This window comes from Bacillus sp. FJAT-29814, assembly GCF_001510715.1.
In the GTDB taxonomy this organism is placed as follows: domain Bacteria; phylum Bacillota; class Bacilli; order Bacillales; family Cytobacillaceae; genus Neobacillus.
The window spans coordinates 230686-346028 of record NZ_LMTJ01000004.1; the positions used below are offsets into that span (position 1 = coordinate 230686).

Here is a 115343-nt window from a genome sequence, read left to right on the forward strand (position 1 = left end):
TGCTGGCTGAACTTTTCTGGCCTTTCTCGGCGATTTTCTGAGCAGTTTCAGTCCTATTCTGAAGGTTTCCCCATGAAACCGATCATTTGGGTTCCGCCACAAAGCTAATTTCCAAATGATAACTCCCAGCATGCTCGCCCTGCATCGCAAAATCGTACTCTATCTCTATACGTCCGCTACCATTTTCAACACGAAAATCCAGCTTCCGTGCCAATGTCGTTGTCTCAAACATCCCTAACGGCAGCTCATAACTTCCATTCAACTTTTTATTCAGCCGAAACGGAAGCCGCATCTTTACAGCACCGCCCCGTAATATCAGCGCCTCTTCCCCAGCCATTTTCACAATCGTCCGGACGGTGCCTTCCTCATTCACTTCCTCATATTTCAGGAACGAGGCATTATCTTTTTCAAAATATCGTCCAAACACCACCAACTCGAAGCTCTCCTGCTCATCAATGGTCGTCTTCACATTTACCTTGACCGGAATCTCCATATGTAACGGCCTCCTCTCACATTTCCCCATTATAATCTTGAAAAATGCGGAAATCAAAAGATGCCTGCCCAATGAAGGACAGACATCTATTTTAAAAATTTATTTCACCCAGCCAAGCATCATTTCGCGAATCAGCTTACTTGCTGTATTCGCTGTTTGTTCGGATGGGTCGTAAATTGGCGCCACTTCGACCAGGTCACAGCCCACGACGTTGACCTTGGAACGGGCAATCGCGTGAATCGACGCAAGCAGCTCCTTCGAGGTGATTCCGCCCGCATCCACCGTACCGGTTCCCGGTGCGTGTGCAGGGTCAAGCACATCGATATCAATCGTGACATAAACCGGACGGCCGGCAAGCTTAGGAAGTACTTCCTTCAAAGGTTCCAGCACTTCAAATTTGGAAATATGCATGCCATTCTCTTTCGCCCATTGGAATTCTTCCCTCATTCCGGAACGGATGCCGAAGGAGTATACATTGGAAGGCCCAATGTGCTCGGCAATTTTACGGATTGGCGTAGAATGCGATAACGGTTCACCCTCGTAATTTTCACGCAGGTCGGTATGGGCATCCATATGAATGATTGCCAAATCAGGGTACTTTTTAAAAACTGCCTTCATGACCGGCCAGGAAACGAGGTGCTCCCCGCCCATGCCAAACGGAAATTTGCCGGCATCCAGCACCTGGTCAATAAAATCTTCGATAATATCAAGGCTCTTCTGGGCATTCCCGAACGGAAGTGGAATGTCACCGGCATCAAAATATTTTACCTCGTCCAGCTCGCGGTCAAGATACGGGCTGTATTCCTCAAGCCCAATGGACACCTCGCGAATCCGTGCTGGGCCAAAACGTGACCCCGGACGGTAACTGACTGTCCAATCCATCGGCATCCCGTAAAGGACAACCCTGCTCTCTTCAAAATTCGGGTGGCTCTTAATAAACACATTCCCCGAATAGGCCTCATCAAAACGCATATAAAAAACCCCTCTTTCTATGTATCGGAAACGGGGTCAGACCCCACAAACAAGAGTCTGACTCCCCAAAAAAAATTTATTTCAACAAATCCCCAACAAACTTCGGCAGCACAAACGCCGCTTTGTGCAGTTCCTTCGTATAATAGCGAGTTTCAATGTCGTGGAAACGCTCATCGCCGACTGCAAGCGGGTCGTACTTTTTCGAGCCGATGGTGAATGCCCACAGGCCACTTGGGTATGTCGGAATATTTGCCACGTACAAACGCGTAATCGGGAAAATCTCGCGAACATCGCGCTGGACGCTGCGAATCAAGTCTGCCTTGAACCAAGGGTTGTCCGACTGGGCGACGAAAATGCCGTCCTCCTTGAGCGCCTTGGAGATCCCGGCGTAGAAGCCTTTTGTAAACAAATTCACCGCAGGACCCACTGGCTCGGTCGAATCCACCATGATCACATCATACTCATTTTCACTTTGAGCAATATGCATAAACCCGTCGTCAACGCGGACATCGACACGCGGGTCTTCAAGCCAGCCGGCAATCTCCGGCAAAAACTTCTTCGAATACTCGATCACTTTTCCGTCAATATCAACGAGCGTCGCCTTTTTCACGCTTGGGTGTTTCAGCACTTCGCGGATGACGCCGCCGTCGCCGCCGCCAACCACGAGCACGTTCTCCGGATTTGGATGGGTAAATAACGGGACATGCGCGACCATTTCGTGGTACACGAATTCGTCCTTCACCGACGTCATCACCATGCCGTCCAAAAGCAGCATATTACCCCACTCTGCCGTCTCGACCATCTCAAGCATTTGAAAATCTGTCTGTTCTGTATGTAAAGTTTTATTCACTTTCATCGTGATGCCAAAGTTCTCAGTTTGTTTTTCCGTAAACCAAAGTCCGCCCATGTCACATCTTCCTTTCCACTTTTTTGACAGTATACCCGCGAAAAACACTTCAAACTTATACTACCCAAACTATTGAAAACCAAACGCCCGAAAAAGTCTAGCATAATTTCAAATAAATATTTCATTTTTATCCAGTAAGTGTTTAAAACACCATAAATTTTTCAATACTATTACTATCGATTTTTTAGCAGGGGTGTTCAATGTGGAAATCATGACGGACCAAGGGTTCCGTAAAACAATTAAATACCTAAGGGCGCTTGTGATTATCAGTTTGATAGGAATATCCTGCATGCTGATTTTCCTCATTGGCATCCTTGCCTATGCAAAAATTCTCGGCCCGCCGCCGCTCGCCGTACCGCAGTCGACATTGATTTTCGCCGACGATGGCACGTTGATCGGCGAGACCAATAACGGTCAGAAGCGCTACTGGGCCAAGCTTAGCGATATTTCACCGGACATCATAAATGCGACCATCTCGATTGAGGATAGAAATTTTTACGAGCATCACGGGTTCGATTATAAACGGATAGCCGGGGCGGTCATCGCCGACGTCAAGGCCCTCGCCAAGGTGCAGGGCGCGAGCACGATCACCCAGCAATATGCCCGCAACCTGTTTCTCGAACACGACAAAACGTGGAAGCGGAAGTTGAACGAGGCATTTTACGCCATCCGCCTCGAGATGAATTATTCGAAGAAACAGATTCTCGAAGGCTACTTGAACACGATTTATTATGGACACAGCGCTTACGGGGTCGAAGCAGCCAGCCAATTCTTTTTTGGAAAAAAAGCTTCGGAGCTGACGCTGGCCGAAGCCAGCATGCTCGCCGGAATTCCGAAGGGACCCGGATTGTACTCACCGCTCAGCTCGCTGGAAAACGCCAAAGCCCGGCAAACCATTATTTTAAAAACAATGGCCAAAAACGGCTACATTTCGAAAAATAAAGCGGAAGCCGCGGCACAAGAGCCGCTCAAAATTGTCGGCGAGCACACAACACCGAAGGTAAAGGTGGCGCCATATTTTCAGGATGCGGTCCGCAACGCTTTGAAAAATCAGCTGAAGCTGGGTGACCGGACAATCGCTTTAGGCGGATTGAAAGTGTATACGACGCTAAATCTGAAGCAGCAGGAAGCCGCCGAGAAGCAAATCCAAACCTATGTCGACAGCGAATCGGATATTCAGGTCGGGTTGGTGGCGATGGATCCGAAAACCGGCTTCGTCAAAGCAATGGTCGGCGGCCGCGATTATGAAAAGAGCCCATTCAACCGTGCCGTCCAGGCAATCAGGCAGCCGGGTTCGACGATCAAGCCGCTGTTATACTATGCGGCACTAGAGAACGGGTTCACGCCATCATCGACGATGCGAAGCGAGATGACCACCTTCAAGTTCGACAATGGCCACGGCGATTATACGCCGCATAATTTTAACAACAAGTATGCCGATGGCGAAATTACGCTCGCCCAAGCGCTTGCGGTATCCGATAATATTTTTGCTGTAAAAACGCACTTGTTTTTAGGGGAAGAGATATTGATTGAAACAGCCCGCAAATTTGGTCTGTCCACGAAAATGGCCGAGGTACCGTCGCTCGCCCTCGGAACCTCAGGGGTGCGGGTGATCGAAATGGCCAATGCCTATAGCCTGTTCGCCAACGGCGGCAATAAAGTGCATCCAATATTGGTGACAAAAGTCGAGGACTATAACGGCAATGTGATTTTTGAAGCAAATAGTGAACCCGAAAATGTGCTCGACACGGCCAAAGCGTTCGTGATGACGCAGATGCTAACGGGGATTTTCGACCAGAAGCTAAACGGCTATGCCCGGGTTACCGGCAGCACGATTGCGAAGGAATTAACCCGGCCATACGCAGGAAAATCGGGGTCAACAGAAACAGACAGCTGGATGATCGGCTTTTCGCCGCAGCTAGTAACCGCCGTTTGGGCGGGCTACGATGTCGGCAAACCGATTGAACTCCCGGTGGAAAAGTCGTATGCGAAAACCATCTGGGCCAATTTTATGGAGGAGGCACTCGATGGCAAGCCGGTTAAGGCGTTCAAGCCGCCTAAAGAGGGGGTTGTCGGCGTCTATGTGGACCCGACCAACGGCAAGCTTGCCACCAAGGATTGCCCGGTCCGCCGCCTGACGTATTTTGAGGAAGGGACCGAGCCAACCGACTACTGCACCGACCATATCGGCAGTAGTGCGGATGATGGTCCGGTGAAGAATGGCGGCACCAAGAAAATCCCGTGGTACAAGAAGATTTTTCCTTGGGGAAATTAATTCCAATATAATAAACGGAAAAAGCTCCGGATTGCCTCCGGAGCTTTTTCCTGTCCTAGTTTTACAGTGCATTCACACTGCCTATTATGTTACCACTTTTTCAAAAAACTACAAGTGATTTAAGTCTCTTTATTTTTTCAAAAAAATTTCCATACCGATCCGTCAACTAACCATCAGTGCGGGGATGAAAGGCCTTTACTAATGGGAGTTTCACTTTATTGGGCCAGCAAGCCCTGTTTCAATTCATCGGAAGAATTGTTCCACAATGCCTCGTTATGGCTGCGCAGGAACTGTGCCAACACCTGCTTCGATTTGTCATCCATATGATCAACAATAATGTGGCGCTTGAGCGATTTGTCCATCCGGTTGACATGCTCTGGCAGCGATTTGTAGCCCCGGCGGATCGAGCGGTCGACGGTCATGTAACAAGCTGTCACCCCGGCGTAATACGGCCCTTCCTCACGGCGGTCAATCGTGACCCATATCAGCCAATACGGCTTTCCGTTTGGCACTTCGTCCTGATTCGGCAAAAATTTAATACCCTTTTCTATAGCACTGCGAGCGTGCATCGCGCCGACATCGATTTCCGCCTTGCCGGCTTCGATATCAATAAAGACTGGCGAGACATTATCAAGGCTAAGCGCACCTTTGCCGAAGCCCTTATGCCCGTCAGTCGGGTCGCTTTTGATGATATTAAACCCTATTTTTTTCTTTTTCTCATCCATTGATCCTGTTAACCTCCTTTAATAAAACCAGCCATAGAAGAAGTCGCTTAAGCTATGCGCTACCCATGGGACCACCGTGCCAAATATTGGCTGAATCGTGTACTGGTCAAGCGGCGTAATGACCAAAATTAAAAAGATTAAAATCCCGTACTGTTCATATTGTGTCATTTTGGCCCGGATATGATTGGGAGCCAGGTCCTCGACAATGCGATAGCCGTCTAGTGGCGGCAACGGCAGCAGATTGAACACAAACAAAACAATGTTCAGCTGAATAAAAATCTCAAGGAATTGGTAAAAGCCAGCCGACAGCTCGAACCCGAAGCTTCGTAGGCCGTAGGCAGCAATAAACCCAATGGCGGCGAGCACGAGATTGCTCAGGGGACCGGCAACGGAAACGAGCACACCGGCAAGCCGCGGCTTTTTAAAGAAAAAGCGGTTAACCGGCACAGGTCGGGCCCAGCCGAAGCCGGCAATGAAAATCAAGATGGTGCCGATTGGGTCAAGATGTTGGAGCGGGTTTAATGTCAACCGCCCCTGTTTTGCCGCAGTATCGTCACCAAATTTATAAGCCACGTAGGCGTGGGCAAATTCGTGAAACGTAAACGCAAACACGAGCGTGATCGCGACATAGGGAATCCACTCAATCGGGTACGCTAGAAATCGTTCCAAATGCGTTTCTCCTCTCAATGAAAAGGTTTTTTCTGTCTTTATTTCCTTTTAGTATACATGAAATCATTTCGAAAAAGAAAATCTTATGTGCCGCTTCCAGACCTGTTGCAGATTTTTGAAGTTTATGGAACACTAAAATCAGTGTAAATAAAAAGGAGGAAGCTTATATGCCATACGTAACCGTAAAAATGCTGCCAGGCCGCACCGACGACCAAAAGAAAGCCCTAGTCGAAAAAGTAACCGACGCCGTCAGCGAAACAACCGGCGCCCCAAAAGAAAACGTCGTCGTATTTATCGAAGAAATGTCCCCGAACCATTACGGTGTCGCTGGAATTAGACACAGCGATAAGTAAAATAGTGGAAAATGGTGTCAGGCACCAATCGTGGACATTTGTCCTCCTGGGGTGGACATCCCCAATCTAATCTGCAATAACCAAAAAAGTGTGAATCCGCGGCATCTGCTTCGGGTTCACACTTTTTCTTTTATATCTTTAGGTCATTTTTCGTGTTTTCTATCTGCAGTTTTTCAAGTTCGAGCTTCATTTTTTCGGTTTCGATTAAAAAGTTGTCATGCTTTAGCCTTTCAAGCTCCAGCTGATCCTTGACCATTTTTGCCCGCATTTTTGTCTTTTGTAACGATATCCCACTAAGTATCGCAACAATCGGAATACAAACCGCTACCAACCCTATCAACTCTCCCATATATCCTACCCCCAGACCACATCATATACAAATCATAACAAATTTGCCCGAAAATGGATAATAAAAACCAATAAAAAAACGCCCAAACTCCTAATGCGGGGTCCGAGCGCTCTAAGTGCAAAGTTACGCCTACTGCACAACTTTTCCTTTCAAAGCTTCAATATAACGATAAGCCTCATCAATCTCCTCTTCGGTGTAGCGCTGGCTGCTTTTTAACGTAAACACCTTGTTCGCAACCTCATCCTTTGGAAGATTATCAAAATATAAAACCGTCGATACGAGCTCAAGGAATCTAGCATTTTGCTCGTTCATATCCACCAGGCAATCATCTAAACACGGCATGTCCACTTCGTTGAGGCTCAAGAACTCCTTGCCGGCATCAGTCAGCGTGTAACGATACTGATAGTAGCCGCCCTTTTTCTCCTTCACCTCATTAAGGAAGCCCATGTTGCATAGCTCCTCCACCCGCGTCGTCAATTCTTCGGAATACGGGCCGTAAAAGTGAAACTGGAAACGGTCATGAAACGGAAAATCTATTTTCTTTGCGATGTATATCATCTTCTGCAACTTTTTTCGTCCGATAATTTCACCGGAAACCAGAATTGCCTGCATCAGCTTGGCATGATCTTTCAGCAATGTTCGTCAACTCCTACTCCATGTAAACAATCTCTAATCTAAAAGCGCGCGAATTTGTTGTTTGATGTCTGCTGCATTAGCGTTATCCGCCAGGAAATCAGCGGGATAATACAGCTTATGATCGGTTCGTCTTTTTCCGGAAATCGCATCCACAATTTCCGACTCGCGGGACAGCTCGCGCAATTCCCCGTTTTTCATCAGCAAATGAATCGGCAATCGCTCCTCTTCCTCGCCCGGACGGTAAAAGTCGTACGGCAAGTCCGAAGAGGAATCAACGACCAAGTAATATTCCGGGTCGATGCCCGCTTGTAAAAATAACGTGGTTAACTGAGCTAGCTTTTTGTATTCTTTAGCCGGATCGAATTCGGCATATTTGAACAGATTCCGATTGACAAAGCGGTGGCACAGGTCACTGATGATCGGGTCAGTTTCGTCCTGCCAAATTTGAAAATAATACATAATTACCGCTTCATCCAATTTTAAGTAGTCTTCCAATTTCACCTGCTCGCGAAATAACGAGATAAAGTGAGTTGGCTCATATTTAAAAGAATAGTTGTTCTTGTATAACGCCTTGGCGCGGTGTAGGATCTTCGTCAAAATCACCTCTGCGCTGCGGGAAACGGGATGGAAATATACTTGCCAGTACATCTGGTAGCGGCTCATGATATAGTCCTCGACCGCATGCATGCCGCTCTTTTTGATAACCACCTGGTCTTCGCGAGGCCGCATCACGCGCAAAATCCGCTCCATATCAAATTGGCCGTAGCTGACCCCAGTGAAATAGGCGTCACGCTGGAGATAATCCATCCGGTCGGCATCAATCTGGCTGGATATTAAGCTTACAACAAGCTTTTTCTCCGAGGTTTTCGCAATGACTTCGGCGACTTTTGCAGGAAAGTCGGGGCTGACCTGAGTCAGGACCTGGTTCACTTCCGTATCGCCGAGAATGATGGCACGGGTGAAATCTTCATGGTCAAAATCAAAAACCCTTTCAAAGGCATGGGAAAACGGACCGTGTCCGAGGTCATGGAGCAGGGCAGCGCAAAGTGTGAGCAGGCGGTCATCGTCGTTCCATTCCGGGCGGCCTTCGAACACATCGTCGATGATACGGCGGACAATCTCGTATACCCCTAACGAATGGTTAAACCGGCTGTGTTCAGCACCATGGAACGTCAGAAACGTCGTCCCGAGCTGCTTGATCCGGCGCAGACGCTGAAACTCCTTCGTCCCAACCAAATCCCAAATCACCTTGTCCTGAACGTGGACATAGCGATGAACCGGATCCTTAAATACCTTTTCCTCACTCAACTTCTCCACCGAGTACACCATGCATTTCCCTCTTCCTCAATTACTTAATTCTATTATACCCGCCCCATAAGGGTAAATCATCCAAATTTCAGCAATTTTCCTCAGCAATTTTCGACAGAGGTGTTAAGCACTATTGCCAAGTTGGAGATACTCCGATTGGTGTCAGGCACCACTCGTGGACACTGTCCACCTGGGACGGACACTAGCCCCCAAAAAGAAAAATCACCTAAGTCCAATAACACTAGGTGATTATTTTAATTTCTTATTAATTTTCTCCATTAATTCCTCTTCTGTCAGGGCCGCGAGCGGGCGGTTGTTGACGAAGGCGAAGGTCTTTTTCCGGCCGGGGCCGCAGTAGGACTGGCAGCCGATTTTGATTTCGGCATCCGGATCAATTTCTTTCAAGCGAGGGATCAATGTCTTTAGATTCACGGCCTGGCAATCATCGCAAACGCGAAATTCATTGGACATTTTTGCTTACAACCCTTTCTCCAAACAATCTATAAATAAAAAAATCAGCACGTACAAGCACTTAACTCCTAACGTATTTTACAGCTTCTTTTTAAGCAATGCAAGTTGGTTATTTTAGCAATCTTTTGCAAACCACTGCCGCAACCGCAATCCAGGCGTATTTGAAAAAGCGGTCCGGTCCAGTGATGTTTATATTTACCTATTACAAAAAAATCTATTATCCTTTCAACCATTTTGGTATAAACCCTAGAAAACTTGTCCATCATAAGACTAGAACTTTTATACTTGGCAGGATTATGCCTGACCATCATTCAAAAAATCATAACATTTAAGGAGTTGAATCATATGAAAGTTCGTCAAGATGCATGGACAGACGAAAACGATCTGCTACTGGCCGAGACCGTGCTCCGGCATGTCAGGGAAGGCTCCACGCAGCTGAACGCATTCGAAGAGGTGGGGGATAAGCTAAACCGAACTTCGGCCGCCTGCGGATTCAGATGGAATGCCGTTGTCCGCCATCGCTATGAAAAAGCATTGCAGCTGGCTAAAAAGCAGCGGAAACAAAGACAAAGGATTTTGGGTAAGGATCAAGGTGGCAAGAAAAAACTGCTGTACAACCCACCGGTTACAGGTACAGAAGAGTTAGAGGTGGTGGCTGTCCAAACCGAAATGCCGCTTGAAACCCAGCAAGACATGGTCAATGACATGACCGTTGAAATGGCAGAGGAAACCATCGTTCAACCAGCAGCACCGGTTTACCAGCGGCAAGCAGTCACGGCACCATCAGGGCTCACAATGGATACGGTCATCCGTTTCTTGGAAAACTTTAAACATTCCAATCTGCAAAATGATGCATTAAAAAGTGAGAATGAAAGATTGAAGCGAGAAATCGCTGAGTTAAAGCAGCAAAATGAAGAAATGACGAAGAAGATCGCTACCCTTGAGGAAAATAAAGAAACCATGCAGGAAGATTACGAGACATTGATGAAGATTATGAATCGGGCCCGCAAGCTTGTCCTGTTTGAGGAAGAGGAGCGCCCGGCGACCAAATTCAAAATGGACCGTAACGGAAACCTCGAAAAGGTTGCAGAATAACAGCGCAAGCGAATACATCCCGGATGACAATCTTTTTTTAAAAAGATAGGGAGAAGAGAATAAAAGCGCAGCATCTCATTTTAAAAGCGGAAGCGCCTTAACCAGGGGCTGGAGCTAGCAAATAAAAGAGGCCGTAAACCCAACTAGGGTTTACGGCTTTTTATTTGACCTACATCCCGGCAATCCGTTCATTTCGCTCGACAATTCGCTGATAATAGCCCGGTAGCAGCCCAAGCTCATGTTCATTCAACTGCCCGGCATACAATAAATCGCTGTTTTGCTTCAGTTGCTGTAACAACCGGAGCATACAATCACCAACCGTTAATTGGACTCCAAGCAGTTCCGAAAGCGAGGCCATCACCTCCGGGGCTATTTCAGGGTACGCGAATTTCGTCAGTTCGCCCTGTTTAGCCAGCCTGTAAAACTCGCCAACCAACGCAGCGCGTTCCGAACCGCTGCCGGTGACACAAAGGTATATCTGGACAGCAACCCCGCGGCGCAAACGTCGCTGCGAGATGCCGGCGAACTTTTTCCCACCAATACTGAGGTCATAGCTTCCAGGGCAGTAGGACCCGACAATCTCACGGGCCTCAATCTCGACAGGAAAATCGGCCAACATCTGTTGAATCAGCTGCCACATCGCCTCATAGCCGCGATTGATATCAATGCCTTTTTCTGCCTCGGGGAGAATTAACGAGATATTCAGCACACCGTCATCAAGAACCACTGCAAGGCCGCCGGAATTTCGGACAATGACCTGATACCCCTTATTTTTTAAAAATTGCATCCCATCCTGCAAGAATGGCAGTTTCGTATCTTGAATCCCGAGAACAATCGTATTTTGGTGAACCCATGTCCGCGCTGTTGCTGGTGCTTGTCCCGCCCCGACCGAGGCACACAGCGTATCATCCATCGCAAACGACTGCAGTGCATGGAAATGCGGGGAAGCGGTGGACTGGTCGATGATTCGCCACTGGGATTGGCGTAGTAAACCTTCCATAATGGCAACTCCTTGATTGGTTAGTGGGTTTTTTAAAAAAAAAATCTATCCTTGAGATTAATTCTACATAATTATGATGAAATTCTACAAACTTTAGTCATAATTCTACGTAATGTAAGCAGAATTCTACATAGTTCATGTACTATTCTACGTAAATACAGCTTAATTCTACAAACTCCAAATCTGAGCCCGCAAAAAGAGCCGGCCCCGATTGGAACCAGCCCCTTATAGAAAAATTACAGCCCCTGCGCCGCCGTAATCAACGCAAGCTTGTACACATCTTCTTCATTACAGCCACGGGACAGGTCATTGACCGGCGCGTTCAAGCCCTGCAAAATCGGGCCAACCGCTTCAAATCCGCCCAAACGCTGGGCAATTTTGTAGCCGATGTTTCCAGCCTCAAGACTAGGGAAGATAAACACGTTCGCATCCCCTTGTAAAACAGATCCAGGCGCCTTGCTCTTGGCCACAGACGGAACAAACGCAGCGTCAAACTGGAATTCGCCGTCCAACACCAACGACGGCTCGCGGCGCTTTGCCTCTTCCACAGCAGCGACAACTCGCTCGGTTTCCTCGGATTTTGCCGAACCTTTTGTTGAAAACGAAAGCATGGCCACGCGAGGCTCAATATCAAACATTTCTGCCGTTTTCGCGCTTTCGATCGCGATCTCCGCCAAATCCATGCTGTCCGGTGCAATATTAATGGCGCAATCAGCAAACACGTATTTTTCGTCATCGCGAACCATGATAAAGACGCCGGACGTTTTCTTTACGCCCTGCTTGGTTTTAATGATTTGCAGCGCCGGACGTACCGTGTCGGCAGTCGAATGGGTCGCCCCGCTGACAAGCCCGGTTGCTTTTTTATTGTAAACAAGCATCGTGCCAAAATAGTTTTCATCCTTTAATATCTCACGAGCCTGCTCTTCGCTTGCCTTGCCTTTACGGCGCTCGACAAACGCGGCAACTAGCTCGTCCATTCCCTCGTAGCTAGCAGGGTCATAGATTTCCACACCATCAAGCGAGACGCCAAACTCGCTTGCTTTCGCTTTGACCTCATCGGTATTTCCCACCAATACAGGTGTCAATAGGTTTTCGGCAGCCAATCGGCCCGCAGCACGTAAAATTCGCTCATCCAGGGCCTCAGGTAACACAATCTTTAAACCGCGCCCGGAAATTTTTTGCTTTAATCCTTCGAATAAATCACTCACGACTAATCCTCCCTTATACAATTCCAATACTAGCTTACTTTACCGCAAAAAGATTTTAAAGAAACATCCATCACAGATAACGCTTTCAGTCCGAAGTTTCAGTTTTCAAAAAATTCAACTCACCCTTTTACTATTTGCCCTTTTTTCATAATTTATCCATCCCGTTGCTAAAATGCGTTAAATTGGGCAAGTCTTGGTCAAACTATGTTATAGTGTATATGATTGTTAATAACGATGATTATGTAGGAGTGATTATAATGAGTGAAGCAGCACAAACGCTTGACGGCTGGTATTGCCTTCATGATTTCCGCACGGTTGACTGGACCACTTGGAAGATGCTTCCTGAAGATGAGCGCCAGACGGTCATTAACGAGTTTTTAAGTCTCGTTGAAAAATGGAATGCGACTCAGGAGCGTAAAGAAGGCAGCCATGCTTTATATACAATCGTCGGCCAAAAGGCTGATTTCATGATGATGATTCTGCGCCCAACAATGGAAGAATTGAATGAAATTGAAACAGAGTTCAACAAATCCAAATTGGCCGAGTTCACCGTTCCTGCTTTTTCATATGTATCCGTGGTGGAGCTCAGCAACTATTTGCCATCCGACGGCGGCGACCCATACCAGAATCCGTATGTACAGGGCCGACTTTATCCGATCCTTCCTAAAACCAAGCATGTTTGTTTTTACCCAATGGACAAGCGCCGGCAGGGCAATGACAACTGGTACATGCTTCCGATGGAGGAGCGCCGCGAACTTATGAAGAGTCACGGCATGATCGGCCGCCAATATGCCGGCAAGGTGAAGCAAATCATTTCCGGTTCCGTTGGTTTTGACGATTACGAGTGGGGCGTTACCTTGTTCGCGGATGATGTGCTACAATTTAAAAAGCTCGTTTACGAAATGCGTTTTGACGAGGTCAGTGCCCGCTACGGTGAGTTCGGCTCCTTCTTCGTCGGCAATATTTTAGAAGAAGAACGCGTGTCGACTTTCCTTCGCGTATAAATCTTTTTTAAAAAGTTCTCGGCCTAGGCTGAGGGCTTTTTTCTATTTTTCCCCTCTTAAAAGTCATATATGGGGACTTTCCCTCATACTAATAAAACAGTGAGTCATAGGAACCAATTTGGATTTAACCGAGTATGTTATAGAATGTTGGGCCATTGATTTATTTATTTTTAGGAGGGAAAAAGATGAGCCAATACTACAATCCTCAAGGTTTTCAGCCTTATACCGGTGCGGTGGGCCAGCAGGGAGCCCAGCCGATTGCAGGCGGTCAAGGATTCCAACCGAGCCCGCAATTTCCGCCGCCGGGCACAGGAATGGGAGCATTCCCAACTACGCCAACGTTCTCGGGTGGCGCGACTGGGTTTCCGGGTGCAGGAGCAGGGTTTCCGGGTGCCGGGGCAGGAGTTCCAGGCATGCTGCCGATTGAGCAGTCATATATCGAAAACATTTTGCGGTTAAACAAAGGCAAGCTTGTATCCGTATTCGCCACCTTCGAAGGTAACAACCAGTGGAATGCCAAGGAATTTAGAGGCGTCATCGAGGCGGCCGGCCGCGACCACGTCATCTTAAGCGATCCTCAGTCAGGTGCACGCTACCTGATCCCAATGGTAGCCGTTGACTACATCACCTTCTCCGAGGAAATCGAATACGACTATCCATTTGGCGCCGGACCAACGTTGAGTACGTTTCCGCCGAGATAATTCACGTTAAAACACCAATTGAACGCAATTGGTGTTTTTTGTTGGCAAAGAATTGTCCCTTATAAAAGAAAATTCTCCGATTGGCGAGGCCATTAAGAGGATTCAAGAGCCGAAGTTAAATTTATGCGGGATTACAAAAAATAGGCATTGCAAATTTGAGGGAGCAATGCCTGAAAAAAATATATATAAATTAAGGAAAGGACATTTAATAATGGGGTTCCTAGCAAGCGGTCTTTAACGCAACCCCTAATCTATACTCTTTTTACCAAGCCTGTGTACTCGGCAATTTCATTCACCAGCTCTTCAATTTCTTTGGCTGACAGATTTCTCGTTTCAATGATATTATGCTTGGCATCAAATTCATCCCACTGATCGGTAAGAATTTTTATTCCAAGTTCCTCTCTTTTTTGATAGAATTCTGTTCCCGGAAAAGGGGATGTAAAAGACATATAGATCTGGCTGCCTTCATCATACAGTTGCTTGATAAACTCCTTGGTTTCCATTAATGTTTCCCGTGTATCCTGAGGAAACGGAACCATAAAGGAGGATGCGACATGGATGTTGTATTTTTTACAGGCTCTGATTACCTTTCCAACTTGCTCCTTCGTGATTCCCTTCACGGAATCAAGGATGCGCTGCGAGCCGGATTCCACGCCAAATTGAATGGAAACGCATCCGGCAGCCGCCATATCGGCAATCAGCTGCTCATCGACACAATCCACTCTGGTCGCACATCCCCATTTAATCGGGTAATCCAATTGATTGATTAGCTCCAGCAATTTTCTTACCCACTTCTTATTGACGGTAAACAGGTCCTCTGAAAAGAAGGTATATTCCGCCCCGCGCTGTTCATATAGCATCTTTAGTTCTTCCATAATATTCTCTGGGGTTCTCGGCCTGCGCCGCCCCTCCCAAATATAGGAGCCTGAGCAAAACGGGCATTGAAACGGGCAGCCTCCTCTAGCAGTGGAGATATTCGACTGCTCCTGGTAAAATTCCATTGGAAACAAGTCGCGGGCCGGATAAGGCAAACTATTTGGATCAAGAAGCTCCCTCCGAGGATTCAGCCTAACCCGGCCAGCCTCATCCTTATAGCCGACCCCTTTGATGTCTTTAAGTTGCCCCTTGCCATCCAGAAGGTACTGACAAAGCTCCGCCATGGCCGCTTCGCCTTCACTCATTACAACATAGTCGATTGCCTGCTCCTGCAATACCTCATCGGGAAGAATCGATGCATGAGCTCCCCCAAAAACAATGTTTATATGATCATCCAATTCTTTGATTCTTTTTGCTATTTTCAAAGCATTTGGATAGGTTTCCGTGAGGGCGGAGATTCCAACAACGGATGGTTTTTGCTGGACAATATGATCAACCCGGCGCAAATTTAATCCGCTGACGTTAAAGTCTACAGCCTTTACTGTCCGACCCTCTTCCAATAGTACGGCAGCGATGTAGGCCAATCCAAGCGGCAGCGCCAATTTGGAATGCGGGCTGACCCTTGTTACAGGTGCATTAATAAGTACGACATCCATTGAAAGCATCTCCTCTTTGCTGTTGATTTCTCTATAGTTCCTTCCTCACAAAAAACACCGGGTCGATTCCCCGAAGTGACCGGGGAATCTACTTTTTATTCTTTACCAAGTTTTCCATTTTTCTCCAATTCATCCGCCACTTTTGCTAACCCTACACTTTCAAGGGCTTTCCTCGTCGGCCAGCCAGTTTTTGGATCCCAGCCCTCCAGCTTATAATAAATGGTTTTAAACTCCTCAAACTTATCCCTATCCAGTTTTCTTCCTTTTGTGTTAATGTATTGCCACTTGCCATCTTGAATTCCCGGCAAATAGAAGTCGCCAAGCAAACCTCCGTCAAACGGCTGGTCATAGATATAATCAGCAAAGACAACCATTTCCCGCTTACGTCCCTGCAACGTATAGATGGCGTTATCCAAATACCAGATTTTCCGGCCAATCTCCATCCCATCTTTAAAGGTAATATTTCCGCCTGTGATGGCATTCAGGAACTTCGGTTCTCCCTCGTCTCCGGTAAGTCCGCGGTTATCAGGTACATTGGAATTAAAGAAGTCCGGCCAGCGCCAATCACAATAGAGGACAGATTGCTTCCAGAACCTTCCGTACATCATTTTCCAGGCAATGGTTTTTGCCATGTTTTCGGAATATGCATTTTCAATACTGTAGTCTAACATGTTTGGATTATTTTCAAACGGCACCAGCTTTTCCGCAGTAATTCTTGTCACTTCTTCTGCTGACAAATATGGCTCTTTACCGGCTAAAATGTCACCTGTAGGCTTCCAGTATAAATGGTTAAAATCGTGTTCATTCATATCACGGTCACCTAATATTGAACAATAACCCCACTCTATTTCAGCCCGGGGATCATACATATGATCAGGATAGCCCCAATATGGATAAAGCAAATTGCCTGTTTTTAAATCTTCCTCCAGTCTGCCCCAGCGCTCCGCCGCTCTGATCAGGCCTTCTGCAATGTCATCGCCAATACCTTCACGGAAAGCAATCATCCGCAGAAATTGTTCGGCAAATTCAGCCGTCCCTAATTGCTCAAAATCAAGCGGGCAATCAATTTTTTTGCCGGGACCGAGCTCACCTGCTTTATACAGCCTTTCGAGATATTCCAAACCCCTCCAAGCCTCATAGGCGTTAATCCCGTATTGCTGCAGCAAATCCGTTGCGATATACGCATCCTTTGTATTTTTGCCACCAAATTTCGCCTTGTTAAAATTGGAATAGAAAATGGTTTCAACGCAAGATGACTCATTGCCATAACCGGAGGCCGTCCGCATCCGGCAGCCGGCAATACATCCTGTACATGATTGCGGCCGTGCATCCTTTGGCTGATCATAGAACGCCCCAAGCGTTGGTGTCGTACCTAAAGTCGGAGCCCAGCCGCCTTCAGGGCTGTCAGGTTGATGGGCATATTTCTTCTTCGCTAGAATCCGCGCCTCAAGTAATGCATCTGGATCGGCCGCTTCCACACTGCCGGTGCCAATTACACTGATAGCTTTCAGATTCTTGGCGCCAAATACACCGCCAAATCCGCCTTGGCCTGCACCATTACCGGCATCATGGATTAAACAAGCGACTCTTCCTTTGCTTTCCCCGGCCTGCCCAATGGCCAGCACAGCCGGCCTTTGCAATGTTGAGCCGGAGTCCCTTGCAGAACTAATCGATTTCCACCCTTCCTTTGTATTGGAGTGGTTGACATATTCCCAAATCTCTTCCTGAGCTTCCCAGGAATTTAGCCCCCAAATTCCGTCTGCATCCCGGATTGTTACCGTACTGTTGCGTATGTCAATCCAAACAGGTTTATCGGCTTTTCCTTCAATCGCAATGCCATCCCAGCCGGCATATTTCATCATTCCGGAAAATCTTCCGCCAAAATTGCTTCTTGTATACCAGCCATACGGATATGCCTGAACCCCAATACCTGTTACTTCACACCTGCCTGCGGCAGATGGAGTAATAGTACCCGAAATCGGCGAGCTCATAATGGTGACAACATTTTTGGGATCAAACCCATCAACGGTCTTATCCTTGCATAAATCCCAAAATACCGCTGAACCCATGCCATGGCCGCCAACATACTCGGCATATTTTTCTGTCTTTATCGTGGAAATTTTTCTATTGGTTAAATCAATATGCAGTATTTTTCCTTGATAGCCTTTCATACTTTTCCCAACCTTTCCTTGTTGCAGTGAAATTGATTATTCGGTCGTCCAGCCAAATTTCGCCCATTCTTCCCCGCGCAAATTCACATTGTATCCGGATTCTCCTGCCTGTGCCGGGATTTCTTTCGTAAACTTGATGGCATCAAGCGGACAAACCTCAACGCAGGCTTGCAGACCATCCGGCCCGCCTTTCTGTTTCCAGAATGGGGTATTGACACAGAGGTCGCATTTTTGGGCATGCTTATCTTCGTGATTCCAAACCGCCCTCGCCGGCTCATACGGGCAGGCTTCCATACATTTCTGGCAGCCAATGCACTTGTCGTATGAAACAAGCCGTACATTCCCATTTTTCTTATCGGCATGCAGCGCACCTGTCGGGCATGCCGCTGCACATGCCGGGAAGGCACACTGCCTGCATTGATTGATATCTAAATCCTCAGGAAACGGCTTATAGGGATTTTGTTGAACCTGAATTCTTGCTAATGAAAGACTTGATTTCCCATGATGAGCCAATGAGCAAGCCATCATACAGGTTGAACAGCCCTGGCATTTCTTTGTATCAACCAATAGATAACCTTCTGATGCCTTGACAGCGTATACTTCATTTTCCAGCCACTTCCCCCCTGGGAACAGGCTTCCGATACTGATACCGATTAACGATGCGCTGCCTACTTTTAAAAAGTTTCTCCTTGAGGTCTTTCTAGTCTCCTCTGACACAATATTTAACTCCTTCCTCGCTTTGCATTTAATCCACCCATCCAGTCAGCTACTCTATTAATCTGACTGGATTGGATTAACTTGCCGGAATATGCCCCTGTTTAGTTTTTTCCTTGACGTTTAATTCCTGTTCTTCCTCAAATTTCTCATTGTCCTTGATTTCTTGATACCATTTTTCATGATGATGCTTTACATAATCTTCAGTTACATTGCCAGTAATCATCGAACGAATTAACGGCCAAGATGCAGGAAGGATGGCCCCAGCAAAAACATGGGCGACCAGCATCAACCCCATATAAATAGCAAATACTCCATGAAGGAAGGTCATCACGCCCATTAATCCGTCAGGAAATGACCAGAGGTGCTCTGCCAGTTTCACAAGGCCGGTTAAAGTAATCCCGCATACTCCAATAATCCATAATGGAAAAACAACTCGTTCCGCAGCCAAAAATTTCTCTTCCTGCGGTTCCTTCTGCCTTAAAACCATCGCCTTATAGTGGCCAATCATATTTTTAAGGTCGCCTCTCTTTGGCAGCATGTGTTTAAGATCACCTGTGAAATAGTTCTTCGTGATGTAGAAACTTGCCCCAAAAAGGAAAAACAGGATTCCGATAAAATGCATGTTTAAAGCAAATCCAATATTTTCGGTCCCTTGAATCGTTCTGGGAATAAAAAGTGTCCCTAGGAGGAATCCCGTGATGAGCAAAATAACGATTCCCAGTGCATTGGACCAGTGCTGCAGGAACATAAATTCATCATGACGCTCTACTTTGCCATTGGTGATTCTGTCTGGTTCCTTGGAGTATTTGAATGTTCCGAGAAGAATCCCCAACAATGCCGAGGCCGGAATGGCAGCCATCATCGAATCAAATAGCAAATTATAAGTCAACGAACCTGCCCTTCCCCCCCTTAAAACATATAATTGGGATGCATCAAGGGCCCAGTAGGTGAAAACACCCAAGATTGCCAGCAACGCTATGGCAATTGGTAACCTTGTTCTCATGTTTATCGCGCACCTTTCTTGTTAAAGCATTGAATCTTGATTTGTAACGGTAAGCCAATTTTCAATCATTACTCCCTTCTGTGGTGAAACGCTTTTTATATAAAAAATAAAAGACCAATGGTATATGCAGAATGGGACTGTTTCACAATCCATTCACATAAACCATTGGTCTTTATTAGAGCCACCCTCAGGTCTCTCGTCAAACTACCAATCCGATTTATTTTATTTCAATCAACATCTTGTCAAAAACCATTGTAAAAATAAAAAAGTCTTTGTCAGATTCAACGACGTACGATTTATGAATACATTTTGCCCCCAACTTGTCTTCGAAATAAGGAAGATTATCTTTTGAAAATTGTTCGGCAATCTGCATTCTTGATTCATTAATCAACGATATTCCCATTGGAATGGCTGAAACAAATTTTTCCGGCTCCGTTAAAAATCCCTCGCAGCGAAGAATCATCATATCATCCCAAATGGTCACCTTCGTATAATCAGAGGCTTTCCTAACTAAGTCCCTTCCGTATTTCTCCATATGCAGTTTGATCTCGTGCTGCAGCTGCCTTCTTTGTTTATTTGTCAGTGCACCCAAAGTTGTATTATTGTCATAAAAATGATTGGAATGATTGCTTTCCTTCATTTGCTCGTGAATTTTAACAGGTCCCCCCAAACCTATCAGCCCCTTTGACATTCTAGTCATCATTTAACATTTAGCCGCTGCCAAGGTATCTCGCATTGTGAATCAATTCACAAAATGTAAACGCTTCCCTTTTATTCCAACAAAAAAAGTGCTTGCCCACTATTGATAATGTAGCAAACTAGAATAAATTTCTTACTATAGTAAAAGAATTTATATTATATTTTTATTCTAAATTTTTTGAGGTTTTAGTGCAGTTAGTTTTATCACCGTTGAACAGCCAAATATGATAAAACTGTTACAACAATTAGAATAGGCATCGGACGGTGCCGATGCCTTTCTCTTTTATAGATATTTTGCAGCTCCAACGATCATGAGAATCCACGCTGCCAAAAAGCACACGCCGCCGATCGGAGTGATTGCCCCGAGCGGTCCGATTTTCGTCAGGCTCAGTACATACAAGCTCCCGCTAAATAAGATGATACCCGCGAGCATCAGCCAGCCGGACCATGTGAACAACGAACTGACCGGTGCCTTGCCGAGCAGCAGTGCAACCACCAATAGGCCTGTGGCATGAAACATTTGATACTGAACGCCGGTTTTCCAAATATCGAGATAATAAGCGTCCAATCTGTCTTTTAATCCATGAGCGCCAAACGCCCCAAGCGCGACCGCCAAAAAGGCGTTAATGGCGCCGATTATAATAAACGTCTTCATCTTGATTTCTCCCCCTTTTTAAAAATCAAACAGTGAATCTCCATTTGCGTCGTCATCCATCTCCAGTTTTTTCGGCTGCGGCATCACGGCTGGCTGCTGCTGAAAAATGGCTGGTTGCTGTTGAAACGTTGCCGGCTGTTGAAAAGCTGCCGGTTGCGGAACAATCGGTTTTGGCTGCACTGGAATTGGCTGCCTGCCATGTCCCCCGCTCACCGCCTGTTTTTCATCCAAAATCAATTCGCATAATATTTTAATAGAGTAAATCCGTTCCCGCAAGCCTTCCTCCGTTTGGCTGGCCCGGGCCTGCTGCAATTCCGCTTCCATTTTCGTTAAAAGTTTTTCCATCGATATATTCACGAGTGACACCTCTGATTTTGAGTCTGTAATCTATTCTACATGAGTATCGTCGATTTTTCGAAAAAATAGACTTCGGCGCTCATTCGACATCATTCAACTTGTTTCACGTGAAACGCACCTAAAAATGTCAAAACCCGCACTTTATCGGGGTGCGGGCATTATCCTAATATTCGTTGATAGATTGATTTTGCATGAGTCAAGTCTTTTGTGCCATGAATCAACGCGCGGCCGTCTTGAAAAATAACCATCCGTTCGACGCCGAGTTCTACCGATAAGAGATACGGATTCCCTTTGACACCATAGCCCAGTGAGCTGAGTTGACCCGCTAACTGCTCAAGCGAAATTTCTCCGGTTTGTGACGGGCGAATTTGTACGGTATCCCGTCCGCACAACACGGTCGTTTTCGTCATATTTTCCTGGTCAAGATACGGATAGGTCCGCTCTTCGCCGCATGACAAGCAACCGGCATGCTTTGCCTTCGACATTTTCATGCTGGTATATTGGTTGCGCCACAGGTCAAAGCTGACAAATGCCGTGCGAACGGCGTCCCAGTCCTCAACGAGCATCTTCAACGCTTCCGCTGTCTGATGGGCTATCACCATTTGCACGGTTGGCGAGATAATTCCTCCGGTATCGCAGGTCATTCCCTGAAGCGGGATTGTCCGCAGCAGACAATTCAGGCATGGCGTTTTTCCAGGAATGATGGAAAAACTCATCCCGAAACTGCCGACGCAGGCCCCATAAATCCACGGGACATTGTATTTTTGGGCCACATCGTTCATCGCCATCCGTGTTTCGAAATTATCGGTCGCATCCATCATGACGTCAACATCAGCGATTAGTTCCTCCAGCAATTCAGGTGTGGCGTCGCCTATGATGGCGCGGATTTCGACATCACTATTGATTGCTTTGAGGCGCTTTTCTGCGGCTGCCGCTTTTGGCAGCTTTTCCGCGACATCCTCCTCGGTATAAAGCTGCTGACGCTGCAGATTGCTCGCTTCGACATAATCGCGGTCGATTATGGTAATCTTTCCGACCCCGGCGCGAGTGAGAATTTCAGCATTACCCGATCCCAAGGCACCGGCGCCGATGATCAAAACATGCTTATTTCGGATTTTTCCTTGGCCTTCCTTACCGATTCCGGGAAAAAGGACCTGCCTTGAGTAGCGTTCGCTCATAGAATCAGCCCCCGCTGACCGGTGGAATAAACGCGATTTCGTCGCCATCCTGAATCACTTCATCATTGGAAGCGAACTCTTCATTAATCGCGGTCATCACCGTGTCCATGCGCGGCAAATTATATTTCGAAGTCAATTCCGCCTTCAGTTCGGCAACCGTTTTTCCGCTGGCATCTAACCGGAGAACCTCTTCACCGACAGCGTCACGTAAATGAGCAAAAAATAGAACCTTATTCATTTAAGTCACCCTCCTCAGGTTTTCCGCTCGGATAGGCCTTCGTTTCCAGCTGATTGCCGACCCATTCCTCGCCATCTTCCCAGTGCTCTTTTTTCCAAATCGGTACGATTTCTTTAATCCGCTCAATCGCATAACGGTTCGCTTCATAAGAATCAGCGCGATGCGGTGTCGACACGGCAATCACCACAGCAATATCGGTTATATCTAACCGCCCGACACGGTGCGTAATGGCTACCTTAGAACCGGCCCACCGTTCCTCAATCTCGCGTCCAATCTGCTCGAGCTTTTTTACAGCCATCGCTTCATAAGCTTCATAGATTAAAAACAATGTCTTCTTGCCATACGTCAATTCACGAACAGTGCCGATAAACGTCGTAATCGCACCAGCCTCGCGCTGGACGACCTTATCAATCACCGCTTGGATATCAATTGGTTCCTTGGAAATTTCGTAGAACTTCAATTATTTCACCTCTTCAGCCAAGTTTTTCAACACGGCATTTTCGACCACTTGATAGCCGCCGATGTTTTCTACCTGCTCCTTAAAGGCAGGGGAATGAATAATCTCGCGCAGCAGCATACCCTGCTCGCTTTCGTAAAAACTTCTTGTCATCACCAGATCATATTCTTCATCGGCCAGCGGGACAAACTCGAGCCCCATCGCTTTCGCCGCTGGATAAATCCCCAGTCCTGCCGCATTACGATCACCGTTTACTTCCGCTGCAACCGCCAAATGCGAGAACATCTCACGGTCATAGCCAACGACATCTTCCGCACTTAATCCTGATTCCTCAAGTAACATATCAAACAAAATCCGCGTGCCAGCACCCTTTTGCCGGTTCACGAAATTAGCCTTTTTCTCGACCAAATCACGAACATTAGAAATCCCAAGCGGATTGCCAACCGGCAAAATCCAGCCCTGCTTGCGTTTTAAAAATGGATATAATACAACGTCCTGTCCGGCCAGCAGCCTGCGAACGTATGAAATATTGTATTGTTTCGTTTCAGGGTCAAGCAAGTGAATTCCCGCTACATGGGCCTCGCCTTTCCGGACCGCCATGATTCCGGCCATACTTCCGACGTGAGCGGAAACAATCTTCATATCGGTCCGTATCCGCTTTAATGCAGATGACAGTAAGTCAATCGTCAAATCGTGACTGCCGGTAAACATAATCGCATTCTTAATTTCTTCAAGCGGACGCAGCAATTCAACTTCTGCCATCTCTCCTTGCTCATAGCCAATCACTTCCGGCGGCACGACCAATAGCCCATCTGCCCGCACATAAGACATCGTTACCCCCGCAGCGCGTGTCAGCGGGTTGGCTACAAACTCTCCGTTCACATAGCCGATATTCATCCGGACAAAGTCCTCGGCGCCCATTGACGACACAATCCGACGGCCGAGCTTGACTGTCACCTTCTGCCGAACCGGCTCCGGAATGCCCAAATACTTGCAGACCAGTGGACGGGCGAACCATTCCAAAGCTAAATACGCTGACACAGGATAGCCCGGAACACCTACGACAATTTTTCCATTCACTTTTCCCAAAATGACTGGCTTACCAGGACGTGCGGCAACCCCATGGGTAAACACGGTGCCGATTTCGTTGATAATGTGGACAGTGTAGTCTTTGCGACCTGCCGATGACCCGGCGTTAATCACGATAAAATCGGATGTTTCTGATGCTTCCAGCAGCACCTGCTTTATATTCTCGGGCTCGTCCTTTACAATTCGGTTGAGAAGCGGCTCGCCGCCCCACTCCCTAATGAAATTGGCAAACACCGTCCCGTTAAATTCAACAATTTTTCCAGGATCCATTTCAGAACCGGGCTCGACAAGCTCATTTCCCGTTGGAATGACAGTGACAACCGGCTTCTTGACGACCGGAACCGTCAATAATCGGGAAGTCAGCAGAATCCCCAAATCGGCTGGGCGCAGCTTATGCCCCTGCGGAAAAAGCATTTCCTCCTGGACAATGTCCTCGCCAATCGGACGGATATGCTGCCAAGGTGTCGCAGGCTCGATAATTTCAATCGTATCATCGTCTAGCACCTGTACGTTTTCAATCATAATGACGGCATTAAATGGCGACGGAATCGCATTGCCGGTGTCGACATAAACAAACTGATCGCCGCGCTTTAAATGAAGCGGATTCTGCTCATGGGCGGAATAGGTGGTTTCAGCGATAACCGCGACCCCATCCATCGCCGAAGCGTGGTAATGCGGTGTTGAAATCGGTGCAAAAATAGGTTCTGCTGTGACCCGTCCTAACGCATCGACCGCCGGAATCCTTTCTGTTTCAGGGGTCAGATCGAATGCAGCAAGAATTTCGTCTCTGGCCTCAGTCCGTGGTTTATCTTCCAGGTAAATTTTCCGTTTGTACATGACTGTGCCTCTCCTTACCGTGACGGAATCACAGGAACGTATTCACCCTGTGACACGCCTTCTTTTTCTGAACTAATCTCGACGATGCCATCGCTTTTGACCAGCGTCGTAATCAAGCCCGATTTGCCGATAATCGGCTCGGCCCACCACTCGCCGTCCTTTTCCTCAAGCCTAACACGGATATAATCGGACCGCCCCATTGACGATGGAATGTTTTTCGTAATCCGAGCAAACACCCGCTCCGGCTTCCGTTCCAATTTTTCGCCGGAAAGCTTGCGCAGGATCCGCTCGCCAAATAATTTAAAAATAATCATCGCCGAGGCGGGATGCCCTGGCAGGCCAATCACCGGTTTACCATCCGCCACTGCCAAAATTGTCGGTTTTCCCGGCTTGATGGAGATGCCGTGAACAAACACGCCCGGTTCGCCTAATGACTGAATCACTTCGGTGGTATAATCCTTGGCCCCTACCGAGCTGCCGCCGGACATAATTAAACAGTCAACCTGTTCATACAGTTCACGGGCCCGCCGGCTAAATTCCTCATAATCGTCCTTAACGATTCCACCGTAAATGACCTCAACGTTCCAGTCGCTGGCCACCCCGGCAATCGTCAGCCCGTTGATGTCGCGAATTTGCCCTACCTGAAGGGTCTCAGTGCCAAACGGCACAATTTCATCACCGGACGACAGGTAGCCGGCTTTGAGTTTTCGATAGACAGTGACATGGGTGATTCCTAAGGATGCGAGTGCTCCCAATTCCTGGGCCCGCAGCTTCACACCCTTTTCGAGAAGAATCTCGCCTTCACGAATATCCTCGCCGGTGCGAATCACGTTTTCACCCGGCGCCACTTGCTTATATGTATTAAGAAGACCGTCAACGTCCTCGACATGCTCAATCATGATGACGCTGTCACTGCCGGCCGGAAGCATCCCGCCAGTCGGGACATATACCGCCTGGCCCATGCCGACCGTAGCGTCTGGGATTTCGCCCATTTTGACTTCTCCGGCAACGTTCAAAAAGCCGGGCATCGACTCAGATGAACCATACGTATCTTTCGCGCGTACAGCATAGCCGTCGACAGTGGACCGGTCAAAGCCCGGAACATTTTCCTTCGCAATCACCGGTTGGGCAAGAATGTAATGGAGGGCTTCCGAAAGCTCTCTTACCTCAGTTCGTTCTAATGCCAATACCTGTTCATCGATTAAGGCAAATGTCTCTTCAACTGTCTTTACTTTGAAAAATTGCATGGCTCTGTTTCTCCCCTTTACTTTTCCTCCGCCCACTTCTTGGCATGCTCATACTCTTGCGGTTTATTCATATTAAAAAAAGCCCGGTCTAAACGATGCTGGCTAAATTTTTCCATTTGTTTCTCTGACAAGTATAACACATTTAACTCATCGAGCATGGCCTTAATCGCCAGGCGTCCACTCTCAATCTTTTGTGCGGCAATCGCAGCGACTTTCTTATGATAGGCCGCAAATAAAGGGTTTTGGACACCGTCAATAACAGGTATAACGGCATCATAGCCGTTGCAGCTTTCAGCAAGGAATTTAGCCAGCTCTCCGGAAATAAACGGCATATCACAGGCGACAAGTACATTTACATCATATGGAGATGCCTCCAAACCGGCATGAAGGCCGGCGAGCGGCCCCTTGTCGGTGTACTGGTCTGAGGTCATATTCAAATTCAAAAACTCATATTTTTCCGGTTCATTGGTTACGAGAACAATGTCGGAGAAATGTTTGGCCAGTTCGTCTCGGATTCTTTCAATATTCGTTTTCTCATTTATTTTTAGCAGGGCCTTATTTGTGCCCATTCTGCTCGATTTTCCCCCAGATAAAATAATGGCTGCAGCCTTCATCATCAGCACCCCTTTTCGTTTCATTTTCTTAAAAGTTCAGGCGCCGGGACTAGGGCTGCACCCCTTAACCTTTGTTTTCGTTTTTCGTGCCGACCGAGCTGTAGCCGTTTTCCTGAGCGACAAAATCGAGGTGTATCGAATTTAAGTCAAGCAGGGCAGCGCTCGGTTTTTCAATATATTGTCTTGTATCAATAATTTTAATATAGCCGTTACAGTCTTCGCAAACCTGGATTTGCGAAGTGGCGTCGCCTTCAATTGTAAGAAACTTGATTTTTTCATAATCTTCAGTACCACAATGCGAGCATTCCAGCCTCTTTGCTCTCCAGTGCGCGAGACAGCGCGGGCAGTGAAGGACCTTTTTTCCCTCATCCTCAAGGACAGCTAATCTGACCGGTTCGCCACAGACAGGGCAGCCAGCTCCAGGAACCCCGCGGTCAAGCTCAGGCTGGATCATCTCTGCGGTCTTCTGCAGATAAGGTCTTAGTGCGGTCTCTGCAAGGAACTGCGGAATCCACGTCTCAAGCCCATGTTCTTCGGCAAAGCTTTCAAAGTAAACATGATTGAAGGAAAAAGCCTCCTCAATCCAGCGAATCGCTGTTTCTTCGTTCAGCAAGCTCTCAATGCCTGAAAGCTTTGCCTCAAGCTCTGGATTGTGGTTGATTAATAATGTATTTATATCCTCTATCCACTGTTGGAATAGTGAAATTTCAAAGTCAATAGCCGTTAATGCAGCTGCCGGCACCCCTGCAGCCATTGCCGCTTTGTCCAGGTTCGGCTTGATTGTTTCCGGATTAATCATCCCTTTCCACTGTGCCTGAAGCCGGATGAGTTCTTTTTGCAGATTTTGATATTCTTTCGAAACAACGGACTTAATCATGTCGCTTCACCCTCGTTTTCTATTTTTTGAAGCCATATTAAAAGCAGCCGTCGGCAGTTTACAGCTTGCCGATTATCTTCTAGTTTATCATTAGTCAGATAGTGAAAATCTATAATTTTTTGAAAATAGTCTTTTTTTAAAGGGAAAGGCTGTCCGGTAACAGACAGCCATTCCCGATTATTAAAATTTCAATTGTCTAGCTATGTCGCGATTAAGCGCCTTTTTTGTGTTTCGGATCATCAAGGTTAGGGAAGTTACCCTTCTTGACTTCTTCGTCATACCAGTCGGCATAGTGGCCTTTTGCCCACCAAGCAGGAACCTTGCCGGTTACAACGCCAGACCAGCCTGGACGTGAATGCTTGTGGATGACACTGAGGTAAATGTGTCCGACAATAACAGCGATTCCTAATGCGAAACCGATGTTATGAAGAACATAGCCCCATTGAACTAATGCTCTTGGGAAGTACTCAGGAAACCACATGGTAAATCCAGATGCAATGACTAAGATGGCACAGAACATTTGAAGAATCGAGTTGATTTTTTCCCCGGCGTTGAAGAATGTCTGTCTCACATGATCAAACTTTAAGCCAAACAATTCCTTCACAAAGTTTCCAAAGAACGCTATATCACGTTTCTTCCATGTAATCAATTCTTTAATCCATAGCATGAACCACTTCGGGCTGAAAATCAGCAAAATAAACGTCGGCGTGATGAAAGCTACGGCAAAGATTCTGTGGAGCAACCGTGCATTAGCTGGGCCGCCAAGAACCGGATATAGCCAGTCAAAGAATTCGGTATACATTGGTAACGCCGTGATGTAAAGAGCAAAGAATGAAAGACCATTTATAGCATGGGCCCAAACAAATGCTTTTGGAAAACGTCTAATCTGTTGGTTTGCCTTCGGGTGCTTTTGAACATTACTCATGGCTCTCACCACCATTCTCTTGCTCTGATTTTTTGCTGAAAAACTTATTCGTTACAAATGCACCGACAAGGGCCATTGTTGTTGCACCAAGCATCAACTTGCCGACTGGCTGTGCATAATCCTTCCATACTACTGCAGATGTTGGCACTTTTGGATTTTCAGGTAAGCCGTATACAGACGGTTTCTCTGCTAAAACGTATACAGTATGCGTTCCGCCAACGCCTTGTGGGTTGTACACTTGGGCGTTAGGGTAACGGTCCTTAATTTCCTGAACGCGTTTTTCCGCTTTTTGGATCATGGCATCTTTATCGCCAAACTCCATTGCACCTGTGTGGCAGGTTGTTACGCAGGCAGGCTGTAACCCTTCTTCCAAACGGTCGGTACACATGGTACATTTGTTGGCTTTACGATATTCTTTGCCGTTTTTATCTTTATACTCTTTCAAAGAAATGACTTCGAACGGACAGTTTTGGACGCAATAGCCGCAGCCTACGCACTTGTCGTGGTCAATAACTACAGTTCCAAATTCTGTGTAGCTGATTGCATTCTCAGGGCAAACCTTTTCGCAGGCCGCATCTGTACAATGGAAGCAAGATGAATGGCGGAACAAGTAATCCAGGCCGCCCTTGGAATTCTCGTGCTCGACAAACTGAAGCACGTTCCAAGTATCCGCTGTAGTCTTTGCATGTGACTGAGAACTGCCTAGGAATTCCGTTTGTTCAGCAGGAAGGTCGTTCCAGTTTTTACAGGCTACCATACACGCACGGCATCCGTCACATTTTGTTACGTCGACATATTTTACATATTCTTTTTTAGCCATTAGTCAGCCCTCCTTATATCGCAGAGGAATGCTTTGTATTCTGGAATTTGTGTGTTGGCATCTCCGATATGCGGCGTCAGGCGGTTCGCTGTATCCCCTGTAGCATATCCTTTGAAGCCGAAATGCCATGGCATCCCAACTTGGTGCACTACCTTACCTCTTACTTTGAAAGGCTTATAACGCTTCGTTACCATCGCGTAAGCAGTGATTTCTCCTCGTGCTGAAGAGACTTTAATTTTGTCTTTATTCTTAATGCCTTTTTCTTTAGCAAGCTCTTCACTAATTTCTACATACATAAAAGAGGAAAGCTCTGACAGCCATTCTTGGTTACGGGTCATCGTACCGGATTGCCAGTGTTCTGATACCCGGTAAGTTGTCGCGATAATCGGGTAATCCGCTTTAAAGCCTTTTTTGTTGAAGTCACCTTCATGAATCACGACAGCCGGGTTTAATTCTACAGATGAGAACGCATTTGGCACTGGGCTTTCAAATGGCTCATAGTGTTCTGGGAATGGACCTTCATTCATGGTAGGTGCATAAAGCAGTCCTACACCATCTTTGTTCATCATGATTGCGCCTGTACCGCCTGGTGCTGATGGTGCTATTGTCGCATTAAAGTCCGGTACGTCGGTTCCGACCCATTTATTCTGAATCGCATCCCAATGAATAACCGCTTTTTCTTTGCTGTATGGTACACCGTTTGCATCTGCAGACGCACGGTTGTAAAGGATTCGTCGGTTGGCCGGCCAAGCAAATGACCAGTTCAAGAAGTTTCCGCCGCCAGTATCTTTGTTATCACGGTTCTTGGAACGGTTCTTGCCTTCTTCCGGATAGAATCCGCTATAAATCCAGTTACCACTGGAAGTTGTTCCGTCATCTTTCAATACGCCAAAGCCAGGAACCAATTTGCCTGTAGTCAGGTCATAACCGTTAATTTCTTTGGCTACCAAATCGATATCAGGCTCGTGGCCGTTGCCATAGTTCCAATCAAGTGCCAGGAATGGTGCAGCCGCCGCACTTGTGTCTCCGGCATACATCTTTTTAAGTCTCAGCGCCAGGTCATGAACCATGTCAAGGTCTGGGCGTGATTCTCCTTTTGGTTCAATCGCTCTCCAGCGGTATTGCATCCAGCGGGAGCTATTGGAAATACTTCCTTCTTTTTCATATGAAGAACATGCTGGAAGGAAGAATACTTCTGTGTTGATCTTAGATGGGTCGCTGCCAGCTTCTTTTTTCCAGAATGCTGCTGTTTCGGTTTCCCAAAGGTCTACAACTACGAGCCATTTCAGGTTGCCAAGAGCTTCTTTTTCTCTGCCGGCGTTTGGTCCGCCAACTACCGGGTTCGTTCCCCACAGGAATGCGCCCTCAAGCTCTTTATTGAACATCGCTTTGAATAGGAAAATGTGCGAGTAGTTCTTTGCACCTGGTTTTGGCAGGAACTGATAGCCAAACTCGTTAGCAGCTGTTGCATTTTGTCCATACCAGGATTTTAATAAGCTGACCACGAATTTTGGTCTGTTGCTCCAATAACCTGATGGAGGAGTTTCTTTTTTCAAATATCCTTCAAGTGTCGCATGCTCAGGTACAGATTGCTTAGGAATGGCTAGGTAACCAGTTAAGTTATCCCAAAGTAATCCAAAATCAGTTGAGCCTTGTACGTTAGACTCACCGCGCATGGCGTTGATTCCTCCGCCAGGGAGACCAATGTTACCAAGCAGCATTTGGATGATTGCGAAAGCGCGTACGTTTTGTGAACCAACTGTATGCTGGGTAGTGCCCATTGCGTACAAAATAGTGCCGGACTTGCCGACTTTTCCTGTTGCGCAGAATGCTTCATACACTTTTAGCAAATCTTCTTTTGGTGTACCTGTTACAGATGAAACTGTATCGACATCATAACGTGAATAATGCTTCTTCATTAATTGGAACACGGAACGCGGATGCTCCAAAGTTGGGTCTTTAACCGGCTGTCCATCTTCGCCGACAGCAAGCGCCCATTTTGTTTTATCATAGCTGCGTTTTGCTTCGTCATAGCCAGAGAACAGGCCGTCGTTGAAATCATAGCCATCGGCAACGATAAAGGATGCGTTTGTATAGTTCACGACATAATCTTTGTGAATGAGATTATTGTCCAATGCGTGTTTAATCATCCCGCCCATAAAGGCAATATCTGTGCCGGAACGAAGCGGTGCGTAAATATCAGACACTGCTGAAGTCCGAGTGTAGCGCGGGTCAACAGAGATGATTTTTGCGCCTTTGTCTTTTGCTTTTGTTAGCCATCTGAAGCTGATTGGGTGATTCTCTGCTGGGTTTGCGCCCATAATGAGAGCAGCATCCGTCCACTGAAGGTCATTCCAGTGGTTGGTCATTGCTCCACGACCAAATGTAGGTGCCAGACCGGCAACCGTTGAGCTGTGTCATATTCGTGCCTGGTGTTCGAGGTAAACGACGCCAAGCCCTCTCATTAATTTTGAAACCAAATAGGTTTCTTCGTTGTCGAGTGCCGCACCGCCGATGCTGGCAATCTTCTCGGTTCTATTTACAGTGATACCGTTATCTGTTACCACAAATGACTTATCACGAGTTTCCTTGGTTCGTTTGGCAATGGTGTCCATCATCCATTCCCAGTCTTTTTCTTCCCACTTATCGCTGCCTGGGGCACGATAAAGCGGCTTCGTAATGCGCTTCTCAGAAGTATAAACTTGTCTGATTGTTGTCCCTTTACTGCATAGCTTGCCTTCGTTAATTGGGTTATCCGGATCCCCTTCCGTATAAACCACAGTGTTGTCTTTTGTATGGACTAAAATTCCGCAGCCCACACCGCAAAAGCAGCAAACGGTTGGTGTTACTTTTGATGAGGCAATTTTGAATTCTTTTGATTTCGCATAGGCCTTTTTCTCGTTGAAGCCCAGTTCAACAACAGCCAATGTGGCAGCGGTTGCACCAGACAGTTTTAAAAATTGCCGGCGATTTAGGTTCAATTCAACCATTTTCAATCTCCTTCCCTTATCATGAATAGAACATCCCAATTTTTTCTATCTATCTGCTTCCCTCTCTTGGTCAATTCCCCCCTTCAAGGACTGCTTCCAAAGCCGGCTCAGGCATTAAATCGTTTTCGATCCTTCCCGCCGAAGTATAAATAGTCGCCATTTTCCCTCTTAAATAGCCGACTACATCAATATTCAAGTACCTGGCTAGTTGGACAGCTTGTTTGGTAGCAGCCGTCCGTGAGCCGATAACTGGAAAGCCAAATTTGGCAGCTTTAGAGAGCATTTCATATGAAACCCTTCCGGTCGTAAGCAGCACCAACCGGCCGGGATGTAACCGTTTTCTGATGGCATGGCCAATAATTTTGTCTACCGCATTATGCCGGCCAATGTCCTCACGAATCGTGATATTGCCTGCTTCGTCAACAATACATGCCCCATGCATTCCACCCGTTTCCAGATAAAAACGGGAATTTTGGGCAAATTCAGCACGCTTTTTTAATAGATAGCTTAGTTGATAGGTTTTATTCGAAGATACCTTATCGAATTGTTTGACATCGGTCATTGAAAAGAATGTTACGCCTCTGCCGCATCCAGCTGTATAATGCTTTTTCTTCGAAAAGATTTGCTCTTCGTCAAAGTCAGAGCGGAGCGAAACATGGATGCTGCCCTGTTCTTCGTTGATTACGATGGAGTCAATATCGGTTGCATCCTGAATAAATCCTTCAGAAAACAAATATCCGTATGTCCAATCCTCGAGGTCGAATTTTGTCAGTTGAAAGACCGCCATTTCGTATCCATTGATTATTAAGGAAATCGGATATTCATCGGGACAACCCTTATGAATCATTGTTTGTTCCCTCCTCTAAAGGAATAATCTTGTTTCTATACTTTACATTGTAAAAATGGCAGGTATCTGATACAGCGACATTCATCACACTGTCGAAATTTGTCCCTTTAATGGAGGGACTTTTGGGGGATATCTACCATTTTAAAGCTAAATTAAGTCTTGAAATGGCGCGTTTTTGACAACTTTCTTTCATTCATGTCACAGAATTTCAACAATTTTGTGAACGCGCAACTTTGGTAACGTGGCAGTAGTGTTTACTCGGCTTTTGGCGAGCAATTTCACTCATCGAACCAGGCATGACACTTACCTCGTCTAAACCCATCGTACCCCCCTAAACATCAAATGAATGTGATAAAAGTCACGTTCACACCCGTCCAAACCCATCAAACACACAATTGTCATTTTCCTGTCAAAAAAACGTTTACAAACATTAAATAGGTGGCAGTGGTGTTTTTGGTGTCAGGCACCAGCCGTGGACATTTTTGCATTTTTGTCCACCTGGGGCGGACAAGACCAATCCACTCTCAATCCGTTCCTTTCCGAGTGAAATTGTTATGCCTGTGATTATGTTATTTTTTTGTTGTTGCATTATAATAAGAAGGTGGATTTGAGGCATATAAGGAGGCTTTCATAATGAGGATTAAGAAGGTAATGACGATTGCCGGTTCCGATACAAGCGGCGGCGCCGGGATTCAGGCTGATTTAAAGACTTTTCAAGAGCTTGGCGTTTATGGCATGAACGCCCTGACTACGATTGTGACAATGGACCCAAAAAACAATTGGTCACACAGTGTGTTCCCAATTGATGTATCGATACTCCAAAAGCAGCTTGAAACCATCCTGTCTGTTGGCATCGACGCGATGAAAACAGGCATGCTTGGCACCGTGGAAATCATTGAGTTAACCGCGAAAACAATCGATGAGAACAAACTCGAGCGTGTTGTGATTGATCCTGTTATGGTGTGTAAGGGCGAGGATGAGGTGCTCAATCCGGAAACGGCGGATGCGATGCGAGAGCTGCTGTTGCCGCGCGCACTGGTTGTTACTCCGAACCTGTTTGAAGCCGGACAGCTTGCCGGAATGAAGACTCCGAAAACTGTTGAAGAAATGAAACAGGCTGCTGTCAAAATCGTCGATTTAGGCGCAAAAAATGTCGTGATCAAGGGAGGCAGCAAGCTTCAGGCAGAAGAAAATTCCGTTGACCTTCTCTATGACGGGAAAGAATTCAGAATCTACGAAACGCCTAAGTTTACTACAACCTATACCCATGGCGCAGGTTGCACCCATTCATCAGCGATTACGGCAGGACTGGCCAAAGGCCAATCGGTCTATGAGGCTGTGGAAGTTGCCAAAGAATTCGTCGCAGCAGCCATCTCTGAAGGCTTCCGCTTGAACGAGTACGTAGGCCCAACCTGGCATGGCGCGTACCGCAGCAGCAAGTCTGTTACCGAGTATTGTGAAGATTGCGAAGCATAACAAGATGAGTCGGTCCGAAGGGCCGGCTCTTTTATGTGGAAAACAGGCGGAGCTTAGTGTATAAGTTTTTCAGGCACGATTTTAGCATTTTTTTACTTATTTTAGTATGATAAGTACATTATTAATAAAATTAAAGCGAAACCTAAATTGCTTTTAACTTTATTGGAAGGGAAGGGAGTCAGGTTTGGAGTCTGTTGATATTAAAAAGGTTCAAGAAATCATCAACCATTTTGCTGGCAAAGATGTCTACATCCATCTCGAAACGACGAATGGCGCCTACGCATCTCATCATAATCAACAATTCTTTTCGGCAGGAGCCTACATCCGCAACGCTCTCGTCCGCTACGAATTGGGGAAAATCACCGGCAATGGTCCCTTTCGCGTCGGTCTAAAAATAGATCTTGGCTGGGTGTATGCCGAGGGAATTACCCATTATGAATTCGATGAGCTCGGCCGATTGCTGATGGCCGGCCATGACTATAACGGAAAGCTTGCGGTTGCGCTGGAAATCAGTGAGACACCATTTGAATAATAAAAGCGGAAGCGCCTCGGTCAGCCCCGACAAGCTTAAGACGTAACCCGCAGGACGGGCCTGCCCTCCGGAGGGGGACGGCTTAAGACCTCGAGCTGTAACAATCATCGCTTTATCAAGCCATGATTGTTACAAGATACTCGAAGAAGCTTATTCGAGGATGAAAACTGGCTAGGCGCTGGAGCTGGATAATAGAAAGGAGTGCATATTATATGGAAAAAGAACGTCATGTTCTCGTGGTCTTTCCGCACCCCGATGACGAAGCCTTTGGTGTATCCGGAACGATTGCCACCCATGTGAAAAACGGTACACCGGTGACCTACGCTTGTTTGACTCTCGGAGAAATGGGGCGCAATATGGGAAATCCCCCATTTACCAATCGGGAAAATCTCCCGAAAATCCGCAAACAAGAATTGAAGGAAGCCGCAAGAGTGCTCGGCATCCATGACCTTCGCATGCTCGGATTCCGCGATAAAACCGTTGAATTTGAAGATGATGAAAAGCTATCAAACGTCATTTCTGGACTAATTGAGGAATTAAATCCATCTCTAGTCATCACGTTTTATCCAGGATATTCCGTGCATCCCGACCATGAGGCCACCGGCGCGGCCGTCGTTCGTGCCGTCGGAAAAATGCCAAAGGCCGCACGGCCGAAACTGCACTGTGTCGCCTTTTCCAACGACTGCGTCGAAAAGCTTGGCGAGGCGGATATCATCAACAACATCAGCCCTGTTGCCGAAACAAAGCTTGCCGCAATTAAGGCCCATCGGTCACAAACGGAGACAATGTTCAAGGACATGGAAGAAAAACTCAAAAACCAGGACCCGCAAATCATGGTTTGGGTCAATAATGAACGGTTTTGGACATACAAATTTTCCGACTAATAGAAACATGCCATTTGGCGAATCTAGTAAAACAAAAAGGGGGCAGAACCCGCGTGCTTTGAGTACTTTCCAAGCATGTGGATTCTGGCCCCTTCCTTATTAATAATCCCGCTGCATTAACGTGCAAAACTTGCACGTGTCGAGAATGATAATTTTTCTGGACCTGATTTCAATCATTTCTTCCTTTTTTAATCTCGAAAAAACCCGGCTAACACTTTCCCGTGTTGTCCCGACAATTGTAGCAAATTCCTGAACCGTTAATGGAATTTCAATGCCCCACCTTTTGCCGTCCTGATTAAATTTCCTTCCCACCCGTTCAAGTGTGCGAACCGTTTTGGCATATACGTCCAACAGGGCGGTATCACGCAATTGCGAGGTCATATCGCGCAGCGCATCGCTCATATAGCTGATCATTTGCATCGCCAGCTCGGGGTGCTGGGAGATTTCTTTTTCCAGATCCAGCTTATCCAAAAAGAATAGCGTTCCGGTTTCAAGCATTGTGGCTGTCGCCAGATAATATTCCTCCTTTTGCGTAAACAAACAAGCCTCGGCAAAGATGTCGCCTTTTTGTTTGACACAAACAATAATCTCGTTTCCGTTTTCATCCTCTTTCGTCAGCTTTAGGGACCCAGATTGAACAAGGTAAACCCCTTTTGCCACCTCATCCTCGGAAATAATCCGCTCGCCCTTTCGAAGCTCCAAAACCTGAATCCGCTGTTCAATAACACCAAGCAGCTTCGGCGATAAATCCTTGAAGATGACAATTTTCCGGAGCAGCTCTCTCTTGTTGGAATCTTGATAAATAGCCAAATTCGGTTCCCTTACAAAGTTAATCCGACTCATGTTAACACCACCCCCCTTATTTTTAATAAACGCTAATTACCACCAATTGTAAATTGTTTTCCACTTATATGTAGTGACCTGATTCACAATCGCGTAATTTTCCACAGGGAAGCCTTCTCGACGAAGTTCACAAAACGTTCATTTTTAAAAAAAGCCTTATTTTACTAAGGTTTTAAAGCGCATTCACAAAACGTTCAAAAAAGCACAATTCCGAGTGATGCACATCACTATTAATTTACCACCCCCGGTTTAGGATAAGGGTGTTGAATCGACATAAAGGAGGGGGAGAAACATTGCAAAAAGCAATTATTAGCTTTGTAATCAGTCTGGTGCTCGGCTTCGGGCTCGGATATCTGGTATTTGATGTGGTAATGGGGGGCAGTGATGAGGCTGCTAAAGTCGCTCAAGCCGATAACAAGGAGACGCCAGCGGCCACAGAAGAAAGCACTGAATCCAAGGAGGACTCTGCTGCCACGACTTCTGCAAGCGACAATATCCTTAATCAAAAGGGCTGCTTGGGCTGCCATGCAGTCGAATCACTTGATCTAAAAGGTGGCGCAACAGGTCCGGACCTTTCTAAAGCATTTGAAAACGTTGAAGGCAAGCATGGCAAGCCAATTGAAGAATTCTTGAAAGAACCAACATCAGCCGTTATGTCAAGTGTAATTGGCGGCAATCCGCTGACTGACGAAGAACGCACTCGGGTTGTAGATATGTTAAAACAAGCATCTGAAAAATAAAATTCGTAAGGTGGTGTTAATGGAATGAAGAAATGGGTTCCAATCGCATCCGGGTTATTAGCCGGATTTGTGGCAGCGACAATAACATTTGCTGACTTCTCGTCGACTGCCAAAACAGAAACCGCTTCCGCCAACAAAGGCGATGCCGAAAAGGTTTATGTTCCTTTTGGCAAAAAAGATGACTACTATTTATTCGCATCCGGCGGCCACTCCGGTCAAATGTTTATTTATGGTGTGCCTTCAATGCGCCATATTCGTACCGTTCCGGTCTTCTCGCCGGATTCCGCAACAGGTTATGGCTTTGACGAACATTCCAAGAAAATGATGGGTGATTATACGTGGGGCGACCTGCATCACCCGGCTTTCTCTGAGACAAACGGTGATTATGACGGTAAATGGATGTTCGCTACTGACGTCGGCAACAGCCGTGCCGCAGTCATGGATTTAAAAACGTTTACTGTCAAAGACATTATTAAGGTTCCAAACACAAGCGGCCCACACTGTGCGGCATTTGTAACGGAAAATACCGAGTACATGTTCCTGCCGACACGCTTTGCTGTTCCAATTGGACAAAAGTACGAAGATCTTGATGATTACAGCACTAAATACCGCGGCGTCATGTCTGCTGTAACATTTGATGAGAAAAATGTAAAGCTGAACATTGACTATCAGGTTGCCCTACCGCCATGGTCCTATGACCTATCTGATGCCGGCAAGAAAAGTTCTGCCGACTGGGCCGTCATGACAACTTATAATACAGAAGAAGCAACAACCAACCTGGAAATCAACGCATCGCAGGCTGACCGTGACTATATTGTCCTGTTTAACTGGAAAGAGCTTGCGCAAATGGTCAAAGACGGAAACTATGAAGATGTCGATGGCCAAAAGATGATCTTCCCTGAAAAGCAAAAAGGCGGCATCTACTTGGTTCCTGTTGCCAAATCGCCGCACGGTGTTGACGTTACTCCAGACGGAAAGCATTTCATCGCTTCCGGCAAGCTTGCACCAGCGATGACCGTATTCTCGTTTGAAAAAGCATTCAAAGCAGTTGAAAATAAGGACTTTTCTGGCGAACGTAATGGCATTCCGGTTTTAAAATATGAATCTGTCATGGAACGCGAAGTAAACCCAGAAAATGCACTTGGACCGCTTCATACTCAGTTTGACGATAAAGGCATGGCTTACACAACCATGTTCATTTCTTCAGAAATCGTAAAATGGAATCCAAAGACCGGCAAAACATTAGACCGCGTGCCTGTACAATATTCTCCAGGTCACTCTGTTGCCGCTGAAGGCGACACCGTTGCACCTGACGGAAAATGGATTGTTGCTTTAAACAAAATTGCTAAAGACAGCTACTTGTCTGTCGGACCTTCTCACCCTGAATCGATGCAGTTAATCGACCTAAGCGGCAGTAAGATGAAGGTCATCCAATCCGCTCCGGTTAACCCAGAGCCGCACTATGCGCAAATGATTAAGGCAGATAAAATCAAAACAATTGAAGTATATGATAAGGATCCAAACAATAAAGACGCCATCTACAAAAAAGATGACGCCAAGATTGTCCGCAACGGCAATAAAGTCGATGTGTACGGAATTGCGATGCGTTCGAAGTTTATTTTTGACGCTAAAGCAAAACGGCCTGACGTGATTGAAGTCAACGAGGGTGATGAGGTCACCATCCATCTGACCAACATCGACTTTGATGAAGACATCACCCATGGCTTTGCGATTAACAGCTATGACATGAACATCGAAGTCCAGCCTGGACAAACCAATACGATCAAATTTACTGCTAATAAAGCCGGTACATTCCCGATTTACTGTACAAACTTCTGCTCGGCCTTGCACCAGGAAATGACCGGTTACTTCTTAGTCAAACCAAAGAATTAAAAACTATTAGCAGGTGGTGGGTATCAATGTTTTATTGATACCCACAGTTATTTCAGTTTTTCACTATAAAAGGAGTGCTTAAGTTGAATGATAATAAGAAAGGATCGAAACTATCGCTTACTTCTTCATTACTGATCGGACTTTCTGCTGTATTGATTGTGTTCTCGATGTTCTTCCCGTGGTGGAGGATGCTGTTTATTGCCCCACAATATCCGGAAGGGCTAAACATCATTGTCTATCCAAACAAGCTGGAAGGCGAAATCGATATCATAAACGGGCTTAACCACTATATAGGAATGTCCAATTTCAGTGCAGAAAACTTCCCTGAGCTGGGCTACCTAATTTACATCATCGGCGGGTTGGCCGGCCTTACCTTAATCACTGCCTTGCTTCGCAATAAAAAAGTGCTTTACGGACTGATTGGGATGTTTACCATTGGCGGTGCGGCAGGCGTTTGGGACCTTTACGCAGCCCTAAAAAGATACGGCTCGAATCTTGACCCAAAGGCGCCGATTAAAATGGACCCATTTGTACCGCCGATTATCGGTGAAAACACGGTGGCAAACTTCATCACCCATAGTATTTTGGGCACTGGCGTTTACTTTGTCATTGCTGCGTTTATTTTATTACTGATTCCGTTATGGAAGGACAGAAAAGCAAAATGAAAAAACTGACGCTCCTATCTTTCATTTTTTCTCTCTTTTTTATCATGAAACCAGAGGAATATATGGCAGCCGGTAACCTGCAGGCGACAATCGACTCCATGAAAGAGGGGGCGGTATTGAAGCTTGAAGATCAAACCTATGAAGGCAATATCGTCATTAACAAACCGCTGACGATGATCGGCTCAAAGAACACCGTGATTAAAGGGGACGGGACCGGAAATGTGATTTCCGTTAAAGCCCCGAATGTGAAACTAAGCCATTTGACCGTCACCCACGGCAGTATGGACCGTAATTCCGCCGAAGAGTACGCAGCGATTAAAATTTACAGTAACAATAATGTGGTAGAGCATGTGAAGATCACCGACTCGTTTCACGGGATTTATTTAAGCCAGGCCCATCACAACAAAATTCAATATGCCGACATTCAAGGCCTGGGCAAGGGTGAAATAGCCGCCCAAGGCAACGGACTTCACGTCTATTATGCGAACGACAACGTGCTCGCCCATAACACGATTGAAGGCACCCGCGACGGGATGTTCTTTGATTACGCCAACCGTAATAAAAGCCATGATAACAACATTAGTAACACCCGCTATGGACTGCATTACATGTATTCCGATGAAAATACGTTTAAACGCAATACCTTCACTATGAACCAGGGCGGCGCCGCGATTATGAATTCCAACGGCCTCACCCTCACAGACAATCAATTTATCGTCAATTACGGGAACCAATCTTTTGGCCTTTTACTTTTGCAAGCAAATGAGAATCATATTCAAAACAATTTGTTTTACATGAACCAGCGCGGTTTGTACATTGACCAGGCGACACGGAACGTGATTCGCGGCAACCGCATTATCCAAAACGGCATCGGAATTGAGCTATGGGCCAGTTCCAACCAGCAAATTTTTACGCAAAACACGATTTCCGACAATACGATCCCTGCCGTCACCATCGGAGGTACGGGCGAAACGAATGCCTGGAGCGAACACGGCAAGGGCAACGACTGGGGCTCCGCATTCCCGCTCACTGACCTCGACCAAAACGGCATCGGGGATTTTCCAATAACCTATCATTCCTCCCTCCATCAGCTGATTGAGGACCAGGAATTGACGAATTTCTTTTTAAAAAGTCCTGCTTTAAAAATCTATGAAAAAATCAATTCATCATCTAACGAAGACGAAGTCATGTTTAACGATCCGCACCCGCTCGTACCGGATAAGGGCAGCCATACAGCGATTTGGCTGGCAGCGCTCGGCGTGCTCGCGGCGGTGATTTTTCTAAAGGGGAGAAAGCGCTATGCATTACATTTGGAAGGAATGGAAGGAAAACATAAGGGGTAAAGGGCTGTGGCTTTCGCTTAGCATTATTGTACTGATTTCCATCAGCATGCTGTTTAAGTCCGCCAGCCTGGCGTTCGATAAAGGCTTCTATATATTGCTGATTAACCTGTTCGACACCATCATTTATTTTATTCCGATCCTGTGTCTGTTTATTGGGGCGTTCTCGATTTTTCAGGAAAAAGAACAAAAGACGCTGATCATGCTGCTGACAAAGCAGGACAACTATCCAAGCTTTTTAGTAAAAAAGAGTCTCGGGCTTTATACGGTTGTGCTGACGCCACTTCTCGCCTGGTTCTTCCTTTACCTGATGCTGTTGAAATTTCAGCTTCAGCTTGATTTCGGTGGCTATTTAATCTTTGTCATCAGCCTTTTGGTGATGGCGCTCGTGTTCCTGCAAATGGGCGCGGCCATCGGCAGCTTTGCCCGCTCGCGGATGCAAATTATTGGCTACACGATTTTCGTCTGGTTCTACTTCTTCTTCCTGCATGACTTTATCCTGCTATCACTGTTGCCGGACGTTACCTATGAAAATGTAAAAATCTTTTCGCTTGTATACTTTTTAAATCCACTGCAGGCCGTACGGATGTTTTTGGAGACTGGCATGGGCGTCTACTCGTTCGGCCATATGTCACGGCTCTTGGAGGAGTTCATGTGGACGAAACCGGCGTTCTTTTTGGCAGGAAGCCTGCTCATCTGGCTTACAGTTTCCTTTCTGACTGCCGTACTGTTTAACCGGAAGGAGGGCTATGAATAATGATTAAGGTCGAACATTTGAATCAATCATTTGGAAAAAAGCGGGTGCTCGACGATATCAATCTCGAAATTGGCGAGCGCGAGGTTTGTGCCCTCGTCGGCCGCAACGGTGCTGGAAAATCGACTTTGATCAACAGCCTGCTCGGGATGCTGCCTGTTGGGCAAGGGGCGATTTCGATTAACGGCGTACGGGTTACAAAGAAAAACGATTCCTGGAAAAAGTCGATCGCCTATTTGCCAGAAAAATTTATGCTGTATCCGATGCTGACCGGCCTTGAAAACTTGACGTTTTTTGCAGAAGCGGTCGAGAAAAAGGCGGATGGTGCGCGAATGGAGGAAGTGTTGCGGGCGGTACGGCTGTGGGACGATCGGGGCCAGCAGGTCAAAGGCTACTCGAAAGGCATGCTGCAGCGTCTCGGTCTGGCGATTACGCTGTACCAGAATGCCAGCATTTTGATTCTTGATGAACCGACAAGCGGTATCGATCCGATGGGACGGAAGGAAATTTTAGAAGTGTTAAAGTCTTTGACGGACAAAACGATTTTACTGTCATCGCACCATCTTGATGAGATCAGCCAGGTCTGTACCCATGTTGCGTATCTGGAGAACGGGAAAATGGCAAAATATACGGTAGGGGAATTTTTGGCGACTCATAACTTGGGAGGGTTAAGTTCATGAAAAAACGGTTGTTAGCGGCTGTGCTGCTTTTGGTTGCGATGCTGGCTGCCTGCAGTTCAGGCCCTGAATATAATGTTAAAGTCAAAAACGAGATTTATTTTCAGCAAAATGAAGCCAGCCCGATTGAAATAAAAGTGACGGAAGATGGGAAGGCAACGCGAGGGCTCGACGTTTCCGCAAATCTAACAATGGCCAATATGGACCATGGCACAACGAAAGTGAAGTTTGACGAAACAGCGGACGCCGGTACGTATATTGGGGAAGCCAAGCTGCCGATGAGTGGAAAGTACGAGGCCGTAATCACGCTGGAAAAGGACGGCAAGAAGTCGGAAAAGGTGATTAATTTTAATGTCCTGAAGGCTCAAGGCGTGGCGAAAATGAACGGTGAATGGATTACCGATGAAGATGTTGCTTTTTATAAGCTAATCAATCAGCTTCAGCTGGAAATGAACCGCGAAGCCGCGAAGAAAAACTATACTGGGGCACAGTTAGAGGAACAATTGGCCTACTTAAAGTCCCAAGAGAAGATTGCCGAGGATAAAAATAATCTGTTAACGCAAATTATCCGGTTGCGTTCGATGGCGATGCTGGCAAAGGAAAAGGGCCATAAAGCCGAGCCTGCCGAGGTGGAGGAAGCGGTAAGCAAGGCCCGCAACCAGTATAACCGATACGAATCTGCCAAAGCATTAATCTCCGAATACGACGAAGACAAGTTCTGGGCTACGGAGAGGCAGCAATACGAGATGATCGTCCTATCGCAAAAGGTCCAAAGCGACCTCGTCACCAAGGTCAAACAAGAAAATCCTAGCTACGGCGAGCAGGAAGTTCTTTTCCAAGCGCAAAAACAATACGAAGAGCTGCTTGTTTCACAGGTGAACTCACTGAAGATAGAAATATTGTAGTTTGTTAGGACCAAAAATAGGTATTGAAAAGAATTCATAACCGGAGAATTTCCGCCTAATGTATAGTTTGGCGGCTTAGGAAGCGAAAATAGGCGGAGATATTCCGGTTAACTACTTTAAATAAGGCAAAATTCAAAGATTTTGACCATATAAGCGGAAAATCTCCCCTTATTTTTAGGGAAATATGGGTATTTCCCAATTTAAGCGGAATTTTTCCGCTTATTTAAAAAGCACCCCCACCCCAACCTATTTTAGATTCCGCAGCAGCACCCGGTACAGTTTATCATCCTGGTCATCGGGATTGCCGCGGCCGTCAGTGTTGTTACTGACGAAGTACAAATACTCACCGTCGATATACACGTCACGGATGCGGCCGAGTCCAGTGATAACCGCCTTTGTCCGGCCCTTCTCAAGATCAAATTCGCGGACAGCATTGCCGCGTAGTGCCGCGACATACAGCTTGCCGTCCTTAGCAGCCGCCATCCCCGACGGCGCCCACGTTTCCTCGCCCGATTGAAACAGCGGCGTCGCCATGCCAGCACGCTTTTCCCGACCCTCGATCTTCGGCCAGCCATAATTGGCCCCCGGTTTGATCAAATTAATCTCATCATGCGCTGACTGCCCATGCTCGCTGGCATACAGCGTCGAGCCAAGCCACGCCAGCCCCTGCGGATTCCGGTGGCCGTAGCTGTATACATAAGAATCTCTACCAAAGGGATTATCAACAGGAATACTCCCGTCCAAATTCATCCGCAAGATTTTACCGTTAAGCGAATACCGGTCTTGTGCGGATTTCGGCACGGTGGCGTCGCCTGTCGTTATATACAGCTTACCGTCCGGGCCGACTTTCAGCCGCCCGCCATGGTGGTACGCTGCACTCGGGATTTTATCCAGAAGGATTTCAGTTTCCCACCAAACTGAACCGTCCGTTTCCAACACGACAACGCGGTTAAATTGGTCGTCCCCCTCCAAATAGGTGTAATAAGCGTATGCCTGCTGTGATTCCACAAAATCAGGGGCCGGCACAAACCCCAATAGCCCGGCCTCTGCGGTCTCTGCCAACGACTTTTTCAACTCCACCGGCTGCCGCTCCACTTGACCATCTGCAATCACTGCGATGCTTCCTGTCCGTTCACTGATGTAAAAAGTCTCTTTAACCTTATTAATCGACCAAGGCACAGATAAATGATCCGCCACCTCTTCCACATCATACTGCAGCACAATCGCCTCATCCTCAGGCGGTTCCGTCTCTTTTTTTTCAAAAAAAGCACAGCCTGATGTGATCAGCACCATCAGCAACATTGAACATAACCGCAACATCCGCTTAACCCTTACCCCCTTCACAGACTATAAAACTTCCAAAATCGCCTGCGCCACGCCGCTGTTTTCATTGGTGTCGGTGATCACATCACACATCGATTTAATGACCGGGCTGGCATTGCCCATCGCCACGGCCCGTCCGACTTTTTCAAACATGGACACATCGTTAAAATTATCGCCAATCGCCATCGTCTCATCAAGACCAATCCCGTTTGCATTGACAAACGCCTCAAGAGCAATTCCCTTTTGGGCTTCCTTATGGGTGATTTCAATATTTTCATGGCCGGATTTCGTTACGGTCAATTCCGCAAATCCCGAAAGCGATTCCTGTGCAACAGCCAGATGTTCCTCATCAAACGAGAACGCGAGGAATTTGTAGATTTTGTATTGTTCACTATCGAACAGGACACCATAATCTTCTACTGGGTGAATCAAGTTGTCGCGCAGTCTCGCCCCCGCAGCATATTCAACAAATTCACGGTCCGCTTCTGGATTGGCTGTCAAAACAATGTCGACCATAATGGAAACAGCCTTGGCGGTATCAATTGTGAACGCGCCTTTATCGGTGTAAACTTCATAATAGACATCCGTTTCAGCCAGCCTGGCAGCGATATCCCTTGCAACATCTTTTTCAATCGGCGTAGCCGAAATAATTTCTCCATCTCGCCCGCGAACCTCGGCCCCATTGACACAAATCAGAGGACAGGTCAGCCCGGCTTCATCAAGCACATAAGTTGCCTCCTGGTAGGCCCGGCCGGTGGCCACGACCACTTCAATCCCAGCAGCCTGCGCCTTCAGGATTGCCTGCTTATTTTCTTCACTGACGGTTTGCATCGCGTTCAATAATGTTCCATCCATGTCTGTTGCAATACATTTAATCATAATGGTCTCCTTTAGTTTCATTCATTAGTGCCATTCTAACAGAAATACTAGTTTTACGTCAGATACTTGCTTCCTTCCCTGACGCTTAACGGTGCCAGCCGCTCCCCTGCGATAAACGCCTTGACCGAGGCAGGATTGGATTTCGAATATTCCCGTAACGCCCAGCCAATTGCTTTTTGGATAAAAAATTCCTTGCTGCCCGAGTTTTGTACTATGTATCGATAAAGCAGCTCCTCATCCGTCTGCTGCTTGTATTTCAATTGAAAAAGAATCGCGGCCCGCCGCAGCCACATATTGTCACTGACGGCCCAGCCGTCAATCGTTTCTGTGATCACTTCAGGATATCGGGCGGCTATTTCACCGACCGGCTTGGGTGCAATCGCATCAACACTATCCCACCATGATTTCGTCAGTATCAGTTTTTCCATAAAAGGCAAGTCCGTTTTTTGTAGCTTCTTTAGCGATTTTTCAAGGTAAACAAGGGCAGTATATTGATACTCCCGCTCCTCCTTTTCCCAAAGATCCCAGACAAAATCCTGCTGAAACGGCTCCTTCAAGATCCCCGTTTCCTTGAAAAATTGCTTTTCCAGTTGTGATCGCAGCGGCTTCTTTATCCCGAGAAACGGAAAATGGCCTTTCATATATTTCCGCATTGGACCGGCATTTGCTTCATTTCTATTTTTTTCAAACAGGTTTGTTAAACGGTTAATCGTATCTGACAATGGACTCACTCCCTCTCCTGTTACCTTTTATTGTAAAAAATATCCCGCGCATAAACAATCCCCGTGGCGCCAAACTATTTGTGATAAGGAGGGATTACCAGATGACGAAAAAATATAATAAAGGCAGCCGCAACCAAAACTCGCCGAGAGAAGGGCACGCAGAGGCTGAATTTGCTACCGAATTTGTCAGCGGCGATAACAGCAAAGGCAACAAACGCAATAAGGACCAGCAAAGCAAGACGAATCCTCATAAATAAGACTTGCCGATTAGCGGGTCCGTTACGTCAAAAAATGCCGGGGGACCTCTCCACCCGGCACTCTTTTTTTAACTATTTGCTTCGGCCAATACCTTAATTTCCTCTGCAATTTTCTCATGAATTTTATCGACGACAGAAAAGTCCATCGCAGCGATATAAATTTCCTCAAGCTCGTCATGCAGTTCCTTTGCCTTGGCAAGCCAGCCGGTTGCTTCCTTCATTTTTTGGCGATACTTGGCGGAAATTTTGCTGATGATGTCCGCAAAAATATCATCCGTTCCCGGCTCAATTAAAATTTCGTACATATCAATGATTTCATCGCCGTCTCGGCTCGGGAAATATTCATGCGGCGCCGTGCTGTCAAAGATGGCAATCCCGAGCTCCCGGAAAATCAACATATCGAGGCTGTTCGGGTCAAAGCCGCAATGGTAGATTTCCGTGTCGATACCGCGTTCCTCGGCGGCAGCGGCCAATTTTTTTAGCATTGTCGATTTGCCGGAACCGGGGCGCCCTTTAATAAAATAGCGTTTTGGGATTTCTTCGGTTAGATTCGGGACAAAATCGACGGCACCTGTTGGTGTTGCCGCCCCGAGGAACCGATGGCGAATATCCGGCTTCTTATTCAACTTCATTTTTCCGAAAAACGAATCAATCAATTTGTTCGTCAACTGGTCTGCTTTTTTGAAATCCATGCTGTTTATATAAATTTTTTCCCAATCATCATGTACTTCCAGTGCTTCCTTAAAAGTTGCGTAAGCCTTGGCAAAGGCATCGCTGATTCGGGCGGTCAGCTTTTGAATGGTGTTTTTTTGGGCGGCGAGGGTTTTTGCATCCCACGCTTCACCGAGATTAATATATTCCTCAACGGCCCCGGGCGCCTTTGGTTCAATCACATGCGGCGCTGTGCCGTCAACAATCCCCACCTTCAGGGCGGGAATCAGCACTCCATCAATCGAATTGTTGTCAGACGAGCAATGGAGAAATTCAATATTGTATCCCTTTTCCAGCCACTCGTTGCCAATCTTCCTCATAAGCGAAGACTTTCCGGTTCCAGGTCCGCCTTTTAAAATAAACAAGCGGTCAAGCCCCTGCAGATTGGAATCGTACAAACTGTGAAAGCCCTTGGCGGTATTGCCGCCGGCGAAATAGTTTTTCACTTTTCCTGCCATTCATCAACACTCCCTTTATAAACAACCTTGCCGTTCACGGGGCAAAGCTTCATGAGCCACTGCAAAGATTATGGTCACCATATCTTATGCATCGGGGGTCTATAGGTGAATGCCCATGGAAAAATCTTATTTGATTGGGGTTATCGGCAGGGCTTATTTAATCACGTCAACGAATACCGCGCCGGTTACCTCTTGCAATTGGGCTGGTTTTAGCACGATTTGCATGCCGATTTTACCAGCGCTGACGACCATGGAATCAAGCTTGTTGCAGCTTTCGTCGAGAAAGGTCTTGTATTGCTTTTTCATGCCGATCGGCGAGCAGCCGCCGCGAATGTAGCCGGTCCATTTTTGAATGTCCTTCATCGGCAGCATCTCGATGTTTTTTTCCCCGGCCGCTTTAGCCGCTTTTTTCAAATTTAACTCCTCAAGGACGGGAACGACGAACACATATAGGGTTTTGCTGGCACCCTGAGTGACGAGTGTTTTGTAGACTTCCTTCGGGTCTTTGCCGACTTTTCCCGCAACCGTCACCCCATCGATTTTTCCATCCTTATTGTCATAGGTCAGAACCTCATAGTCGATCTTTTGTGTGTCAAGAATTCGCATTGCATTCGTTTTGGCATGGGCCATGGCGATCATCCTTCTGGTTTTTTTATATATTTTATCAAAAAAAGGGGGTATTTCTAAGCTGGTAGCTGATCTATATACAAGTATTGCAGCTTTATTTACATCTTTTCAGATTTATTTACAACTTATAAGAACTTATTTACATCTTTTAAAATTTATCTACAACTTTTCCACTTTTATTTACATCTGCAATTTCCCTTCAAAAAAAGGGTGTACAGCACCATTACGCACCGTACACCCTTATGGGGGAACACTTTTTTAAAAATCAAACAGCACCTTATGCAAAGCATCATAGGCATTCACATAACCAGCCCCGACTTCCCATGATTCATAGCCTAGCATGCCGGTGGCGGTATCCTGGAGCACCTGTTTGATTTGGTCAGGGGTCAGCGTCGGATCGGCTTCGAGCATAAGAGCGACAATCCCCGCGACGTGCGGCGTGGCCATCGAAGTACCGCTCATCGTAGTATAAAATGGTAGATACTGCGGTTCAACCAAACTAATATCTGTCGGCAGGCCCAGCAACGCCACCGGCCCCAGCACACGGGTAGAGATGATATCGACCCCCGGAGCCGTGATGGATGGCTCATCCTTCCATATCCAAGTTTGGCCGTCCATTTCAAACGTACCGCCAACACCTTTCATACCGCGGGAAGAGAAGTCAGCCAGCTTGCCTTCCTTGTCACCGGCGGCTACCGAAATGACCCATGGGGCCTTGGCATATGGATTATGGGTGTTTTCCCCCGGCCCTTCATTGCCGGCGGCGAACAGGACGGTAATCCCGTTATCATAAGCGGCCTTACTTGCCAGATTAATAGGGTCGTTCGGGTCAAATTCGCCCGAAGAACCCCAAGAATTGTTAATGACACGAATATTGTACCTTTCTTTATTGGCAATGGCATAATCAATGCCGCCGATTCCGTCAAGCACTAGGAGGGCCGCACCGGAACCATAGCCGATTAGGCTAGCCCCAGGGGCAGCACCTTCATATTTTCCACCTGACATCACACCTGTTCCGCCAATAATTCCGGCCACATGGGTACCATGACCTGAGTTGGTATCGGTATTAGGGACACTTTCAATATAGTTGATTGGCACAAGGCCACTAGTTAAACTGCTTAAATTCACGCTTGCCAGCACATTCTGCACCAAGTGGCTGCCGAACTTCAGGTCGCCATGCGTCCCGTCAACCCCGCTGTCATTGATGACTATACCTACCCCTTTACCGGTTAACGGCAACCCGCCATTCGCCTCAGTCATCGCGGCATCGGCCCGGGCTTGATCAACACCGGTCATCGCCGTTGCATCGGCATTATAATACTTTAGCCGTTTATTTAAATAGATTGACTTAACACCCGGTGTCGCTGCAAGCTTATTAATCTGATCTTTGGAAGCCAGCATCCCGGCGATTGGTAATGCCTTCATTGAAATGGCTTTGGTAATCCCCAGCTTTTCCAATAAAGTCAAATTCGCCTTTGTAGGCGGTCCGTCACCTTCAAAGGTTACGACTACCTGTATAGGCTGAATTGCTGTTTTTAATACTTTCGCTAGGTCCAAATCCAGCACAGCAGCAGAAACCACCTCCGCCTTGGCCTTTGATAGATTTGGCAGTACCAGCGATAAAAATAGAGCGAAAATAAGAAATCCGGATAACCACTTTCTCATCTCCAAAACCCCCTTCAGAATCGGTATATCTATCATTGTCCGAAAATTCCAAAGAGAACACCATTCACCAAAGGTAGTAAATCCCTGCAAAACTGGTACTAACTTTTCATCCTACCGAGGTTTTACCCTCCAGAACCAGCCAACCAACTAAAAATTAAAACCAGGCACAAAGCACCTGGTTTTTCCCTGCAAAAGAGCGTTGTCCACCCCACGTGGACAAAACGGCGAAATTGTCTTTTTGTGGTGCCTGACACCACCCTAGCTCAACGGCACCAACTGGTTCTGCACGGCGTAGATGACTACCTGAGATCGGCTTTTGACGCCAAGCTTTTTGAAGATGTTGCTGACGTGGATTTTGACGGTTTTGTCGCTGATGAATAGGGTTCCGGCGATTTCTTTGTTGTTCATGCCTTGGACCAGGCAAAGCAGGACTTCTTTTTCCCGCTCAGTCAGCAGCGAATCGACCAGTTTTTCTTCTTCAACCGCTTCCGCCTTGGGCTGCGTAAAGCCCAGGAACTTCTTTGTCATCGACGGGTGAATCACCGATTGGCCATTGGCCACGGAGCGGATCGCATCGACGACATGCTGGGACGGCGCATCCTTCAGCAAATACCCATCGGCCCCTTCGCGAATCGCCGACATAAAATACTCGTCGTGATCAAACATCGTCAAAATTAATATTTTAATAGACGGGTAAAGCTTCTTAATCACGCTGGTGGCTTCAATCCCATTTTTCTCGGGGATATTGATATCCATCAAAATCACATCTGGCATTGCATCCTTGACCTTGGCAATCGCGTCATTGCCGTTGACCGCCTCGGCGATCACTTCAATATCCGATTCCATATCCAAAATATTTTTTAACCCGTCCCTTAATACAGCGTGATCATCGACTAGCATAAGCTTGATCATGTAGCTCTCCCCCTTCAATCCCCATTCGTGGAACTGTTAACGTAATCTCCGTTCCGGACCCCTCGCGGCTGTCGACCTGAAGCATGGCCTGAATCTTTTCTGCCGCTTCATTCATGTGCAGAATCCCAAAATGCGGATGCTCCCGCGCTTTAATCATCGCCTGAAACAGCGAAAAGCCGCGGCCATCATCCTTCACCTTTAACAAGACATTCTCTTTCTGAAAGCTTAACAAAATGTCAATTCTTGATGCCTCTGCGTGTTTAATTGCATTTTGCACGCTTTCCTGACAAATATCAAAAATAATTTTTTCCACCATCGAGCTTAATTGAAACTCGGGCCCCCGTGTCTCCAGAGAAATCTCGAGCCGGTGTTCCCGCCGGAGCATATTAATCTTTGCCGTAATCGCAGCCAGCAGTCCGACGCGCTCAGTCGGATACGGCCTTAATGCATAAATGGATTCCCGGACCTCTTTCAGGCTTTTTCTTAGCTTCTCGGTACTCTCGACCATCAAGCGGAATGAATCGTCGGGAGCCTTGGTAAATTTCCGCTGCGCCGTTTCCAAATTCATAATCGCACCGGCTAGCGACTGGGCAACCCCGTCATGGATATCACGGGCAATCCGGTTTCGCTCCTCCAAAATCAGCCGTTTCTCCTGTTCGGCAAACAGCAGGCGCGTCTTAATCAATACCGCCAACTGATTAGCCAGCGTCGCAGCGGAGCGATGGTCCTCTTCGCTGAAGCTTCTCGTCCGGACCCGGCCGAATACAAACATGCCGACCAGCTCGCTTTCAATGATGAGCGGCGCATATAACAAAGACCCGACCTCTTCTGTAAAAAAACTGCCTGCAGGGCCTGCATCTTTTTTGGCATATTCATAGACAGTGACCCTGGTGATGGAGTCAAACGCGGAAGCAATATCGTATGATAACTCCGGTTTTTCTATCACCGGGCCCTCGGCAAAGCTCAACTCCCAGCCGGTCTTTTTCTTTTTCCAGAGGGTCCAGGCATCGACATCAATAAATTCCTGGAGATTATTAGCCAAAAAAGTGAGCCAGTCGGTGGCCGCAATCTTTTTATTCAATTCGGAAGAAATGCTGAACAGCGCCTTTTGTTTTGCCTTTTCCCGTTTTAAGTTCGCAATAATCGAGCTTAACAGCGCAAAGCATACCAATGGCGAGAAAAAGAAGAAAAATGAAACTACGTCAATTTGCCCGCGATTTTGACTGCCCAATACATAAAAAAGCAAAAGATAAACAGCAGAAATCAAAAAACTGTTGATCTCTTGAACTGTCTTTCGCTTCCAGACCTTAAGGGGATAAACCTGCGGACGGATCCACAGCACCAGGTCAATAATTAGGTTATTCAATGCATAAAACGGAATAATCACCATACTTACTTGTATCAGACCCTGCAAGACTTTGGATACGTCCTCGAGCGGCAGCACCGGATATACCATCTGGCTAAATAAATGAGCTAAATAAAAGCTGACAATGTGCATCCCAGGGTTAAACAGAATAATCCTCAAAGGGCGGCGTTCAATAATGTTCACCGCTGCGACAATGATTCCGTAAAAAACGAGCGTATTGGCAAGTCCGTCGATGACATAGATGGCGTAAACAAGGGAAAACGAAATGGTTACTGTTCCATTCCAAACAGGCAAAGGAAAATACTCGACAATAAATAAGAATAATACCAGTAGCGCAAAAATCATCGCATCATGGGGGATCGATAATTGAGTCAGTCCGAATTGAAGGAAAATCCACCCGCCAATCAATGTTATCAGCAGCAAAAACTGTCGTGACAGCTGCTCTCGTTTTTTCAAAAATCCAGAATCATTCATGGCGACGACCCCTTCTATTTTGTTACGGATTACAAAATTTTCAGTTAACTAAAGTTTAAATGATTTAACCGATGAAAACAATCGGGAGATATCTCATCTAACAAGCCACTGGCTAATTTAATCAAAATAAAAACCCAGACCGGTCTAATGAAACACACTGACCGAACTGGATTCTCCAAACCGGGGACGGTTCGTATAAAATATTATGTCATAATCCGTGCCATTCATTCTATTTGGCAAAAGCATTATTCTTGCCATACTACCTTAGTACTAACATAAAAATTGCCACAAAATCACCCAAAATCTGTCACTCTATTGTCACTCTATTAAACCATAATTATAGTAAACTTAAATTAACAGAAGATTAACAAATAACTTATTAACTTTAATAACAGGGTTTATGTGAAATTCATCACAAATTAAAATCCTTTCGAATAGACTAATTTTTTGACAAGAGGTGGTCCAAATGAAATACGATTTAGTCCTGCTCCATGCTCCCAGCGTATACGATTTCCGAAAAAACTCCCTGCTTGCCGGCCCGATTAGCGATGTTGTGCCATCATCACCGGTATTCGAGATGTATCCAATCGGCCTAACTAGCATTGCCGACTATTTGGAACAATATGGGCTGCGGGTGAAAATTATAAACATTGCCAACCGGATGTTGATGAGCGACAACTTTGATGTCGAAAAAAAGCTGCGAAAAATCAAAACCCGGGCGTTCGGGATCGACCTGCATTGGCTGCCGCACGCTCACGGAAGCATTGAGCTGGCTAAAATCGTCAAATCCCTGCATCCGGAAACACCGATTGTCTTTGGGGGCTTATCGTCCACCTATTATCATAAAGAATTAATCCAATATCCATTTATCGACTTTGTCTTGCGCGGCGACTCCACGGAAAAGCTGATGCTCCTATTGATGAACAAGCTGGAAACGGGAAATACCCACTATGCCGATATTCCAAACCTGACCTGGAAAAAGGGCAGCGAAATCGGCTATAACCCGATTACCTACGTGCCGAAGGATTTGGATGATATCGATGTCCCTGGCTACCGTTATACGGTCCGTTCCGTGTTCAAGTACCGCAACTTCCTTGATCCGCTACCATACAACGGCTGGCTGCAATACCCGAACACGGCGCTGTTGACCGCCCGCGGCTGTACGCAAAACTGCTTGATTTGCGGCGGATCGCGTGAGGCTTATGACCAAAACTGCAACCGCAATTCACTGGCCCTAAGGTCGCCGAAAAAGCTGGTTGAGGACATTCAATTTATTTCACGGTTCAGTCGAGCGCCGATTTTCATCTTGCATGACCTGCGCCAGGGCGGACGGGAATATGTCGATGAATTTTTCAGCAGACTTAAGCAACTGAATTTGAAAAATGAAATGGTGTTTGAACTGTTCCAGTATGCCGATGAAGACTATTTTAGAAAAATTGAAGAAAGTGTACCGAATTATAGCATCGAGATTACCCTGGAAACGCATGACGAAAAAATCAGGCGCTATAACGGAAAATTCAGCTGTACGAACGAAAAGGTCATCGACACTTTGAAATTCGCCCTTAAGCATAGCTGCAAGAAAATTGACCTGTTCTTCATGGTCGGGATCCCGGATCAGACATATGCAAGTTGCATCGAGAACATTGATTTCTGTGAAACGATTCATCTTGCCTGCAACAAAGACCAAAGGATTTTCTACTTTGTCGCACCGCTTGCCCCGTTCCTGGACCCTGCAAGCCCGGCATTTGAGCATCCCGAAATCCATGGCTACAAGAAATTCTGCCATACGCTCGAGGACCACCGGAAGGCGATTACCCAGCCTTCATGGAAGCATATGCTCAGCTTTGAGACCAAGCACTTAACCCGAGATGATATCGTCAATGCCACCTACGAGTCAGCCTATAAATTAAATGATTTTAAATTAAAATACGGCCTCATCGACCAAAAAGGCTATGAGGAGATTAAAGCCAAGATCGAAAAATCGCAGGCCTATATTGAAAAAATCGACCACATTCTGGCGCTGCCGGAGTCGGAGCAGGCTGTACCACTGGCCAACCTGCAAAAGGAAATTGAAGAGCTGAATAAATACAGCATCTGCGGCAAGAACGAGCTGAAATGGGAAGTCCAGAAGAACTATGCCAACTTCTTCTCCCTCGCCATGGTTGGCTTAGAGCAACTGTATGTCGAGTACAAAAACAAAGTAAAACATGCCTTGAGTCCAAAGCTGCGCTATCAGTTTAAGCTCGAACCGGAGCGGCAAAAGGCGAAAATGTAATAAGCAAGTTTTTTGGCCGCTTGGTTCCGAAAGGAAAAGGTATCGGAGAAATTCCGATACCTTTTTGTCTAGCTCCAGCGCCTAGGCGCTTCCGCTTTTCTCTTTTAATGCCCACCCAGGTAGGCCTTTCTAATTTGGTCGCTTTGCCCAAGCTCTGCGGAAGTGCCGGCAGCGACTATTTTCCCTGTCTCAATGACATAGGCACGGTTGGCAATAGATAACGCCATATTGGCGTTCTGCTCGACCAGCAGGATTGTCGTGCCGGTCTGGTTGTTGATTTCTTCAATGATTCGGAAGATTGTTTTGACGAGCAGCGGCGCCAGACCCATCGACGGCTCATCCAACAGTAGCAATCTCGGGCGGGCCATCAACGCGCGACCCATGGCGAGCATTTGCTGTTCCCCGCCGGAAAGCGTCCCCGACAGCTGCTTGCGGCGTTCGTGCAGCCTTGGAAACAACCCATACACTTTTTCAAAGTCCTCGCGGATGCCCTGTTTATCCTTGCGCAAATAGGCACCCAGTTCCAAGTTCTCTTCGACCGACATATTAGCAAATACACGGCGGCCTTCCGGAACATGTGAGATACCCCGTTTTACAATTAACTGCGGCACTTTTCCGGCCACATGCTCATTTTCAAATAATATTTCCCCAGTTTTCGGTCTTAACAGACCCGAAATCGTTTTTAGCAGCGTGCTTTTCCCGGCGCCATTGGCTCCAATCAAGGTGACAATCTCGCCCGGATTGATGTTGAGGGTAACCCCCTTCAATGCATGAATATTTCCGTAATAGACATTGATATCATTGATTTTCAGCATATTAAGAGACCTCCTCGCCGAGATACGCTTCGATGACTTTAGGATTATTTCTGATTTCTTCCGGTGTGCCCTGGGCTATCAATTGACCGTGGTCAAGCACGTAGATCCGTTCGCAAACACCCATTACAAGGTTCATATCATGCTCGATTAATAGAATCGTTAACGAGAATTTTTCCCTGATCAGGGCAATCAGATTCATCAACTCATCCGTCTCCTGCGGGTTCATCCCAGCCGCCGGTTCATCTAGCAGTAATAGTCTTGGGTTTGCCGCCAGTGCCCGGGCAATTTCGAGGCGGCGCTGCTGGCCGTACGGCAGATTTTTTGCCTGCTCATGCAGCACATTGTCGAGCTTGAAGATTTTTAAAAACTCAATCGCCTTTTCCTCCATTTCCTTTTCTCCCGAGAAGTGGGAAGGAAGCCGGAGAATCGAGCTAAAAATTGAATGCTTGGCCAATGAATGATAGGCCACCTTTACATTATCCAAAACCGATAAATCACTGAACAGGCGAATATTTTGGAACGTCCGGCTGATGCCTTTTTTAGTAATTCTATAAGGGGGAAGCCCATTTAATTTATCGCCGTCCAGCGAAATGCTTCCTTCCGTCGGAACATAAACTCCGGTTAACAGGTTGAAAAAGGTGGTTTTGCCGGCGCCGTTCGGCCCGATTAATCCGACCAGTTCGCCTTCCAAGAGTTCCAGATTGACTTCGGAAACAGCCTTTAATCCGCCAAATCGGATGCCAGCATTGTCAACTTTAAGCAACGGTGTGTTTGTCGACATCTTGGTTCCCTCCTTTAGCGGCCTTTCCTATTTTTAAGAATGCGGTAATTTCCTTTGTTCCCATCAATCCCTGCGGACGGAACAGCATCATGGCCACGAGCACAAGACTGTAAATGACCATCCGAACCTCCGGATAATTCGACAAGAAGGTGGAGATGATCGTTAACAGAATGGCAGCGATAATTGAACCGGACATACTGCCCAGACCGCCAAGCACAACGAGAATTAAAATATCAAATGACTTCAAAAACCCAAAGTTGGTCGGTTGGATGATATAGAAATTATGAGCGTGCAAAGCTCCGCCTACCCCGGCAAAAAACGCGCCGATTATAAACGCCATTACTTTGTAATAGGTGGTATTGATTCCCATGGCGTCTGCCGCAATTTCATTTTCCCGAATCGAAATACAGGCTCGTCCATGCGTTGAATTGGTGAAGTTGGCAATGACAATGATCGTGATCAGCACGCAGGCAAACAACCATGGCCAGGTAATCAAGTGGGAGACAGTCATCCCGCTCGCGCCGTTAACATAATCAACATTTAAGAAGACAATCCGCATAATCTCCCCAAACCCTAATGTGGCAATGGCAAGATAGTCACCCCTGAGTCGCAACGTCGGGATCCCGATAATCACACCGGCAATCGCTGCGGCAACACCGGCTGCCAGAATCGCCACGGCAAAAGGCATACCCAATTTCATCGTGACAATTGCCGACATATACGCCCCGACCGCTAGGAAGCCAGCATGTCCAATCGAAAACTGCCCGGTTATCCCGATAATCAAGTGCAGGCTGACAGCCAAAATAATGTTAATCCCAATAGAAAACAATGTATTGGTATAGAAGGAGTTCAAGACTGCCCCGTTAATTAAAAACTGGACAACAACTGCAAACACAATGGCCAATACGATGGATGTCCAAAAAAACTTTGCTTGTTTCGCATGTTTCATCGCCGCCACCTCCTACACCTTTTCCCTGATATTTTTGCCAAATAGTCCTGCCGGGCGGAAAATTAAAATTAAAATCAAAACAACAAAGGCAACACCATCGCGCCATAACGAGAAGCCAGCCGCGCTGACAAGTGCCTCAATGACGCCCAATACCAATCCGCCGACCATCGCTCCCGGGATAATCCCGATACCGCCCAATACCGCGGCAACGAATGCTTTAAGACCTGGAATAATCCCCATTAACGGGTCAATTTTTGTATAATACATACCAAAAATAACTCCGGCTGCTCCGGCAAGTGCCGACCCAATTGCAAATGTGGCTGAAATCGTGTTATTGACGTTAATTCCCATCAATCTAGCGGCATCCATATCATGCGATACTGCACGCATCGCTTTGCCGATCTTCGTTTTGTGAACGATAAACTGCAGCAGGATCATCAGCACAATGGATACCCCAAGGATCAACATTGATTGGCCGCTGATTTTAACGCCAAACAACTCAACGCTCTTCAGTTGAACAATATTGTTCGGATACGCTTCAGGCTGGGCGCCGCGGATATAAATTGTGCCATACTCGATAAATAACGAAACGCCAATCGCCGTTATAAGGGCAGCAATCCTTGTAGCGTTTCTTAGTGGCTTGTAGGCGATCCTTTCAATTAATACCCCGAAAACGGCACAGGCTGTCATCGCCAATAGCAAGCTTGGGAAAAGCCCCAAATCAAGAATAGTAATAGAATAAAAACCGATAAATGCGCCGACCATGAAAACGTCCCCATGGGCGAAGTTAATGAGTTTGACAATGCCGTATACCATTGTGTAACCAAGGGCAATCAGCGCATAAATACTGCCCAGGGACACGCCGTTTACTAGCTGCTGTATGATTTGCTCCATGTCCGAAACACTCCTTAAAACGACTTTAAAAACGAAAAGGGAGAACCCGCGCTCTCCCTATTCAAATTTTATTATATTTTTATGGATTTACTTTCGTATTAAACTTCTGCTCGCCGTTCTTGTACTCAAGGATAACCGCAGATTTGATTGGGTTGTGATCTTTATCAAGCTTCATTTGACCGGTAATTAGCTCAAGACCGTCTGTTTCAGCCAGCGCCTTTTGGATTTTCTTGGAATCGCCGCCGCCAGCACGCTTAATCGCATCAGCAAGGAAATACGCCGTATCATAACCTAAAGCGTTGAACGCGTCAGGTGACTTGCCATCGTATTTTTTCTTGAATGCTTCAACAAATTTTTGAACATTTTTGTCAGAATCCCCTGAAGAATAATGGTTGGTGATGAACGTATTGTTCAAAGCGTCCTTGCCAGCAAGGTCAACCAGCGTCGGAGAATCCCAGCCGTCAGCGCCCATCATTGGGACATTTAGGCCCAATGCACGAGCCTGCTTCACAATTAGACCAACTTCTTCGTAATATCCTGGAATGAAGACGAAATCTGGGTTTTTCCCTTTAATATTTGTTAATTGGGCGTTAAAGTCAGTGTCCTTTGCCACATACGCTTCTTCAGAAATAATCTTTCCGCCTTCTTTAGCAAATTGCTTTTTGAAGGAATCGGCCAAGCCCTTTGAATAGTCACTGGAGCTGTCAATGAAAATGGCAGCCGTTTTAACCTTTAATTCCTTCGCGGCAAAGTTCGCTGCTACTGTACCTTGGAATGGGTCAATGAAGCAGGTACGGAATACGAAATCATTCAATTTGCCGTCCTTCACGGTTACGTCAGCAGCCGTACCGGTTGGCGTAATCAACGGAACCCCATTGCTTTGGGCAATTTCAATTTGTGCTTTTGTGTTACCGCTCGTTGCAGCACCGATAATCGCAACAACCTTATCTTGGCTGATTAATTTAGTCGCACCGTTAATCGCTTCCGGCGCTTCCGACTTGTTATCGAACGAAACCAGCTTTAACTTCTTGCCGTCAATACCATCTTTGTTGATTTCCTCGAGAGCCAAATCGATGCCCTGTTTGATCGATGAACCGTAGGACGCCACGCCGCCTGACAATTCAAGGTTTGAACCGATTAGAATCTCGCCGCCCTTTTCCCCGTCGCCGCCAGTCTCTGATGATCCGCATGCAGCTAACACAGTTGCCGCTACCATGAACGACGCAAAAATTCCAGCCAATTTTTTCTTTCTCATTGCCTTACCCCCCGTTTTTTTAAAAAATTTCCCAAATCATTTGTCCAACTGTTCCCAAAAGGGATAATATTCTGAAAACATTGTACATAATAATTTTGAGTTCGTCTAGTATTTAACTGTGTTATTTTAAAATAATTTAGAAAATAACAAATTTTACTCTTTTCACTTACTTTAATATGTTATCCCTTTAACGTGAATAAGAATTTACTTTTGTTTTTCAATATAAACTGCCCGGCAATTATTTTGTCTAAATATGAATGATTTCCCCGCTGTACAAAAAAAGGAACCCCCAAAACAGGGATCCCTTGCCAAAAATTATTATGCCAATTCTTGTCGTTTCGTTTCTTTTCCCAAAAAAAACACGGTCAACGCCCCAATTAGCACCGCAATGCAGAAGATGGTAAAGATGGTGGAAACGTCCGCTTTCTGGGCCACAAGATAACCGACCAACAGTGGCCCCAGCACACCACCAACCCGTCCAACAGCAGCGGCCATTCCGGAGCCGGTACCGCGGATGAGGGTTGGGTACTGCTCGGGTGTATACGCATAAAGCCCGCCCCAGGCACCGAGATTGAAGAACGATAACAGGATGCCCGAGGTCATGAGCAGCGCAGTCGACTCTGCGGTGCCAAAGAAGTAGGCACTGACGGCCGTACCGATGAGGTAGACCACCAGGACAAACTTGCGGCCAAATTTTTCAATAAACCAGGCGGCCGTAAAGTAGCCTGGCAGCTGCGCCAATGTCATAATCAGCACATATTCAAAGCTTTTAATCAGACTAAAGCCTTTCATGACCATCACGCTCGGCAGCCATAAGAACATCCCATAATAAGAAAAGACAACGCAGAACCAGACAATCCAAAGCGTCGCTGTCTGGCGGCCATACTCTTTGGACCATAGGCTGGCAAGGTTCTTAACTACAGAGACCTTTTCTTTGTCTTTGATTGCCGAAAATTTCGGAGAATCCGGCAGCCCGACCCGTAAATACAAAGCATAAAGAGCAGGTGCAGCGCTAATCAGCAAGGCAATTTGCCAGCCGTACCTAGGGATGATGAAGTACGAAATAACCGCGGCAATCAACCAGCCACCCGCCCAAAAGCTTTCCAGTAAAACCACCGTCCTGCCGCGCTTTTCAGCCGGAACGATTTCCGAAACAAGTGTAGAGGCAACCGGAAGCTCGCCGCCGAGACCCATCCCGACCAAAAACCTTAAAATTAAAAATACGGTCAAGCCGGTGGCAAAGGCAGAGGCCCCGCTGCCCACAGAAAATAATAATAAAGTAATGATAAATACATGCTTGCGGCCGATTTTATCAGCCATTAACCCGAAAACAAACGCACCGACGGCCATACCGATGGAATTGATACTGCCAATCCAACCCATCTGTCCCGGAGTTAAACTCCATTCCTTCTGTAGCGCTGCAATGATGAACGACAGCATGCCGACATCCATTGCATCGAACATCCAGCCCATCCCCGCAATCCCCAGCAGTTTACGTTGCGAAAACGACTTACGGCCGGCACCGGCGCCAAAAATGCCCCCGGCTGCAACTCCCTTTGCGTTGTCCATAAAAGACACCCCTTTTAAAAAACATATTCACATTATTCCCTATTTTAATGAAAAAATAGTGCCAACTAGTATTCTAACAGGTGTCTTTACATGTGTCACCATAAAAAAGAATGCGGCCTAAGCACCAGCATTCTTAAATTGACTGGAAAACATCTCATAGTACCTGGCTTTCTTCGCCATCAACTCTTCATGGCTCCCAGTTTCAATAATTTCACCATGATCAATAACCATAATGCAATCAGCATCACGAATTGTATTCAGGCGATGGGCAATGATAAAACTGGTCCGATCCCTCATCAGGGAAAGCAGCGCCTTTTGAATATGAAGCTCCGTTCTTGTATCAATGCTGCTAGTCGCTTCATCCAAAATGAGCAGTGAAGGCTTTGCCAGCATCACCCGGGCAATTGCCAGCAGCTGGCGTTCCCCCTGGCTTAAGTTTCCACCATTTTCTGCAAGAACTGTCTCATATTGCTTTGGTAGCCGTTTAATAAACAAATCGGCACCGGCCATCACCGCCGCAGCCTTCACTTCTTCATCTGTCGCATCCGGCTTTCCGTACTTGATGTTTTCTTTGATTGTCCCGGAAAACAAATACGTATCCTGGAGGACAAATCCGAAGCAACGGCGCAAACTGTCCCGTGTATAATCACGGATATCGCGGCCGTCCAAGAGGATTCTACCATTGGTGACATCGTAGAACCTTGTCAGCAGATTGACGATCGTCGTTTTCCCGGCACCGGTCGGCCCCACTAACGCAATGCTCGTGCCAATCGGTGCCTCAATGCTGACATTTTTTAAAATTGGCACATCGTCGCGGTAGCCAAAGCTGACATTGTCAAACACGACATGGCCTCTTGGATTTGTAAGCTGCACCGCATGAGGAACATCCACCGGCTCCTCTTGTTCATCAATAATGTCAAACACCCTCTCGGCGCCCGCGACACCCGACTGGAGAATGTTGAAGATATTGGCGAGATCATTCAACGGCCGGACAAATTGCCGTGAGTAGGTAATAAAGCTGGCGATCGCCCCGACGGTGATATGGCCCTTCACTGCAAGCAATCCGCCGACGATCGCTACTACCGTAAAGCCAAGGTTATTTATGACGTTCATGATTGGCATCAAGAATCCCGACCAAATTTGCGCCTTAAGGCAGACCTCACGCAGCTTTGTATTGACCTCTTCAAATTCCTCAATTACTTTGTCCTCATGGTTAAAGGCTTTAACAACCTCGATACCAGATATCGTCTCTTCAATATGCCCATTTATTTTACCTAATTGCATTTGCTGATTTTTAAATAATACACTCGTCCGTTTAGCAATTGTCCGGGTCAGTAAAAACACGAGCGGAACGGTTATCATGCTGGCCAGCGTTAAGATCGGACTTAAGATGATCATCATCACCAGGGACCCGGCAATGACAATCACACCCGACATTAACTGCGTTGTCGACTGCGAGATGGAATTGCTGACATTGTCAACATCATTCGACAAACGGCTCATCAGTTCCCCATGTGTCCGCGAATCAAAAAACGAGACAGGCAGCTTCTGCAGTTTTTTGAACAATGAATCTCTCAAGCCTTTCACAATTCTTTGTGCAACACCAGCCATCAACCAACCCTGCAAAAAGTTGAGGACAGCATCGGCGAGATAGGCTGCCGCCAGAATGATAATCATGATCTCAAGGAAGTTAAAATCGACTTTGCCAGGCTTAAGGCTCATCGCATCAACCGCTTTACCGATTAAATACGGGTTCATTAACACAATCACGGAATCTATTAAAATAAACAAAAAGATGAGCGTCAGCATCTTTCGCTCACGGCCGAAATACTCCCACAGCCGCTTTAAGGTTGCTTTAAAGTTCCTAGGCTTAACGACCGGACCCCGGTGGTGGGCACCGCCCGGGCGCAACGGCGGCGGACCGGGAGGGGTGGTGGTTCGTTGCTCATTTGCTTTTGTCATTCTAAAGCGCCTCCTGTCCCATTTGCGACCTGTAGATTTCCTGATAAACCCGACAGTCGGTGATCAATTCCCCATGGGTGCCACTCCCGGCGATTTCGCCCCGATCGAGGACGACAATTTTATCGGCATCGATGATCGATGAAATCCTCTGGGCAATGATGATGGTGGTAAGTCCGTTCGCATATTTCTTTAATGCCGCCTTCATTTTTGCCTCAGTAGCGACATCGACAGCGCTCGTACTGTCATCGAGGATTAAGATTTCCGGCTGTTTCACCAAGGCCCGGGCAATCGACAGCCGCTGCTTTTGACCCCCGGAGAAATTGACCCCGCCCTGGCCAATCCTCGTTTGATAACCTTCAGGGGAGGCATCGATAAACTCATCAGCGCAGGCCATCGCCGCTGCTGCTTCGATTTCCTGCTGGGTGGCATCTTCTTTGCCCCAGCGGATATTCTCAGCCACTGTGCCTGTGAACAGAACATTACGCTGCGGCACAAACGCGATTTTGTCACGGAGTCGTTTTGGATTCACATGCTTTACATCTTCACCGTCGACCTTAATTGTTCCGCCGGTGACATCATAAAAGCGGGGGATGAGCCCGACAAGGGTGGTTTTCCCTGAGCCGGTTGAACCGATCACCCCGACAGTTTCGCCGGGAAGAATACATAGATTAATATCTTTTAAGACCGGCTCCCCGCCAGCCGTATCATAAGAAAACCAAACATGTTCAAAGTCAATGCGGCCTTTTTCTACTGGATGGCTTTTCACGTCATCTTTCCACGCCAGTTGGTTTTCTTCGGCAAATACCTCGCCAATCCGGCCAGCCGAGGCTTTGGCCCTGACAAACATCGTAAACACCATGGAAATCATCATCAGCGAAAACAGTATTTGCGTCATGTAGTTGATAAAGGCGATCACGTGACCGACTTGAATCGTGCCGTTATTGACCCCAAGTCCGCCGAGCCATAGCACGACCACAATCCCAAGATTAACTGTCAGCATAATCGCCGGACTAAACACCGCCATCAGCCGGTTGGCTCCAACCGACTCCTCTTTAAAGTGCTCGTTTTCGATTGAAAATTTGGCTATTTCAACATCGAAGCGGTTGAACGCCTTAACAACCCGCACTCCTGACAGATACTCGCGCATGACCCTGTTCACCCGGTCCAACGCCTGTTGCACCTTGGTGAATTTCGGAAATCCAAGCTTCAAATTATATACGATTAGGACGGCAACAATCGGAACCACGACCGCGAGGACAACCGCGAGGTGAAGATTGAGGCGCGTCGCCATGATCAGCCCACCAATCGCCAGCAGTGGTGCCTTGACGAAAATACGCATCAGCCCGTTCACAAATATTTGCACCTGGGTGACATCGTTGGTCATTCTTGTAACTAACGACGCGCGGTCAAACTTATCAAGATTGCGAAACGCTAAGGATTGGATTTTTTTAAACAAATCAGACCGGAGCTCGGTGCCGAAGTTTTGCGATACGATACTGGCCATGATGCTCCGGGTCGATGCTGCCCCCGCGCCAATGGCGGTAATCAACAGCATCACCCCGCCCATTTTCAGCACATAATTCATATCCCTGTTGGCCACCCCTTCATCAATGATGATTGCCATCACCGTCGGCTGGAGCAGGTCGCAAATGGCTTCGATGGTCAGAAAAAGAACCGCTATGCTAAACGACTTCCAATATGTTTTTATGTATTTTGCTAAAAACCCCATAAGGATGCCTCCACTTCAAACTGCCTGACAAATTGGATATCCCTATTATAATTTCGTTTTTTTGAATTGAATACTTTTTTACTTAGTGGTAAAGGGGCGGAGCGCCGCAAAAGCGAATAACTATTATCAAATTTAGCTTTAATAAAACTTTATTCACTTTGAATTGAGTATGTCCCAGCTCTGCTCACACCTCCTTTATTGGCAAGGATGGCACTCTGAAATAATTCGATGGTTTATTGCAGTATTGAAGGCTCTACTCATCTTGTACAAAAACGAAAAAACGGTCCGCTCAGGCTTGAACGGACCGACCATTATTATTCTGCTTCACGGAATTCGTGGACCCAGACGCGCATTTGCGGCAGCCACGGCATTCCTGGATGAATCGAAAGAATGGATTGCTTATAGTCTTCGACGGTTTCGAAGCCCTCACGTCGGGCATTATCGTCTGTCAGCTCGCCCAAGCTTTGCGAATACACTTTTTCAACCACGAACTTGCGGCCTTCAAGCTCCATCACTTCACCTGGATCCGCATAGCGGCCATTGCGGCGTGTCGCTGTTTTTTCACCTGCCAGCACTTTTTTCACATCCTCTTCCAATGTGACCATCCGCTCAATCGAGCATGTTTTTGGCGGCAATGTATTAGATTCATTTTGTGTCGTCATTTATTTCTCCTCCTTACCCGGTTTATTTTCCCATATTACCACTATTGATATGATTAAATCCAATCCTGAAACCTTTCTTTAAACAACTTGGCCGCCGGCATCACGATATTTCAAAATGCCTTCGGCTGCACGGTAAGCTAATGCTCCAACCGTCCCAGTCGGATTATAACCGGCATTTTGCGGAAAGGCCGAGGCCCCGACAACAAATAGGTTATCCATCTCCCACATTTGCAGGTAGCTATTCACAGCAGATGTCGATGGATCACTTCCCATAATAACCCCGCCTGTATTGTGAGTCGATTGATAGGAGGCCACATCATAAGGCCCTAATTCCTGCATATAATCAACATGATCAGCACCCATTTCTTTTAGGATGTCCGCACATTTACTAGCCAGAAATTTCGCCATATTCCGGTCCTGATCTTCAAAATCATAGGTAATCCGGACTAATGGATCACCATACTCATCCTTGTAGACAGGGTCTAAGTCCAAAAAGTGATGGCGGAAGGCCATCGATGACCCTTCCCCGCCGACGGTTAAGACGCTGTTGGCATATTTTAAGGACGTCTTTTTAAATTCTGGCCCCCATGATGGCGTTCCTTTTGGCACTGTATTATTTTGAATCGGCCTTTGTCCTGTCTGTCCTAAGATAATCATCCCGCCATGGATAAAATCAAGGTCAGCATGGTCAAAATTATCGCCATTATAATCATCTAAAATCATCCCAAGGGCACCTGCACCAGCAAAATTATTAAACTTTTTCTTATCATAAAAGCCTACGGCATTCCCTTTACGGACCTGGTAAGCATAATTTTTGCCAACCGACCCCTTGCCGGTATTCGGGTCATAAGGGGTGCCGATATTTGATAGCAACAACAGCTTGACATTGCTGAACACAAATCCGGTAAGGACCACAATATCCGCCGGCTGTTCAATTTCTTCTCCTGTTGTCTCATCAATATAAATGACGCCAGAGGCCTTATCCCCTGTTTTTAAAATTCTCCTGACATTGGAATGGGTTCGAATCTCAAAGTTACCCGTCTTGAGGGCAACAGGAATCACCGTCACCACAGGATCGCCCTTGGCCCCGTATTCACAGCCAAATCGTTCACAATAACCACAGTATTGGCATGCGGCTCTAGAAATACCGTCAGGATTCGTATAGGATTCTGATAAATTAGCGGCCGGCTGTACATAAGGATGAAGCTTTAACCGTTTAGCCGCATCGGTAAACAACTCCATCGCTTTGGTTTTCTTTAATGCCGGGGTGGGGTATTTGCTTGACCGTTTTCCTGCCAAAGGGTTTTCCTCACCTGAAATCCCCGCCATTTTTTCAAACGTATCATAATATGGCTCAAGTTCATCGTAGGTGATTCCCCAATCTTGGATGGTCATGTCAGCCGGGATTTTATTTGGCCCATATTTTTCAATCGTTTGACTGCGGATTTGAAAGTCATATGGAAGGAATCGAAAGGTTTGGCCATTCCAGTGAACACCGGAACCGCCCAAGCCATCACCAATGAGAAAGGACCCATATTGTCTCATTGGCAGGGCACGGATTTTTTCATTGCTGCGAAATGTAATGGTTTCCTTTGACAAGTCCTGCATCATCTCATACCTCAGGGCATAGCGCAATTCATCGTGAACCATAAAGTAATCTTCTGTTTTGCGCTCTTTCCCCTTTTCCAACCCAACCACTTTGAGTCCCTTTTTAGTTAATTCGGAGGCGATAATTCCTCCTGCCCAACCGACTCCAATGATCACAACGTCTACTTTCGGCAATTTTCTTGCCATGGCCTCCACCTGCTTTCTGATGATTAAACTGCACTTAGTTGCTTTGCAGACATTTTAATGATTCATATGTGATTTTAAGCTTTGCGGCTTTACTTCCTGAAAGTCCTTTTCAATAATGTTTGTGTAAGCCATTTGGCTGCCTGGGTACTTCCTCATCTTCCATCCATCCATATTTCTATTTCCCCCATAGAGTGGATCGCTATATGCACCTTCGAGCGTGGCGCTTCTGAGCATTTGGAAAAACCCGCTTGGGGAAATGGTCGTTAACTGTATTTTGTCTTGCTCAAAATCCTTCAAGATCGCATCCTGTTCTTCCCCTTTTAGGTCAGTGAAGTTTTTCTTATAAACAGCCATACTGTGATTCTGAATTTCTCTTAAGCCAATATCGAAAATATTTCTGCGCTTTAAGCGCCCTTGATAGCCTTGAACCTTCTCCCCCATGAAAAAGGGCGCCTGCATATATTCCCTGGCATTAAAGCCCCAATCCCCAGCTAACTGATGGTCAATATAATAAGCGACGCCAAGTCCCTTTGCCCCTGGCCCGAGGTCATCCTCCGGGAAAATCCGCTCTGTGATGGCTTCCGTAACCCTAAATTGCTCAGGCGTAAAATACATCAATGCTTCGTTAAAATTTCCCGCCTCTGCGTGTGTATCCTTTTTGCCGTTGTTAGAATCTTTGTCTTGTCTAGTAAGAAGACTGCCCAAGATTCCCCCAACCGCAAGACCCCCAACAGTGAAACCCGTATTTCGGATAAATTTCCTTCTTGAAATAGATTCTGGTGATTCTTTATGCTCTTCGGACATGCTGCACTACCTCCAAAATTATTTCGACATTTTTTTCCATCTTATTATGTTCCCAAAATAAACCATTCATACAAAAAATAAAATCGGGAAAAATAGGACAAAAAAGGAGGAATAATCTTTATGTTCAATAAGACGTGGAAGTTCTGCGGTGCACCCTTTTTAGGCTTCATACTTTTGTTATCAGCATGTTCAAGTCAGCAACATCTGGAAGGATCGGCAGAGGACCTTGACTATCATAATCAGTCCATCAATAAAAAGGGCAATGGTGATCATTATGGGAATAAGCACAGTGTAAATGTTATTCCCAGTATCGACCGTGCAAAGAAAAAAACAACCAATGGACAGAATCAGACGACAAGCGGCGTCGGAACAAATGTCTATAGCTTGATTGGCAGCTCGAGTCTCCATGACGGAGGCATTTCCTCTCATTTGGAATCAAGACTTTCCGGAGAAGGGATACCGGGAATAAAGGTTTTTGTGATTGATGACACCATTATTTTGGCAAGAGCACAACAAGAAGTAACCTCGACCCGTTACGATGAATTACAAAACAAGGTATTAAAAAACACCTCTGGCCAATCCGGTAAAGGAGATTTAGACGGGGTAGATCCTAACAAACTGAATTCGGATGATAATTTGGAGCGCGCAAAAGAGGTAATGAGCAAAGCCTTTAACGGACAGGTTCAAATTTTGACGATTACAAATCCGAAAGCCTTGTCGCTAATCGAAGGGATCAAAACTAACATTAAGTCTCCCACACCTGCATACGGCCAGCTTTCAAGCGATATTATTACGCTAGTTAAAATGGCAAACGAGAAATAAGGACCGGGCTTCAGTACCCGGTCCTTTTTCTAAACATTTAAGTCTCGCTTTTTATAAAAAACATAGGTTACCGCCGTCAAGGCTGCAAACAAAATAATGGTTAATACGACAAAGCCACTGTCAAACCCGCCGCCATACATCATATTTTTCGCTTCAAAGTATTTGAACGGCGTTATATATTTCAGGAATTCGATGCTTTCATTCAAATCGATGGCAACCGATAACACAAACGTCAGCAGCAAGATCCCTGCCGCAAGTGAGCCCGCCGTTTTCGGCCGCTTTTTCAATGCAGAAATGGCACTGCCGATGACCATAAACAAAAGCTGCAAGAAAAGCATGCCGATCATCGTGATGGCAATGTCCCCATTCACTGCTTCTCCTTTGGCGTATTTGCCAACGACCACTATTGACGAAATCCAGGTCACGAGGTTAAAGATGACAATATTCGTGAATGCCGCCAGCAGCTTGGCAGTAATGATTTTTGTCCGCGATACCGGCTTGACGAATAAGAACTCCGAGGTCTTGTCACGTTCTTCCTTGGCAAGAATCGTAGCCCCAAGCATCGCCGCATGGATGGTCGCCATCAATAATAAATAGATATACAGCAAACCGTAAAAACCGCTTGCTTTGTTTAAGTCAAACGTCCCAATTCCCATAATGACCTGCAGGGATTTGGGCATATCGGTAAACAAGTCATTTAGCGATTCGCCTGATGAGGATAACCCGGTATACTTGGCCATCCCCGACACCACCATCAGGAAGACGCCAATACACCAGAAGATGAGCGATTTCCGGTGCGACCTCAGTTCTTTTACATAAATATTCATGATTCGGCCCCCCTTAAACGGCGTGAATATCCTTTTTGGTGTAGAGGATATAGCTGGCTGCCACTGCCAAAATAATGATCACCGCACCGGCAATCAAAAACGGCGCTTCATAGCTTGCATGCTTTAAAATATAGTCATTGTCGAAATACTTAAATGGCGATAAATACCGCTTCACATCATCATCCGTCGTCGCTGCCAACGCTCCGATAAAGTAAAATGCAATCACCGTCCCTAGAGACACCGTCAGCACGGATTTAATCTTTGGAACGATTACGGAAACGATAATTCCGACTGCGAGGAACATAAGTTGCACAAAAAACATCGTCAGTGACAGCAGGATAAATTCTTTTATGCTGAAGTCATCGGTCGTAACCCGGGTTGCGATTATGACAGCTGCCGCCAAGTAAATAATATTAGTGATTACTAGTGACGTGAAGGCCGCCGCGAGCTTGCCGGTAATCACCTGAGTCCTTGTGACCGGCTTGGTTAACAGGAAGTCGGCTGTTTTTTCCCGCACCTCTTTGCTGATAATCGCAGTACCGAGATTCATTGCCTGAATCGCCCCGCACAAAACGATAAACGTCAAGGCATAACTATAGAAACCAAGAACCGTAAATAAAGTGTCCAAGTTGACCCCAAGCGCTTTTCTTAAAGCCAGCGGATAACCCTCGAGCAGCTTTTTGAATTCGTCCGCATCCTTAGCGAAGGACGGAAACATCGACATGAACAGGGCAAAAACCGCAATCAGTGAAACAGTCCAGATGATTGTTGATTTCCGATAGGCCTTGAGCTCATGCAAAAATATATTCATAGCTTCCTAGGCCTCCTTTTCATAATAATGCATAAAGATCTCTTCCAGGTCCGGTTCCTCAATCCACAGGTTAGTGATATCAATTGCGGCGACTTTCTTCATGATTGTATTGATATCACCTTTAAACAAAAAGCTCGTAGTGTTGTCTTTCATAGCCAAGTTGTTGACCCCGTTTAGATTGAAATAATCCTTGGCGAGCGGCGCCTTCGTCTCCACTTTGAACTTTTTATAATTGTTTTCTTTTAACGTACTAATCTTTTCAACTGTAACAATTTTACCTTCTTTAATGATGGCAACGCGGTTGCATAGCCGCTGCACCTCGCTGAGTATGTGCGATGAAAACAGGATGGTCGCGCCCTTTTTGTTCTCCTCTTCAAGCAGCTCAAAGAACTTTTGCTGCATTAGCGGGTCGAGGCCGCTTGTCGGTTCATCAAGAATGATGAGTTTTGGCTCATGAAGCAGCCCCTGGACAATCCCGACCTTCTTTTTATTTCCCAAGGAAAGGTCATCAATTTTTTTATTGAGATCGAGGTCCATAATTTCCGCTAATTCCTTGATGCGCTTGCTACAGTCCTTTTTGTAAAAACTCGCCGAATACTTCAGCAGGTCCTTGACTTTCATATTATCGTAGTAGAACACCTCAGATGGCAGATAGCCAATTTCCTTTTTTATTTCCGGGGCAAATTGGATGCAGTCCTTGCCAAAAATCGTCGCACTGCCACTCGTCGGGTAAATCAATGACAGCAGCGTGCGGATGGTCGTCGATTTACCAGCGCCGTTTGGCCCAATGAATCCAAAAATCTCGCCTTCCTCGACGTTAAAGCTGATATCGGAAATCCCTCTAGACTTGCCGTAGGTTTTCGTCAGGTTTTTAATTTCAATTACGTTCATTTGTTGTGCCCCCTTTATTTGTAAAAGCACTTTTTTAAGATGTCGAAGTACTCTTCGACTTCGTGGAACATTTTTTGATAATCCATCTCATGTGATGGTGACAGTTTCGCTTTGTTAAGTTCTTCATCACTCATTTTTTCAAATGTCCAAGTCATGATTTTTAGAACTTTTTGCAGATCGACATCGTCTCTGAACTTGGAATAATCAATACCCTCATAAACCTTGGCAATATTGATGCCAATCTGCTCGCGCAACTTTTTTTCCATCTCTGTTTTTATATCTGGTGCATCTTCCATATACGCTTCCTGGATAAACTTAAAGATGTCCGGATGTCTTTCTGATAATTCCATTTTAATGATGACTGACTGCCGCATCCTGTTGAAAAAATCAACCTCATCCAAGGAGAATTTTTCATAAAATTCCTTGGCGATGGTTTCATAGCAATAGTCCACCAAAAACAAGAACAGCTGCTTTTTATTTTTAAAATAATGAAACAGCAGCCCCTTTGAAATCTCCGCTTCCTTCACGATTTCATTTGTCGACGCTTTATCATATCCCTTCTGGGCAAATTCCTTTATCGCTGCATTAATGATTCTGTCTTGTTTCTCCGGTTCCACATTAAAAAATTTGGTATACAAATAGTGGCACCTCCTTCACTTGACCACAATGGTCAATTACAGTATATTCCAATTGACCATGGTGGTCAACTAATATATTTGTCAAAAATATGAAATGTTTTGTTGGTAATAGTATGGGGTGAGGCAGTATGATACGATGCGGGTGCAGGAGAAGTTTTAATGGAGGTGAACGGTTATTATCATAAAAGACAGAGATCGATCGTTAAAGTTAGAAGGACTGATTGCCGCGCAGAGCAGGTTATCACCCGGGCATCCGATGGTGCCATTATTGGCGGGAAAGCAGGCTTCCGTTGAGGCCGGGATCGGCGGTGAGGAAAGGGTAGCTGAAGTATTTCGCAGGAATTCATTTTCATTTCCGCATCACGTATTCCACGATTTATCACCCACGGCTGACGGAAAATTTCAAACTGACAACTTTGTGTTAACTCCCTGGTTTGGCAATGTGTTAGAAGTCAAAAATATTGGCGGCATCCTTGAGTTTAAAGAAAATCCACCACAACTGATTCGAACTAGAGAGGACGGGCGTAAGGACGGCTTTGAAAGCCCGATTGTCCAATTGGAAAAAAATTGCGATTTACTGCATGAATGGTTTCAGCAGCGCAACATTCAACTGCCGATTTTCGGAGCGGTAGTGTTGGCTTACCCAAAGCAAATTGTGGCAGTGCCCCCAGCAAAAACAAGGCTCTTATTCCCCAACTTGATTCCTCCCTACCTTCGAGGTATTCCACAACCAGCGCAAAAGTTGGACATAGACACCTTCAATTGGCTTTCCACCGAATTGCTTCACAGCCATCATCCATTTATTCCAGATCCCATTTCAGAGAGCTATGGCATTCCGATTGGCGATTTTCGCCCAGGGGTGAGGTGTGCGCCTTGCGGACGGATCGGCATGGTGAAGGAGTCCCGGACCTGGCGCTGTCCGTGGTGTGGGGCTGTGGATCATTTGGCGCACGTAGGGACACTGTTTGAGTGGTTCTTACTATGTAAAAGGACGATTACCAATCGGGAATGCCGGTGGTTTTTGGGAGTGGATGACATTTACCTTGCTAATCGAATTCTGCAAAGTATGAATTTCCCTAGTAAAGGAGCGTTTCGATATCGGACGTATTTAATGGATATCTGCCATTTTAAGAAGGATAACCTCATTCATAAGTAGACTGGGATTTCTTTTGCAAGTTGACTGACGCTTCGCAAATTGATTCGCCTTATCCGCAAATTGGAGTGACTCATATACAAGTTGAAGCGGCTTATACACAAGTTGGCTGACGCTTTGCAAGTTGATTCGCCTTATCCGCAAGTTGGAGCGACTCATATACAAGTTGGAGACGCTTATATGCAAGTTGAAGCAGCTTATACGCAAGTTGACTGACGCTTCGCAAGTTGATTCGCCTTATCCGTAAGTTGGAGCGACTCATATACAAGTTGGAGACGCCTATACGCAAGTTGGCTGACACTTTGCAAGTTGATTCGCCTTATCCGCAAGTTGGAGCGACTCATATACAAGTTGGAGACGCCTATACGCAAGTTGAGCAGCTCATTTCCTTAAATTGTGTACCCGACCCCCGAAAGTGATATTATATGGATGTACATAATTCTGAATAAAGGGAGTGCAGCGATTTTGAGAGAAGAATTGATTGAACGATTTACTTCCTATGTAAAGGTGGATACGCAATCCAACGAGGCCAGCGAGACTTGTCCGTCAACGGAAGGGCAGTGGACGCTGCTCCACATGCTGGAAGCGGAACTTAAGGAAATCGGGATGCAAGAGGTTACACTTGATGAGAATGGGTATCTGATGGCGACCCTGCCTTCCAACACCGACAAAGATGTGCCGACGATCGGCTTCCTTGCCCACGTCGATACAGCGACTGATTTTACCGGGAAAGACGTTAAACCGCAGCTAGTCGAAAACTACGACGGCGGCGACATCACCTTAAACGAATCCCTAAAGGTCATCATGACAACAAAGGATTTTCCAAATCTCGCCGACTATAAAGGCCACACGCTGATCACAACCGACGGCACGACGCTGCTTGGTGCAGACAACAAGGCTGGCGTTACCGAAATCATGACCGCGATGGCTTACCTGATTAAGCATCCAGAGATCAAGCACGGCAAGGTCCGCGTTGCGTTCACACCAGATGAGGAAATCGGCCGCGGCCCTCATAAGTTTGACGTTGCCGCCTTCAATGCCAAATACGCCTATACAGTTGACGGCGGTCCATTAGGGGAGCTTGAATACGAAAGCTTCAACGCGGCGTCAGCCAAAATCACCATAAAAGGCAGTAATATTCATCCTGGCTCAGCGAAAGACAAAATGGTCAACTCGATGAAAATTGCGATGGAACTTAACAGCAAGCTACCAGCACAAGAAGCGCCCGAGCACACCGAAGGCTACGAAGGCTTCTACCACCTAATTTCCTTCACAGGTGAAGTCGAGCAAACCAAGCTTTATTACATTATCCGCGACCATGACAGAGAGATTTTTAACAACAGAAAAGCGACAATGGAAAAAATCGTCGCAGCGTTAAATGAAAAATATGGCGAAGGTACACTTCAACTTGAACTGAACGACCAATATTACAACATGAAGGAAAAAATCGTGCCGGTGTTTGAAATTGTAGAAATCGCCAAGGAGGCAATGGAAAGCCTCGATATTAAGCCATTAGTTAAGCCGATCCGCGGCGGCACTGATGGCTCCCAGTTATCCTACATGGGACTGCCGACGCCAAATATCTTTACAGGCGGCGAAAACTTCCACGGTAAATACGAGTTTATTTCCGTTGATAACATGATCCAAGCGACTAATACTATCGTTGAAATTGCCAAGCTTTTTGAACAAAGAGCTTAATTAAAAAAAAGCTAACCCGACAAAGGTTAGCTTTTTTCAATAATCGACATATTTCCCGGGGCATATTCGACAAACTCTTCAAACAAGGTACTGAGCACATTCCCGCAGGCTCAACACAGTCTCATTCAATTGCCTCTCCAACTGCTCCTTCGACCATTTGCCATCATCAGCGCTCAAATCCTTCACAATCAGCAAGATCATCCAAATTGAGAATACACAAGAAAACAGGTGATACTCTCTTGTAAACGCCTCAGCATCCAACTCCAATTCAACCTGTTCAAGATAGTACCGTAATGCTCGCTCGCGAAACTCAGCCCTAATCTCTTTTGGAAAAATCGGATGCGACATATCGAGCAAGTGGTACAGGTCCCAGAAAGGGGTATTGGTGTGGGCGTGCTCCCAGTCCAAAATCACAATCCGGCCATCGGCCAACGCGTAATTCCCCACATGCAAGTCACCGTGTGAGAGGACAAGAGTCTTTGAAAATATGAAACTATCAAGGTATTCGTAAATACGCTCAATCGATTGTTCCTCCAACATCAAATCCGGAAGCATGGCCATAAACTTTCCCTTATCCCGGCAAATGTCCGAAATCAACTGGTCCCGCTTCGGCTTCAGTCCGGATACCGGAACATCAGGAAACGACTCGAGGGGGAGGGAATGCCACCATGCCATCCACTTCACTACACCGAGCACACTTTCTTCAGTAAACTCATGTAATAGCGGGCCAAGGTCTTCAAGAATCATCCAGCTAAACTCAGGATGATCGTGTTTCGAATAGGAAATGATTTTTGGAAAAATCGCCGGGAACACGCGAAGGACATGTTCATTGATCCAGGCTTCCTTGCCTAACTGGTCGTTGTTCGTCAACGGTTTAAAAATATAGCTTTCCGTCTCCGATAAATAAAACCGTTCAACAAACTTGCCGTTCATTCCTTGATAAAGAGGTTCTTTTTTCAAAATTAACCGGTCATTTAAAGTTCCATCCGCTAAGACGATTTCCTCAGGCAACCCCATAGTCCCACAACCTTTTGGTAGGTTTTTACTACGACTATAATGCAAACCTAAAATACTATGCAACTTATCCGTCCAAAATTAGCAAAATCGGCGACTGCGACAATATTCATGCCATCCTCTCCCTCACCATCTCAAAAAAGCATCTGTTTATTTTATGGCGTTATCGGGTATTAATTCTGATAGCGGTCAAGGATGCTGAAAAATTCACTTAGGAACTCGTAAAAAAGCATTTCCGTCGGCAGCAGCTCGCGTTCAGTAGGGATGATGACGCCGACCGTACGGGTGACGTTAGGCTCCACCAACGGGATTTTGACGGTTGCCCGCGGCAGGCTGTCAATCAGGGTGATTTCAGGTATGAGCGTCACGCCAAGGCCTGCAGAAACCAACCCTTTTATGGCATCAATATCTTTGCCCTCGAAAGCTACACTTGGCTCAAATCCAAGCTGAGCGCAGGCATTGACGATGATTTCCCGCAAAATATATCCATTGGGGAAAAGGATAAACGGATCCTCCCGCAAATCGCTTATTTTTATTAGTTTCCTTTCTGCCAAGGGATGATGTAGCGGCAGCAATGCGACGATGTTTTCGGTAAATAGCGTCTTTCCGGTAATCTTTTTAGTTTTTTTCGGGACCGGACCAATAATGGCCATATTAAAATCGCCCTTAATGACACCATCAATTAAATAGGTATAGGAACCTTGATTCAATTGAAACTTTACATCGGGATAGCGTTCCCGGAAGGCGGAGATCGCCGTTGGCAGCGTATAGCCAGCGAGGCTGGAGGGAAACCCGATATGAACCGTTCCTTTTTCGGGGTCAAGATATTCCTCGACCTTGCGCTTGGCATTGTCAATCAGCTTTACCGCGTGTTCCATTTGCTGCAAAAACATTTCACCGATTGGGGTCAGCTTGACACTGCGGCCTTCACGAATAAACAGGTTAACCCCAAGCTCTTCCTCGAGGTTAAAAATCTGCCGGCTCACCGCCGATTGCGCCACATGCATGGCATCGGCCGCCTCTGTCACATGCTCGCGTTTGGCCACTTCAATAAAATATTTAATTTGCCTTAACTCCATGAAACCCAACCTCCTTTGCCCTCATCTCATTTTGGCATTAATTATATCTATTATTCATATTGCTTAGATTATTTTTCAATTATAAAATAAGTAAATGACAATAAAAAGAATTTTCAGTTAACAAATGGATAATTTTATATTATTTTTCAATAAATAAGGGGTGATTTCATGCAAACCATTGAGCATGTTAAACAGTCAGGATCTAAGGCAGCAAGGGACTACGTCAACGAGGTATTTGCTACCGTGCAAAGCCGTAACCCACACGAATACGAATTTCATCAGGCCGTTAAGGAAATATTCGATTCCCTCGTGCCTGTATTTGCAAAACACCCGAAATATATGCAGCAGGGCATTCTTGAAAGAATCGTTGAACCTGAACGTGTCATCACCTTTCGCGTTCCTTGGGTAGATGATAACGGAAAGGTTCAGGTAAACCGTGGTTTCCGTGTCCAATATAACAGTGCAATTGGGCCTTACAAAGGCGGTCTTCGTTTCCATCCCTCAGTAAATGCCAGCATTATTAAATTTCTGGGCTTTGAGCAAATTTTAAAAAATTCATTAACAGGCCAGCCAATCGGCGGCGGCAAGGGCGGCTCCGACTTCGATCCGAAAGGAAAATCCGACGGCGAAATCATGCGTTTCTGCCAAAGCTTTATGGCAGAGCTTTACCGCCATATCGGGCCCGATGTCGACGTACCGGCAGGGGATATCGGCGTTGGCGCCAGAGAAATCGGCTATATGTTCGGTATGTATAAAAAGCTACGCGGCGGCTACGAGGCCGGCGTATTCACCGGTAAAGGAATCGGTTACGGAGGCAGCCTAACGCGGACTGAGGCAACAGGCTATGGCACCGTATATTTTGTTGAGGAAATGCTGAAAGACAAAGGCCTAAGCTTTGATGGGAGCACGGTTGTTGTTTCCGGTTCGGGCAACGTTTCAATTTATGCGATTGAAAAAGCGACCCAGCTCGGGGCTAAGGTTGTGGCCTGCAGTGACTCTTGTGGCTATATATACGATGAGAACGGAATTAACCTTGAAACGGTTAAGCAAATTAAAGAAGTCGATCGCCAGCGGATCAGCGAGTACGTCAACTACCATCCTGAAGCCCAATATTTTGAGGGCTGCACAGGCATTTGGTCGATTCCATGCGATATCGCCCTTCCTTGTGCGACGCAAAACGAAATTGACGAATGCTCTGCTAAAATTTTGGTTAACAATGGCGTAAAAGCTGTCGGCGAAGGCGCCAACATGCCATCGACACTTGAGGCTGTGGATGTGTTCTTAAATAGCGATGTATTGTTTGGCCCTGGCAAAGCGGCCAATGCCGGCGGTGTAGCCGTTTCCGCCCTGGAAATGGCCCAAAACAGCCAGCGCCTGTCCTGGACGTTTGAGGAAGTTGACGCAAAGCTGCATCAAATCATGATAAACATTTACCAAAATGCTGTGAAGGCATCTGAAGAGTACGGCTTCCCTGGCAACCTAGTTGTCGGCGCCAACATCGCTGGCTTTACTAAAGTCGCCGATGCGATGATCGTACAGGGTATCATATAAGAAATTAATCCCCCGGATCTTACATCGGGGGGTTTTTTCATGCCTGCATGATTTCCGGGTTGATTGGTTACATTAACCAATGTCCAATCAATAAGGAGGTTAATGGCATGGATAAAAATCTTCAAGGCGATACCCATGAATATGTCGAAAACCTGCATGAACGACAGGAAAAGGATCGCAAAAATCGACAAAGACAAGGGAAAAATACACCTAGTGAGCATATGCCTAATAAGGAGCATTAATAATAATGCTTCCTAACTATGTAACAATGAAATAGACTACTTGTCTTTGGGGACAAGTAGTCTATTTTAGTTACATAAGCAAATTAAGCTTATTTATTAACAGTAACAGTAACTTCGGAAGTATTATTAGCTTTATCAGTTGCAGTAACAATTAAATCAGTGTTAGTGCTTTGTACTTTGCCAAGTTGCAGACTGAATTCGCCGTTTTGACCCACAGTTGTACTTCCTAGTAATTCACCCTTAGTGCCATTGTTATTTTTTAAGTAAACTCTAATGGTGGCACCTGGCTCAGCGAATCCTCCTGAGACAGTTGTCAATTTATCACTTTGAATGGTTATGGCTTTTACATTGGTTAGAACCGCTTTCGTTTTATCAATCGTAAAGGTAACTCTTGTTTCGTTACCAGCTACGTCTCTTACAACAAGTGTGTATGTTCCTTCAGCAGAAACAGTCGTCCCTGAGATAAAAGTGTTGCCATTTAGAGTAGCTGTTCCTTCATTAAAGCTTGGGGTAACGTCCACATTGTAAAACTTATTGTTTTCCACACCGCTCACTACTGGCGCTGTTTTATCAATACTGAAAGTAACTGTTGTCTGGTTTCCTACTTCATCGGTAACTACTAAAGTATAGCTACCTTCAGCAGAAACGGTGGTACCTGAAGTATATGATACTCCATTTAATGTAGCAGTTCCTTCATTAAATGTAGGAGCAACATTGATATTATAAGCAAAGCCATTTATAACATTGCTTACTGTTGGCGGTGTTTTATCAATATTTGAAATGGTTACAGTTACTTTGGTGACATTTCCAGCTTCGTCTCTTGCGACAAATTCAAATTCTCCATTTTGTTCAAAAGTATGGGAAGTAGCGTTTAATGTACCTTCATTTGTCGAAACCGTTACGACAACATTCTGATTGGTTGGTTCTGTATTGTAAGGATTTACAGTAATAACTGGCGCTGTTTTATCAATATTAGTGATGGTAATCGTTTGAACAGTTCTGTTTCCAGCCGCATCGATTGCGATAAAGTCAAAAGAACCGTTTTCCGTAAATGTATGACTTGTTGTGTTCAGAGTTCCTTCATTAGTTTCTGCTGTTACAACCACATCCTGGTTTGTCGGCGAAGTGTTGTAACTAAACACAGTAATTATTGGTGCCACTTTATCGATGTTTGTAATCTTTATTAGCTTTGTAGTTACATTGCCTGCGCGGTCAGTAGCAACAAACTCGAATTCACCATTTTTTGTAAAAGTGTAGCTTTCTTGATTCAGGGTACCTGGTTCGTTCATGCTTACATTTACAGTAATGTCTTGATTTGTTGGGCTTTTTACATAATCCTCAACAATAATTTCCGGTGCAACTTTATCAATATTTGAAATAGTAACTGGAAGTTCTGTTACATTCCCAGCACGGTCTGTTGCAATAAAGATAAATGTGCCATTTTCGGTGAAGGTATGGCTAGTTTTATTCAGTGTTCCTTCTTCATTCATGCTTACTTCAACTGTAATGTCCTGATTAGTCCAATCGGTGTTATATGGCTTAACTGTAATCTCAGGCTTAACCTTATCGATGTTTGTAATTTGGACAGTATGTCTAGTGACATTCCCTGCGAGATCAGTCGCTACAAATTCGAAGCTGCCATTTTCAGTGAAAGTATGGCTTGTTGCATTCAGTGTGCCTTCTTCATTCATGGTGGCAGTTACGGTGATATCCTGGTTCGTCCATTCGGTTGAATACTCACTTATCATGATGATAGGGGCAACCTTATCGATATTTTCCACCTTAACTTTTGCAGTGCCTGTATTTCCGGCTCTATCCACGAAGAGAAACTCAAACTCGCCGTTTTTAGTGAAAGTGATACTTGGAGAACCTCCGTTATTAAGGATTGTGACCTCTTCACTTGGCTCGATTGTAACAACCACATCTTGATTTGTTGGTTTAGTACTTGAATAATTCACTTCAGCGGTAGGAGCAACTTTATCAATGTTCGCTACATTTATTTCTACTTCTCCTGTGTTACCAGCTTTATCTCTAAACTTTAATGTAAATTTCTCATTTTCTGAGAAAGTAAGTTTAAAAGTTTTATCATCATCTTTTTCAAAGGAAATTGTTTTAGGTACAGCGTTAAGATTTGTAAAATCAACCAGTTCAGACATTTCTAATGTTACGGTCACATCTTCATTCGTCCAATCAGTAGTAGAATAAGTAAGTGAACCGACTGGAGCATCTTTATCAATATTTTCAACTGATACAAGTACAGACCCAGGGTTTCCAGCTCTATCAACAAATTTTAATTCAAAGCTGCCGTTTTCCGTAAAAGTAAGAGTTTTAGCTTTCTCATCAAAGGAAATCGTTGATGGTAATTCATCTAGATTCGTATATGTGACCTCTTCACTTGCTACAATGGTTGCAACAACATCTGTATTAATAGGAGAAGTACTAGAATACTCGACTTCTGCTTCAGGAGCAATTTTATCAATATTGGTGATTGTCACTGTCTCCTCTGATGTATTCCCAGCTAAATCCGTAGCGATAAAAGTGAAGCTGCCATTTTCATCGAAAGTATGACTTTTTGCATTAAGAGTACCTTCTTCATTGATACTGGCAAAGACAGTTATGCTCTGATTGGTCCAATCTTTATTGTAGTCATTAAAAGTAATAGCGGGTGGGGTTAAATCAACTGTCTTGCTCACCGGAACTGCACCAGTGTGGAATTCACCTGCATTTTTTCCATTTGAGTAAACTGTATAAGCTTCAACAGTGACTGTCTCATCCTTCTTTTCAGAAAGGTTTTTCGGGTTTAATTTGTGAACATATTCAAATGTCCAAAGCTTATCTGTTATTTTTGTCGTTTTTGCATTTACAACTTGACCATTTACTTTTAGCTCTAATTTAGGTCCATCAATTATAACGGAACCACTTAATAGGACAGTACTAGCATTATCAACCCGGGGTGGTATGGGGTTTAAAGTCGTAACACCTGTAATTTTGTTTAATTCTGTCCTGCCAGTGCCATTAGAGGCCTCTGGTTTTGCTGGGTTAGGTGCTGCTTGGATAGACGGGGCAATGGGGCTAAAGACTATAGAACTGGCTAGAACAGCAATCCCCCATTTATTGATTTGCTTTTTGTTCATTTCCTCTACTCCTCCTAAGTAATTTACTATTAAATAAGAGGGCCGGTTACACTACTAACTCCATATAACCTAAGTGTCCAGATTGCCGGTTATACTTCATCGTTTCCCATAAAAAATAAATGGTCCAAACTTCCTAAACCTGCTGCAATTTTAAAAACTCCCCATCCTTTCTGTATGTATTTATACGTTCATTATATCGAACTATATATCTACCAAATATTATAAATTAAACTATTGTTTATAGGTATTTTTTCCCTTCGACATTTCATAGCTACTTTCCGTCAAGATTCGTCAAATTTTTCCAATAAATTATCTTTAAACAAAAGTGTAAAAAGTAGTTAAACTACTACCTACCATGTCACCTCACAGTATTAAAAAAGAAGGCACCCCAATGAGAGAGCACCTTCTTTCGACTCAATAAGGTTTATTATTGAATCGCGACCCCATTTACATATAACCCACCGGTTGTTGAGATCAGCTGAACTTCTTCGACAACATGCCCTGAATTGCCTGGGAACACATCTCCAACCTTAGGGATAGCACCGCCAGTTTCGGATGTGTTTTCAAGTCCGGTAAGTATAAATCCAGTATATTGATTTGCTTTCCTTGGATCATAAGAAACACCGCTATTAACAGTTGAGGACCTTTCATGTGTAACGTAGTGTGTTTGCTCTCCCTTGGTTCCTTCACCGGTGGTCCAAGTCACTGTAATGGCATAAGTGTCTTGAGATTTATAAGTGAAAACAAGGTTTTTGGCTTCTGCCTGCATTTTGGCGTTATTATAGCCCAATGCTGTCTGGACGTCGCCTTTGCCGACAAATCCCGTGCCTGTCGTTGGATCGAATGTTACCGCCGCAAAAGCTGAACTAGCCAGGATTCCAAGCGTTAATGCACCTGCTGCTAAACCCGAGAAAATCTTCTTCATTGTTCTCTCTCCTCCTAGAAAAAATTTTTTCACTGCCTAAGAGGGCCGGTTACACTATTGGCTCCATATAGCCCAAGTGTCCAATTACAGGCTATACTTCACAGCTTCCCAACAAGGAAGGATCCCAGTTTAACCATCCTTCACATAACGACATTCGCTAATATTTTCGTGGCCACTTCAATATTAAAATATCGTTTCTACGACTCCAGTATAAATTAAACTATAGTTTAATAAAATTTATTTCATCCGACAAAGTTCACACCAAAGGCACGAACTTTGTAAAAATAAGGCACCAACTAAAGTCAGTGCCCTTAAAAGTAGGAGGAAAATATTCAGTTAGAATTATTCTTCCGTTAAATTAAGAATAAATTAAACAATAGTGGAACTAAAGAGTTATTAGTAGACAAACTCCGTCAAAATCCATAGGATTTTGTAGAAAAATATTTATTTATAACTGAAAGAATCTCAATTAACATAAAAATATATGGGATAAATTTACTACTTTAACAGGAGAACATACATGAACGCTCTTGGACGTAAACACCTCTATCTCTTCTTCTTGATCCCGGCCATCGTTTTAACGGATTTTTTTATTGTGCTCCCAGACGAATTGGAATGGGACATTGTTTTCTTTCTTTGTATCATGGTTGTTTTTGACCAAATCAAACTCAAGGTTTTCTCGGGTTTTGGATACTCTTTTTTCCATGTGATATTATCTTTAATCATCTTCGACCGTTTCTCTATTGTTTACGGCGTTATTTATCTGCTAGTTGATTGTTTATTTGCCAGCCTTCACCAAAAGAGGGGAGGCATAACTTCAAGAATATCCTTGCTTTCCATATATACTATTATTATCATTATCTGCAATGAAATATATAATGGATATAGTGATAAGACGTACCTAGCACGTTATGCAACTTTACTTGTTATGTTAACCTTAAGCATTATCCTGAAGTATGTTTATGTTTATCTTGAGACCGGAACTGTTAGCAGTAAGCTATTTTTGGACCAGTTTGGGCCGATGGTGTTTGAAGTGGCCGTTATCTTCCCGATTCTCTCTTTTTTCAATGAATTAGAGGTAAATCTTGTACTCATTCTGTTCCTTTCCTACTATACTATTATTGGATACCTGCATAAGCAGTTTATGTCGATTAATGAAAAGCAGATTCATGTATTGACTGAAAAAATTACAAGGAAGTATGGCATTCCCATTTTCTTTATGGATTTGCAAGACGTCAAAGGGATATTTTCTCCTGATCAAAAGTTGATCATTGTCGATGAAAAGATGGATTACCCTGAGCAATTGCAGACGATTATTCATGAACTAATTCACTATCAAACACATAAAATTTTAAAATTACCGAAAAAAATTGAAGAGGTTATCATCACGTTCTTTGAAGCAATCTTTAGTTGGTATTACATCATTACGATTAACTATCATTCCAAAATGGAATAGGGGAGGAGGGGGATTATGGCGACACCGTTGGGGCAGGAGCTCAGGAGATTAAGAATGGAACGAAAATTGCGCCTTGAAGAAGTCGCAAAAGGGACCGGAATCACCCTTCAATATTTAAGCATGCTTGAAAAAGGGGACCGAAAATCCGTTTCCTTCGAAATAATGGCGGATATATCAAGATTTTATGGAGTACCTTTGGACTACTTTGCCGCCTTTCTTAAAGAGGAAGAATCCAAACCACTTTCTGATGTAGAGATCATGCTTTGGCAGGCGATTAATGAAAAGGTCCGCGAAGAGATTTATTTTAAAAAAGGCAATTCATTAAAAAACATTTTGCCAAAATTGTTCAAGTGAGAATTTAGGGTGGCGCTGGCTGCCCTGGTTTGCACCGGGAATCGGAAGGCTTTTAAAACCCAATCCCCCCACTATTCAAAGCAATATAGACCACCAAAAACAGCCCAACCATCGTTAAAGAAACCGCAATCCCAAACACTTTAAATCTATGAAAAAAAGCAAAACAACTCGCAGGTACAGCCACCACGACAATAAAGAAAACCAGCAGCGAATTTAAGTATTTATATAGGTATTTAATCACTTCCGGCTGTTCAATCCCAAACAAATAAAACAACAGCCATCCAACAAGGACCCCAATCACGACCTGCAAAACTACTCTCATTAAACCTTCTCCCTCCTAATCCATTAAAATTCGATAATAGTAATCTAAAATCCTACTAAACTAGCAACATTTGGGTAATAATGGTATTAACTACACTGGAAAGGATTAATGAGATGGCAAACAATCTTGTTAAATTAAATTACGGGAAATACCCCGTTCCGCCCAAGCTTGAAAAAATCAGCTTTATGCAAAATGAACTCAAAAGTAGGGGACTGCTTAAGTACGGAGATTTATTGGGCTTATATTTTTCCATTGATGGCGTCGATAAACGGTATTTGAACACGCCGCTCGATGTCATTTCCTTCGCATGGCCAGCGGTGGATGGGATGCATTATGGATTTTTGACTGATTTTGGACAGGTTGAAGACTTAGAAAAGGCTTTAATTGTCCGGGTTTCGCCAATGGACTTCGGTGACCCGGTTAAAATTGTCGCCAGAAACCTTGAGGACTTTTACCGACTATTATGTTTTGCACCCGATGCACTATTTCTTGTAGATATAACAACAACTGAGGACCGGTTTAACCGCTTAGCCCAACAATATCCAGGCTTGATTACGGCACAACCGGAAGAAGATGAGCATACTAAAATCAGGGAAATTTTTCAAAAAGAGTTTGAGTTAAAACCGATTAGAAATCTATATGATTATTTACAGCAGACTAAAAACGAGAGAGACAAAGAGATTATCATCCAAACCGAGGACGGCATCGGGGTGATTCAGCAAAATCGCGATTCTACACATCAAACCTTTAAAATGGCTCTGCAGGAAATCCTCGACTTGAATAAGGTGAAACACTTTTTCGAAACCTCCTCCTATGAATCAAAGCTTGCCTTCTTCCGCGATGCCCAATCAAAAGGACTGATTTTCGATCAATACGATATCAAAGATTACCTTAAGCAGCAGCTCCAATCGCTCAAACTACATGATGAAGCAGAACGAATTTCCTACCCGAACTAACACAAAAGGCACCCTAAAAAGGTGCCTCCTCGCTGCTCTACTTATTCATACTCGCCAAAAATCCGCCCAGCAGGTCGTCAAGATCCGGTTCTTCTTCCAATTCAGCCTCTTCAAGAGGGGACTCCTGTTGAGCCGTAGCTCGATCCCAATCAAACGTTTCAAGGTCATCTTCACTTTCGACCCCAGCAGCAATTTCATCTTCAAAGTCATGGGCTTGCTCGACCGGGATTTCCTCAAACGCCACTTGCTCCTGCAAATACAGCGCCTCATCGATATCCACCGAATTGCTGTTCAACGAGGCCAGCAATGCGGTCGACCGCACGGGGTCGGAAATCAGCTGATAAAGGATGCTTCCGAGCAATGCCTCCGAATGCTCGTGCTTCAACCAGTCGCGCTGTGCCTTGGATAAGCCCTTTGGAAGGGGGACCGTAATTGTTTCCTTTTCGCGGGCTACAGAACGCCCGACCCCTTCCAAAACGAACTGTGCGATTTGGCTCGAAAAATTCCGCCGCTCCGTTTCCTTCAATTTTTGGAGGTGCTTCAGGATATGGTCCGGTGTATCCGAGGGGACCCGGAACGAAATGGCCTGCCCCCTCTTAATCTCGTTACCCGACGCTTTTTTCATAGAATCACCCTACATCAACTTTTTACAGGGGCTTTATCAGCCTTTTGCTTCTCGGCCTTGCGGATAAAATCGGTAATCAGCTTATAATAGGCATTGGCCATCATCCAAATGCTTTCCTTTTCATCCTCAAAGAAATCGATATTGAAACCATCCAAACCATTATTTAATGCTTTCAGATAGTCTTTTAAAATAATGGAGCCGCCGCCGACAAAATAGCAGATTTCCGTCTGCGAGTTCTTTGCCCACACATTACGCAGCAGGCGGTATTGCTTTTTCGCTAGGTCCAGCAGGATTCGGTCGGTGATATCGTGGACGCTCGTCCTGCTGCCTTTCACCATGATATGGTTACGGTCATTTTTCTTCGTGATGATTTCAACGACATCGCGTCGGCTGTCCAGTTCCACGCCGTGCTTTTTGCGGATTTCCTCACGGATGGCCTCTAAAGATTCCGAAACCCCGAGGTTAAAGCCTTGCGCTTTATCATCATCGACATTCCTGTTCTTAATGACGGCAATATCGGTTGAGAGTCCGCCGATATCCTGGATCAAAATTCGCTTATCGATTAAATCTTTATTGATAATTTTTAAATTATTGTCCATCACAAGGTTTATGTAGGCCGCAAAGCCTTCCGGATACACTTTCACCTCATTGAATTTAATATTGACCTTGATGCCCTGGTATCGCGGTGTCACCAGAAATTCCACCTGATGGACGGAGCCAAGCAGCTTTGAGCGGTAACCCGCATCCTTGCCTTCCTTTACCTCGCGCAGGGGCAGACCTGTTCCCAATGTATAGTTGGCATCAATAATGTTTTTCGAACGTGGAAACTCTGCCTTTACTGCATCAAGCGCCAATGTCGTAAACAGCATGATTAATGTTTGGTCTTCCTCCGACTTGCTGCTGCCTGGATCGAGTTCTGTGGCATTATTGCTCTTGGTCGCCAAATTCCCGACTCGATAAATGATATTGTTTTCCTTCAGGGCAGGGGAGTGGACTTTAATATGTATCCCGTCCAACGGGTCCTTGGAGTCCAACTCTTCAATGCCGATTACCGGCCGGTCTTCAGTATCTCTTGCAATAATGTTAGGTATATTCAATTCATGCTCTATTTCTCCGAAAATAGCCTTAATGGAGTCATTGCCTACATCCACCGCTGCAATTCTGGACTTGGTCATACTAATCATTCCTCTCCATTTAATAAGTTTGTTTCTATTAAAAGGTTATAGAAGATTACTAGATTCTTCAATGACACCGGGGCAAAAGAAACATAAACGTAAAAATGTAAACATGACGTAAACACGGAGAAAAGTGTAAACAGATTTGTATACAAAACAAACAAAATTGTAAACATCGCGCCATTAAGGGATGTAAACAGATTTGTAAACATGTAAACGAATATGTAAACACTAAGTAGACAAAAAGTAAACAAGTATACATAAACGTAAACACGCAACCATTGTTACAAATATTTCATTACGGCAAAAAAGAAGGCCCCAAAAGGAAACCTTCTATTGTATCAATAAATTGCGGCAGTGCCAGTCACCGACGCAAATTAGACTCGATTGTCTCAGGTCCATACTTGGGAAGCCAGTTTCCTATATAAATCAACCATTCAACAAAGTTTCGGCCAGATCGGCGCCAACATACATGTAATACCAGTTATTATTGTATTTCAACAGGGAGGTTTCCACTGGTTTGGTTAAATGAAAGTTATATTTAATTCCGGACATATCCAATAAACCGGTCTTCGGTTGATCCGGGTTTTCAAAGTAATCCTGATTGCTGATCAATGAGGCGGTTTGTAATCCACCAGTTGAATCGGTAAAATACCATTTTCCTTTATAGTTAATCCAGCCCGTTACCATTGAGCCAGTTTCATCGAGATAGCGCCAAGTCGAATTGTCCTCGACCCAGCCAGTTTTCATCGCTCCTGCGGCATCGAAATAGTACTTTTTGCCGCCTTCGTCCAACCAGCCGGTTTGCATTACCCCTTTAGTATTAAGATAATATCTCGTTCCATTATCCCATAACCAGCCTGTCTTCATGACTCCATTCTGTTCAAGATAATACTTCTGCCCGGCATCCTCCAGCCAGCCCGTCTTCATCGCACCGGCAGCGTCAAAATAGAATTTTTGCCCGTTTTCCTCATGCCAGCCAATTTTAGCTTTCCCTTCGTTATCGAGAAAATATCGTTGTCCACCTTCGTCCAGCCAACCGGTTTGCATCGCACCATTGCTGTCAAAATAATATTTTCCGGCTTGAAGCTCTAGCCATCCCGCACACATGACACCGTTTTTGTCAAAGAAGTATTTTTTTCCTCCTTCATTCAGCCATCCGGTCTTCATGACACCGGAGCGTTCAAAGAAATATTTTTTGCCATTGATGGTTTGCCAACCGGTTCTCATCACGCCATTGTCGTAATAAAATTTTTTGCCGCTGACATTTACCCATCCGTTTTGGATTGGGACAACCACGCTTCCTGCTTCAGCACTTGCCGGAGCCGTAACCACATACCCATTTGCAGCAGCAATCGCGTCAAATCCGGCATCTGAGTGGGTAATTACGACCTCTGTGTACAGCTGAATTTGATCAAATAACCAGCGCACCTCGGCATTATGCATCCTTACACAGCCCGAACTGACATATCTGCCGATTGAACCTTCATTGGCATTACCGTGAATCGCATAAGTTGTTCCATACGTGCCTCTAGCCTCAAGACCCATCCAGCGGTTGCCTAAAGGGTTGCGCGGGTCGCCACCGGGGATGTTATCTTTATAATAAGGGCGATTAACGATCTTATTCACAATCTTGAACTTCCCTTCCGGAGTTAACGACCGTGACCTGCCCGTTCCTACCTTAAATGTTTTGACCAATGTCCCGCCATTATAATAGGCTAGCGTATTGGTCTTCTTATTAATTATGATCAACTGGGAACCATCACTGGCTTCTGTTGCTCCAGCAAAGGCGAAAAATGTGAAAAACAGCAAAAATGGTATTAGTAATTTCCTCATTTCAGCTAAGCACCCCAATTATGTTTCTTTTCTATAAAAATAACATGTCGATTAGGAAATATTTGTCATATTGTAGTAAAAATTTTGTAAAATCTTAATATTTAAGTAGAAATACTTAGGTAATTCTTAATATTAGGGGTCTAAAGAAGTCATACCATAGTCCTGTGATTCATCCTACATTACACTGGCACACAGGAAATATTTTCTATACAATTTAACTTAGGATTATAAAGAAATGTGGTGAATTCTGATGTTTAAGCTGTTGCTGATTGAGGATGACGCAACTTTATTTAATGAGATACGGGACAGGCTTGCCGGCTGGTCGTATGATGTATACGGGATTACCGACTTTGCCAAAGTCCTGCAGGAATTTACTGCTGTCAAACCAGATCTGGTGATTATTGATATCCAGCTGCCGAAATTTGACGGGTTCCATTGGTGCCGGATGATTCGCTCCCATTCCAATGTACCGATTTTATTTCTATCCTCCCGTGACCATCCAACCGATATGGTGATGGCGATGCAGCTTGGTGCCGATGATTTTATACAAAAGCCATTCCACTTCGACGTGCTGATTGCCAAGGTCCAGGCCATTCTCCGCCGCGTCCACAATTATAGTACCGAGCAAATCGAGCTGAAAACATGGTGCGGGGCAACGATTGATTACCCAAAAAACACTGTTTCCAACGACAACGGAACCATTGAGCTAACGAAAAATGAAATGTTTATCCTTAGGGAATTAACCCAGCGAAAAAATAGAATCGTCAGCCGCGAAGAACTGATTAAAAGCCTTTGGGAGGATGAGCGGTTTGTCAGTGACAATACACTGACCGTCAACGTTAATCGCCTACGGAAAAAGCTTGATGAGATCGGACTCGGCCAATATATTGAAACAAAGGTCGGCCAAGGCTATATCGCCGTGGAAGAAGCGGGGACAATATGATCAAAAAATATCTCATCGAAAGGCGAAGCTGGATCCTGCTTATTTTAGTCTTGGAAGCCTTGGTTTTGTTTGTCTCGTTTCTTGATGCGGCGGTTCCCTTCACGTCCCTTCTCTATATTGTTTTCTTATCTCTGCTGATTTTTGCCGTTTTTTTCATCATTCGCTATCAAAAGGAAACCAAATTCTATAAAAGTTTGGTAGATTGGGAAAACGATTTTGATTTGTCGGGGCTTGCCGAGGCAGAAACCCCTTTTGAAAAAATCATTGCCGACAGTGTCTCGGGTCAAACAGAGCGCTTGAAGCTAGAAGCCTCACAAAACCTGTTGACCTTGGAACAGGAAAAGGATGAACTGCTGGCCTGGATCCATGAGGTAAAAACACCATTAACCGCCATGTCCTTAATGATTGATCGCCTTGATGACGAAAAAGCTAAGGCCAGCCTGACATATGAATGGCTGCGAGTCCACCACCTGCTTGACCAACAGCTCCACCAGCGGCGCATACCATTTATGGAGAATGATTTATATATCGAAAAAACCGACTTAAAGCCGTTAATTTTTAAAGAAATAAAAACGCTGCAATCGTGGTGCATGCAAAAGGGGATTGGCTTTGAGGTCGACCTTGAGGTGACACAGGTGCTGACGGATGCCAAATGGCTGGGGTTTATCATCAGGCAACTGCTGACAAATGCCGTCAAATATAGCCATGAGGCCGACATCAACATCAAATCATACCTTAAGGAGGGGCAAGCTATTCTCGAGATTCAGGACTTTGGCCGTGGAATTTCCCCGCAGGACCTGCTGCGAATCTTTGACAAGGGCTTTACCTCTACGACAGTTCACCAAGAAAGCGCCGCCACCGGCATGGGATTATTTTTGGCAAAAAAAGCAGCCCAACCGTTATTGATTAACATCGATGTCCAGTCAAAGCTTGGAGAGGGGACAACGTTCACCTTAACCTTCCCGAGACGGAATGATTTTCTACATATAACAGGCATGTGACAAAAACGTCACATGCTTTTATGATTTGTTCGCTCAATCGAAGGATTTGAACGGCCGGCTTTTTTATAATAAAGCTATCGAATCAAGGAGTGTGTGAAAGATGAATATTTTAGAAGCGGCAAAAATTAATAAAAGCTACGGCAATAAGTTCAATAAGCAGGAAGTGTTAAAGGCGCTTGATATTAGCATTGCAAAGGGTGAATTCGTTAGTATCATGGGAGCATCCGGTTCCGGTAAAACTACCTTGCTCAACGTGCTTTCCTCGATTGATACTGTCAGTCATGGAACGATTAAAATCGATGGAAAAGAAATCACCAGGATGAGGGAAAAGCAGCTGGCGGAATTCCGCAAGCATCATTTGGGGTTTATTTTTCAAGAATATAATTTATTGGATACCTTGACCGTCAAAGAAAATATTTTGCTGCCGTTATCGATTAACAACGTTTCAAAGAAGGCAGCGGAGCAAAAATTTACCGAGGTTGCAACGGAACTGGGCATTTTGGAGATCAAGGACAAATATCCGAATGAAATCTCCGGAGGCCAGAAACAGCGGACCTCGGCTGCTCGGGCTTTTATCCATGAACCAAGCATTATTTTCGCCGATGAGCCAACCGGGGCACTGGATTCCAAATCAGCCTCGGACTTGCTTAACAAACTGAGCCAATTAAATAAAAAGCTCAATGCTACGATTGTCATGGTAACACACGATCCAGTGGCCGCAAGCTTCAGCAGCAGAGTCATTTTCATCAAAGACGGGCAAATCTACACCCAGTTAAATAAGGGTGACCAATCACGGCAGGCATTCTTCAAGGATGTCATGAAAACGCAAGGTGTATTGGGTGGGGTGAACCAGTATGAGCATTAATCAACTCATCCTACGCAATCTGAAAAAGAATCTTAAAAATTACTTTCTTTATGTATTTGCGTTAATTTTCAGTGTCGCCCTGTATTTCGCCTTTGTCACACTGCAGTTTGACCCGGCGATGGAAGAAGCGAAGGATTCGATTAAAGGGGCGGCGGCACTTAAGGCCGGAGCGGTTATGCTAGTGGCCATCGTCTCCATTTTCTTGCTCTATGCCAACAATATTTTTATCAAGCGGCGCGGCAAGGAAATTGGTTTATTTCAATTAATCGGCATGACAAAGTCCAAGATTTTCAGAATCTTGACGATCGAAAACTTTATTCTCTATTTTAGTTCTCTCATAATCGGGATCTTTATTGGGTTTTCCGCCTCAAAACTATTGGTGATGATTTTATTTAAAGTAACCAACGTTGATGCTGTCGCGACACTACATTTTTCTGAGCAGGCGCTGACTCGGACGCTGATTGTGTTTGGTGTCATCTACTTGCTGATCATGCTGATGAACTATGTATTTATTAAAAGGCAAAGTATTTTGGCCTTGTTCAGGGTCATCTCCTCCACGGAGGGGAAAGTGAAGAAAATCTCCGTCTTCGAGATCATTATTGGAATCGTTGGACTGATTTTAATCGGAACCGGCTACTACATTTCATCAAAGTTATTTAGCGGTGATTTCATGACAATGACAGAGCTGTTCCTGGCGATGGCGGGGATTCTGGCGTCTGTCATTATCGGAACCTATTTATTTTATAAAGGGTCAGTTAGCTTTATTTTCCATTTGATTCGGAAAAAGAAGGACGGTTACCTGAATATTAACCAGGTCCTCTCTCTTTCGTCGATTATGTTCAGGATGAAATCAAATGCTTTATTATTAACAGTCATTACCACAGTGTCTGCATTGGCAATCGGGTTATTGTCGTTAGCCTATATTTCCTACTATTCTGCTGAAAAAACAGCGCTTAATTATGTGGCGGCGGATTTCGCGTTTACCAATCCCGAAGAGGCTGAGCAATTCACCGACAAATTAACAGCAAATGGAATTGAGTATCGTGAAAAAAGAATGGATGTAGTCCAGATTGAAGCGAATCTGAAACATATTATGGATGCAAATATGGATGGATTGATGATGGACCCAACCAAAATGCAGCTTGCGGTTGTAAGCGACCAGGTCGTTAAAAATATTGATGTTGAGCCAGGCGAAACGGTTTTTACCGGCTATAATGATTTACTGCAAAAGTTTATGACGTTGAAGGATTCCGGAGACATAGAATTAAAAGGACAAACTGAAGTGATTCCGTTAACGTATTTAGGGCTGAATAAGGATTTTGTCGTATCCTGGTATTTCACCGGTGGCGGCTCGCCAACCGCCATTGTCGACCAGACGGTTTTCGAGCGATTACGGAATAATCTCAATCCGGAAATTCAGCGGGAATCCTCCCTATATATCGGCATTAATTTAAAAAATGAAGCCCAACTGGAGAAAGCCAATACACTATTTACAGGAATGACGTTCAAAAATGAGCGTGCCAATGACTCCCGTCTGGAAATTAGCAACGTGCAGAAGCAAACCATGGGCATTGCCCTGTTTATCGTCGGCTTCCTCGGACTCACGTTCCTGATTACCTCCGGCTGCATCCTTTATTTCAAGCAGATGGGGGAAGGCGAAGAGGAAAAGCCAAACTACACAATTTTACGAAAGCTTGGCTTCACTCAGGGAGATTTATTAAAAGGCATTCGTGGAAAACAATTATTCAGTTTTGGCATTCCGCTAGTCGTGGGCTTATCCCACAGCTATTTTGCCGTCCAATCGGGCTGGTTCCTGTTCGGCGCCGAGGTCTGGACGCCGATGATCATCGTCATGCTGCTATATACAGCCCTGTACTCCAGCTTCGGATTCCTGTCCGTTGTTTATTATAAAAAGGTAATTAAAGAAGCGTTATAGAAAGACGGGTAGTGCTTGGCACTACCCGTTTTCTTAGTCCAATTATCGCATTTAAAATAAATAATTTTCCAATACTATTATAGATGCTAACTATGGAGGATTGAGAAAGCGATATGGAGGAGACACAAAAACGACTCGCTTTTAGTACATACAAACCGCTGATTCAAAAGCATGGGCAGTTTCTTAAATTTTGTATTGTCGGTGCGGTTAACACCACGATTTCACTGTTGGTATATACCTTCTTATTAAACCTTGGCTTGTACTATTTACTCGCAAGCATTATCGGCTATTGTGCCGGGTTATTAAATGGCTATATTTTAAGTTCCTCATTTGTGTTTCAACAAAATCGTAATAGGAACCAAGCAATTAAATTTACCCTTGTTAACGCCTCCTCCCTGTTCATAAATTTGGTGGTCCTCTACCTTCTTGTCGATGTTTTTGGAGTTTCCAAGCTCCTTGCTCAAGTGCTCGTCATGTTCTTTAATGTCGTCTACAATTTTTTCTTAAACAAATGGTGGACATTTAAATGACTTCAGGAAAAGCAGGGAAGGGTTCTGTGCTTCGAAGCAGAGGACCGTCCCCTGGATTGATATGATTATTTTGTTACCATGACGATGATTGCGGTCACTAACCCCATATGACTATTTTTCCTTAAGATAACGATAGATGGAAAAATGAAAGGGGAACAATCATGCAAACTCAATTAAAGGAAAAGAAAAAACGGCCAATCTGGAAGAAAATCGCCTTTGGCCTCATCAGCTTTATTCTTGCCATTACAATTCTTGGTGCTTCATTCGAAGCGATTGCCGGCTACCAAGTGGTTAAAAACAATCCACCTGAGGGTAAGCTTGTCGATGTTGGGGGATTTAAGCTTCATCTCCATAAACAAGGAAAAGGCGGCCCAACTATCATTTTGGAAACTGGCAGCGGAGCCTCCAGCACGAGCTGGCTTGATATACCTGAAGAACTTTCTAAATTCGGTACAGTTGTTACCTATGACCGGGGAGGCTATGGCTGGAGCGAAAAGGCTGACGCGGAACGCACCGGTGAAAATATTGTCCGTGAATTATATAAGGCTTTGAAAAAAGAAAAAATTGAAGGTCCCTATATCCTTGTCGGACACTCTCTTGGCGGGATGTATGCCCGATTATTTGCCCAAACCTACCAGGACGAAGTCGGCGGGGTAGTCTTGCTCGATGCTAGAACAGAGGATTATTCAAAGGAAACCGATCCCATTTTGCTAGATGCTGGGGTTGACCCAATTTTAATGGGTTCTTCTACGAAGAATGTAATGGCCTTACTAAAGAATCTGGGAATTATTCGATTAATGGGTGATTCAATTCTTAAGGAAATTCCAAAGGAATTACGGGAAGTAGCATTAAACGTGGAGTTTCGCCCGAAATATTTTGCTGCTAAAGAAGATGAGCTTCGAAACATGACTCAATTAGAAGATAGCATTCGAAACAAGTCTCTTGAGGACATTCCATTAAAAGTGGTCACCCATGGTATCCCAATAGATGGAACGGTAATCGGAATCTCCGAGGCAGACAGCAACAAGATGGAAGATATCTGGCAGGAACAACAAAAACAAATGCTGACACTATCTACAAACAGTGAATTAATCGTGGCCGAAAACAGCGGGCATGCTGTCATGCATGATGAACCAGATCTAGTGATTGAAACTGTCAAATCTATGATCAACCGCTAATAAACCTATAAACAGGAAGAGCAAATCCGACCGAATTTGCTCTTCTCTTACCTATTTGGTTATGGCGATAGGGTAATCGATTGCATGTGGCTGTTTTGTAATGCCTGATGGGTCTCTGCTCCAAAAAACGCATTTGCCTTAGACTCTATTTCTGTTAAAATCAGGTCATTTTCCCTAAGTGTTTTACGGATGTGCTCAACAATCTTGAGCGCCTCAGTCCCTGTGATTTGCTTGGCAACTCTTTCAAGGAGTACCTTTGTATCAACTGAAAATCTCCTTGCGAAGCTATGACACCTGACAATATTATGCTGCAGAAATTCGGAGTATTCAGGAGTAAAAGCCCTGCGGATACAGCCCCTCATTCCCGCATATCCGTATGATACCTCTGATGCAGCGCGATAAAACAAAATCATACCGTCGGCACGGCTTGATTCCGGATGCAGCCTGAGTTCTGTAATGTATGAAACCAATCGTTTGACCACTACTGTCCCTTGTTCTGTAGCTTCCCACCATTCTAATAATCGCTGTTTTTCTGCTTCACTTATTTGAACGTTTTGCGGCATTCCATCCCCTCCCTACAAACGTGGAATAGCTTGAACATTTTGAACGCGTTTAAGAATCACATCCCATTCCGATCCAAAAAAATCCATGCCATATCGGATCGCTTCGTAAATTTTTCCAGAAATCTGCCTGTTGAGTTGGCGGCTTTGTTCTATTAAATAGTAGGTATCTGGGCCTGCCTCTTGCGCCACCAGTTCAAAATTCGGGTTCAATTGTTTTTCGCTGATTCTTAATGTATCGAGGTCAAAGACAAGCATTTCCTTCCAAAGAGGGATTGGTTCATTTTCGCGGAGCCGCTTAATTGTACCTCTGACTGCATCAAATCCGTAGCCAACATCAGCGACTGAAGCATGATATGGATTAAGACCCGGTGCGTTCCGCAACGATGGAATCACCCTGAAGCCAGTAGTAATCGAGCAAGCAACTTCCTTTGCAGCCATACCCTTGGCCATTGCATCGTCTATCGCACCAAGATAACCATGTTGGTCAATCCCCATAGAAAGTCCCTCCCTTTATAACGAATTATATATATACCTTCAAGGTAAAATATTCGTTCCCATACTGTCCTTGTGATTCATTTTTTAATTTCATCAGAAGGGAAAAAAGAAGGTTTTGTGGAATCTGTACATTAGGTAAAAAATACTATTTTTTACCATACTATTTATTTATAATAGATTTATTCTATGAACAAAGGGAGAATGTTAATGTCTCAATCGAACCTGCAACAGCCAATATGGGCCTGGATTGTCCTTATTGGCGGTGGATTATTTTTGCTTTCAGCTTTTCCTGGCATATTTTTTATATTATTTATGTCATTTTGGAAAGCAAATGAATTGAGTTTTTTCACGATTATCTATATGACCATTGCCCTTTGTATTCTTGTAGTTACTCTTTGGGGAATGAAGCGGGCATATGGAGCGATTCAACATTATAATCGTGAAAAAAAGAGCTTTTTGAATGAATATTTCAAGGATATAGACCCACTGGAATTATCTAAGACCACCACTGTCCAAAAGAAGAAGCCCATTTGGCCATGGATTGCCCTTGCTCCTGGTGCATTACTATTAATTGGCTCAGGCCCGGGTGTATTGATGCTTCCAATTGCCCCGCTATTCTTGGCAGGAATGTCCACCGATTCCGGCACTACTCCGGAGTATGTACCACTTCTAATTCTTGTGGTCGGCTACGGACTAATGATTGGCTATATCATCCTGGTTGTAAAAGCGATCAAAGCACTTCGAGCAAAATAATCACTATTGAAAAGCCCTTCGGCTCTAACATGAGCTGAAGGGCTTTTTTTCTTCATTGTTTACTATTATTCTAGAACTCTTCCATTCATCATACTTGTTTTCCAACAACGGCAGTATGACTAGCTTTCTGTTGCTGATTGCGCAGCTTAAAATAGCCAAGGGTCGATACTACAATGGCCCCCAACGTATCGACAATCATATCCTCCATCGTGTCGGCAACCGCGTCCCGCCCAATTAACACCGTCCCATCGGCAGTGATAAATTTTTGCATATTGGTGCCAAGCAGACCGTCTGCAGCAAATTCATAAATCTCCCAGACAGCACCGCAGGCCAGTGCGAAACAAAACGCAAATAATGCCACAAAAAACGGGCTTAATTGGATTTTTATTTTTTCCGTATCATTAAAATATTGGACAATAACAAAGCCCAGTGCCCCTAACATTCCCGCGCTAAAGCAATGGAGAATCAGGTCCCAATAGGGGATTCTAAAATAGAAATTGCGAACCTCCCCAAGGTAGATGGCACAAAATAAAAAGATAAAATAAATAATTTCCATGATGTCGGGGATATCGATGCGAAACCGCTGCTCCACCTTTGACGGCAGGAAAATAATAATACTGCCGAAGACACATTGCAAAATCATCAGCACATAATCGCTTTTTACCCGTTCATATTCATTTTCGGAAGGCTCTGATGGGGCATTGAAAAACATATAAATGGCATAAACGATTGAAATAATCAATAAAGCCAAGACAATTCTAAAAATCCAGGTCTTTCGTTTAGGGTACTTTTTCTCTACCAAAGTTTCTCCCCCTTTTATTCTATGGGCGGTAACTGTAACTATTATTATATCTTTTACGTCAAAGAATTGAAAAAAGATTCACAAACATCCCAAAATCTAAAACTTCACTATTTTAATAAAATTTGAAGAAAAATAATTGACATCTGTTTGTCATGATATTGTAAATTCCAGTTAAATATTCGTGATAATTTAAGAATAATAAGGTAAACTAAATCAAGAGTTTCATATAAAGATTTTATTAAGCGGTAGACAATTCTACCGAGGATAGCAGGCAGTCGGGGGTAAGGATTTATGAGCAGTACAAAGAAAAAACCAGTTGAAGAAATAGGAAAATCACGGGTGAAGTCAAAGCAAAAGTCCAAAGGCTGGAAGATGGCCGTAATCGCCAGTATCACAGTTCTTGCACTCATCGTTGCCGGAATCAGTTATTATCAGGCAACCCGATTCAACTCGCAGGTTACGATAAATGCAATAAAAGTGGGTGGGCTGACTGCTGATCAAACCGTTAAAAAGTTAAAAACAGCCTCATTAAAAAACAGGGTCTTTGTCGGGGAGCAGCAAATCCTGGATGAAGAAGATACAAAGTTGGGCTTTACCGAAAAGGATTTGCCTGAAGTGAAGAAATTGCTGAAAAACCAGTGGACTTTTTTCCCTTCTTTCAAGAAAAAAGATTATCAGCTGATTCCAGATGAGGCAGGCCAGTATCGCACTCAGACAATGAAAAAGCTTGTTGAAGAAAAGCTTCTGTCCATGAATGAAACATTGAAAGCACCAGTCGATGCTTTTGTTAAGCTCGAACAGGGTAAAATATCCATCTCCAAAAGCATGGATGGGGAACAATTTGATGTTGCCAGCCTTTTGAAGGATTACGACAAGCAGTATTATAAAAGCGATATTCGTATAGAGCCTGTATACCTACAGCCTATCAGAGAAGACAGCGAAATAGTAAAGAACGAAGAGAAAAAGCTCAAGGAACTTCTTGGCCAATCGATTGAATACAAGGTACAGGATCAAGTTCATTCTTTAAAAGCCAGTGAGCTAATCAAAAGTGCCACTGTATCAAAGGATTTACAGATTGCCATAGACCCTAGTGATATTAAAAGCAAAATTACTGAAATCAATGATACCCAATCTACATTAAATAAAAATTTTACATTTAAGACCCATTCTGGCAAGGTCATAACTGTCAAAGGTCAAGGCTATGGCTGGGCTTTGGACGTAAAAAAAGAAACGGCAATGGTTCAGAAGGCTTTTGAAACGGGAGAGACATCGGTTTCTGCTGCGAACATCATCGGTAAAGGCTGGAAAGGTGAAGGCTATGGGTATGAAACAACCGCGAACAATGGCATTGGCAACACATATGCGGAAGTATCGATTGCCGAACAGCGGATATGGATTTATAAAGACGGAAAATTGGCCGCCACTACCAATGTGGTCACCGGCAAACATAGTACCGGAAAGGATACGTCACCTGGCGTTTGGTATGTCCTTTATAAACGGCAACAATACACGCTAACTGGCGATACAGCAGGCACACCTTATGCAATCAAGGTCAATTACTGGGTGCCGTTTACCAACAGCGGCCAAGGGTTCCACGATGCCAGCTGGCGGACAAACTGGGCAAGCAACGCCTATCTCAATGCCGGTTCAAACGGTTGCGTCAACGTGCAACCTAACTTTATGAAAGCTGTGTATGACAACCTTAGCACGTACGACCCGGTCATTGTTTACTAACGAAGAACAATAGGGATGATTGTAGCGGCACAAAAGTCGCCACAATCATCCCTGTTTTTTTGTTTCACGTGGAACTCCCAAAATAACTTTCTCTTGCAAACGGAAGGTGTATAATAAAACTAGAATAACTTGAAGCTTTTAACGCTCTTACATCATAAATTGTTTATGATTGTTTGGGCGATTTTTTTTTATAGAAAAGGAGGAAACCGGAATGCAATTATCTAATCTTAGCTGGGCATTGATAGCCCCGTTACTTGTCATTCAGCTAATCTTGATTATTGTCGCGTTAATTGACCTTTCGAAAGCTGAACAGACAAACGGACCAAAATGGATGTGGGTGCTCATCATCCTTTTCATTAATATCCTTGGGCCGATTTTGTATTTCATCCTGGGCAAAAAACAGACATAACCACATTTTGTAAAGGGGGAGGTTAAAAAGATGAAGATCATGGAAGTAACCTCATTAACCAAGTCGTTCGGCAAGCTAACAGCCGTTAACGACTTATCGTTTTCAATTGAAGCAGGCCGCTGCGTCGCGCTGCTGGGTCCGAATGGAGCAGGAAAGACGACGACACTGGAGATGCTTGCCGGTCTGCTTGCGCCAACTAGCGGAAGGATTGCCTTTCTCGGAACTGAACAAGCCGATTATCGGGCTCATATCGGCTATTTGCCGCAGCAACCGGTGTTTTTTCCATGGATGAATGCCCTTGAATTCCTCATCTTTATGGGCGAGCTTTCGGGAATGTCCAAAACAGCGGTAATCAAGCGAGCCGATGAACTCCTAGAGCTTGTGGGAATTGCCGATGCCAAAAAACGCAAAATTGGCGGCTTTTCCGGTGGTATGAAGCAGCGTCTCGGAATTGCCCAAGCCCTGATTCATGAGCCAAAGCTACTGATGCTGGATGAACCGGTCTCTGCGCTCGACCCAGTAGGACGCCGAGAAATTCTCGAGATGATGAAAATGCTGAAGGAAAAAATGACCATTCTGTTCTCAACCCATATTCTCCATGACGCCGAAGAGGTTTGCGACGATGTGATTATGATCAACAAGGGTGAACTCGCCATCACCGGATCGCTTCAGGAACTGCGCCGCAACCACCAGCAGGACGTGATCATTATTTCCGCCGATGAAGATTTAGAGGCATGGTCCCGGACCATTGGAACGTGGGATGTCGTCTCTAAAATCGATGCCGTGAAAGGCACGGTTACGATCTTCGTGAACGATGTATCACAGGCAAGAAATGCGCTAATCGCGGAAATGGCTGCGAAAAAACTGCCAGTAACGGAATTTACTGTCGGGCAAACATCGCTTGAAGACTTATTCATGAAGGTGGTGGGGAAATGAGCAAGTGGTTCGTATTATTTCGCAAAGAATGGATGGAAATGACCCGCAATTATAAAATAATCTGGATTCCGCTCACCTTCATGTTATTGGGACTCATGCAGCCGGTGACAAGCTACTACATGCCAGAAATCATGAAAAATGCCACCAACCTGCCGAAAGGGGCCGTTATAAAAATCCCGCTGCCATCAAGCGGCGAAGTGCTCGCCCAAACCCTCGGCCAGCTTAACCAGATGGGCATCCTCATCCTTGTTCTCGCCTTTATGGGTATTGTGTCTACGGAACGGAGAAGCGGCATGATCAAAGCGATTCTGGTAAAGCCAGTACACTATATGTCCTATATTACGGCTAAATGGCTGAGTGCGATTCTCCTTAGTCTCATGGCGGTCTTCCTTGGTATGCTGGCTGCCTGGTATTATACGAATCTATTGATTGGCGACTTTGCATTTGTAAAACTGATTCAAGGAACAGGCCTTTATTTCTACTGGATTTTATTTATCGTCACGGTTACTGTTTTTCTGAGCAGTCAATTGAAAAGCAGCGGGCTGGTAGCCGCATTTGCCCTATTATTAAGCATAATCCTCTCCCTGCTAACATCGCTTCTAGAAAAATGGATGGAATGGAGCCCGGCTATGCTGACTAGTGCCGCTTCAGAATCTTTTACAAACGGAAAAGTGGAAGGTCCGCTTTACCTTCCGCTGACGGTGACCGTGGTGCTGGTATTCATCCTCCTTTACCTGGCGGCTTCTCGGGCTAGCTTTCGAAAAATAAAATAACACCCATAAAAAATTCGCTCAGGGATTACCCTGAGCGAATCATTTTCTTCAAACAAACTGATTATGCCCTTTTTCTTTTATTCATGTATAAGATAGCAGCTCCAATAATCAAAATAATCGAGCCGACTAGCAGAATATTGTAGGCTTGTCCTGCTGTATTAGGCAAATGTTCCCCGTTTGACGATTGTTTGCTGTTGTCGATAGCATTCTTTGCTGGCGCGGTCACATCCTTGCCATTATTAGCATCTGTCGGTTTTGCTTCTGGTTGTTCACCTTCTGGTTTATTCGGAATGTCCTCTTTATTCACTAGTGAAACTGTGGCGCTTGGACCAAAACCGCTCCATCTATAGCTTTTCAATTCTTGAAGGCCATTAGGAATAACATCGGAAAGTCTTTCCCTGATTGTATATTTAGTTCCTTGTCCGACTGCTTCAACTTTAAAGGTATAGGCTTTGCCTTTTTCTAATCCAGTCACAGTATAGGTAGTATCCTTAGTTGTCATTGAATCATTTATTGGTGTAAATTTAGTGCCATCCGGCATAATCGGCTGTCCATTTACATAAATCCGGTAACCAATTACGTCTTGATTAATTGCAGTCGCTTTATTCCAGGAAAGAATTACACTAGTTCCATCATTTCCAACCTCGGCTGTTAAATCACCTTTAAATGATGGTGCCCCAATAGGATATGGAACTTGCGTCTGAATTTCTACAGAACTGCTGTATGGTGCTATATTGCCTGCAATGTCTACGGCCTCCACAGTAACTTGATACTTTGTACCAGGTTCTAGCTGTGTTAACGTATATTTGTTTGTTGTGGCGAATCCATTTAATTTTCCGTTTGCATACACATTATATCCCGCAATGCCTGTCTCATCACTTGCTGCCTCCCAGGTGACAGACCCCCAGGTAAATCCCGGATAGACAATTTCAACGCTCTTGCCACTGAAAGTATCACTGGCTGGAATCGTGGTTGTTGCTTGTTTAATTTGTGTATTCTGCGGAAGAACCGGCGCTGTTGTATCTGCTTCACCCAAAGTTTTCACTTTCAGTTCAGGCCCATTGGAAGTACGGTTTCCTGTTTCATCCGCAGCCTCGACTTTAAAGGTATATTCGGTTGCCGGCGTTAATCCAGTTACAGTAAAAGTTGTTTCTCCTGTTGTCGTCGTATAATCAGAACTGACTTTTTCACCATTTTTATAGACTGTGTAGCCTTTTACACCCTTATTATCCAAGGCTGGATCCCATGTTAATGTTATACTTTTTCCATCATCGGAGGATTGTGCTTGGACGCTGGAACCGACAGGCCAAATTGGTTTCTGGGCTGCATCCTCGGATACAACGCTAGAAGTTGTCGTGCCTTCAAACTGAATACCAGTCGAATTTGTGATTCTCCAAGGATCTCCGCTGTTATCTTTAACATTCGTAAAGACAACATTGTTAAATTTGAAATCTTTTGCGTAATTCAGGTTTGCTGAAAATACATTATCAAATTTTACATTCGTAAAAGTAATATTTTCGTGGTAAACTTCCCCTACATCACTATTGCCTTTTACCAATATTGCTTGCTTTTTGCTGCCACCTTGATTGCGAACAGTGACATTTTTGATTTCCATATCTTTAAAATGGGAAATTTCCTTTGCCGGTTCATACGAAATGGCCGCATTTGGGTCACTATAATCTGATGTAAATACAAATGGGGCATCCCCATCAATACCTTCTAAGGCATTGTCTCTAAAAAGGACATTTTTTGCTCCGCCGCCCATTGGTGTGTTTGTTTTAGCCCGTAAGCCAACATCCGTTTTATACATGATGTTATCCTCAACGACAAAATCCTGGAACCAACTTCCGGTATGGCTTCCTGTTACAACACCGCCATGGCCTTCTCGTATATAGTTGTCAAAAATCCACGCTTTTCCTGTTGGCTCCTCGCCAGCGGCAGCCTGTCCCATACCCGCAGCAAAGTTAATCGCGTCATCACCAGTATCAACGAAGTTGTTGAAAACCATTATATTTTGCGAGTCGCCAAATTCAAATCCGTCAGCATTATTTCCATCGTAAGTAGTAGCGACCGTACCATTTACAACAATGTTTTTACTATGAAGATTGACAATGCCGTGGAAGGCAGGATTCAGTTGCGTGATCCCTTCATAGTACATACCATCCACACCGCGCACCGTAATCAAATTGGAACGAGTGGAATAGGCGGACTTGGCATTCATGCCTTTCTGCTGGGAGGCATAGGATTGGATTGCTCCCAAAATTCCATATGTTTTATCAGAAGCGAGGTTTAATGGGCTCATCTGCCCATTTTCAACTTTTACTCCACCTGTTACTAAAGAGTTGCTGCCTGCTAGTAAACGTGGAAGTTGATTTCCTAACTCGTCAATTGTCTTGTTTGCAGGGTCTTCTTTCCATCCGTTACCATCAATAATCCCTTTTCCAACAATCCTAATATTTTTAAGACTGCCATAATCATATGTATGGGCATTGATTAATGAATAGGAACGCTCATCGGTCGAATAATCATATACCCAGAAATTTCCGCTATAATCATTAGCATCTAATGACGCCTGCAAATGGCCGTCCACTTGCAATGTCATATCCGATTTAAGCCAAATTTCTCCTGAAATAAATTTGCCTTCAGGGATTAACACTTTGGAGCCAGCTGTGGCCGCATCGATGGCAGCTTGAATTGCTTCCGTATCTTTTACATTATCATCAGCTTTTGCTCCAAAATCGACAATGTTAAACACCTCTGGCTCCATTGTCGTTTTTGCCGTTATTTTATTGGAAGGTTGAGATTCTACCCCGGCCGCGGTTACCGAGGTTACGTAAAATTCATAGGATGTATCCGGTTTTAAATTCTTGACCTTGAAATTGTGAATTAAAATTTTTGTATGGAAATTGTCTTTATCAATATTTTTATAAAAATTATCAATATAAGCTTTGGCAGGACCGCTGTTATCCTTTAGTGCACTGCCAATTTTTTCGCCATCCATATAAATATTGAAATCTGCAATATTACTATACTCTTTAGGCTTTTCCCAAACTAATGTAATGCTGTTTTCATCATAAGCTAATCTCGGAACCTGCAGATTTACAGGAGCTGCAACCGAGCCGGAGGATGCTGCATTCGCAAACGAAACCACTCCGAAATTGCCAGTTGCCATAAAGAAGACAAGAACTAGTGCTACAACCTTAATCCATTTCTTCAACTCTTATCCCACCTTAATTTTTTTAGGTCCTACGGCCAAACCAGTTTTTTATTTTGCCACACCACCTCCTTTATAATTGTTAACGTTTTCATTTTTAAAATCATTTTGCAAAATGCCGAAAGAATTGGCTGTGGGGCTTTCCAGATAGTCAGGTTATTAGCAGCTGGAAAGCCCTCTCTTTTTAAAATTTATACTTTTTAATATTAAACCAGTTTATGAGTATACCAAGTCTTCCCTTTAAATCTCCACGAGAAAATCAGTCCGCGGACACCCCATTCAATCACCATCGCCGTCCAAATGCCGATGATGCCAAATCCAAGAGTAATTCCCAAAATATAGCCGAGAACAACCCGCACAAGCCACATCGACAGCAGCGAGGCAACCGAGGTAAAGGTTGAATCTCCCGCAGCGCGCAACGCCGATGGCATGATGAAACTATGCGGCCACAAAATCGGCTGAGCAAATGCTGAAATTAGCACAAGTATGAACACGGTCCTGGCAATTTCATCGGGCGGGCTGAACATTTTTATCAATAACGGATATAACGGAACAATAATTGCACCGAAAACGATAAACAGGAGCGAGGAAAGCCCCGCCATTGATTTGGTGAATTTCCTGGCATCAGCGATATTTCTGTGCCCGATGCATTGGCCCACAATGGTGATCGCTGCGATGGTCAAGGCATTAGGCCCAATCTGAAATAGTAGAATGAAAGAATTGCCGATGGCATAGGACGTCAATGCGAACGTCCCCAATTGAACAATAAATGTCTGGGTTAACAGTTTCCCGCCGCTGAAAAACATCTGTTCCGCGGCAAACGGAAGGCCGATAAACATGATTTTTTTTATAATCGAAAAATCAATTTGCAAAGCCTTCTTAAATTGAAAGTGGATTGTCTCATTGTACTTTATGATATAAATCAAAGAAGCCGCCATACCAACGATTCTGGAAAGAAGAATCGAAATCACCAGACCCAGAACACCCATTTTTAAAATCAGGATGAACAATACATTTAAAGCTGTGTTCGTCAGATTCAAAATGATCGATAATTTTAAAGTAGGTTTCGTATCGCCAATTCCGCGCAGTGCGCCGCATACCGCTTGAAAGATTCCCATGAATGGGTAGGACAGGCAACTGCCGATTAGATAGAGTTTCGCATTACGGAAGACGTCCTCATCCGCTTTGCCAAACAGAATCTGTAAGGCTTGGGTGTGAAAAACAATGACAAGTGCGCCAATCAGGACTGAAAATAGCAATACAGCAGAAATAGCCTGTATTGCTGTTTTGCTCGCCATCTTCATGTTCCCGGCCCCCGTATATTGGGCCACGATCACGGTGCCGCCAGTGGCTACAGCGATAAACACATTAACGAGGAAAATATTTAAGGAATCTACCATACTAACGGCACTGACTGCAGCAACACCGGCCGAACTCACCATCGCCGTGTTTAAAAAGCTCATCAGAACAAGAAAAGCCTGGTCAACGATGATGGGAATCATAATGGCAATCATTTCTTTGAAATGAATTGTTTCCCCGGATAAATATTTATCAAGCAGCGGAACCGTCTTCCTCGTCAGTTTCATTTTAAAATTTTCCACTGAACACACTTCTTTATAAATTTTATATTCGACTACAACAGCTTACCTACAAGTTACTAATAATCTCACAAATTGCGAAACCAGAACTATTTTGAAACAACCGCATTTTTGAAAACAACCAATGGGTCACTCGTGCGGGCATGCTTGGCCCGGCAGCCAGTAATCTCAATATCCTCTCCATTTTCGACGATGAATGCAGGGCCTTCATGATTAGAAATCGTTACTTGATTAAACACGATATCCCTAACATTACTACAGAAAAATCCTCGCTGTTTCATCGGTTCAAGCTCTGCCATCATCGCTGGCAGTCCCGGTTCGGCATCATCAGCCATATGAACGGATACCCGGTCAAACGTAATATCCTCGACATACCTTTCAGCCAATCCGTATAAAAATCCGGCAGCTGCACTCACTTCACGAGCAGTAATATTGGAAAAATGAATTCGGCGGAATGCAGGTGTTTCCTCTGTAATCGGGTAAGGATTTTTATCCCAAACATATTTGTCATTTCCACGTGGTCCCCAATAATAATAGAGGTTGGCAATAAACGGGCAAATAACGCTCTTCATCACAATATTGGTCACCCGGACATCCTCAATAACCCCGCCGCGGCCGCGTCTTGACTTAAAGCGGATGCCTCGGTCGGTTCCTTCAAACACACAATTGCTGACTGTTACATTACGGATATCCCCGCTCATCTCACTGCCAAACACAACACCGCCATGGCCGTGGATCATCGTACAATTAGTAATCGTTATATTCTCACACGGAACCCGTTCGGCAGTATCCTCTGTACCTGCTTTGATGGCAATGCAATCATCGCCAACATCGATATGGCAGTTGGAAATTCGGATGTTTTGGCAAGATTCCGGGTCAATGCCATCCGTATTTGGAGAATCGGCCGGATTCACTATGCTGATACCATCAATTGTGACATCTTCACAGCAAATCGGATTGACCGTCCAGCTAGGCGAGTTGACCATTTTCACACCAGAAATAAGAACATGTTTGCAACCGTCAAAGCTTACCAGCTTTGGTCTTGGATATTCATTTTTCTCCTGCCAATACAAATCCCACCAAAATTGGCCGTTTCCGTCCAATGTACCGCGCCCGGTTACAGAAACATTTTCTGCATTTTCCGCATAAACACAGGAGGCATAAACCTGCCGTTTCACACCTTCCCAGCGTGATTCCACAACAGGATATTCCGTCACCTCGTTACTGAACATTAGAGTGGCACCTGCGTCCAAATAGAGATTGATATTACTTTTTAAAATAATCGCCCCTGTAAGAAAAGTGCCTGAGGGTACATATACAGTACCGCCGCCTTGCGCTGAGCAGGTATCAATCGCTTTTGATATGGCTGAAGTATTCAAGGTCTTTCCGTCATTTATGGCTCCAAAATCCCTAATATTATAGAGGCTGGAGGCTGCAGTCAGTTCCATGGTTTTCCTCCCGGTTTATGATTTTCCCTTCCTAACTACGTACTGGTTTAACGGGCAGCAGCATTACTGCCCGTCAGCTATAAGCCTATAGGGTGACTCCGGTTTTAAAAATCGCAATCTCCCTAAAGTCATTTTTCTCGTTATTGACAAGTTCACCGCTTGCAACTTTGATGATATAATCAATAAACTCTCGTAAAACAAACTCGGACTCCTTCTCAAGCAATACTCCGGCATTAAAGTCAATCCAATGCGGTTTTGTCTCATACAGCGGCGTATTGGTTGAAATCTTCATGGTTGGCACGAATGACCCGAATGGCGTTCCGCGGCCTGTTGTAAACAGCACCAATTGACAGCCTGCCGCTGCCAACGCGGAAGAGGCGATCAAATCGTTACCAGGAGCACTTAGTAGGTTAAGCCCTTTTTCCTGCAGGCGGTCACCGTATTTAAGAACATCGGTTACCGTGGAGGTGCCTGCTTTTTGTGTACAGCCAAGCGATTTATCTTCTAATGTAGTAATCCCGCCGGCTTTGTTCCCTGGCGATGGATTTTCATAAACAGGCTGTTTGTTTTCAATGAAGTATTCCTTGAAGTCATTAATTAAATGAACCGTTTTTTCAAAGATTTCATTATTGGCTGCCCGCTCCATAAGAATCGTTTCAGCACCAAACATTTCCGGCACTTCCGTTAAAACGGTTGTTCCGCCTTGAGCGACAAGGAAATCAGAGAATCTGCCCAGTAGCGGGTTGGCAGTAATTCCTGAGAAGCCGTCAGAACCGCCACATTTTAAACCAACTTTTAATTCTGATAATGGCACTGTTTCACGCTTATCATGTTTTGCAGCTTCATAGATTTCTTTTAAAAGCTCGACCCCTGCTTCAATTTCATTGGTCACTTCTTGAGAAACAAGAAACTTTACGCGCTCTTCGTCATATTCACCCAAGCTTTCCTTGAACTCATACAGATTATTGTTCTCGCAGCCAAGCCCCATTACCAGAACGCCGCCGGCATTCGGATGATGGACAGCGTCACGCAAAATTTTGCGGGTATTCTCATGGTCATCTCCTAATTGGGAGCAGCCAAGATTATGCTTCAGTACAAGGACGCTTTCAAACGGAGTGATATCGCCAACTTCCTTTTCAAACAGCTTAAGCATGCGCTCGGCCATGCCATTGACACAGCCCACTGTCGGCACAATCCAAAGCTCATTGCGGATACCGACCTCGCCGTTTTTCCGGCGATAGCCCTCGAAGGTTAAGTTTTCCAGTTTATATGGGTTGGAATTAAGTTTTTGATTAAATTGGTACTCTTTGATTCCATCTAAATTTGTTTTCGTATTATGGGTATGAACATGTTCCCCAGCGGATATTTCCGTAATAGCATGGCCGATTGGATAGCCATATTTGATGACATATTCATTGACCGCAATTGGCCTAAGCGCTATCTTATGGCCTTTGGCTACATCCTGCTTTAGTTCAATCGATTTCTCTTTTACCGTAATGACATGGCCAGCCGGTAAATCCTTCAGTGCAACAACGACATTGTCAGTATCATTAATTTGTGTAAAGTCCAACATGGTCCTTCTCTCCCCTAGTTCGCAGTTTTTTGCCCTAAAACAGCTTTCACCGCTTGTTGCATGCCCTTAGTCAAAATTTCAAAAAGATCGTTCGTAACAGCTGCCGTTAATCCCGATATTTCGTTTAAATCAGTCTCCCAATTTTTCTTGTATCCCAATACGTTCTTTACAATGGCTTCAACACTGGCATTCGTTCCATCGTACTTGCTCCATTGCTCAGCAAATAATTCAAGAATATCCTGGTCATCCGCAAGTTTAATATCCTCATCGCCACGCTTACCTTTATAAAAGGCGATTAATGCTGCCAGCGAGAACACAAGCTTTCTTGGCAATTCTTGTTTGCGGTTGATGTACTCAAGCAGGGATGGCAAGTCTCTTGTTTTGAATTTGGACATCGAGTTTAAAGAAATGCTCATTAAAAAGTGTTGAATGAACGGATTTCTAAATCTTTCTACTACTGCATCGGCAAAGGAGTTTAATTCATCTAGAGGCAGGTCCAGTGTTGGAATAATTTCCTCGTAAACCAATTCCTTGATAAACTCTCCCACCACTTCATGGTCAACAGCTTGGGCCACAGTATCCAAACCATATAAGTAAGATACAGGCGTCATCGCGGTATGGGCACCGTTTAGGATCCGAACCTTTCTTGTCCTGTAAGGAGTCATATCATCTACAAATAGGGTGTTTAGCCCTGCTTTATGGGCTGGAAACTCTTCGCGAATCCATTGTGGTCCTTCGATTACCCATAAATGAAACTGCTCGCCGACAACGACAAGATCATCTTTATAGCCAAGTTCAGCAGTAATTTCATCAATGTTATCCCGCGGGAAGCCAGGGACAATCCGATCAACCAGGCTACAGCAGAACGTGTTTGCTTCTTCAAGCCATTGAACAAACTCTTCACCAAGATTCCACAATTCGGCGTATTGAAGGACAATTTGCTTTAGCTTTTCACCATTGCGGTCGATCAGCTCACACGGAACGATAATAAAGCCTTTTTCCTTATCCCCGTTAAAAACTTGATACCGTTGATAGAGGAATGCTGCCAATTTTCCTGGGTAGCTGCTTTGCGGGCGGTCCTCCAGACGGTCGTTTTCATCGAAGGCAATACCGGCTTCTGTTGTATTGGAAAAAATAAACCTTAGTTCTGGATTGGCGGCCAGCTCCAAGTACTGGTCGTACTGAGTAAAAAGATTTAAGCCCCGGCTAATGCTGGTAATAGCGGTATGCTCCCGGACGGCTTTTCCGTCTTTCATTCCTTGCAGGAAGAGCGTGTAAAGTCCATCCTGCTCATTTAGCTTTTCAACCATGCCTTGGCCGAGCGGCTGGACAACAACAACACTGCCATTAAAATCAGCTTCCTTGTTTAAAACATCAATTTGCCAATCCACAAATGCCCTCAGGAAATTTCCTTCCCCAAATTGCAGCACTTTTTCCGGAAAGCGTGGGGCATCTTTGACTAAATTTCTCGTTAATTTTTCCATATCTAATCCCTCCAAAATGTTATGCACACGTTAACAAAATGATGTGTGCCAGTCAATTGACCAGCAGTATTTTTACAATAATGGTTTAACAGACTTTCGGATCACCAGTTCCGTTTCAACAAAGATTTTTTCGCCGTTCGTTTCACTAGGGTCGTCTGAGCTCATCATCTGCAAAATTTTGTTGGCTCCTAAGGTACTGATTTTTTCAATTGGTCTTTTGACAGTAGTAAGCGATGGATTCGTGTAACGGGCAAATTCAATGTCGTCAAAGCCGACAATAGAAATATCGTCCGGTACATTGACGCCGCGCGCGAACGCCGCATTGATCGCGCCAATGGCCATGTCGTCATTGGAGCAAAAAACCGCTGTCGGCGGCTGATCAAGTGAAAGCAGTCGTTCCATCGCCCGATATCCGCTTTCCATATCATAATTACCTTGAATGATGTATTCAGTTTTAATCGGTATATTAGAATCAATCAGGGCTTTTAAGTATCCTTCTCTCCGCTCCATCGATGATTTAAATCCAGTAATCCCTTCCACTAGCCCAATATTGCGATGACCTTTTTGCAGCACATGCTTGACGGCCTGCGTGGATCCTTCCCGATCATTGGAGAGAATATTGATGATCGACGGGTCGCCTATATCGCGGTTTAATACGACACAAGGAATCTGTTTTTCTTTAAGGTAGGCAATAAAGTCATTATCCTCTTCACTTTGACTCATTAAAATAATGCCATCGAACCGTTTGTTGTGAATCGTTGAATAATCCCGAATGTCATCAATTCCTCTGACAAACAAGTTATAGTCCTGGTTAATAATTTGATTAACCCCTTTGACGGTTTCAACAAAAAAGCTTGATGATGTACCGTGGGTAATACTTGTCAGAAACAGCCCTATTGTATAAGACCGTTGGGTCACCAGGCTTTTGGCATTATAATTCGGTGTATAGTTAAGCTGAGAGGCTATCTCAAGGATCTTCTTTTTTGTCCCCGGTTTAATCAGCGGGCTGTCATTCAATGCCCGTGACACGGTTGTATGGGAAACATTTGCGATTTTGGCAATGTCTTTAATCGTAACCATGTTTTCACCCTTTATCTAGTAGCTTTCCAATTATTTTACCATAATGGGAAAAATAGAACTTCATAGCCCCTCAGCCGCTCTCTGCTCTTTAATGGACAGCCAGTTCCTTTTCTTGAAACTGAAAGTACTCTTTTGCATTGTGATAGGAAATGCCCTGAACCACTTTGCCCAAAAAGTCAAGATCATTCGGCACTTCTCCGTTTTCCACCCATTCGCCAATTAACGAGCAAACGAGTCTTCTGAAGTATTCATGTCTTGTATAAGACAGGAAACTCCGCGAATCTGTCAGCATTCCGATAAAGCGGGTGAACAATCCAAGGTTGGAGAGAGCTTGCATTTGCTCGAGCATGCCGGATTTATTATCGTTAAACCACCATGCCGTACCAAACTGGATTTTCCCCGGAATGCCGTTGCCCTGGAACGAACCGATCACCGCTGCAATCACAGTATTGTCACTTGGGTTCAATGAATAAATAATGGTTCTGGGCAGGCCGCTTTCCTCTTCAATTCCATCTAGTAACCTGACAAGCGGTTTGGCAATTTGATCATCATTAATCGAGTCATATCCTGTGTCCGGACCAAGTTGCTTAAACCTTCTGGTGTTGTTATTGCGCAGTGCATTTATATGCAGCTGCATCGCCCATCCCAATTCGGAATATAAGCCGCCAAGGAATTTCAGTGTATAGGTTTTGTACTTTTTCTCGTCTTCAAGGGATACCTTATTACCCTTTAGGGCTTCAGCAAAAATAGCCGCAGCTTCTTCTTTCGTTGTTTCGGCAAACATCATCGTATCGATGGCATGGTCAGACACTCTGCCGCCCACTGAATGGAAGAAACGGACCCGTGCTTCAAGCGCTTGCAAAAACTGCTCATAAGCTGTGATTTCCATGCCTGATACCTCTTGCAGCTTCTGTACCCATTCACGGTAGCCGTCACGATTGATTTCAAGGCCCTTATCCGGACGGAAACTTGGCAATACTTGAACATCAAAATCGCCATCTTGCTTTAATTTTAAGTGATATTCCAGATTGTCGATCGGATCATCGGTTGTGCAAACGACTTCCACGTTTGATTTCTTAATTAAATCTCTTGCTCCAAAGCCTTCACTGTTCAGAGACGCATTGACTTTCTCCCAAATTTGCGGTGCGCTATTTTCGTTCAAAATGTCATCAATTCCGAAGAAACGCTGCAGCTCCAAGTGTGTCCAGTTATATAAAGGATTTCCGATTGTCATCGGGACCGTTCTTGCCCACGCCAGGAATTTATCATAGTCATCGGCACTGCCTGTTATATATTCTTCATCAATGCCATTAGCCCGCATCGCCCGCCATTTATAATGGTCGCCATATAACCAGATCTCGGTGATATTTTTGAAGGTTTTGTTTTCATAGATCTCTTTTGGACTTAAGTGGCAATGATAGTCGATAATCGGCATATCCTTTGCGTAATCGTGGTAAAGACGGATGGCCGTTTCATTGTTCAAAAGGAAATTCTCATCCATGAACTTC

Annotated in this window: 107 protein-coding genes, 1 pseudogene and 2 riboswitches (1 of these 110 running past the window's edge); of the genes and pseudogenes, 37 read left to right on the top strand and 71 right to left on the bottom strand. The window is 45.0% G+C overall.

The window, feature by feature from the left end:
• Positions 1-82: 82 nt before the first annotated feature.
• From AR334_RS11410 to speE, 3 genes are all read right to left on the bottom strand, one after another.
• The gene (locus AR334_RS11410; RefSeq protein ID WP_066310168.1) at positions 83-493 is read right to left on the bottom strand and encodes a DUF1934 domain-containing protein; all 411 of its coding nucleotides are present in this window, start codon (positions 491-493) and stop codon (positions 83-85) included.
• 99 nt (positions 494-592) lie between these two features.
• Positions 593-1465: an agmatinase gene (gene speB / locus AR334_RS11415; protein ID WP_066310172.1), complete on the bottom strand. Its 873-nt coding sequence runs from the start codon at positions 1463-1465 to the stop codon at positions 593-595.
• Positions 1466-1541: 76 nt separating this feature from the next.
• Positions 1542-2372, bottom strand: coding sequence for a spermidine synthase (gene speE / locus AR334_RS11420; RefSeq protein WP_066310175.1), 831 nt, complete (start codon positions 2370-2372; stop codon positions 1542-1544).
• A 202-nt stretch (positions 2373-2574) separates the two neighbouring features.
• Between speE and AR334_RS11425 the strand changes: the two genes are divergently transcribed.
• Positions 2575-4647, top strand: coding sequence for a transglycosylase domain-containing protein (locus AR334_RS11425; protein ID WP_066310178.1), 2073 nt, complete (start codon positions 2575-2577; stop codon positions 4645-4647).
• 215 nt (positions 4648-4862) lie between these two features.
• Here the strand turns inward: AR334_RS11425 and AR334_RS11430 are convergent, their stop codons facing one another.
• The gene (locus AR334_RS11430; RefSeq protein ID WP_066310180.1) at positions 4863-5372 is read right to left on the bottom strand and encodes a YwhD family protein; all 510 of its coding nucleotides are present in this window, start codon (positions 5370-5372) and stop codon (positions 4863-4865) included.
• An 18-nt stretch (positions 5373-5390) separates the two neighbouring features.
• The gene (locus AR334_RS11435; protein ID WP_066310182.1) at positions 5391-6041 is read right to left on the bottom strand and encodes a site-2 protease family protein; all 651 of its coding nucleotides are present in this window, start codon (positions 6039-6041) and stop codon (positions 5391-5393) included.
• A gap of 167 nt (positions 6042-6208) precedes the next feature.
• Between AR334_RS11435 and AR334_RS11440 the strand changes: the two genes are divergently transcribed.
• A complete protein-coding gene (locus tag AR334_RS11440; RefSeq protein ID WP_066310185.1) occupies positions 6209-6394 on the top strand; it encodes a 2-hydroxymuconate tautomerase in 186 nt (61 codons plus the stop codon).
• Positions 6395-6524: 130 nt separating this feature from the next.
• Here the strand turns inward: AR334_RS11440 and AR334_RS11445 are convergent, their stop codons facing one another.
• The 4 genes from AR334_RS11445 to AR334_RS11460 all read right to left on the bottom strand — a co-directional run bounded on the left by AR334_RS11445 (position 6525) and on the right by AR334_RS11460 (position 9158).
• A complete protein-coding gene (locus AR334_RS11445) occupies positions 6525-6743 on the bottom strand; it encodes a hypothetical protein (protein WP_066310187.1) in 219 nt (72 codons plus the stop codon).
• Between the two features lie 129 nt (positions 6744-6872).
• Positions 6873-7379 (bottom strand): YwgA family protein, encoded by a 507-nt coding sequence (locus AR334_RS11450; RefSeq protein WP_066310188.1) that lies wholly within the window; start codon positions 7377-7379, stop codon positions 6873-6875.
• A 33-nt stretch (positions 7380-7412) separates the two neighbouring features.
• Positions 7413-8708, bottom strand: a complete 1296-nt coding sequence (locus AR334_RS11455) for an HD domain-containing protein (protein ID WP_066310190.1) — start codon at positions 8706-8708, stop codon at positions 7413-7415.
• Positions 8709-8936: 228 nt separating this feature from the next.
• The gene (locus AR334_RS11460) at positions 8937-9158 is read right to left on the bottom strand and encodes a DUF1450 domain-containing protein (protein WP_066310193.1); all 222 of its coding nucleotides are present in this window, start codon (positions 9156-9158) and stop codon (positions 8937-8939) included.
• Positions 9159-9503: 345 nt separating this feature from the next.
• On the opposite strand from AR334_RS11460, the gene AR334_RS11465 reads away from it, so the two are divergent.
• The gene (locus tag AR334_RS11465) at positions 9504-10253 is read left to right on the top strand and encodes an RsfA family transcriptional regulator (RefSeq protein WP_066310195.1); all 750 of its coding nucleotides are present in this window, start codon (positions 9504-9506) and stop codon (positions 10251-10253) included.
• Between the two features lie 169 nt (positions 10254-10422).
• Here the strand turns inward: AR334_RS11465 and AR334_RS11470 are convergent, their stop codons facing one another.
• Both AR334_RS11470 and pta read right to left on the bottom strand, forming a co-directional pair.
• Complete coding sequence (locus tag AR334_RS11470) at positions 10423-11253, bottom strand: lipoate--protein ligase family protein (RefSeq protein ID WP_066310197.1); 831 nt, start codon at positions 11251-11253, stop codon at positions 10423-10425.
• Between the two features lie 236 nt (positions 11254-11489).
• Positions 11490-12461: a phosphate acetyltransferase gene (gene pta / locus AR334_RS11475; protein ID WP_066310200.1), complete on the bottom strand. Its 972-nt coding sequence runs from the start codon at positions 12459-12461 to the stop codon at positions 11490-11492.
• 257 nt (positions 12462-12718) lie between these two features.
• On the opposite strand from pta, the gene hemQ reads away from it, so the two are divergent.
• Both hemQ and gerQ read left to right on the top strand, forming a co-directional pair.
• The gene (gene hemQ, locus AR334_RS11480; protein WP_066310203.1) at positions 12719-13465 is read left to right on the top strand and encodes a hydrogen peroxide-dependent heme synthase; all 747 of its coding nucleotides are present in this window, start codon (positions 12719-12721) and stop codon (positions 13463-13465) included.
• Positions 13466-13650: 185 nt separating this feature from the next.
• Positions 13651-14166: a spore coat protein GerQ gene (gene gerQ / locus AR334_RS11485; RefSeq protein WP_066310206.1), complete on the top strand. Its 516-nt coding sequence runs from the start codon at positions 13651-13653 to the stop codon at positions 14164-14166.
• A gap of 251 nt (positions 14167-14417) precedes the next feature.
• Here gerQ and AR334_RS11495 read toward each other — a convergent pair whose 3' ends face one another.
• The 18 genes from AR334_RS11495 to fdhD form a co-directional block, all read right to left on the bottom strand.
• The gene (locus tag AR334_RS11495) at positions 14418-15698 is read right to left on the bottom strand and encodes a radical SAM protein (RefSeq protein ID WP_066310211.1); all 1281 of its coding nucleotides are present in this window, start codon (positions 15696-15698) and stop codon (positions 14418-14420) included.
• 95 nt (positions 15699-15793) lie between these two features.
• Positions 15794-17869 (bottom strand): aldehyde ferredoxin oxidoreductase N-terminal domain-containing protein, encoded by a 2076-nt coding sequence (locus tag AR334_RS11500; protein WP_066310214.1) that lies wholly within the window; start codon positions 17867-17869, stop codon positions 15794-15796.
• A gap of 36 nt (positions 17870-17905) precedes the next feature.
• The gene (locus AR334_RS11505) at positions 17906-18586 is read right to left on the bottom strand and encodes a 4Fe-4S dicluster domain-containing protein (protein ID WP_066310217.1); all 681 of its coding nucleotides are present in this window, start codon (positions 18584-18586) and stop codon (positions 17906-17908) included.
• A 76-nt stretch (positions 18587-18662) separates the two neighbouring features.
• Positions 18663-19589: a formate dehydrogenase subunit gamma gene (locus AR334_RS11510; RefSeq protein WP_066310220.1), complete on the bottom strand. Its 927-nt coding sequence runs from the start codon at positions 19587-19589 to the stop codon at positions 18663-18665.
• A 217-nt stretch (positions 19590-19806) separates the two neighbouring features.
• Positions 19807-20259 (bottom strand): Na-translocating system protein MpsC family protein, encoded by a 453-nt coding sequence (locus tag AR334_RS11515; RefSeq protein ID WP_066310223.1) that lies wholly within the window; start codon positions 20257-20259, stop codon positions 19807-19809.
• 312 nt (positions 20260-20571) lie between these two features.
• The gene (locus AR334_RS11520; RefSeq protein ID WP_066310225.1) at positions 20572-20943 is read right to left on the bottom strand and encodes a DUF423 domain-containing protein; all 372 of its coding nucleotides are present in this window, start codon (positions 20941-20943) and stop codon (positions 20572-20574) included.
• An 18-nt stretch (positions 20944-20961) separates the two neighbouring features.
• Positions 20962-21300, bottom strand: coding sequence for a YwdI family protein (locus tag AR334_RS11525; RefSeq protein ID WP_066310228.1), 339 nt, complete (start codon positions 21298-21300; stop codon positions 20962-20964).
• Between the two features lie 158 nt (positions 21301-21458).
• Entirely contained in the window at positions 21459-22478 is a 1020-nt protein-coding gene (locus tag AR334_RS11530) for a thiazole biosynthesis adenylyltransferase ThiF (protein ID WP_066310230.1), read from the bottom strand.
• A gap of 4 nt (positions 22479-22482) precedes the next feature.
• Positions 22483-22716, bottom strand: coding sequence for a molybdopterin converting factor subunit 1 (gene moaD / locus AR334_RS11535; RefSeq protein ID WP_066310233.1), 234 nt, complete (start codon positions 22714-22716; stop codon positions 22483-22485).
• Positions 22709-23176: a molybdenum cofactor biosynthesis protein MoaE gene (locus AR334_RS11540; protein ID WP_066310239.1), complete on the bottom strand. Its 468-nt coding sequence runs from the start codon at positions 23174-23176 to the stop codon at positions 22709-22711. The genes moaD and AR334_RS11540 overlap by 8 nt, the downstream gene beginning before the upstream one ends.
• The gene (locus AR334_RS11545) at positions 23177-25099 is read right to left on the bottom strand and encodes a molybdopterin biosynthesis protein (RefSeq protein ID WP_066310243.1); all 1923 of its coding nucleotides are present in this window, start codon (positions 25097-25099) and stop codon (positions 23177-23179) included.
• A 14-nt stretch (positions 25100-25113) separates the two neighbouring features.
• The gene (gene glp / locus AR334_RS11550) at positions 25114-26346 is read right to left on the bottom strand and encodes a gephyrin-like molybdotransferase Glp (protein ID WP_066310248.1); all 1233 of its coding nucleotides are present in this window, start codon (positions 26344-26346) and stop codon (positions 25114-25116) included.
• Positions 26347-26363: 17 nt separating this feature from the next.
• The gene (locus tag AR334_RS11555; protein ID WP_253701281.1) at positions 26364-26963 is read right to left on the bottom strand and encodes a molybdenum cofactor guanylyltransferase; all 600 of its coding nucleotides are present in this window, start codon (positions 26961-26963) and stop codon (positions 26364-26366) included.
• 61 nt (positions 26964-27024) lie between these two features.
• The gene (locus AR334_RS11560; protein ID WP_066310252.1) at positions 27025-27837 is read right to left on the bottom strand and encodes a formate dehydrogenase accessory protein FdhE; all 813 of its coding nucleotides are present in this window, start codon (positions 27835-27837) and stop codon (positions 27025-27027) included.
• A 211-nt stretch (positions 27838-28048) separates the two neighbouring features.
• A complete protein-coding gene (locus AR334_RS11565) occupies positions 28049-28762 on the bottom strand; it encodes a formate dehydrogenase subunit gamma (protein ID WP_066310256.1) in 714 nt (237 codons plus the stop codon).
• The gene (locus tag AR334_RS11570; RefSeq protein ID WP_066310259.1) at positions 28755-29582 is read right to left on the bottom strand and encodes a 4Fe-4S dicluster domain-containing protein; all 828 of its coding nucleotides are present in this window, start codon (positions 29580-29582) and stop codon (positions 28755-28757) included. The genes AR334_RS11565 and AR334_RS11570 overlap by 8 nt, the downstream gene beginning before the upstream one ends.
• Positions 29582-32563 (bottom strand): formate dehydrogenase-N subunit alpha, encoded by a 2982-nt coding sequence (gene fdnG, locus AR334_RS11575; RefSeq protein WP_082692922.1) that lies wholly within the window; start codon positions 32561-32563, stop codon positions 29582-29584. Before fdnG ends, AR334_RS11570 begins: the two co-directional genes overlap by 1 nt.
• Positions 32564-32642: 79 nt before the next feature.
• The gene (fdhD, locus tag AR334_RS11585; RefSeq protein WP_066310276.1) at positions 32643-33419 is read right to left on the bottom strand and encodes a formate dehydrogenase accessory sulfurtransferase FdhD; all 777 of its coding nucleotides are present in this window, start codon (positions 33417-33419) and stop codon (positions 32643-32645) included.
• 633 nt (positions 33420-34052) lie between these two features.
• Here fdhD and pdxK point away from each other — a divergent pair.
• From pdxK to bshB2, 3 genes are all read left to right on the top strand, one after another.
• Positions 34053-34895: a pyridoxine/pyridoxal/pyridoxamine kinase gene (gene pdxK / locus AR334_RS11590; RefSeq protein ID WP_066310280.1), complete on the top strand. Its 843-nt coding sequence runs from the start codon at positions 34053-34055 to the stop codon at positions 34893-34895.
• A 184-nt stretch (positions 34896-35079) separates the two neighbouring features.
• Positions 35080-35427 (top strand): YojF family protein, encoded by a 348-nt coding sequence (locus tag AR334_RS11595; protein ID WP_066310282.1) that lies wholly within the window; start codon positions 35080-35082, stop codon positions 35425-35427.
• Positions 35428-35639: 212 nt separating this feature from the next.
• On the top strand, positions 35640-36311 hold the full coding sequence (gene bshB2, locus AR334_RS11600; protein WP_066310286.1) for a bacillithiol biosynthesis deacetylase BshB2: 672 nt from the start codon (positions 35640-35642) through the stop codon (positions 36309-36311).
• Between the two features lie 99 nt (positions 36312-36410).
• On the opposite strand, the gene AR334_RS11605 is transcribed toward bshB2, so the two are convergent.
• Positions 36411-37154 carry a Crp/Fnr family transcriptional regulator gene (locus AR334_RS11605; RefSeq protein ID WP_082692908.1) on the bottom strand — a complete coding sequence of 248 codons (744 nt, stop codon included), beginning with the start codon at positions 37152-37154 and terminating at the stop codon, positions 36411-36413.
• 293 nt (positions 37155-37447) lie between these two features.
• Between AR334_RS11605 and AR334_RS11610 the strand changes: the two genes are divergently transcribed.
• The 7 genes and pseudogenes from AR334_RS11610 to AR334_RS11640 all read left to right on the top strand — a co-directional run bounded on the left by AR334_RS11610 (position 37448) and on the right by AR334_RS11640 (position 44128).
• Complete coding sequence (locus AR334_RS11610; RefSeq protein WP_066310289.1) at positions 37448-37894, top strand: cytochrome C; 447 nt, start codon at positions 37448-37450, stop codon at positions 37892-37894.
• Positions 37895-37918: 24 nt separating this feature from the next.
• Entirely contained in the window at positions 37919-39787 is a 1869-nt protein-coding gene (nosZ, locus tag AR334_RS11615) for a Sec-dependent nitrous-oxide reductase (RefSeq protein WP_066310293.1), read from the top strand.
• A gap of 83 nt (positions 39788-39870) precedes the next feature.
• Positions 39871-40452 carry a hypothetical protein gene (locus tag AR334_RS11620; protein WP_066310296.1) on the top strand — a complete coding sequence of 194 codons (582 nt, stop codon included), beginning with the start codon at positions 39871-39873 and terminating at the stop codon, positions 40450-40452.
• Between the two features lie 62 nt (positions 40453-40514).
• Positions 40515-41654, top strand: a pseudogene (nosD, locus tag AR334_RS11625) (nitrous oxide reductase family maturation protein NosD); the annotation flags it as partial.
• Between the two features lie 97 nt (positions 41655-41751).
• The gene (locus tag AR334_RS11630) at positions 41752-42549 is read left to right on the top strand and encodes an ABC transporter permease subunit (protein WP_082692923.1); all 798 of its coding nucleotides are present in this window, start codon (positions 41752-41754) and stop codon (positions 42547-42549) included.
• Complete coding sequence (locus tag AR334_RS11635; RefSeq protein ID WP_066310305.1) at positions 42549-43226, top strand: ABC transporter ATP-binding protein; 678 nt, start codon at positions 42549-42551, stop codon at positions 43224-43226. Before AR334_RS11630 ends, AR334_RS11635 begins: the two co-directional genes overlap by 1 nt.
• Positions 43223-44128, top strand: coding sequence for a FixH family protein (locus AR334_RS11640; RefSeq protein ID WP_066310307.1), 906 nt, complete (start codon positions 43223-43225; stop codon positions 44126-44128). Before AR334_RS11635 ends, AR334_RS11640 begins: the two co-directional genes overlap by 4 nt.
• Positions 44129-44374: 246 nt before the next feature.
• On the opposite strand, the gene AR334_RS11645 is transcribed toward AR334_RS11640, so the two are convergent.
• The 3 genes from AR334_RS11645 to AR334_RS11655 are packed head-to-tail and all read right to left on the bottom strand — an operon-like array spanning position 44375 to position 47052.
• Positions 44375-45430: a sorbosone dehydrogenase family protein gene (locus AR334_RS11645; RefSeq protein ID WP_253701282.1), complete on the bottom strand. Its 1056-nt coding sequence runs from the start codon at positions 45428-45430 to the stop codon at positions 44375-44377.
• 45 nt (positions 45431-45475) lie between these two features.
• Positions 45476-46330 (bottom strand): Cof-type HAD-IIB family hydrolase, encoded by an 855-nt coding sequence (locus AR334_RS11650; protein ID WP_066310312.1) that lies wholly within the window; start codon positions 46328-46330, stop codon positions 45476-45478.
• 53 nt (positions 46331-46383) lie between these two features.
• Complete coding sequence (locus AR334_RS11655; RefSeq protein WP_301337163.1) at positions 46384-47052, bottom strand: DNA alkylation repair protein; 669 nt, start codon at positions 47050-47052, stop codon at positions 46384-46386.
• 101 nt (positions 47053-47153) lie between these two features.
• Between AR334_RS11655 and AR334_RS29920 the strand changes: the two genes are divergently transcribed.
• On the top strand, positions 47154-47309 hold the full coding sequence (locus tag AR334_RS29920) for a hypothetical protein (RefSeq protein ID WP_172799211.1): 156 nt from the start codon (positions 47154-47156) through the stop codon (positions 47307-47309).
• 68 nt (positions 47310-47377) lie between these two features.
• On the opposite strand, the gene AR334_RS11660 is transcribed toward AR334_RS29920, so the two are convergent.
• The 5 genes from AR334_RS11660 to AR334_RS11680 all read right to left on the bottom strand — a co-directional run bounded on the left by AR334_RS11660 (position 47378) and on the right by AR334_RS11680 (position 53522).
• A complete protein-coding gene (locus AR334_RS11660) occupies positions 47378-48478 on the bottom strand; it encodes a PRK06851 family protein (protein ID WP_066310313.1) in 1101 nt (366 codons plus the stop codon).
• Between the two features lie 153 nt (positions 48479-48631).
• On the bottom strand, positions 48632-49108 hold the full coding sequence (ybaK, locus tag AR334_RS11665; protein WP_066310322.1) for a Cys-tRNA(Pro) deacylase: 477 nt from the start codon (positions 49106-49108) through the stop codon (positions 48632-48634).
• A gap of 255 nt (positions 49109-49363) precedes the next feature.
• Positions 49364-50770, bottom strand: a complete 1407-nt coding sequence (locus AR334_RS11670) for a S8 family serine peptidase (RefSeq protein ID WP_066310324.1) — start codon at positions 50768-50770, stop codon at positions 49364-49366.
• Positions 50771-51028: 258 nt separating this feature from the next.
• Complete coding sequence (locus AR334_RS11675; protein ID WP_066310327.1) at positions 51029-51682, bottom strand: response regulator transcription factor; 654 nt, start codon at positions 51680-51682, stop codon at positions 51029-51031.
• Positions 51657-53522 (bottom strand): GAF domain-containing sensor histidine kinase, encoded by a 1866-nt coding sequence (locus AR334_RS11680; protein ID WP_066310330.1) that lies wholly within the window; start codon positions 53520-53522, stop codon positions 51657-51659. Before AR334_RS11680 ends, AR334_RS11675 begins: the two co-directional genes overlap by 26 nt.
• Positions 53523-53988: 466 nt before the next feature.
• On the opposite strand from AR334_RS11680, the gene AR334_RS11685 reads away from it, so the two are divergent.
• Positions 53989-55797, top strand: coding sequence for a TIGR04190 family B12-binding domain/radical SAM domain protein (locus tag AR334_RS11685; protein ID WP_066310339.1), 1809 nt, complete (start codon positions 53989-53991; stop codon positions 55795-55797).
• Between the two features lie 104 nt (positions 55798-55901).
• Here AR334_RS11685 and AR334_RS11690 read toward each other — a convergent pair whose 3' ends face one another.
• The 11 genes from AR334_RS11690 to AR334_RS11740 all read right to left on the bottom strand — a co-directional run bounded on the left by AR334_RS11690 (position 55902) and on the right by AR334_RS11740 (position 69011).
• Positions 55902-56612 carry an ABC transporter ATP-binding protein gene (locus tag AR334_RS11690; protein ID WP_066310342.1) on the bottom strand — a complete coding sequence of 237 codons (711 nt, stop codon included), beginning with the start codon at positions 56610-56612 and terminating at the stop codon, positions 55902-55904.
• A 1-nt stretch (position 56613) separates the two neighbouring features.
• Positions 56614-57393: an ABC transporter ATP-binding protein gene (locus AR334_RS11695; RefSeq protein ID WP_066310345.1), complete on the bottom strand. Its 780-nt coding sequence runs from the start codon at positions 57391-57393 to the stop codon at positions 56614-56616.
• A complete protein-coding gene (locus AR334_RS11700; protein ID WP_066310348.1) occupies positions 57368-58342 on the bottom strand; it encodes a branched-chain amino acid ABC transporter permease in 975 nt (324 codons plus the stop codon). Before AR334_RS11700 ends, AR334_RS11695 begins: the two co-directional genes overlap by 26 nt.
• Before the next feature lie 12 nt (positions 58343-58354).
• Positions 58355-59236: a branched-chain amino acid ABC transporter permease gene (locus tag AR334_RS11705; protein ID WP_066310352.1), complete on the bottom strand. Its 882-nt coding sequence runs from the start codon at positions 59234-59236 to the stop codon at positions 58355-58357.
• 79 nt (positions 59237-59315) lie between these two features.
• A complete protein-coding gene (locus AR334_RS11710; protein WP_066310356.1) occupies positions 59316-60491 on the bottom strand; it encodes an ABC transporter substrate-binding protein in 1176 nt (391 codons plus the stop codon).
• A gap of 318 nt (positions 60492-60809) precedes the next feature.
• The gene (locus AR334_RS11715; protein WP_066310773.1) at positions 60810-61964 is read right to left on the bottom strand and encodes an MFS transporter; all 1155 of its coding nucleotides are present in this window, start codon (positions 61962-61964) and stop codon (positions 60810-60812) included.
• Positions 61965-62177: 213 nt separating this feature from the next.
• The gene (locus tag AR334_RS11720; protein ID WP_066310360.1) at positions 62178-64022 is read right to left on the bottom strand and encodes an ABC transporter ATP-binding protein; all 1845 of its coding nucleotides are present in this window, start codon (positions 64020-64022) and stop codon (positions 62178-62180) included.
• 1 nt (position 64023) lies between these two features.
• A complete protein-coding gene (locus tag AR334_RS11725) occupies positions 64024-65751 on the bottom strand; it encodes an ABC transporter ATP-binding protein (RefSeq protein WP_066310362.1) in 1728 nt (575 codons plus the stop codon).
• A gap of 314 nt (positions 65752-66065) precedes the next feature.
• Positions 66066-66413, bottom strand: a complete 348-nt coding sequence (locus AR334_RS11730) for an ASCH domain-containing protein (protein WP_066310364.1) — start codon at positions 66411-66413, stop codon at positions 66066-66068.
• A gap of 78 nt (positions 66414-66491) precedes the next feature.
• Positions 66492-68207 carry a GMC family oxidoreductase gene (locus tag AR334_RS11735; protein ID WP_066310366.1) on the bottom strand — a complete coding sequence of 572 codons (1716 nt, stop codon included), beginning with the start codon at positions 68205-68207 and terminating at the stop codon, positions 66492-66494.
• A gap of 54 nt (positions 68208-68261) precedes the next feature.
• Positions 68262-69011 (bottom strand): gluconate 2-dehydrogenase subunit 3 family protein, encoded by a 750-nt coding sequence (locus AR334_RS11740; RefSeq protein ID WP_066310369.1) that lies wholly within the window; start codon positions 69009-69011, stop codon positions 68262-68264.
• 120 nt (positions 69012-69131) lie between these two features.
• On the opposite strand from AR334_RS11740, the gene AR334_RS11745 reads away from it, so the two are divergent.
• Positions 69132-69833, top strand: coding sequence for a hypothetical protein (locus tag AR334_RS11745; RefSeq protein ID WP_066310372.1), 702 nt, complete (start codon positions 69132-69134; stop codon positions 69831-69833).
• Positions 69834-69862: 29 nt separating this feature from the next.
• On the opposite strand, the gene AR334_RS11750 is transcribed toward AR334_RS11745, so the two are convergent.
• Genes AR334_RS11750 through AR334_RS11765 form a run of 4 tightly spaced genes read right to left on the bottom strand, consistent with a single transcriptional unit; the run spans position 69863 to position 73000 of the window.
• Positions 69863-70660, bottom strand: coding sequence for an ABC transporter permease subunit (locus AR334_RS11750; protein ID WP_066310375.1), 798 nt, complete (start codon positions 70658-70660; stop codon positions 69863-69865).
• Between the two features lie 13 nt (positions 70661-70673).
• Positions 70674-71471: an ABC transporter permease subunit gene (locus AR334_RS11755; RefSeq protein ID WP_066310377.1), complete on the bottom strand. Its 798-nt coding sequence runs from the start codon at positions 71469-71471 to the stop codon at positions 70674-70676.
• Between the two features lie 6 nt (positions 71472-71477).
• Entirely contained in the window at positions 71478-72362 is an 885-nt protein-coding gene (locus AR334_RS11760; RefSeq protein WP_066310379.1) for an ABC transporter ATP-binding protein, read from the bottom strand.
• 14 nt (positions 72363-72376) lie between these two features.
• Positions 72377-73000 (bottom strand): TetR/AcrR family transcriptional regulator, encoded by a 624-nt coding sequence (locus tag AR334_RS11765; RefSeq protein WP_066310381.1) that lies wholly within the window; start codon positions 72998-73000, stop codon positions 72377-72379.
• Between the two features lie 159 nt (positions 73001-73159).
• On the opposite strand from AR334_RS11765, the gene AR334_RS30640 reads away from it, so the two are divergent.
• The 3 genes from AR334_RS30640 (at position 73160) to pepT (ending at position 75851) form a co-directional block, all read left to right on the top strand.
• On the top strand, positions 73160-73294 hold the full coding sequence (locus AR334_RS30640; RefSeq protein ID WP_301337164.1) for a hypothetical protein: 135 nt from the start codon (positions 73160-73162) through the stop codon (positions 73292-73294).
• Positions 73260-74156 carry a nuclease-related domain-containing protein gene (locus tag AR334_RS11770; RefSeq protein ID WP_253701288.1) on the top strand — a complete coding sequence of 299 codons (897 nt, stop codon included), beginning with the start codon at positions 73260-73262 and terminating at the stop codon, positions 74154-74156. Before AR334_RS30640 ends, AR334_RS11770 begins: the two co-directional genes overlap by 35 nt.
• A 462-nt stretch (positions 74157-74618) precedes the next feature.
• Complete coding sequence (pepT, locus tag AR334_RS11775; RefSeq protein ID WP_066310775.1) at positions 74619-75851, top strand: peptidase T; 1233 nt, start codon at positions 74619-74621, stop codon at positions 75849-75851.
• Between the two features lie 78 nt (positions 75852-75929).
• Here pepT and AR334_RS11780 read toward each other — a convergent pair whose 3' ends face one another.
• On the bottom strand, positions 75930-76868 hold the full coding sequence (locus AR334_RS11780) for a phosphotransferase family protein (protein WP_066310391.1): 939 nt from the start codon (positions 76866-76868) through the stop codon (positions 75930-75932).
• Positions 76869-77038: 170 nt separating this feature from the next.
• A complete protein-coding gene (locus tag AR334_RS11785) occupies positions 77039-77944 on the bottom strand; it encodes a LysR family transcriptional regulator (RefSeq protein WP_066310393.1) in 906 nt (301 codons plus the stop codon).
• Between the two features lie 168 nt (positions 77945-78112).
• Between AR334_RS11785 and gdhA the strand changes: the two genes are divergently transcribed.
• Both gdhA and AR334_RS11795 read left to right on the top strand, forming a co-directional pair.
• Positions 78113-79495 carry an NADP-specific glutamate dehydrogenase gene (gene gdhA / locus AR334_RS11790; protein WP_066310396.1) on the top strand — a complete coding sequence of 461 codons (1383 nt, stop codon included), beginning with the start codon at positions 78113-78115 and terminating at the stop codon, positions 79493-79495.
• Between the two features lie 107 nt (positions 79496-79602).
• A complete protein-coding gene (locus tag AR334_RS11795) occupies positions 79603-79737 on the top strand; it encodes a DUF4023 domain-containing protein (protein ID WP_082692925.1) in 135 nt (44 codons plus the stop codon).
• Between the two features lie 89 nt (positions 79738-79826).
• On the opposite strand, the gene AR334_RS11800 is transcribed toward AR334_RS11795, so the two are convergent.
• Complete coding sequence (locus tag AR334_RS11800; RefSeq protein WP_066310402.1) at positions 79827-82871, bottom strand: Ig-like domain-containing protein; 3045 nt, start codon at positions 82869-82871, stop codon at positions 79827-79829.
• A 31-nt stretch (positions 82872-82902) separates the two neighbouring features.
• Positions 82903-82987: riboswitch (cyclic di-GMP riboswitch) on the bottom strand.
• Positions 82988-83298: 311 nt separating this feature from the next.
• Positions 83299-83796, bottom strand: a complete 498-nt coding sequence (locus AR334_RS11805) for a hypothetical protein (protein WP_066310410.1) — start codon at positions 83794-83796, stop codon at positions 83299-83301.
• A gap of 34 nt (positions 83797-83830) precedes the next feature.
• A riboswitch (cyclic di-GMP riboswitch) is annotated at positions 83831-83914 on the bottom strand.
• Positions 83915-84316: 402 nt separating this feature from the next.
• Here AR334_RS11805 and AR334_RS11810 point away from each other — a divergent pair.
• Together AR334_RS11810 and AR334_RS11815 are read left to right on the top strand one after the other, a co-directional pair.
• Positions 84317-85252 carry a hypothetical protein gene (locus tag AR334_RS11810; RefSeq protein ID WP_066310412.1) on the top strand — a complete coding sequence of 312 codons (936 nt, stop codon included), beginning with the start codon at positions 84317-84319 and terminating at the stop codon, positions 85250-85252.
• A 15-nt stretch (positions 85253-85267) separates the two neighbouring features.
• Positions 85268-85606: a helix-turn-helix domain-containing protein gene (locus tag AR334_RS11815; RefSeq protein ID WP_066310415.1), complete on the top strand. Its 339-nt coding sequence runs from the start codon at positions 85268-85270 to the stop codon at positions 85604-85606.
• A 52-nt stretch (positions 85607-85658) separates the two neighbouring features.
• On the opposite strand, the gene AR334_RS11820 is transcribed toward AR334_RS11815, so the two are convergent.
• A complete protein-coding gene (locus AR334_RS11820) occupies positions 85659-85928 on the bottom strand; it encodes a hypothetical protein (protein ID WP_066310417.1) in 270 nt (89 codons plus the stop codon).
• Between the two features lie 113 nt (positions 85929-86041).
• On the opposite strand from AR334_RS11820, the gene AR334_RS11825 reads away from it, so the two are divergent.
• Positions 86042-86884, top strand: a complete 843-nt coding sequence (locus AR334_RS11825; RefSeq protein WP_066310419.1) for a hypothetical protein — start codon at positions 86042-86044, stop codon at positions 86882-86884.
• A gap of 37 nt (positions 86885-86921) precedes the next feature.
• Here the strand turns inward: AR334_RS11825 and AR334_RS11830 are convergent, their stop codons facing one another.
• The 3 genes from AR334_RS11830 to AR334_RS11840 all read right to left on the bottom strand — a co-directional run bounded on the left by AR334_RS11830 (position 86922) and on the right by AR334_RS11840 (position 90520).
• On the bottom strand, positions 86922-87509 hold the full coding sequence (locus AR334_RS11830) for a hypothetical protein (RefSeq protein WP_066310426.1): 588 nt from the start codon (positions 87507-87509) through the stop codon (positions 86922-86924).
• 14 nt (positions 87510-87523) lie between these two features.
• Positions 87524-88684, bottom strand: coding sequence for a ParM/StbA family protein (locus AR334_RS11835; RefSeq protein WP_066310429.1), 1161 nt, complete (start codon positions 88682-88684; stop codon positions 87524-87526).
• A gap of 429 nt (positions 88685-89113) precedes the next feature.
• Positions 89114-90520, bottom strand: a complete 1407-nt coding sequence (locus AR334_RS11840) for a L,D-transpeptidase family protein (RefSeq protein ID WP_066310432.1) — start codon at positions 90518-90520, stop codon at positions 89114-89116.
• Positions 90521-90770: 250 nt separating this feature from the next.
• On the opposite strand from AR334_RS11840, the gene AR334_RS11845 reads away from it, so the two are divergent.
• The 6 genes from AR334_RS11845 to AR334_RS11870 all read left to right on the top strand — a co-directional run bounded on the left by AR334_RS11845 (position 90771) and on the right by AR334_RS11870 (position 96973).
• Positions 90771-91463 (top strand): response regulator transcription factor, encoded by a 693-nt coding sequence (locus tag AR334_RS11845; RefSeq protein ID WP_066310433.1) that lies wholly within the window; start codon positions 90771-90773, stop codon positions 91461-91463.
• Positions 91460-92464, top strand: a complete 1005-nt coding sequence (locus AR334_RS11850; RefSeq protein ID WP_066310435.1) for a sensor histidine kinase — start codon at positions 91460-91462, stop codon at positions 92462-92464. The genes AR334_RS11845 and AR334_RS11850 overlap by 4 nt, the downstream gene beginning before the upstream one ends.
• A gap of 100 nt (positions 92465-92564) precedes the next feature.
• On the top strand, positions 92565-93329 hold the full coding sequence (locus AR334_RS11855; RefSeq protein ID WP_066310437.1) for an ABC transporter ATP-binding protein: 765 nt from the start codon (positions 92565-92567) through the stop codon (positions 93327-93329).
• On the top strand, positions 93319-95265 hold the full coding sequence (locus tag AR334_RS11860; RefSeq protein ID WP_066310439.1) for an FtsX-like permease family protein: 1947 nt from the start codon (positions 93319-93321) through the stop codon (positions 95263-95265). The genes AR334_RS11855 and AR334_RS11860 overlap by 11 nt, the downstream gene beginning before the upstream one ends.
• A 113-nt stretch (positions 95266-95378) precedes the next feature.
• Positions 95379-95795: a GtrA family protein gene (locus tag AR334_RS11865; RefSeq protein WP_082692910.1), complete on the top strand. Its 417-nt coding sequence runs from the start codon at positions 95379-95381 to the stop codon at positions 95793-95795.
• Positions 95796-95956: 161 nt separating this feature from the next.
• Positions 95957-96973, top strand: a complete 1017-nt coding sequence (locus tag AR334_RS11870; RefSeq protein ID WP_066310446.1) for an alpha/beta fold hydrolase — start codon at positions 95957-95959, stop codon at positions 96971-96973.
• A gap of 59 nt (positions 96974-97032) precedes the next feature.
• On the opposite strand, the gene AR334_RS11875 is transcribed toward AR334_RS11870, so the two are convergent.
• Positions 97033-97536 carry a hypothetical protein gene (locus AR334_RS11875; protein WP_066310448.1) on the bottom strand — a complete coding sequence of 168 codons (504 nt, stop codon included), beginning with the start codon at positions 97534-97536 and terminating at the stop codon, positions 97033-97035.
• A gap of 12 nt (positions 97537-97548) precedes the next feature.
• Complete coding sequence (locus tag AR334_RS11880) at positions 97549-98031, bottom strand: hypothetical protein (RefSeq protein WP_066310456.1); 483 nt, start codon at positions 98029-98031, stop codon at positions 97549-97551.
• Positions 98032-98238: 207 nt separating this feature from the next.
• On the opposite strand from AR334_RS11880, the gene AR334_RS11885 reads away from it, so the two are divergent.
• Entirely contained in the window at positions 98239-98784 is a 546-nt protein-coding gene (locus tag AR334_RS11885; protein WP_066310458.1) for a hypothetical protein, read from the top strand.
• A gap of 88 nt (positions 98785-98872) precedes the next feature.
• Here the strand turns inward: AR334_RS11885 and AR334_RS11890 are convergent, their stop codons facing one another.
• Complete coding sequence (locus AR334_RS11890; RefSeq protein ID WP_082692911.1) at positions 98873-99586, bottom strand: hypothetical protein; 714 nt, start codon at positions 99584-99586, stop codon at positions 98873-98875.
• 291 nt (positions 99587-99877) lie between these two features.
• Here AR334_RS11890 and AR334_RS11895 point away from each other — a divergent pair, with 291 nt between their 5' ends.
• The 4 genes from AR334_RS11895 to AR334_RS11910 all read left to right on the top strand — a co-directional run bounded on the left by AR334_RS11895 (position 99878) and on the right by AR334_RS11910 (position 103438).
• On the top strand, positions 99878-101320 hold the full coding sequence (locus AR334_RS11895) for a L,D-transpeptidase (RefSeq protein ID WP_066310464.1): 1443 nt from the start codon (positions 99878-99880) through the stop codon (positions 101318-101320).
• A gap of 211 nt (positions 101321-101531) precedes the next feature.
• Positions 101532-101729, top strand: a complete 198-nt coding sequence (locus AR334_RS11900; RefSeq protein ID WP_066310466.1) for a PLD nuclease N-terminal domain-containing protein — start codon at positions 101532-101534, stop codon at positions 101727-101729.
• Between the two features lie 30 nt (positions 101730-101759).
• Entirely contained in the window at positions 101760-102665 is a 906-nt protein-coding gene (locus AR334_RS11905; protein WP_066310471.1) for an ABC transporter ATP-binding protein, read from the top strand.
• On the top strand, positions 102662-103438 hold the full coding sequence (locus AR334_RS11910) for an ABC transporter permease (protein WP_066310480.1): 777 nt from the start codon (positions 102662-102664) through the stop codon (positions 103436-103438). The genes AR334_RS11905 and AR334_RS11910 overlap by 4 nt, the downstream gene beginning before the upstream one ends.
• 61 nt (positions 103439-103499) lie before the next feature.
• Here the strand turns inward: AR334_RS11910 and AR334_RS11915 are convergent, their stop codons facing one another.
• From AR334_RS11915 to uxaC, 7 genes are all read right to left on the bottom strand, one after another.
• Positions 103500-106655, bottom strand: coding sequence for a fibronectin type III domain-containing protein (locus AR334_RS11915; protein ID WP_066310483.1), 3156 nt, complete (start codon positions 106653-106655; stop codon positions 103500-103502).
• A gap of 203 nt (positions 106656-106858) precedes the next feature.
• Positions 106859-108253: an MATE family efflux transporter gene (locus AR334_RS11920; protein ID WP_066310484.1), complete on the bottom strand. Its 1395-nt coding sequence runs from the start codon at positions 108251-108253 to the stop codon at positions 106859-106861.
• 86 nt (positions 108254-108339) lie between these two features.
• Positions 108340-109698 (bottom strand): glycoside hydrolase family 28 protein, encoded by a 1359-nt coding sequence (locus AR334_RS11925; RefSeq protein ID WP_066310489.1) that lies wholly within the window; start codon positions 109696-109698, stop codon positions 108340-108342.
• A gap of 85 nt (positions 109699-109783) precedes the next feature.
• On the bottom strand, positions 109784-111271 hold the full coding sequence (locus AR334_RS11930; RefSeq protein WP_066310491.1) for a UxaA family hydrolase: 1488 nt from the start codon (positions 111269-111271) through the stop codon (positions 109784-109786).
• Positions 111272-111285: 14 nt separating this feature from the next.
• The gene (locus AR334_RS11935; RefSeq protein ID WP_066310494.1) at positions 111286-112755 is read right to left on the bottom strand and encodes a tagaturonate reductase; all 1470 of its coding nucleotides are present in this window, start codon (positions 112753-112755) and stop codon (positions 111286-111288) included.
• A gap of 72 nt (positions 112756-112827) precedes the next feature.
• Positions 112828-113835 carry a LacI family DNA-binding transcriptional regulator gene (locus tag AR334_RS11940; protein ID WP_066310499.1) on the bottom strand — a complete coding sequence of 336 codons (1008 nt, stop codon included), beginning with the start codon at positions 113833-113835 and terminating at the stop codon, positions 112828-112830.
• Between the two features lie 88 nt (positions 113836-113923).
• On the bottom strand, positions 113924-115343 hold the 3' portion of the coding sequence (gene uxaC / locus AR334_RS11945; RefSeq protein WP_066310501.1) for a glucuronate isomerase. 5 nt of this gene lie beyond the right edge of the window; the window shows 1420 of its 1425 coding nt (coding positions 6-1425); the start codon falls outside the window, past its right edge; its stop codon occupies positions 113924-113926.

Excerpts from the sequence above, each read along its gene's own strand:
- AR334_RS11410 (WP_066310168.1), bottom strand. The coding sequence starts at position 493 with ATGGAGATTCCGGTCAAGGTAAATGTGAAGACGACCATTGATGAGCAG.
- speB (WP_066310172.1), bottom strand. The coding sequence starts at position 1,465 with ATGCGTTTTGATGAGGCCTATTCGGGGAATGTGTTTATTAAGAGCCAC.
- speE (WP_066310175.1), bottom strand. The coding sequence starts at position 2,372 with ATGGGCGGACTTTGGTTTACGGAAAAACAAACTGAGAACTTTGGCATC.
- AR334_RS11430 (WP_066310180.1), bottom strand. The coding sequence starts at position 5,372 with ATGGATGAGAAAAAGAAAAAAATAGGGTTTAATATCATCAAAAGCGAC.
- AR334_RS11440 (WP_066310185.1), top strand. The coding sequence starts at position 6,209 with ATGCCATACGTAACCGTAAAAATGCTGCCAGGCCGCACCGACGACCAA.
- AR334_RS11445 (WP_066310187.1), bottom strand. The coding sequence starts at position 6,743 with ATGGGAGAGTTGATAGGGTTGGTAGCGGTTTGTATTCCGATTGTTGCG.
- AR334_RS11455 (WP_066310190.1), bottom strand. The coding sequence starts at position 8,708 with ATGGTGTACTCGGTGGAGAAGTTGAGTGAGGAAAAGGTATTTAAGGAT.
- AR334_RS11460 (WP_066310193.1), bottom strand. The coding sequence starts at position 9,158 with ATGTCCAATGAATTTCGCGTTTGCGATGATTGCCAGGCCGTGAATCTA.
- AR334_RS11465 (WP_066310195.1), top strand. The coding sequence starts at position 9,504 with ATGAAAGTTCGTCAAGATGCATGGACAGACGAAAACGATCTGCTACTG.
- AR334_RS11470 (WP_066310197.1), bottom strand. The coding sequence starts at position 11,253 with ATGGAAGGTTTACTACGCCAATCCCAGTGGCGAATCATCGACCAGTCC.
- hemQ (WP_066310203.1), top strand. The coding sequence starts at position 12,719 with ATGAGTGAAGCAGCACAAACGCTTGACGGCTGGTATTGCCTTCATGAT.
- gerQ (WP_066310206.1), top strand. The coding sequence starts at position 13,651 with ATGAGCCAATACTACAATCCTCAAGGTTTTCAGCCTTATACCGGTGCG.
- AR334_RS11495 (WP_066310211.1), bottom strand. The coding sequence starts at position 15,698 with ATGGATGTCGTACTTATTAATGCACCTGTAACAAGGGTCAGCCCGCAT.
- AR334_RS11500 (WP_066310214.1), bottom strand. The coding sequence starts at position 17,869 with ATGAAAGGCTATCAAGGAAAAATACTGCATATTGATTTAACCAATAGA.
- AR334_RS11510 (WP_066310220.1), bottom strand. The coding sequence starts at position 19,589 with ATGAGAACAAGGTTACCAATTGCCATAGCGTTGCTGGCAATCTTGGGT.
- AR334_RS11520 (WP_066310225.1), bottom strand. The coding sequence starts at position 20,943 with ATGAAGACGTTTATTATAATCGGCGCCATTAACGCCTTTTTGGCGGTC.
- AR334_RS11530 (WP_066310230.1), bottom strand. The coding sequence starts at position 22,478 with ATGAGCGAACGCTACTCAAGGCAGGTCCTTTTTCCCGGAATCGGTAAG.
- moaD (WP_066310233.1), bottom strand. The coding sequence starts at position 22,716 with ATGAATAAGGTTCTATTTTTTGCTCATTTACGTGACGCTGTCGGTGAA.
- AR334_RS11545 (WP_066310243.1), bottom strand. The coding sequence starts at position 25,099 with ATGTACAAACGGAAAATTTACCTGGAAGATAAACCACGGACTGAGGCC.
- glp (WP_066310248.1), bottom strand. The coding sequence starts at position 26,346 with ATGCAATTTTTCAAAGTAAAGACAGTTGAAGAGACATTTGCCTTAATC.
- AR334_RS11555 (WP_253701281.1), bottom strand. The coding sequence starts at position 26,963 with ATGATGAAGGCTGCAGCCATTATTTTATCTGGGGGAAAATCGAGCAGA.
- AR334_RS11560 (WP_066310252.1), bottom strand. The coding sequence starts at position 27,837 with ATGATTAAGTCCGTTGTTTCGAAAGAATATCAAAATCTGCAAAAAGAA.
- AR334_RS11565 (WP_066310256.1), bottom strand. The coding sequence starts at position 28,762 with ATGAGTAATGTTCAAAAGCACCCGAAGGCAAACCAACAGATTAGACGT.
- AR334_RS11570 (WP_066310259.1), bottom strand. The coding sequence starts at position 29,582 with ATGGCTAAAAAAGAATATGTAAAATATGTCGACGTAACAAAATGTGAC.
- fdhD (WP_066310276.1), bottom strand. The coding sequence starts at position 33,419 with ATGATTCATAAGGGTTGTCCCGATGAATATCCGATTTCCTTAATAATC.
- pdxK (WP_066310280.1), top strand. The coding sequence starts at position 34,053 with ATGAGGATTAAGAAGGTAATGACGATTGCCGGTTCCGATACAAGCGGC.
- bshB2 (WP_066310286.1), top strand. The coding sequence starts at position 35,640 with ATGGAAAAAGAACGTCATGTTCTCGTGGTCTTTCCGCACCCCGATGAC.
- AR334_RS11605 (WP_082692908.1), bottom strand. The coding sequence starts at position 37,154 with ATGAGTCGGATTAACTTTGTAAGGGAACCGAATTTGGCTATTTATCAA.
- nosZ (WP_066310293.1), top strand. The coding sequence starts at position 37,919 with ATGAAGAAATGGGTTCCAATCGCATCCGGGTTATTAGCCGGATTTGTG.
- AR334_RS11630 (WP_082692923.1), top strand. The coding sequence starts at position 41,752 with ATGCATTACATTTGGAAGGAATGGAAGGAAAACATAAGGGGTAAAGGG.
- AR334_RS11635 (WP_066310305.1), top strand. The coding sequence starts at position 42,549 with ATGATTAAGGTCGAACATTTGAATCAATCATTTGGAAAAAAGCGGGTG.
- AR334_RS11640 (WP_066310307.1), top strand. The coding sequence starts at position 43,223 with ATGAAAAAACGGTTGTTAGCGGCTGTGCTGCTTTTGGTTGCGATGCTG.
- AR334_RS11645 (WP_253701282.1), bottom strand. The coding sequence starts at position 45,430 with ATGTTGCTGATGGTGCTGATCACATCAGGCTGTGCTTTTTTTGAAAAA.
- AR334_RS11650 (WP_066310312.1), bottom strand. The coding sequence starts at position 46,330 with ATGATTAAATGTATTGCAACAGACATGGATGGAACATTATTGAACGCG.
- AR334_RS29920 (WP_172799211.1), top strand. The coding sequence starts at position 47,154 with ATGACGAAAAAATATAATAAAGGCAGCCGCAACCAAAACTCGCCGAGA.
- AR334_RS11660 (WP_066310313.1), bottom strand. The coding sequence starts at position 48,478 with ATGGCAGGAAAAGTGAAAAACTATTTCGCCGGCGGCAATACCGCCAAG.
- ybaK (WP_066310322.1), bottom strand. The coding sequence starts at position 49,108 with ATGGCCCATGCCAAAACGAATGCAATGCGAATTCTTGACACACAAAAG.
- AR334_RS11670 (WP_066310324.1), bottom strand. The coding sequence starts at position 50,770 with ATGAGAAAGTGGTTATCCGGATTTCTTATTTTCGCTCTATTTTTATCG.
- AR334_RS11675 (WP_066310327.1), bottom strand. The coding sequence starts at position 51,682 with ATGATCAAGCTTATGCTAGTCGATGATCACGCTGTATTAAGGGACGGG.
- AR334_RS11680 (WP_066310330.1), bottom strand. The coding sequence starts at position 53,522 with ATGAATGATTCTGGATTTTTGAAAAAACGAGAGCAGCTGTCACGACAG.
- AR334_RS11685 (WP_066310339.1), top strand. The coding sequence starts at position 53,989 with ATGAAATACGATTTAGTCCTGCTCCATGCTCCCAGCGTATACGATTTC.
- AR334_RS11690 (WP_066310342.1), bottom strand. The coding sequence starts at position 56,612 with ATGCTGAAAATCAATGATATCAATGTCTATTACGGAAATATTCATGCA.
- AR334_RS11695 (WP_066310345.1), bottom strand. The coding sequence starts at position 57,393 with ATGTCGACAAACACACCGTTGCTTAAAGTTGACAATGCTGGCATCCGA.
- AR334_RS11700 (WP_066310348.1), bottom strand. The coding sequence starts at position 58,342 with ATGAAACATGCGAAACAAGCAAAGTTTTTTTGGACATCCATCGTATTG.
- AR334_RS11705 (WP_066310352.1), bottom strand. The coding sequence starts at position 59,236 with ATGGAGCAAATCATACAGCAGCTAGTAAACGGCGTGTCCCTGGGCAGT.
- AR334_RS11710 (WP_066310356.1), bottom strand. The coding sequence starts at position 60,491 with ATGAGAAAGAAAAAATTGGCTGGAATTTTTGCGTCGTTCATGGTAGCG.
- AR334_RS11715 (WP_066310773.1), bottom strand. The coding sequence starts at position 61,964 with ATGGGCTGGATGTTCGATGCAATGGATGTCGGCATGCTGTCGTTCATC.
- AR334_RS11720 (WP_066310360.1), bottom strand. The coding sequence starts at position 64,022 with ATGACAAAAGCAAATGAGCAACGAACCACCACCCCTCCCGGTCCGCCG.
- AR334_RS11725 (WP_066310362.1), bottom strand. The coding sequence starts at position 65,751 with ATGGGGTTTTTAGCAAAATACATAAAAACATATTGGAAGTCGTTTAGC.
- AR334_RS11730 (WP_066310364.1), bottom strand. The coding sequence starts at position 66,413 with ATGACGACACAAAATGAATCTAATACATTGCCGCCAAAAACATGCTCG.
- AR334_RS11735 (WP_066310366.1), bottom strand. The coding sequence starts at position 68,207 with ATGGCAAGAAAATTGCCGAAAGTAGACGTTGTGATCATTGGAGTCGGT.
- AR334_RS11740 (WP_066310369.1), bottom strand. The coding sequence starts at position 69,011 with ATGTCCGAAGAGCATAAAGAATCACCAGAATCTATTTCAAGAAGGAAA.
- AR334_RS11745 (WP_066310372.1), top strand. The coding sequence starts at position 69,132 with ATGTTCAATAAGACGTGGAAGTTCTGCGGTGCACCCTTTTTAGGCTTC.
- AR334_RS11750 (WP_066310375.1), bottom strand. The coding sequence starts at position 70,660 with ATGAATATTTATGTAAAAGAACTGAGGTCGCACCGGAAATCGCTCATC.
- AR334_RS11755 (WP_066310377.1), bottom strand. The coding sequence starts at position 71,471 with ATGAATATATTTTTGCATGAGCTCAAGGCCTATCGGAAATCAACAATC.
- AR334_RS11760 (WP_066310379.1), bottom strand. The coding sequence starts at position 72,362 with ATGAACGTAATTGAAATTAAAAACCTGACGAAAACCTACGGCAAGTCT.
- AR334_RS30640 (WP_301337164.1), top strand. The coding sequence starts at position 73,160 with ATGGAGGTGAACGGTTATTATCATAAAAGACAGAGATCGATCGTTAAA.
- AR334_RS11780 (WP_066310391.1), bottom strand. The coding sequence starts at position 76,868 with ATGGGGTTGCCTGAGGAAATCGTCTTAGCGGATGGAACTTTAAATGAC.
- AR334_RS11785 (WP_066310393.1), bottom strand. The coding sequence starts at position 77,944 with ATGGAGTTAAGGCAAATTAAATATTTTATTGAAGTGGCCAAACGCGAG.
- gdhA (WP_066310396.1), top strand. The coding sequence starts at position 78,113 with ATGCAAACCATTGAGCATGTTAAACAGTCAGGATCTAAGGCAGCAAGG.
- AR334_RS11795 (WP_082692925.1), top strand. The coding sequence starts at position 79,603 with ATGGATAAAAATCTTCAAGGCGATACCCATGAATATGTCGAAAACCTG.
- AR334_RS11800 (WP_066310402.1), bottom strand. The coding sequence starts at position 82,871 with ATGAACAAAAAGCAAATCAATAAATGGGGGATTGCTGTTCTAGCCAGT.
- AR334_RS11805 (WP_066310410.1), bottom strand. The coding sequence starts at position 83,796 with ATGAAGAAGATTTTCTCGGGTTTAGCAGCAGGTGCATTAACGCTTGGA.
- AR334_RS11810 (WP_066310412.1), top strand. The coding sequence starts at position 84,317 with ATGAACGCTCTTGGACGTAAACACCTCTATCTCTTCTTCTTGATCCCG.
- AR334_RS11815 (WP_066310415.1), top strand. The coding sequence starts at position 85,268 with ATGGCGACACCGTTGGGGCAGGAGCTCAGGAGATTAAGAATGGAACGA.
- AR334_RS11820 (WP_066310417.1), bottom strand. The coding sequence starts at position 85,928 with ATGAGAGTAGTTTTGCAGGTCGTGATTGGGGTCCTTGTTGGATGGCTG.
- AR334_RS11825 (WP_066310419.1), top strand. The coding sequence starts at position 86,042 with ATGGCAAACAATCTTGTTAAATTAAATTACGGGAAATACCCCGTTCCG.
- AR334_RS11830 (WP_066310426.1), bottom strand. The coding sequence starts at position 87,509 with ATGAAAAAAGCGTCGGGTAACGAGATTAAGAGGGGGCAGGCCATTTCG.
- AR334_RS11835 (WP_066310429.1), bottom strand. The coding sequence starts at position 88,684 with ATGACCAAGTCCAGAATTGCAGCGGTGGATGTAGGCAATGACTCCATT.
- AR334_RS11840 (WP_066310432.1), bottom strand. The coding sequence starts at position 90,520 with ATGAGGAAATTACTAATACCATTTTTGCTGTTTTTCACATTTTTCGCC.
- AR334_RS11845 (WP_066310433.1), top strand. The coding sequence starts at position 90,771 with ATGTTTAAGCTGTTGCTGATTGAGGATGACGCAACTTTATTTAATGAG.
- AR334_RS11850 (WP_066310435.1), top strand. The coding sequence starts at position 91,460 with ATGATCAAAAAATATCTCATCGAAAGGCGAAGCTGGATCCTGCTTATT.
- AR334_RS11855 (WP_066310437.1), top strand. The coding sequence starts at position 92,565 with ATGAATATTTTAGAAGCGGCAAAAATTAATAAAAGCTACGGCAATAAG.
- AR334_RS11860 (WP_066310439.1), top strand. The coding sequence starts at position 93,319 with ATGAGCATTAATCAACTCATCCTACGCAATCTGAAAAAGAATCTTAAA.
- AR334_RS11865 (WP_082692910.1), top strand. The coding sequence starts at position 95,379 with ATGGAGGAGACACAAAAACGACTCGCTTTTAGTACATACAAACCGCTG.
- AR334_RS11870 (WP_066310446.1), top strand. The coding sequence starts at position 95,957 with ATGCAAACTCAATTAAAGGAAAAGAAAAAACGGCCAATCTGGAAGAAA.
- AR334_RS11875 (WP_066310448.1), bottom strand. The coding sequence starts at position 97,536 with ATGCCGCAAAACGTTCAAATAAGTGAAGCAGAAAAACAGCGATTATTA.
- AR334_RS11880 (WP_066310456.1), bottom strand. The coding sequence starts at position 98,031 with ATGGGGATTGACCAACATGGTTATCTTGGTGCGATAGACGATGCAATG.
- AR334_RS11885 (WP_066310458.1), top strand. The coding sequence starts at position 98,239 with ATGTCTCAATCGAACCTGCAACAGCCAATATGGGCCTGGATTGTCCTT.
- AR334_RS11895 (WP_066310464.1), top strand. The coding sequence starts at position 99,878 with ATGAGCAGTACAAAGAAAAAACCAGTTGAAGAAATAGGAAAATCACGG.
- AR334_RS11900 (WP_066310466.1), top strand. The coding sequence starts at position 101,532 with ATGCAATTATCTAATCTTAGCTGGGCATTGATAGCCCCGTTACTTGTC.
- AR334_RS11905 (WP_066310471.1), top strand. The coding sequence starts at position 101,760 with ATGAAGATCATGGAAGTAACCTCATTAACCAAGTCGTTCGGCAAGCTA.
- AR334_RS11910 (WP_066310480.1), top strand. The coding sequence starts at position 102,662 with ATGAGCAAGTGGTTCGTATTATTTCGCAAAGAATGGATGGAAATGACC.
- AR334_RS11925 (WP_066310489.1), bottom strand. The coding sequence starts at position 109,698 with ATGGAACTGACTGCAGCCTCCAGCCTCTATAATATTAGGGATTTTGGA.
- AR334_RS11930 (WP_066310491.1), bottom strand. The coding sequence starts at position 111,271 with ATGTTGGACTTTACACAAATTAATGATACTGACAATGTCGTTGTTGCA.
- AR334_RS11935 (WP_066310494.1), bottom strand. The coding sequence starts at position 112,755 with ATGGAAAAATTAACGAGAAATTTAGTCAAAGATGCCCCACGCTTTCCG.
- AR334_RS11940 (WP_066310499.1), bottom strand. The coding sequence starts at position 113,835 with ATGGTTACGATTAAAGACATTGCCAAAATCGCAAATGTTTCCCATACA.